Source organism: Chryseobacterium tongliaonense (assembly GCF_041224435.1).
GTDB classification, from domain to species: domain Bacteria; phylum Bacteroidota; class Bacteroidia; order Flavobacteriales; family Weeksellaceae; genus Chryseobacterium; species Chryseobacterium tongliaoense.
On the sequence record NZ_JBGFFD010000001.1, the window covers coordinates 379,162 to 494,504 of the forward strand.

110 protein-coding genes and 1 pseudogene (1 of these 111 running past the window's edge) are annotated in these 115,343 nt (G+C 37.2%); 43 read left to right on the top strand and 68 right to left on the bottom strand.

Going from position 1 to position 115,343, the window contains the following annotated elements; all coding sequences use genetic code 11:
• The 9 genes from AB8P06_RS01875 to AB8P06_RS01915 form a co-directional block, all read left to right on the top strand.
• Positions 1 to 718, top strand: a 718-nt coding sequence (locus AB8P06_RS01875; protein ID WP_369837114.1) for an HflX GTPase family protein, incomplete at its 5' end; no start/stop codon positions are given.
• The gene (locus AB8P06_RS01880) at positions 718 to 1,347 is read left to right on the top strand and encodes a DUF4919 domain-containing protein (RefSeq protein ID WP_369837117.1); all 630 of its coding nucleotides are present in this window, start codon (positions 718 to 720) and stop codon (positions 1,345 to 1,347) included. The genes AB8P06_RS01875 and AB8P06_RS01880, both read left to right, overlap by 1 nt.
• Positions 1,348 to 1,362: 15 nt before the next feature.
• The gene (locus AB8P06_RS01885) at positions 1,363 to 2,649 is read left to right on the top strand and encodes a cation:proton antiporter (RefSeq protein ID WP_369837120.1); all 1,287 of its coding nucleotides are present in this window, start codon (positions 1,363 to 1,365) and stop codon (positions 2,647 to 2,649) included.
• A gap of 14 nt (positions 2,650 to 2,663) precedes the next feature.
• Positions 2,664 to 3,386: a DNA alkylation repair protein gene (locus tag AB8P06_RS01890; protein WP_369837123.1), complete on the top strand. Its 723-nt coding sequence runs from the start codon at positions 2,664 to 2,666 to the stop codon at positions 3,384 to 3,386.
• 76 nt (positions 3,387 to 3,462) lie between these two features.
• Positions 3,463 to 4,131, top strand: coding sequence for a hypothetical protein (locus tag AB8P06_RS01895; RefSeq protein ID WP_369837125.1), 669 nt, complete (start codon positions 3,463 to 3,465; stop codon positions 4,129 to 4,131).
• A gap of 14 nt (positions 4,132 to 4,145) precedes the next feature.
• On the top strand, positions 4,146 to 6,200 hold the full coding sequence (locus tag AB8P06_RS01900) for a hypothetical protein (protein WP_369837128.1): 2,055 nt from the start codon (positions 4,146 to 4,148) through the stop codon (positions 6,198 to 6,200).
• Positions 6,201 to 7,439 (top strand): hypothetical protein, encoded by a 1,239-nt coding sequence (locus tag AB8P06_RS01905; protein WP_369837131.1) that lies wholly within the window; start codon positions 6,201 to 6,203, stop codon positions 7,437 to 7,439.
• A 35-nt stretch (positions 7,440 to 7,474) separates the two neighbouring features.
• Complete coding sequence (locus tag AB8P06_RS01910; protein WP_369837134.1) at positions 7,475 to 7,810, top strand: DUF6122 family protein; 336 nt, start codon at positions 7,475 to 7,477, stop codon at positions 7,808 to 7,810.
• 65 nt (positions 7,811 to 7,875) lie between these two features.
• On the top strand, positions 7,876 to 8,946 hold the full coding sequence (locus AB8P06_RS01915; RefSeq protein WP_369837136.1) for a calcium:cation antiporter: 1,071 nt from the start codon (positions 7,876 to 7,878) through the stop codon (positions 8,944 to 8,946).
• Here AB8P06_RS01915 and AB8P06_RS01920 read toward each other — a convergent pair.
• Positions 8,943 to 9,326 (bottom strand): group III truncated hemoglobin, encoded by a 384-nt coding sequence (locus tag AB8P06_RS01920; RefSeq protein WP_369837138.1) that lies wholly within the window; start codon positions 9,324 to 9,326, stop codon positions 8,943 to 8,945. The genes AB8P06_RS01915 and AB8P06_RS01920 overlap by 4 nt on opposite strands.
• Positions 9,327 to 9,500: 174 nt before the next feature.
• Between AB8P06_RS01920 and AB8P06_RS01925 the strand changes: the two genes are divergently transcribed.
• The 3 genes from AB8P06_RS01925 to AB8P06_RS01935 all read left to right on the top strand — a co-directional run bounded on the left by AB8P06_RS01925 (position 9,501) and on the right by AB8P06_RS01935 (position 11,439).
• On the top strand, positions 9,501 to 10,484 hold the full coding sequence (locus AB8P06_RS01925; RefSeq protein WP_369837141.1) for an ion channel: 984 nt from the start codon (positions 9,501 to 9,503) through the stop codon (positions 10,482 to 10,484).
• The gene (locus AB8P06_RS01930) at positions 10,485 to 10,973 is read left to right on the top strand and encodes a YkgJ family cysteine cluster protein (RefSeq protein WP_369837144.1); all 489 of its coding nucleotides are present in this window, start codon (positions 10,485 to 10,487) and stop codon (positions 10,971 to 10,973) included. It begins immediately after the preceding gene.
• 118 nt (positions 10,974 to 11,091) lie between these two features.
• The gene (locus tag AB8P06_RS01935; RefSeq protein ID WP_369837147.1) at positions 11,092 to 11,439 is read left to right on the top strand and encodes a hypothetical protein; all 348 of its coding nucleotides are present in this window, start codon (positions 11,092 to 11,094) and stop codon (positions 11,437 to 11,439) included.
• 40 nt (positions 11,440 to 11,479) lie between these two features.
• Here the strand turns inward: AB8P06_RS01935 and AB8P06_RS01940 are convergent, their stop codons facing one another.
• The 4 genes from AB8P06_RS01940 to AB8P06_RS01955 all read right to left on the bottom strand — a co-directional run bounded on the left by AB8P06_RS01940 (position 11,480) and on the right by AB8P06_RS01955 (position 15,437).
• A complete protein-coding gene (locus AB8P06_RS01940; protein ID WP_369837149.1) occupies positions 11,480 to 11,851 on the bottom strand; it encodes an iron chaperone in 372 nt (123 codons plus the stop codon).
• A gap of 126 nt (positions 11,852 to 11,977) precedes the next feature.
• Positions 11,978 to 13,336 carry an NADP-specific glutamate dehydrogenase gene (gdhA, locus tag AB8P06_RS01945; protein ID WP_369837151.1) on the bottom strand — a complete coding sequence of 453 codons (1,359 nt, stop codon included), beginning with the start codon at positions 13,334 to 13,336 and terminating at the stop codon, positions 11,978 to 11,980.
• A 190-nt stretch (positions 13,337 to 13,526) separates the two neighbouring features.
• Positions 13,527 to 14,636, bottom strand: a complete 1,110-nt coding sequence (dprA, locus tag AB8P06_RS01950) for a DNA-processing protein DprA (protein WP_369837154.1) — start codon at positions 14,634 to 14,636, stop codon at positions 13,527 to 13,529.
• Between the two features lie 33 nt (positions 14,637 to 14,669).
• Positions 14,670 to 15,437: a rhomboid family intramembrane serine protease gene (locus AB8P06_RS01955; RefSeq protein WP_369837157.1), complete on the bottom strand. Its 768-nt coding sequence runs from the start codon at positions 15,435 to 15,437 to the stop codon at positions 14,670 to 14,672.
• A 196-nt stretch (positions 15,438 to 15,633) separates the two neighbouring features.
• Between AB8P06_RS01955 and AB8P06_RS01960 the strand changes: the two genes are divergently transcribed.
• Positions 15,634 to 16,563: a DUF3078 domain-containing protein gene (locus tag AB8P06_RS01960; RefSeq protein ID WP_369837160.1), complete on the top strand. Its 930-nt coding sequence runs from the start codon at positions 15,634 to 15,636 to the stop codon at positions 16,561 to 16,563.
• 67 nt (positions 16,564 to 16,630) lie between these two features.
• Here the strand turns inward: AB8P06_RS01960 and sufD are convergent, their stop codons facing one another.
• From sufD to AB8P06_RS01990, 7 genes and pseudogenes are all read right to left on the bottom strand, one after another.
• Entirely contained in the window at positions 16,631 to 17,938 is a 1,308-nt protein-coding gene (sufD, locus tag AB8P06_RS01965; protein ID WP_369838365.1) for a Fe-S cluster assembly protein SufD, read from the bottom strand.
• A 116-nt stretch (positions 17,939 to 18,054) separates the two neighbouring features.
• On the bottom strand, positions 18,055 to 18,798 hold the full coding sequence (gene sufC / locus AB8P06_RS01970; RefSeq protein ID WP_369837162.1) for a Fe-S cluster assembly ATPase SufC: 744 nt from the start codon (positions 18,796 to 18,798) through the stop codon (positions 18,055 to 18,057).
• Positions 18,799 to 18,838: 40 nt separating this feature from the next.
• A pseudogene (locus tag AB8P06_RS01975) lies at positions 18,839 to 19,189 on the bottom strand (four helix bundle protein).
• Positions 19,190 to 19,220: 31 nt separating this feature from the next.
• Positions 19,221 to 20,669 (bottom strand): Fe-S cluster assembly protein SufB, encoded by a 1,449-nt coding sequence (gene sufB, locus AB8P06_RS01980; protein ID WP_369837164.1) that lies wholly within the window; start codon positions 20,667 to 20,669, stop codon positions 19,221 to 19,223.
• Positions 20,670 to 20,704: 35 nt separating this feature from the next.
• The gene (locus AB8P06_RS20650) at positions 20,705 to 20,884 is read right to left on the bottom strand and encodes a four helix bundle protein (protein WP_440132420.1); all 180 of its coding nucleotides are present in this window, start codon (positions 20,882 to 20,884) and stop codon (positions 20,705 to 20,707) included.
• Positions 20,881 to 21,072 carry a four helix bundle protein gene (locus AB8P06_RS20655; RefSeq protein WP_440132419.1) on the bottom strand — a complete coding sequence of 64 codons (192 nt, stop codon included), beginning with the start codon at positions 21,070 to 21,072 and terminating at the stop codon, positions 20,881 to 20,883. The genes AB8P06_RS20650 and AB8P06_RS20655 overlap by 4 nt, the downstream gene beginning before the upstream one ends.
• A 43-nt stretch (positions 21,073 to 21,115) precedes the next feature.
• Positions 21,116 to 21,445, bottom strand: a complete 330-nt coding sequence (locus tag AB8P06_RS01990) for a HesB/IscA family protein (protein ID WP_369837166.1) — start codon at positions 21,443 to 21,445, stop codon at positions 21,116 to 21,118.
• Between the two features lie 145 nt (positions 21,446 to 21,590).
• Here AB8P06_RS01990 and AB8P06_RS01995 point away from each other — a divergent pair, with 145 nt between their 5' ends.
• Complete coding sequence (locus tag AB8P06_RS01995) at positions 21,591 to 22,436, top strand: GLPGLI family protein (protein WP_369837167.1); 846 nt, start codon at positions 21,591 to 21,593, stop codon at positions 22,434 to 22,436.
• A 48-nt stretch (positions 22,437 to 22,484) separates the two neighbouring features.
• On the opposite strand, the gene ypfJ is transcribed toward AB8P06_RS01995, so the two are convergent.
• The 14 genes from ypfJ to AB8P06_RS02065 form a co-directional block, all read right to left on the bottom strand.
• Positions 22,485 to 23,345, bottom strand: coding sequence for a KPN_02809 family neutral zinc metallopeptidase (ypfJ, locus tag AB8P06_RS02000; protein WP_369837170.1), 861 nt, complete (start codon positions 23,343 to 23,345; stop codon positions 22,485 to 22,487).
• Positions 23,346 to 23,430: 85 nt separating this feature from the next.
• The gene (locus AB8P06_RS02005) at positions 23,431 to 25,509 is read right to left on the bottom strand and encodes an LTA synthase family protein (protein ID WP_369837172.1); all 2,079 of its coding nucleotides are present in this window, start codon (positions 25,507 to 25,509) and stop codon (positions 23,431 to 23,433) included.
• A 217-nt stretch (positions 25,510 to 25,726) separates the two neighbouring features.
• Positions 25,727 to 26,245 (bottom strand): 6,7-dimethyl-8-ribityllumazine synthase, encoded by a 519-nt coding sequence (gene ribH, locus AB8P06_RS02010; protein ID WP_369837174.1) that lies wholly within the window; start codon positions 26,243 to 26,245, stop codon positions 25,727 to 25,729.
• A gap of 3 nt (positions 26,246 to 26,248) precedes the next feature.
• Positions 26,249 to 26,956 carry a YfgM family protein gene (locus tag AB8P06_RS02015; protein ID WP_369837176.1) on the bottom strand — a complete coding sequence of 236 codons (708 nt, stop codon included), beginning with the start codon at positions 26,954 to 26,956 and terminating at the stop codon, positions 26,249 to 26,251.
• Positions 26,957 to 27,071: 115 nt separating this feature from the next.
• On the bottom strand, positions 27,072 to 27,608 hold the full coding sequence (locus tag AB8P06_RS02020) for an adenine phosphoribosyltransferase (RefSeq protein ID WP_369837178.1): 537 nt from the start codon (positions 27,606 to 27,608) through the stop codon (positions 27,072 to 27,074).
• Positions 27,609 to 28,796: a superantigen-like protein SSL4 gene (locus AB8P06_RS02025; protein ID WP_369837180.1), complete on the bottom strand. Its 1,188-nt coding sequence runs from the start codon at positions 28,794 to 28,796 to the stop codon at positions 27,609 to 27,611.
• Between the two features lie 77 nt (positions 28,797 to 28,873).
• Entirely contained in the window at positions 28,874 to 29,746 is an 873-nt protein-coding gene (locus tag AB8P06_RS02030) for a GLPGLI family protein (protein WP_369837183.1), read from the bottom strand.
• Positions 29,747 to 29,756: 10 nt separating this feature from the next.
• Positions 29,757 to 30,773, bottom strand: a complete 1,017-nt coding sequence (locus tag AB8P06_RS02035) for a hypothetical protein (RefSeq protein WP_369837185.1) — start codon at positions 30,771 to 30,773, stop codon at positions 29,757 to 29,759.
• A gap of 163 nt (positions 30,774 to 30,936) precedes the next feature.
• Positions 30,937 to 32,268 carry a quinol:cytochrome C oxidoreductase gene (locus AB8P06_RS02040; RefSeq protein WP_369837187.1) on the bottom strand — a complete coding sequence of 444 codons (1,332 nt, stop codon included), beginning with the start codon at positions 32,266 to 32,268 and terminating at the stop codon, positions 30,937 to 30,939.
• Between the two features lie 8 nt (positions 32,269 to 32,276).
• Positions 32,277 to 32,969: a c-type cytochrome gene (locus AB8P06_RS02045; protein ID WP_369837190.1), complete on the bottom strand. Its 693-nt coding sequence runs from the start codon at positions 32,967 to 32,969 to the stop codon at positions 32,277 to 32,279.
• Entirely contained in the window at positions 32,962 to 33,483 is a 522-nt protein-coding gene (locus tag AB8P06_RS02050; protein ID WP_369837193.1) for a DUF3341 domain-containing protein, read from the bottom strand. Before AB8P06_RS02050 ends, AB8P06_RS02045 begins: the two co-directional genes overlap by 8 nt.
• Positions 33,470 to 34,867 carry an NrfD/PsrC family molybdoenzyme membrane anchor subunit gene (nrfD, locus tag AB8P06_RS02055; protein ID WP_369837195.1) on the bottom strand — a complete coding sequence of 466 codons (1,398 nt, stop codon included), beginning with the start codon at positions 34,865 to 34,867 and terminating at the stop codon, positions 33,470 to 33,472. The genes AB8P06_RS02050 and nrfD overlap by 14 nt, the downstream gene beginning before the upstream one ends.
• Before the next feature lie 25 nt (positions 34,868 to 34,892).
• Positions 34,893 to 37,958, bottom strand: coding sequence for a TAT-variant-translocated molybdopterin oxidoreductase (locus AB8P06_RS02060; RefSeq protein ID WP_369837198.1), 3,066 nt, complete (start codon positions 37,956 to 37,958; stop codon positions 34,893 to 34,895).
• Between the two features lie 22 nt (positions 37,959 to 37,980).
• Positions 37,981 to 39,342 carry a c-type cytochrome gene (locus AB8P06_RS02065; protein ID WP_369837201.1) on the bottom strand — a complete coding sequence of 454 codons (1,362 nt, stop codon included), beginning with the start codon at positions 39,340 to 39,342 and terminating at the stop codon, positions 37,981 to 37,983.
• 185 nt (positions 39,343 to 39,527) lie between these two features.
• On the opposite strand from AB8P06_RS02065, the gene AB8P06_RS02070 reads away from it, so the two are divergent.
• Positions 39,528 to 40,064 (top strand): SPOR domain-containing protein, encoded by a 537-nt coding sequence (locus tag AB8P06_RS02070; RefSeq protein ID WP_369837204.1) that lies wholly within the window; start codon positions 39,528 to 39,530, stop codon positions 40,062 to 40,064.
• Between the two features lie 53 nt (positions 40,065 to 40,117).
• Here the strand turns inward: AB8P06_RS02070 and AB8P06_RS02075 are convergent, their stop codons facing one another.
• The 5 genes from AB8P06_RS02075 to AB8P06_RS02095 form a co-directional block, all read right to left on the bottom strand.
• Positions 40,118 to 41,398, bottom strand: coding sequence for a DUF6080 domain-containing protein (locus AB8P06_RS02075; protein ID WP_369837206.1), 1,281 nt, complete (start codon positions 41,396 to 41,398; stop codon positions 40,118 to 40,120).
• 117 nt (positions 41,399 to 41,515) lie between these two features.
• On the bottom strand, positions 41,516 to 43,057 hold the full coding sequence (locus AB8P06_RS02080; RefSeq protein ID WP_369837209.1) for a protein adenylyltransferase SelO: 1,542 nt from the start codon (positions 43,055 to 43,057) through the stop codon (positions 41,516 to 41,518).
• Positions 43,058 to 43,131: 74 nt separating this feature from the next.
• Positions 43,132 to 45,513 (bottom strand): penicillin-binding protein 1A, encoded by a 2,382-nt coding sequence (locus tag AB8P06_RS02085; protein ID WP_369837211.1) that lies wholly within the window; start codon positions 45,511 to 45,513, stop codon positions 43,132 to 43,134.
• 6 nt (positions 45,514 to 45,519) lie between these two features.
• Positions 45,520 to 45,981, bottom strand: a complete 462-nt coding sequence (locus tag AB8P06_RS02090; protein ID WP_369837213.1) for a gliding motility lipoprotein GldH — start codon at positions 45,979 to 45,981, stop codon at positions 45,520 to 45,522.
• Complete coding sequence (locus tag AB8P06_RS02095) at positions 45,974 to 47,386, bottom strand: PSP1 domain-containing protein (protein ID WP_369837215.1); 1,413 nt, start codon at positions 47,384 to 47,386, stop codon at positions 45,974 to 45,976. The genes AB8P06_RS02090 and AB8P06_RS02095 overlap by 8 nt, the downstream gene beginning before the upstream one ends.
• Before the next feature lie 276 nt (positions 47,387 to 47,662).
• Here AB8P06_RS02095 and AB8P06_RS02100 point away from each other — a divergent pair, with 276 nt between their 5' ends.
• From AB8P06_RS02100 to AB8P06_RS02120, 5 genes are all read left to right on the top strand, one after another.
• The gene (locus tag AB8P06_RS02100; RefSeq protein ID WP_369837217.1) at positions 47,663 to 48,898 is read left to right on the top strand and encodes an OmpP1/FadL family transporter; all 1,236 of its coding nucleotides are present in this window, start codon (positions 47,663 to 47,665) and stop codon (positions 48,896 to 48,898) included.
• Between the two features lie 10 nt (positions 48,899 to 48,908).
• Complete coding sequence (locus AB8P06_RS02105; protein ID WP_369837219.1) at positions 48,909 to 50,459, top strand: SGNH/GDSL hydrolase family protein; 1,551 nt, start codon at positions 48,909 to 48,911, stop codon at positions 50,457 to 50,459.
• A gap of 83 nt (positions 50,460 to 50,542) precedes the next feature.
• A complete protein-coding gene (locus AB8P06_RS02110) occupies positions 50,543 to 51,481 on the top strand; it encodes a ribose-phosphate pyrophosphokinase (RefSeq protein WP_369837222.1) in 939 nt (312 codons plus the stop codon).
• 56 nt (positions 51,482 to 51,537) lie between these two features.
• Entirely contained in the window at positions 51,538 to 52,182 is a 645-nt protein-coding gene (locus AB8P06_RS02115; RefSeq protein WP_369837224.1) for a 50S ribosomal protein L25/general stress protein Ctc, read from the top strand.
• 263 nt (positions 52,183 to 52,445) lie between these two features.
• Positions 52,446 to 53,666, top strand: a complete 1,221-nt coding sequence (locus AB8P06_RS02120; RefSeq protein WP_369837227.1) for an aminotransferase class V-fold PLP-dependent enzyme — start codon at positions 52,446 to 52,448, stop codon at positions 53,664 to 53,666.
• A 29-nt stretch (positions 53,667 to 53,695) separates the two neighbouring features.
• Here the strand turns inward: AB8P06_RS02120 and AB8P06_RS02125 are convergent, their stop codons facing one another.
• Complete coding sequence (locus AB8P06_RS02125; protein WP_369837229.1) at positions 53,696 to 53,836, bottom strand: GNAT family acetyltransferase; 141 nt, start codon at positions 53,834 to 53,836, stop codon at positions 53,696 to 53,698.
• Positions 53,837 to 54,026: 190 nt separating this feature from the next.
• On the opposite strand from AB8P06_RS02125, the gene AB8P06_RS02130 reads away from it, so the two are divergent.
• Both AB8P06_RS02130 and AB8P06_RS02135 read left to right on the top strand, forming a co-directional pair.
• Positions 54,027 to 54,851, top strand: a complete 825-nt coding sequence (locus AB8P06_RS02130; RefSeq protein ID WP_369837232.1) for a T9SS type A sorting domain-containing protein — start codon at positions 54,027 to 54,029, stop codon at positions 54,849 to 54,851.
• Between the two features lie 158 nt (positions 54,852 to 55,009).
• Entirely contained in the window at positions 55,010 to 55,642 is a 633-nt protein-coding gene (locus AB8P06_RS02135) for an NAD(P)H-dependent oxidoreductase (protein ID WP_369837235.1), read from the top strand.
• Between the two features lie 63 nt (positions 55,643 to 55,705).
• Here the strand turns inward: AB8P06_RS02135 and hemE are convergent, their stop codons facing one another.
• The 4 genes from hemE to hemA are packed head-to-tail and all read right to left on the bottom strand — an operon-like array spanning position 55,706 to position 59,665.
• Positions 55,706 to 56,731: a uroporphyrinogen decarboxylase gene (gene hemE / locus AB8P06_RS02140; RefSeq protein ID WP_369837237.1), complete on the bottom strand. Its 1,026-nt coding sequence runs from the start codon at positions 56,729 to 56,731 to the stop codon at positions 55,706 to 55,708.
• A 50-nt stretch (positions 56,732 to 56,781) separates the two neighbouring features.
• Positions 56,782 to 57,462, bottom strand: coding sequence for a uroporphyrinogen-III synthase (locus AB8P06_RS02145; protein ID WP_369837240.1), 681 nt, complete (start codon positions 57,460 to 57,462; stop codon positions 56,782 to 56,784).
• Between the two features lie 33 nt (positions 57,463 to 57,495).
• The gene (gene hemC / locus AB8P06_RS02150; RefSeq protein ID WP_369837243.1) at positions 57,496 to 58,404 is read right to left on the bottom strand and encodes a hydroxymethylbilane synthase; all 909 of its coding nucleotides are present in this window, start codon (positions 58,402 to 58,404) and stop codon (positions 57,496 to 57,498) included.
• Positions 58,391 to 59,665 (bottom strand): glutamyl-tRNA reductase, encoded by a 1,275-nt coding sequence (hemA, locus tag AB8P06_RS02155; protein ID WP_369837246.1) that lies wholly within the window; start codon positions 59,663 to 59,665, stop codon positions 58,391 to 58,393. The genes hemC and hemA overlap by 14 nt, the downstream gene beginning before the upstream one ends.
• A 355-nt stretch (positions 59,666 to 60,020) precedes the next feature.
• Between hemA and AB8P06_RS02160 the strand changes: the two genes are divergently transcribed.
• The 6 genes from AB8P06_RS02160 (at position 60,021) to AB8P06_RS02185 (ending at position 66,338) form a co-directional block, all read left to right on the top strand.
• Positions 60,021 to 61,046, top strand: coding sequence for a rod shape-determining protein (locus AB8P06_RS02160; RefSeq protein ID WP_007840147.1), 1,026 nt, complete (start codon positions 60,021 to 60,023; stop codon positions 61,044 to 61,046).
• Between the two features lie 28 nt (positions 61,047 to 61,074).
• The gene (gene mreC / locus AB8P06_RS02165; protein ID WP_369837249.1) at positions 61,075 to 61,929 is read left to right on the top strand and encodes a rod shape-determining protein MreC; all 855 of its coding nucleotides are present in this window, start codon (positions 61,075 to 61,077) and stop codon (positions 61,927 to 61,929) included.
• Complete coding sequence (locus AB8P06_RS02170; protein WP_369837251.1) at positions 61,922 to 62,428, top strand: rod shape-determining protein MreD; 507 nt, start codon at positions 61,922 to 61,924, stop codon at positions 62,426 to 62,428. Before mreC ends, AB8P06_RS02170 begins: the two co-directional genes overlap by 8 nt.
• Positions 62,425 to 64,455 (top strand): peptidoglycan D,D-transpeptidase FtsI family protein, encoded by a 2,031-nt coding sequence (locus AB8P06_RS02175; protein ID WP_369837254.1) that lies wholly within the window; start codon positions 62,425 to 62,427, stop codon positions 64,453 to 64,455. The genes AB8P06_RS02170 and AB8P06_RS02175 overlap by 4 nt, the downstream gene beginning before the upstream one ends.
• The gene (rodA, locus tag AB8P06_RS02180) at positions 64,452 to 65,681 is read left to right on the top strand and encodes a rod shape-determining protein RodA (protein WP_369837256.1); all 1,230 of its coding nucleotides are present in this window, start codon (positions 64,452 to 64,454) and stop codon (positions 65,679 to 65,681) included. The genes AB8P06_RS02175 and rodA overlap by 4 nt, the downstream gene beginning before the upstream one ends.
• A gap of 75 nt (positions 65,682 to 65,756) precedes the next feature.
• Positions 65,757 to 66,338 carry a pentapeptide repeat-containing protein gene (locus tag AB8P06_RS02185; RefSeq protein ID WP_369837258.1) on the top strand — a complete coding sequence of 194 codons (582 nt, stop codon included), beginning with the start codon at positions 65,757 to 65,759 and terminating at the stop codon, positions 66,336 to 66,338.
• A 147-nt stretch (positions 66,339 to 66,485) separates the two neighbouring features.
• Here the strand turns inward: AB8P06_RS02185 and AB8P06_RS02190 are convergent, their stop codons facing one another.
• The 7 genes from AB8P06_RS02190 to AB8P06_RS02220 all read right to left on the bottom strand — a co-directional run bounded on the left by AB8P06_RS02190 (position 66,486) and on the right by AB8P06_RS02220 (position 77,828).
• Positions 66,486 to 67,196 carry a C40 family peptidase gene (locus tag AB8P06_RS02190; protein ID WP_369837261.1) on the bottom strand — a complete coding sequence of 237 codons (711 nt, stop codon included), beginning with the start codon at positions 67,194 to 67,196 and terminating at the stop codon, positions 66,486 to 66,488.
• A gap of 304 nt (positions 67,197 to 67,500) precedes the next feature.
• Positions 67,501 to 68,607, bottom strand: coding sequence for an efflux RND transporter periplasmic adaptor subunit (locus tag AB8P06_RS02195; RefSeq protein WP_369837264.1), 1,107 nt, complete (start codon positions 68,605 to 68,607; stop codon positions 67,501 to 67,503).
• Positions 68,608 to 68,637: 30 nt separating this feature from the next.
• Positions 68,638 to 71,907, bottom strand: a complete 3,270-nt coding sequence (locus AB8P06_RS02200) for an efflux RND transporter permease subunit (protein WP_369837266.1) — start codon at positions 71,905 to 71,907, stop codon at positions 68,638 to 68,640.
• A 32-nt stretch (positions 71,908 to 71,939) separates the two neighbouring features.
• Positions 71,940 to 73,331 carry a TolC family protein gene (locus AB8P06_RS02205; protein WP_369837269.1) on the bottom strand — a complete coding sequence of 464 codons (1,392 nt, stop codon included), beginning with the start codon at positions 73,329 to 73,331 and terminating at the stop codon, positions 71,940 to 71,942.
• 104 nt (positions 73,332 to 73,435) lie between these two features.
• Positions 73,436 to 74,791, bottom strand: a complete 1,356-nt coding sequence (locus AB8P06_RS02210; RefSeq protein WP_369837271.1) for a sensor histidine kinase — start codon at positions 74,789 to 74,791, stop codon at positions 73,436 to 73,438.
• The gene (locus tag AB8P06_RS02215) at positions 74,788 to 75,480 is read right to left on the bottom strand and encodes a response regulator transcription factor (RefSeq protein WP_369837274.1); all 693 of its coding nucleotides are present in this window, start codon (positions 75,478 to 75,480) and stop codon (positions 74,788 to 74,790) included. Before AB8P06_RS02215 ends, AB8P06_RS02210 begins: the two co-directional genes overlap by 4 nt.
• A 152-nt stretch (positions 75,481 to 75,632) precedes the next feature.
• Positions 75,633 to 77,828 carry a glutamine synthetase III family protein gene (locus AB8P06_RS02220; protein ID WP_369837277.1) on the bottom strand — a complete coding sequence of 732 codons (2,196 nt, stop codon included), beginning with the start codon at positions 77,826 to 77,828 and terminating at the stop codon, positions 75,633 to 75,635.
• A gap of 301 nt (positions 77,829 to 78,129) precedes the next feature.
• On the opposite strand from AB8P06_RS02220, the gene AB8P06_RS02225 reads away from it, so the two are divergent.
• From AB8P06_RS02225 to AB8P06_RS02235, 3 genes are all read left to right on the top strand, one after another.
• The gene (locus AB8P06_RS02225) at positions 78,130 to 79,821 is read left to right on the top strand and encodes a DUF6909 family protein (protein ID WP_369837280.1); all 1,692 of its coding nucleotides are present in this window, start codon (positions 78,130 to 78,132) and stop codon (positions 79,819 to 79,821) included.
• A gap of 435 nt (positions 79,822 to 80,256) precedes the next feature.
• Complete coding sequence (locus AB8P06_RS02230; protein ID WP_369837283.1) at positions 80,257 to 80,727, top strand: DinB family protein; 471 nt, start codon at positions 80,257 to 80,259, stop codon at positions 80,725 to 80,727.
• A gap of 185 nt (positions 80,728 to 80,912) precedes the next feature.
• A complete protein-coding gene (locus AB8P06_RS02235) occupies positions 80,913 to 82,757 on the top strand; it encodes a M1 family metallopeptidase (RefSeq protein WP_369837286.1) in 1,845 nt (614 codons plus the stop codon).
• A 36-nt stretch (positions 82,758 to 82,793) separates the two neighbouring features.
• On the opposite strand, the gene AB8P06_RS02240 is transcribed toward AB8P06_RS02235, so the two are convergent.
• On the bottom strand, positions 82,794 to 82,976 hold the full coding sequence (locus tag AB8P06_RS02240) for a bacteriocin-like protein (RefSeq protein WP_369837289.1): 183 nt from the start codon (positions 82,974 to 82,976) through the stop codon (positions 82,794 to 82,796).
• 243 nt (positions 82,977 to 83,219) lie between these two features.
• On the opposite strand from AB8P06_RS02240, the gene AB8P06_RS02245 reads away from it, so the two are divergent.
• Positions 83,220 to 83,978: a type III pantothenate kinase gene (locus tag AB8P06_RS02245; protein WP_369837291.1), complete on the top strand. Its 759-nt coding sequence runs from the start codon at positions 83,220 to 83,222 to the stop codon at positions 83,976 to 83,978.
• The gene (locus tag AB8P06_RS02250) at positions 83,978 to 84,508 is read left to right on the top strand and encodes a GNAT family N-acetyltransferase (protein ID WP_369837293.1); all 531 of its coding nucleotides are present in this window, start codon (positions 83,978 to 83,980) and stop codon (positions 84,506 to 84,508) included. Before AB8P06_RS02245 ends, AB8P06_RS02250 begins: the two co-directional genes overlap by 1 nt.
• A gap of 34 nt (positions 84,509 to 84,542) precedes the next feature.
• Here AB8P06_RS02250 and AB8P06_RS02255 read toward each other — a convergent pair whose 3' ends face one another.
• The 11 genes from AB8P06_RS02255 to AB8P06_RS02305 form a co-directional block, all read right to left on the bottom strand.
• A complete protein-coding gene (locus AB8P06_RS02255; protein WP_369837296.1) occupies positions 84,543 to 84,725 on the bottom strand; it encodes a hypothetical protein in 183 nt (60 codons plus the stop codon).
• A gap of 158 nt (positions 84,726 to 84,883) precedes the next feature.
• Positions 84,884 to 85,315, bottom strand: coding sequence for a nucleoside deaminase (locus tag AB8P06_RS02260; RefSeq protein WP_369837299.1), 432 nt, complete (start codon positions 85,313 to 85,315; stop codon positions 84,884 to 84,886).
• Positions 85,315 to 85,836 carry an energy transducer TonB gene (locus AB8P06_RS02265; RefSeq protein WP_369837302.1) on the bottom strand — a complete coding sequence of 174 codons (522 nt, stop codon included), beginning with the start codon at positions 85,834 to 85,836 and terminating at the stop codon, positions 85,315 to 85,317. The genes AB8P06_RS02260 and AB8P06_RS02265 overlap by 1 nt, the downstream gene beginning before the upstream one ends.
• Positions 85,837 to 85,991: 155 nt before the next feature.
• Positions 85,992 to 86,912, bottom strand: coding sequence for a helix-turn-helix transcriptional regulator (locus AB8P06_RS02270; RefSeq protein ID WP_369837304.1), 921 nt, complete (start codon positions 86,910 to 86,912; stop codon positions 85,992 to 85,994).
• 242 nt (positions 86,913 to 87,154) lie between these two features.
• Positions 87,155 to 87,652, bottom strand: a complete 498-nt coding sequence (locus AB8P06_RS02275) for a hypothetical protein (protein WP_369837306.1) — start codon at positions 87,650 to 87,652, stop codon at positions 87,155 to 87,157.
• 140 nt (positions 87,653 to 87,792) lie between these two features.
• The gene (locus tag AB8P06_RS02280) at positions 87,793 to 87,963 is read right to left on the bottom strand and encodes a hypothetical protein (protein ID WP_007840117.1); all 171 of its coding nucleotides are present in this window, start codon (positions 87,961 to 87,963) and stop codon (positions 87,793 to 87,795) included.
• A 202-nt stretch (positions 87,964 to 88,165) separates the two neighbouring features.
• Positions 88,166 to 88,723 carry a hypothetical protein gene (locus AB8P06_RS02285; protein ID WP_369837310.1) on the bottom strand — a complete coding sequence of 186 codons (558 nt, stop codon included), beginning with the start codon at positions 88,721 to 88,723 and terminating at the stop codon, positions 88,166 to 88,168.
• Positions 88,724 to 88,725: 2 nt separating this feature from the next.
• Positions 88,726 to 89,409, bottom strand: coding sequence for a hypothetical protein (locus AB8P06_RS02290; protein WP_369837312.1), 684 nt, complete (start codon positions 89,407 to 89,409; stop codon positions 88,726 to 88,728).
• A gap of 75 nt (positions 89,410 to 89,484) precedes the next feature.
• Positions 89,485 to 90,054, bottom strand: coding sequence for a DUF2589 domain-containing protein (locus AB8P06_RS02295; protein ID WP_007840114.1), 570 nt, complete (start codon positions 90,052 to 90,054; stop codon positions 89,485 to 89,487).
• Between the two features lie 338 nt (positions 90,055 to 90,392).
• The gene (locus tag AB8P06_RS02300) at positions 90,393 to 91,430 is read right to left on the bottom strand and encodes a patatin-like phospholipase family protein (RefSeq protein WP_369837315.1); all 1,038 of its coding nucleotides are present in this window, start codon (positions 91,428 to 91,430) and stop codon (positions 90,393 to 90,395) included.
• A gap of 89 nt (positions 91,431 to 91,519) precedes the next feature.
• Positions 91,520 to 92,020 (bottom strand): M15 family metallopeptidase, encoded by a 501-nt coding sequence (locus AB8P06_RS02305; protein ID WP_369837318.1) that lies wholly within the window; start codon positions 92,018 to 92,020, stop codon positions 91,520 to 91,522.
• Positions 92,021 to 92,293: 273 nt separating this feature from the next.
• Between AB8P06_RS02305 and AB8P06_RS02310 the strand changes: the two genes are divergently transcribed.
• The 4 genes from AB8P06_RS02310 (at position 92,294) to AB8P06_RS02325 (ending at position 96,428) form a co-directional block, all read left to right on the top strand.
• A complete protein-coding gene (locus AB8P06_RS02310; RefSeq protein WP_369837320.1) occupies positions 92,294 to 93,568 on the top strand; it encodes a Y-family DNA polymerase in 1,275 nt (424 codons plus the stop codon).
• A gap of 239 nt (positions 93,569 to 93,807) precedes the next feature.
• Positions 93,808 to 94,668, top strand: a complete 861-nt coding sequence (locus tag AB8P06_RS02315) for a complement C1q domain-containing protein (RefSeq protein WP_369837322.1) — start codon at positions 93,808 to 93,810, stop codon at positions 94,666 to 94,668.
• Positions 94,669 to 94,678: 10 nt separating this feature from the next.
• Positions 94,679 to 95,512, top strand: coding sequence for a hypothetical protein (locus AB8P06_RS02320; RefSeq protein ID WP_369837325.1), 834 nt, complete (start codon positions 94,679 to 94,681; stop codon positions 95,510 to 95,512).
• Positions 95,513 to 95,522: 10 nt separating this feature from the next.
• Positions 95,523 to 96,428: a hypothetical protein gene (locus AB8P06_RS02325; protein WP_369837328.1), complete on the top strand. Its 906-nt coding sequence runs from the start codon at positions 95,523 to 95,525 to the stop codon at positions 96,426 to 96,428.
• A gap of 3 nt (positions 96,429 to 96,431) precedes the next feature.
• On the opposite strand, the gene AB8P06_RS02330 is transcribed toward AB8P06_RS02325, so the two are convergent.
• From AB8P06_RS02330 to AB8P06_RS02340, 3 genes are read right to left on the bottom strand one after another with little or no spacing between them, the layout of a single operon-like run.
• Positions 96,432 to 97,997 carry a tetratricopeptide repeat protein gene (locus AB8P06_RS02330; protein WP_369837329.1) on the bottom strand — a complete coding sequence of 522 codons (1,566 nt, stop codon included), beginning with the start codon at positions 97,995 to 97,997 and terminating at the stop codon, positions 96,432 to 96,434.
• A gap of 12 nt (positions 97,998 to 98,009) precedes the next feature.
• Positions 98,010 to 98,621 (bottom strand): YdeI/OmpD-associated family protein, encoded by a 612-nt coding sequence (locus AB8P06_RS02335; RefSeq protein ID WP_369837332.1) that lies wholly within the window; start codon positions 98,619 to 98,621, stop codon positions 98,010 to 98,012.
• 1 nt (position 98,622) lies between these two features.
• Positions 98,623 to 99,750 carry a serine hydrolase domain-containing protein gene (locus AB8P06_RS02340; RefSeq protein WP_369837334.1) on the bottom strand — a complete coding sequence of 376 codons (1,128 nt, stop codon included), beginning with the start codon at positions 99,748 to 99,750 and terminating at the stop codon, positions 98,623 to 98,625.
• A gap of 99 nt (positions 99,751 to 99,849) precedes the next feature.
• On the opposite strand from AB8P06_RS02340, the gene AB8P06_RS02345 reads away from it, so the two are divergent.
• Positions 99,850 to 101,151, top strand: a complete 1,302-nt coding sequence (locus AB8P06_RS02345) for a M48 family metalloprotease (RefSeq protein ID WP_369837337.1) — start codon at positions 99,850 to 99,852, stop codon at positions 101,149 to 101,151.
• A 20-nt stretch (positions 101,152 to 101,171) separates the two neighbouring features.
• On the opposite strand, the gene AB8P06_RS02350 is transcribed toward AB8P06_RS02345, so the two are convergent.
• Positions 101,172 to 102,695: a hypothetical protein gene (locus AB8P06_RS02350; RefSeq protein ID WP_369837340.1), complete on the bottom strand. Its 1,524-nt coding sequence runs from the start codon at positions 102,693 to 102,695 to the stop codon at positions 101,172 to 101,174.
• Positions 102,696 to 102,863: 168 nt separating this feature from the next.
• Positions 102,864 to 104,405: a glycine--tRNA ligase gene (locus tag AB8P06_RS02355; protein ID WP_369837342.1), complete on the bottom strand. Its 1,542-nt coding sequence runs from the start codon at positions 104,403 to 104,405 to the stop codon at positions 102,864 to 102,866.
• 230 nt (positions 104,406 to 104,635) lie between these two features.
• On the opposite strand from AB8P06_RS02355, the gene AB8P06_RS02360 reads away from it, so the two are divergent.
• Entirely contained in the window at positions 104,636 to 105,331 is a 696-nt protein-coding gene (locus tag AB8P06_RS02360; RefSeq protein ID WP_369837345.1) for a pseudouridine synthase, read from the top strand.
• A 306-nt stretch (positions 105,332 to 105,637) separates the two neighbouring features.
• A complete protein-coding gene (locus AB8P06_RS02365) occupies positions 105,638 to 106,660 on the top strand; it encodes a quinone-dependent dihydroorotate dehydrogenase (RefSeq protein WP_369837348.1) in 1,023 nt (340 codons plus the stop codon).
• 73 nt (positions 106,661 to 106,733) lie between these two features.
• Here the strand turns inward: AB8P06_RS02365 and AB8P06_RS02370 are convergent, their stop codons facing one another.
• Both AB8P06_RS02370 and AB8P06_RS02375 read right to left on the bottom strand, forming a co-directional pair.
• Positions 106,734 to 107,609, bottom strand: coding sequence for a hypothetical protein (locus AB8P06_RS02370; RefSeq protein ID WP_369837351.1), 876 nt, complete (start codon positions 107,607 to 107,609; stop codon positions 106,734 to 106,736).
• 31 nt (positions 107,610 to 107,640) lie between these two features.
• Positions 107,641 to 108,885, bottom strand: coding sequence for a DUF445 domain-containing protein (locus AB8P06_RS02375; protein ID WP_369837354.1), 1,245 nt, complete (start codon positions 108,883 to 108,885; stop codon positions 107,641 to 107,643).
• A gap of 122 nt (positions 108,886 to 109,007) precedes the next feature.
• On the opposite strand from AB8P06_RS02375, the gene msrB reads away from it, so the two are divergent.
• The 3 genes from msrB (at position 109,008) to AB8P06_RS02390 (ending at position 110,821) form a co-directional block, all read left to right on the top strand.
• The gene (msrB, locus tag AB8P06_RS02380) at positions 109,008 to 109,493 is read left to right on the top strand and encodes a peptide-methionine (R)-S-oxide reductase MsrB (RefSeq protein ID WP_369838367.1); all 486 of its coding nucleotides are present in this window, start codon (positions 109,008 to 109,010) and stop codon (positions 109,491 to 109,493) included.
• A 128-nt stretch (positions 109,494 to 109,621) separates the two neighbouring features.
• Positions 109,622 to 110,377, top strand: a complete 756-nt coding sequence (locus AB8P06_RS02385; RefSeq protein ID WP_369837356.1) for a murein L,D-transpeptidase catalytic domain family protein — start codon at positions 109,622 to 109,624, stop codon at positions 110,375 to 110,377.
• Between the two features lie 63 nt (positions 110,378 to 110,440).
• On the top strand, positions 110,441 to 110,821 hold the full coding sequence (locus tag AB8P06_RS02390; protein WP_369837358.1) for a cupin domain-containing protein: 381 nt from the start codon (positions 110,441 to 110,443) through the stop codon (positions 110,819 to 110,821).
• Positions 110,822 to 110,886: 65 nt separating this feature from the next.
• On the opposite strand, the gene fabF is transcribed toward AB8P06_RS02390, so the two are convergent.
• The 6 genes from fabF to AB8P06_RS02420 form a co-directional block, all read right to left on the bottom strand.
• A complete protein-coding gene (gene fabF, locus AB8P06_RS02395; protein WP_369837361.1) occupies positions 110,887 to 112,128 on the bottom strand; it encodes a beta-ketoacyl-ACP synthase II in 1,242 nt (413 codons plus the stop codon).
• Between the two features lie 2 nt (positions 112,129 to 112,130).
• Positions 112,131 to 112,556, bottom strand: a complete 426-nt coding sequence (locus tag AB8P06_RS02400) for a PaaI family thioesterase (RefSeq protein ID WP_369837364.1) — start codon at positions 112,554 to 112,556, stop codon at positions 112,131 to 112,133.
• Between the two features lie 11 nt (positions 112,557 to 112,567).
• Entirely contained in the window at positions 112,568 to 113,836 is a 1,269-nt protein-coding gene (locus AB8P06_RS02405) for an acetyl-CoA C-acetyltransferase (RefSeq protein WP_369837366.1), read from the bottom strand.
• Between the two features lie 4 nt (positions 113,837 to 113,840).
• Entirely contained in the window at positions 113,841 to 114,452 is a 612-nt protein-coding gene (locus AB8P06_RS02410; RefSeq protein ID WP_369837369.1) for a TetR/AcrR family transcriptional regulator, read from the bottom strand.
• 123 nt (positions 114,453 to 114,575) lie between these two features.
• On the bottom strand, positions 114,576 to 114,992 hold the full coding sequence (locus tag AB8P06_RS02415) for an OsmC family protein (protein WP_369837371.1): 417 nt from the start codon (positions 114,990 to 114,992) through the stop codon (positions 114,576 to 114,578).
• A gap of 87 nt (positions 114,993 to 115,079) precedes the next feature.
• A protein-coding gene (locus AB8P06_RS02420) for a helix-turn-helix domain-containing protein (RefSeq protein ID WP_369837374.1) crosses the window boundary here: on the bottom strand, positions 115,080 to 115,343 show its 3' end. It continues 609 nt past the right edge of the window; only the last 264 of its 873 coding nucleotides appear in the window; the start codon falls outside the window, past its right edge; the stop codon is at positions 115,080 to 115,082.

Genomic DNA, 115,343 nt, shown 5'->3' on the forward strand with positions numbered 1-115,343 from the left:
TATCATTCGGGACAGAATATCCTTGTTAAAAGATAAGCTGAAAACCATTGACAAGCAGATGGCAACGCAGCGTAATAACCGCGGAAAAGTTGTTCGTGCTGCTTTGGTAGGGTATACCAACGTCGGAAAATCTACCTTGATGAATGCTTTGTCAAAATCTGAAGTTTTTGCTGAAAATAAGCTGTTTGCAACATTGGATACCACGGTAAGAAAGGTTGTGATCGGAAACCTTCCGTTTCTGCTGACAGATACCGTAGGATTTATCAGAAAATTACCCACTCAACTGGTGGAATCTTTTAAATCAACCCTGGATGAGGTAAGAGAGGCAGACCTGCTGATTCACGTTGTGGATATTTCCCATGAAAGTTTTGAAGATCATATAGAATCTGTAAATCATACCTTGATGGAGATCAATGCACATCAGAAGCCCATGATCATGGTTTTCAATAAAATCGATGATTTCAGCTATGAAAAAAAGGATGATGATGATCTGACCCCTACCACAAGAAAAAACATTTCCCTGGAGGAATGGAAGAAAACCTGGATGGCCAAATCTAAATATCCGACGGTATTTATTTCGGCCTTAACGAAAGAAAACTTTCCGGAGATGAAGAAAATGATCTATGATGAGGTGATGAAAATTCATATTTCAAGATTCCCTTACAATGATTTTCTTTTCGAGTATTTTGACAATGACGAAGAAGAAAATAACAATTAATGAAATACCCCTTTTTCCTTTTACTTCTTTTTGTTTCGGTTTTTGGTTTCAGCCAGAAGTCAAAAATCGATTTTAAAAGTATAGAAAAAAGTATTAAAGACCCAAAATCTCCTTATCCTCATGAGAGGCTGATTTTCAAATATAAAGGTATTCCCAAATCATTGGACAGCATAGAAGGGCAATACCTTTACTATGGCAGAAACTTCCAAAAGAATAAAGTTTCAACATCAGATGATGATTTCAAAGGTCTTGCAGAAGCATTTAAGAATAATAATTTTGATGAATGCATCAGATTGGGAAAGGTTTTATACGATAAAGATCCTACCAATCTGGATGTGATACTGATTTTATTGCGGGCTTATGATTCTAAGAAAGACATAAGCAATTTTACCCATCATCTTGCACAGCTTAGACTTTTAACAGACGCTATAAAAAATTCCGGGGACGGGAAAACCGAAAAAACAGCATACATTGTCAACTCGGTAGGAGACGAATACATTTTTCTTAATCTCCTGAATGTAGGACAGGATTATACCAGAAGTTCAAAGACACTGAAAGACGGTGTAATCGATATATGGGAAAAAGAGGATAGCAAAATATTTATCAAAATACTTTATTTAGATCTTTAATTTAAAAACAACTTAGTGGAATTATACTATTCATTTTCAGCCTTAATCGTTTTAGCATCTATATTCTCATACATTAACTACAGATTTTTAAAACTTCCGAGTACGATCGGGATTATGGTGATTGCCATTGTGGTTTCCATTATTCTTGTTTTATTCGGAGAAAACTTTCTGCCAAGAACTTTCGGCCATCTTAGTAACCTGATGAACGGTATCGACTTTACAGAAGTTCTGATGGGAGCGATGCTTAATTTCCTTCTGTTTGCAGGAGGAATCCATATCAATATCAATGATTTAAAAGAACAGTTCCGGCCGGTGGTAATTTTTTCTACGGCAGGCGTTGTGATTTCCACTTTTGTGGTAGGTTTCGGAATGTATTATTTATTGCCTTTTGTAGGACTTAAGCTTCCGTTTATTTACTGTCTGGTTTTTGGAGCATTGATTTCTCCTACCGATCCGGTGGCGGTTTTAAGTATCTTAAAGCAGGCGAAAGTTTCAAAATCACTGGAAACAAAAGTGGCCGGAGAGTCTCTTTTTAACGATGGTATGGCGGTTGTGGTTTTCACCGTTGTTTTACAGCTGGCCGTCGGGAAAGAAGTGGATCTGGGTGTTGAAAGCATAGGCATATTATTAATTAAAGAAGCCGGTGGCGGACTTCTATTGGGTGTTTTACTGGGTTGGATCACCTCAAGGCTGATGCGTGAAGTGGATGACTATATTATTTCTGTTCTGGTAACGCTGTCTGTAGTAATGGGAGGCTATCTTATCGCAAGACAAATGCATATTTCCGGACCGCTGACGATGGTAGCTGCAGGGTTGTTTATGGGTAATTTCAATGTGAAATTTAAAATGAAATCAATAACCCAGGATTATCTGATTAAATTCTGGGAATTAATAGATGAAATCCTGAATGCCGTTCTTTTCCTGTTCATCGGTTTCGAGCTCTTAATGATCAAAGATCTGAAACATTTTATTGTTCCGGGGCTTATCGCGATTGTTGTTGTTTTACTGGCAAGGATAGCTTCCATCTGGATTCCCACCAGGTTTATGTCATTCAGAACAAGGTTTAGCCCACAGACGGTAAAAGTGCTGGTTTGGGGCGGAATCCGCGGAGGTGTTTCCATTGCTTTGGCGATGTCTGTTCCTAAAAGTGAATACAGTGAAATTATTTTAAGCATTACTTACTGTGTTGTTGTATTTTCTATTATTGTTCAGGGGCTTACCATTGCAAAAGTGGCTAATCCTAATAAGATTGCAAAAGAAGAACAGGAGCAGGAAAGTACTGCTTTAGATGAAAATCATTAAACCATTAAAACACAATGAGTATCCTGATCAAAGAAATAGAAGAAGCGCTAGCTGTTTTATCCATTCCTGAGAAAGCGGAATTTTTTCCCAGATTCTTCAAAACAGGAATGGGAGAATATGGTGAAGGCGACCTGTTTTTAGGCGTAAAAGTTCCGGATCAAAGAGTGGTAGCCAAAGAATATTATTCAAAAATCTCTTTGAATGATCTGAGTAAGCTGCTTTCTTCAAAATACCATGAACACAGGCTCACAGCTTTATTCATGCTGATTTATAAATTTGAAAAAACAAAAGACCGGAAGGTAAAAGATGAAATTGTCAATTTTTATCTTGAACATCTGCAATACGTCAATAACTGGGATCTGGTAGATTCGAGCTGCTATAAAATCCTGGGCAGATATGCATTTGAAAATCAGAAAGAGGAATTGCTGAGAAGGCTTTCTGCTTCCGGCGAGATGTGGCACAAAAGGATTGCCGTGGTCGGAACCATGCATTATGTGAAAAAAGGTTCATTTGAACTGACGAAAGAATTTGTTACCAATAATTTAAAACATTCCCACGACCTGATGCATAAAGCAAACGGATGGCTGCTGAGAGAAATGGGACAGAAAAATGAAGTGGAACTGATCAACTATTTAAACAAGTACTACAAAGAAATGCCCAGGACATGCCTTAGATATGCCATCGAAAAACTTGATGAAGAAGTACGGCAGGATTATCTTAAAGGCAGAATTAATTAGCACAGGATTCAAAATAACAACCAGTACAAAGCATTTTAAAAATAGATTAAGTAGTTTTGTCTTTTAAAATTCAATCATGAAAATTTTTCTCAAACGGTTTATGCTGTTATTTCCCCTGTTATTGCTGACAAGCTGCTTTGATATTTTAGACAAGGTCAATGTAAAAACAGATGGAACCGGAGAGTATACCGTTATTCTGAATGCAAGCAAGAGTAAAACAAGACTGGCTTCAATCTCTAAAATGGAAACAGTTAATGGTAAAAAAGTTCCGAAAAAATCTGAAATTGAAAATAAAATCAATGAAGCGGCAAAAATATTCAGGGCAACACCGGGAATCAGCAATGTGAAAACAACGATGGATTTTGATAATTATATTATCAAACTAAGCTGTAATTTCAAAAAAATTGAAAATATCAACGCCGGGCTGGAACAGCTAAAAAATAAAAATATTCTCGGGAAAATGATTCCTACGCAGATCTACAGTCAAAATGCAGGAAATAAATCATTTACCAGAAACAAAATAAACACTTTCAAAAATGAATACGACAAGATGAGTACGGCAGATAAAGAAATCTTTAATAATGCCAGATACACTTCCGTGCTGCAGTTTGAAAATACGATAAAATCTCAGACGAATGCTGCCTATCTGCTTTCTCCCAATAAAAAAGCGGTGAAGATGGAAGCCAATGTTTTAGATTTAATCCTTCAGAAAAAACAGTTACAAAATAATATCCTATTCCAATAATTTAATCCTAAGCCATGAAATCTATTCTGTTAAAAACACAAATACTTACATTCCTGCTCTTTGGTTTTGCCTTTGGTTTTACACAGCAAAGCATGAGAATTCCTAATGATGCTGCATTCTATATGGAGATCAACGGGAAGCAGCTTAATAAAAAAATGAATTGGGAGAAATTAAATCCCTTTTTACAGGAAATAACCAAAAAAGATAAAAAAAGTAAGGAAAAACCTTCATGGAATGATTATTCCAAAACGGGGATTAAATATGATGCCACACAATATCATTATGCCTCTTTTAATGACTCCGTGCAGACCTATACCACCCATTTCATTTTAGATAACAAAGATAAATTCCGGGAATTCATTAATTCTGCCAAGAAAAAAGGACTGGAAATCTCCAAGAGAAACAATTATTCCTATGTTGATATAGACGATGATATTTTCGTTGCCTGGAGCGGTGATCGTGCTGTTCTCAGCATGATAAACTATAATAAGCTCCAGAAAGACATCTGGTCGGATGAAGCTGTGGCAGACAGTGTTGCGGTTGTAGCAGACAGTGCTGTTGTTGCCATTGACAGCGCTTATGCCGAAGAACCGGAAAAACCTTTTGATTATAAGGAGGAAATACAATATCTGAAAGATGATATCAAATATTTAAAAGACAACATCAAAGATAATAATGCTGAGATTGCCAGAATTCAGAAGGATATAAAATATCTGGAAAAACACCATCAGTATCCGGAAGAAAAAAAGGATACCACAGATACGGAATATTCAGAAAACCATGATGAGGTTTCACCTGCTCCCGAAATGGAAGATCCCGAAGTAGTAGAAACCGAAGAAGACATCGCATTCCGGAAAGAAATGGATTCCCTGCGCATTGAGAAATTCAAAATCGTGAAAAAGTTTGCAGAAGATTCATTCGATAAATATTTCAGTTCCAATCTGGAAATTGATGTTCCTAAGCATATGACCTCTTTCCGGGATCCGGATTCAGATGTCTTTGTTTATACGGATTATGGAAGAATCGTTAACGAAGGACTTTACGGGAAAATGATGAAGCGCTACAGTTTCAGCCGGTTTTTTGAAAAAGTATACAATTCAAATTCTTCATACAATTTATATTTTGACAAAGACAAAGTAAAACTGGTCAACAATTATCAGCACAAAGACGCCGAAACCCAGAAAAGTATTTCATCAGTTTATAAAGGAAAGAAAAACAAAAAGCTGACAGCACTTATCAATGATAAAAGCATCGGATATTATGTGATCAACGTAAACGGGGTTAAATATTTTGACATGATGTACAGCCTGCTTAAAGATACGGGAGAAGGCGATTATCAGAAAGAAATGAAGCTGATGATGGAAACCATGAAAATTGTCCTGGATGAAGAAGCTATTGCCAAAATTGCACCCGGAAACGGAATTTTTGTTTTAAATGAACTGAAACCCAAAACGGTAGAATACACAGATTATGATTACGATGATGATTATAACGAAAAAGAAGTGAAAAAAATGAAAGAAGTTATGGTTCCGAATTTCATTTTTGCTTTCGCTACAGAGAATGAAAAATATTGGACCCGTGTTTTTAACCTTTTAACTACAAATAAAGAATTAGCTAAAAATTTCTCTAAAAAAGGCGATTTTTATGCATTTAAAGAAGAAGGGAAAAACAATGGCTACCTTGATCAGCTCTACTTTACGGTAAAAGACGGAATTGTATATCTTACCACTTCTACAGATAATCTCACCCTAAAAAACCAGTCTGAAATTTCTAAAAAATGGGCAAAAGATTCATCTAAATATTCTTTATCCGGAAGATTGGATATACAGAAACTTTTAATAGGTCTGGAAAAAGAATTTAAAAGTACTTCCGAAAGAAAAACACTGGATGTGCTGAGAAAAAATATCGGTGAACTGTATTATAAAACAGAAGTAAAAGGAGAAAGTGTACAGACGGAAATAGATTATATCATCAAAGATTCTTCTGAAAATAGTCTGATGTATTTCTTCGATTTGTTTGACGAGATTTATAAAATCCAGGAAGCAGAAAAAAAGCCACAAATATTATAAATGAAAAGGAATAAGCTTATTGTATTATTTATTTTCCTGTTTGCACTTGTCTTTTACTTTGTGTTTTTCCATAAAGATAAGACGTTAAAATTTATCCCTGAAAATGCAGATGTGGTGGTTTTGCTGGATGTGAAAAAAATAGGCGGTCAATACATATACAGCCTGGCTGCCCATCCTTCTCTGTGGTTTGAAGAGAAAAAGAAAAAAGACGATAAAAATTCTTTAAGAGATTCAGGCTTGAAAATCCCTGATTTTTTGCAGGTTTTTCACCTTAAAAATAGCGGATATTCAGATTGGTATAGTGTTATTGAAGTTAAAGATCATGAGAAGTTTTTAGCGTTTTTAAAGACACGGAAATTTATAAACAAAGGGAAAAATATCTTTCAGAAAGACCGGCTTTTTCTTAGAATAAATGGTGAAAACTGTATTTTGGGAACTTCAGATCTGGCTTTTGACAATATAAATCAGCAGCTTTTCCGGTCCTCGGGGAAAAAGAATTTGAATGCAGATCAGTTTATTGATGATACCGTAGGAAGTATTTCATTTATTTCAGGAAAAAATATTCGGAATTTTTCTATTGAACTGAATGCTGATGATATTGAAATAAAAAATACCTCAAAAACAAAGATCTTTAATTCAATCCTTACTGCGGCAGAGCAGAAGACCCGCTTTTTAGAGGTGGAGCTGGATGCAGCCAATGTAAAAACATTAACTGGTTTCTTTAATAAAAGCTTCAGAGATTCCTCAGAGATCAACTATATTAAAGCATCAGCTGAGCTGGAACAGGTGAATGACACCATCATCAGCTATGGATATGATGATAATTTTAATGAAGTGGAAAAAAAGACGTATCAAAAGATTATTCAGCCCAATTACGTGATTGAACTTCAATGTAAGGCTTCTGAAAAAACATGGGAATACTTCCAAAATAAAAAATGGATTAATCCTCAGAATCAATTCACTATTATTCCGTTTCAGCCTAATCATATTGCAAGGAAAAATGAAGGATTTGAAGTAAAATCAATCAGAAAAACGATACCCGCACGCCAAAAGCTAAAAGAAAACTTTATTTTCATTAAAAATAACAATTTGCTGCTTTCTTCTGTCAGTACTTTAAGTGTTGCTGAAAAAAAGATCATTTCAGATATAGATTATATTTTTTACGGAAATAAAGCACAGGATTATTATGTAAAGCTAAAAGCCGGGAAAGGAGAATTGCCCTTAATTTTAAGATGGTAAAATAGCCGTTCAGGTCCAAAATTTAATCATTGATCATGCTCTCAGAAACGATATTGATAAAACCCTTTATTCATTACTTTTTACATCTGGTTTTCCCGGTGTTTATCGCATTGGTTTTTTATCGTGAAAACTGGAAGAAGGTTTATCTTATCCTGTTGGCTACAATGCTCGTCGATCTTGATCATCTGTTTGCAAATCCTGTTTTCGATCCTTCAAGAAACAGTGTGGGATTTCATTTTTTGCACTCTTATTATGCCATTGCGGTGTATTTTTTGATGCTCTTTTTCAAAGGCAATATCAGGATCATCGGTATCGGATTACTGTTTCATATTTTCACAGATTTTCAGGATTATTATTTCTGGCCTCATTAAAATATGATTAATATTTTCTTTTGATATTTCAAATTTCATTGATTTTTTGTATTTTGTAGACACGTATGAAATTAAAAGAGCTTTTACATTATACTTATATTTTTCCTGTTCTGGCAGTGGGATATTACTTTTCAGGCTTAACAGGAAATGGCGTTATTTATGATGTTATTGCAGGTCTTTTACTGACCGGGAGCGTGTTGTCGGCAGTTCATCATGCCGAAGTGGTTGCCCATAAGGTAGGAGAACCCTTCGGAACGATTATTCTGGCGCTTTGTATCACCATTATTGAAGTCGCTTTGATCATCTCACTGATGATCGCCGGTGGAGATCAGGCGATCACACTGGCCAGAGATACGGTTTTTGCCGCGGTAATGCTTATTCTTAACGGTATTTTAGGAATCTGTATTTTAGTAGGTGGTGTGAAGTATTATGAGCAGTTTTTTGCAAGAACCTCGGCAACCACTTATCTTGTAAGTATTGTTTCCATATTGGTTCTTACGCTTGTACTTCCCAATTTTACGTCCAGCGTCAACGGCCCTTTCTATAATGAAGCTCAGCTGACTTTTGTTTCTATTGCCTGTCTGGTAATCTATGGTGTATTTTTAATGGTTCAGACAGTAAGGCATAGAAGTTATTTTATTATCCCCGATGAACATCCGGAAGAGCTTTATATTCCTTCCATGGTTAAAACTTCAATAAGCTTTGTTTTTCTTGTAGTATGTCTTGCTATTGTAGTGCTTATGGCTAAAGGGCTTTCCACATCAATTGAGAATATGGTTCAGGGGTTTGGTGCTCCGAAATCTCTGGTAGGGGTGATCATTGCGGCGGTTGTTTTACTTCCTGAAGGTGTTGCAGCGATCAGGGCGGCAAGAAGCAATCAGATACAATCCAGCTTAAACCTGGCCTTAGGTTCTGCTTTGGCGAGTATAGGGCTTACCATTCCAGCAGTATCGGTAGTCTGTATTATGTACGATATCCCTTTGGTTTTAGGATTAGATAAAAAAGATATTATTCTGCTCTCTTTATCTGTGTTTATTGTCATGCTGTCTTTAAGCAGAGGAAAAACAAATGTTCTCTACGGAACCGTTTTACTGGTCAACCTGGCAGCCTATATTTTTACAGTGATCGTTCCTTAATTCAGCTTCCTTGTCATTTCCATTTTATAAGCCATTAGCCTGGCGATATTTTCGGATTTATAAATAGCCATATCTGCATTTTCACCGGTGAAATTTTCTTCAATCGTATTTTTCCACAGCTCGAGCCATTTGTCGAAATGCTTTTTCTCCATAGCTTCCATCTGATTGATCGGAAAATGAACCGCCATTGGATTACCTTTATAAGACATCTGCCCGAAAAGAATGGTTTCCCAGAAAGAATACATCTTCGGAAGATGCTTATCCCAATCTACTTTGGCGATATCGGTAAAGAAAAAGGCAATAGTCTCATCCTTAACTACTTTTGCATAAAACGAATTGACAAGATGTTCAATGTCTTCTCTTGTTTCAAGTTTTTTCATACCTCAAATTTAGTGTAAAATCAATTTAAAAATTCAAATGCAGGCTTGATAAAATTCATGAAAACAATATTTTATCTTTGCATAGTAATATAACTTTGAAAATAGGGTTAGTCGCTAAGGCACAGGTTTATTAAAATTAAGATTTGATAATCTGCAATTAGCTTTAAAACCATAATGATTAAAAAGATGGCAAGAGGATTCAGACAAAAAATTAGGCAGAAAAATACTGAAAACAGTGGTTTCGGGAGTAATGCTTCCGGAAGGTTTATCAACAAAGACGGTCTGCCGAATGTTCAGAGAAGAGGAGTGAATGTCTTCAACAGGCTGAGCTGGTATCACACCATGCTTAATTTGTCAACCTTCCGTTTTCTTTCTTATTTGGTGATCGCTTATATCGCAGTCAACCTTCTTTTTGCCATGATTTATTTTCTGATAGGAGTAGAGCACCTCACGGGAATTGATAAAAGTACACCCTCCAATGAGTTTATCGATGTGTTTTTCTTTAGTTCCCAAACCTTTACCACAGTAGGATACGGAAGAATTGCGCCGGTAGGTTTTACGGCAAGTCTGGTCGCGACTTTTGAAGCTTTTCTGGGATTGCTTACCTTTGCGATTGCAACGGGTCTGTTTTATGGGAGATTTTCAAGACCTAGAGCTTACTTAAGGTTTTCAGATATTGCGGTGGTTGCTCCTTTTAAAGATTTAACCGCTTTAATGTTCAGGCTGGCTCCTTATAAAAACAATGCCCTCACAGATGCGGATGTAATTGTCTCTACAGCAATCGAAGTTATGGAAGACGGAGTTCCGAAGAGCAATTTTTACAGACTGGAAACCCAGTTAAGCAAGATTAATACACTGGCCCTGAACTGGACAGTTGTTCATAAAATAGATGAAAATTCCCCTTTCTATGGTTTTTCCGAAGGTGATTTTAAAAATACGGATATCGAAATCATTGTTCAGGTAAGAGCATTTGATGAAGTGTTTTCGAATACGGTAGTACAGAGATCATCCTACGTAACCGATGAAATCATTTACGGGGCAAAGTTTACCCCGATGTATTATCCGGATAAAGAAAACATTTCTACCATCCTGGACCTTGATAAAATCAATGAATATCAAAAAGCAGATCTTCCCGTTTGGGCAGAGGAAGAAAAATAAATGGATTTAGAATTATATAAAAAACAGGCTTTACAAAAGCAGAAGGAACATAAAAAATTTTTAGACGGATTAAAGAAAAAACCGCCTAAGAATCTTGACTATGTAGTTCAGGAGACCCATGACGAAGTTTTTGAAAAGATAGACTGCCTGCAATGTGCCAATTGCTGTAAAACCACAGGACCTTTGTATACCGAGAAAGATATTGAACGGATCGCAAAGCATCTCAGGATGAAGCCTGCCGATTTCGAAGCTAAATTCCTGAGAGTAGATGAAGATAATGACAAAGTTTTACAGAATCTTCCCTGCTTTTTCCTGAATCAGGACAATACCTGCTCCATTTATGAAGTAAGGCCGAAAGCCTGTCGCGAATATCCACATACCGACCGGAAAAAGATTTACCAGATCAACAATCTGATGATGAAAAATACGGTAATCTGCCCGGCTGCTTTTGAATTTGTGGAAAGAATTATGAAAAATTTAGGAAAATAAGATATAATCCCAATTCGTCTTAAAGAATTATAAAGTACGTTAAATAAGAAGGTTACACATAATTTAATAGAAAATGTGTCGTTTAAAAAATATTAAACAACCATTTAAATATTATATTATGAAAAAGTTATTCTTAACAGCAGCATTCTCATTAGTCGGAGCAATCGCTGTATCAGCTCAAACTCAACCTCAAAAACCGGTTGAAAATACTAGTAACCAGACAACAACTCAAACTCAACAACAGAATACACTGGGAACAGCGGGATCTACGACCGATGTGAATACCAATACTAATGCTTCAACGCAAAATACAACAGCTACAGCGACTGTAGATGCTGCAGCAAACACTACCGTTACGCCTAGTGAGGGAGTAACTGCAACCGCCGATACAAACGTGGAGGCTGCAAAACCTGCAGAAGCAACAAAAGAAGAAAAGAAAGCTAAAAGAAAAGCAAAGTCGAAATAAGTTATTTTTAAAAAGTAGAAATTAGGAATCCTGGAATAATTTATTTCAGGATTTTTTTTTCGATCTCAAGAATCCTGAATCTCACGATCTTTTTAATGAGATCCAAAGGAAGTTTTTCAGTAACGGGAAATTGTACGGCACCTTTTGAAAATTTATAGCGGGCAGCAGTAAAGTCTTCCTCAAAATTTTTAATGCCTTCCGCACCGGGATAAAAACCGATATGCTTTTTATAGCCTGCAAAATAGACCAGAGGTTTGTTCTTATATTTAAAAGCAGGCATCTGGTAGCCGATATATTCTGTAATATCCGTTTTCTCAGAATGAATGGCAGCCCTTATCTGATCCATTTTTTCCTGAACTTCCTCAGGAAATAAAAGAATGTATTCATCAATGGTTTTGAATGCCGTTTTCATAATATAAAAATAAAAAAAGCATTGAATATTTCAATGCTTTCTCCTTTCACTTTTTACTTTTTTCCCATTTCCCCGGGACAGGTTATAAGAAAAAAGGTCGGGAAATTTCCCAACCTTCTGTTTTATTTATACTACTCCCTGAGCCAGCATAGCTTCTGCAACTTTCACGAAACCGGCGATATTAGCACCTTTTACATAGTTTACATAGCCATCTTCCTCTTTTCCGTAATCTCTGCATGCTTTATGAATTCCGATCATAATCTCTTTCAGTCTTGCATCTACCTCTTCAGAAGTCCAGTTAAGACGGATAGAGTTTTGAGTCATTTCCAATCCTGAAGTGGCAACACCACCGGCGTTAGAAGCTTTTCCAGGGGAGAACAATACTTTGCTGTCAAGGAAATAATTGATTGCATCTAAAGTAGAAGGCATATTAGCCGCTTCAGTTACACAAAGACATCCGTTTTCAACTAATTTTTTAGCATCTTCAAAATCCAGTTCGTTTTGGGTTGCAGATGGGATGGCAACATCACATTTTACTTCCCAAGGACGTTTTCCGGCATGGAATTCAGCAGACGGATATTTTTTAGCATAATCCTCAGCTCTGTTGTTTCCAGAAGATCTCAATTCCAATAAATAATCGATTTTTTCTCCGTCAATTCCGTCCTTATCATAGACATATCCGTCAGGACCTGAAATCGTTACTACTTTTCCTCCAAGCTCAGAGATTTTCTTGATAACTCCCCAGGCTACGTTTCCGAAACCTGAAACCGTTACCGTTTTATCTTTAAAAGTCTGTCCGATGGTCTTAAGCATCTGCTCAGCAAAGTAAACTACACCATATCCCGTAGCTTCAGGACGGATAAGAGAACCTCCGTAAGCAAGGCCTTTTCCTGTAAGAACTCCGGTAAACTCATTTCTGATTTTTTTGTATTGACCGAAAAGATATCCGATCTCTCTTGCTCCTACACCGATATCTCCGGCAGGAACGTCTGTTTCAGGGCCGATGTGCTTGCATAATTCAGTCATGAAAGCCTGGCAGAAACGCATTACTTCCATATCCGATTTTCCTTGCGGATCGAAATCCGAACCTCCTTTTCCTCCTCCCATCGGAAGAGTAGTCAATGAGTTTTTGAAAACCTGTTCGAAAGCTAAGAATTTAAGAACGGATAAATTTACAGTAGGGTGGAAACGGATTCCGCCTTTATAAGGTCCGATTGCAGAGTTCATCTGAATTCTGAAACCTCTGTTTACCTGAATTTCTCCTTTGTCATCAACCCATGGAACTCTGAAAATAATGATTCTTTCAGCTTCCGCCATTCTTTCAAGCAGCTTCATTCCTGTATATTCCTTTTTAGTCATAATAAACGGAATTACAGTTACAGCAACTTCTTTTACAGCTTGTAAAAATTCTGGCTCATTAGGGTTTTTTGCTTCAATTTTTGCAATAAACTCCTGAATTTTCTGGTCAATATTATATTGTTCCATATAGTAAGGTTGAATATTATTGCCAACAAATTTAATTTTTTTTTCAAGATTCACAACACCTTATTTAATGATTGCTGAAAATTTAATAATAATGCGCGGTAATATTATTAAATTAATAATTTGTGATTAAATTTTATTAAAAATTAAATGTTATCTATTAAATAATGTAATATTAAGAAATGGTTAAATTTCAAATTGCAATAAATTGTCTCCCGGAAAACGATTTTACTTTCCCTAAAAGTTCCAATTCCAAAATTACCGGTAAAATTTTATGGGAAGGAATGGAAATTTTATGAGCCAGATCATCAAGCGAAATTTGTGGATTTTTAGTGATATATTGATAGATTAATTCTTGATTTTCAGATAATTGTATAGTATGGCTGCTATGTGGAAAAAGGTCCTCTATTATATGTTGGGAATTATTAAATCCTAAAATCTCAATAAGATCTTTTACCGTTGAAATTGCACTTGCTTTATTCTGAAAAATAAGCTGATTACACCCTTGGCTGTAAGAGTCTGTAATTTTTCCGGGAAGTGCAAAAACATCCCTGTTGTAATTATTGGCGTAGGATGCCGTGCTTACGGAGCCACCGCCAAAGCCGGTTTCTACCACAACTGTGGCAGGAGACAAACCGGCAATGATCCTGTTTCTCTGGATGAAATTTTCCCGGTCAGGTTTTCTTGATGAGTTGAATTCCGTGAGTAGAGCACCTGAGTCCTCCAGAATTTTTTCAGAAAGCTTTTTGTTTTTTGAAGGATACAGCGTGTGAAAGCCATGAGCTAAAACAGCGATTGTAGGAATTTTATGATGAATAGATTGTTCATGAACCTCTTTGTCAGCTCCTAAGGCTAAGCCACTTACAGAAATAAAGCCAGAAGATTTTGGCGCTTCAAAGAAATCTTTTATAAACTGTCTGCCATAGGCGGTAATATTCCGGGTCCCGACAACACTTAACGGTTTCAAGGTATTGGTAAAATCACCTTTTTGGTATAAAATGGCAGGAGCATCTTCACATTCGTTGAGGAGGAAAGGAAGTTCATCAAAATGTTTCAGCCTGATCCGGATGTTGTTTTTCTCGCAGAATTTCAGCTCTTTTTCAGCGAAATTCAGGTGAGTGGCATTTCCAATGTCTGAAACTGTTTTCCGACCGAAGCCTTCCTGCTTTCTGTATTCTTTTTTGGCGTGCTCCCAGGTGTTTTTTGCGCTCCCAAAAGTTCTGATGAGTTTGGTGAAATTAATATCACCGATTAAGTTGCATTCGCGCAATGCGATTGCATAAAGATGTTCTTCGGAAATCATGTGTGTTTTTATCCAAATGTAACGAAATAAGTTTTACCTTTTTCTTAATTCGTCCAGATGATCCCAGATATCGTCTCTTTTTTTATAAGGCAGTTCAAGGAAATCTTCGGGATGGTTTTCTTTATATTCCTGCCAGAGTTTGTCATCCTTTTCACTGTAATAATTGGGGAATTCCCAGATGTATTTTTTCTTTTTGTCACCTACATTTTTAAACATAAAAGCAATAATACTGCCCACGACGGCCCCGGAAAGGTGAGCCTGCCATGAAATCTTACTAGGTTCCTGCAGATTGTAGAAAAGCTCTTCCGGAAACATGCCCCAAACCAAACTTCCGTAATATAATACAACTAGCAGTGAGATGGTAAGAAGCTTCATATTCCATTTAAAAACACCACTGAAAAATAAGAAAAAAGCTAAAACGTATACGACACCGCTGGCCCCGATCGTACAGGTGTACATATATTCGCCGGTAAGAATATCAACAGGCGGAAGCATCCATACCAATAAGCCTGTAGCAAGCCATCCGATAACGAATACTTTGTTGGCCACCAAAGGATAAAACTGATAGAGCAGAAACATAAGTGCTGCAATCGGGATAGAGTTTCCGATGATATGATCTAAATTTCCGTGTAAAAGCGGCGACGTTATTACTCCTATTAAACCTTCCGGCAATAAAGGAATAATCGCCCCAAAGCAACTTTCAAAAAAGCCGTGCATCTGTAAAAAGAATCCCAACCACATTGCAGAAAGCATCAGCAATGGATTAATGATCGCTTTTTTGGAAATTACATTTTTAAACATGGAAGATTTATCTCAAATCAAAAGCCAATTATAAATTTCGGAAATTATGGCGATATTTTATATGGTGAAACTCATTTTAAGACAAAAGGGATGATTTTAAATGAATTAAGTATGTCATTAGTAAATAATCGCACAGGCTGTTTCTAATGATGGAAAAAATTATATTTTTTACTTTTGCAGGGTAAATCTTTTGTTTATGAGAAAAATTGTAGCGGTGTTTGTAGTTTGTTTCGGTTTGAATGCAGGTGCACAAGAGGTAAAAAAAGATACTCTGGCCCCGGTGACGGATACTATAAAACATTGGTCGGTGATGGGAAAGAATACGGTAATGCTTAATCAGGCTGCTTTTTCCAATTGGGTAGGCGGTGGGGGCAATAACGTCGGATGGCTTGCGGGCATCAATTATAATATCACCTTTGAAAAAGACAAAGATCTCTGGGAGAATATTATTATTCTGGATTACGGTCAAAATAATACAAAAGGTTTAGGCACCAGAAAAACCCAGGATGTCATTAATATCTCGACCAATTACGGGCGGCAGTTTTCCAAAAGCTGGTATATTTCTTCAGGTGCCAGTTTTCAGACTCAGTTTTCCGGAGGTTATGAAGACGGGAATAATCCAAGTGCTAAAAAGATCTCTAATTTTATGGCTCCGGGGTATTTAAACCTGGGGATAGGTATTACTTACAGGCCCAATGATAATTTAAACGTCACTTTACGCCCTGCCAACGCGAGATGGACCTTTGTTCTGGATCAGGATCTTCAGCTCGCAGGAAATTACGGTTTAAAGGCAGACGGGGATGATTCTTTATTGCAGTTCGGGTTTTTAGGAAATGCTTTATATAAAGTTAAGTTAATGGAAAATATCAATTTAACCAATACAGCATCTGTTTTCTCAAACTATCTGGATCATCCCGAAAGACTGGTTCTTGCTTACGGTGCAGTATTGAATATGAAGATCAATAAGTATATTTCTTCCAATATTACTTTAGATATGCTGTATGATCATAACCAGATTCAGAAAACACAGTTAAAACAGACTCTCGGGATCGGTTTTGCATATACCGTTAACAATGGCGGGAAGCGCTCTGAAAGAAAAGACAGCCAGTGGTGGATAAAGAAATAATACATCTCTGATTACCCAATAAAAAAGCACTTCAAAACGAAGTGCTTTTTATATCAATTAATATAATTTAAAACTCTATCTGTACTTCCAATTTTTCCGCCAGTAAGCGTGAAATTTTCTCTTTAAGAGGCTCAATATCGATATTCTGCATTGCATCATTGGCAAAGGCATATAATAAAAGCGCCTGGGCTTCTTTTTTAGAGATTCCTCTTGCTCTTAAATAGAATAGTGCATCCTCGTTCAGCTGACCTACCGTACAGCCATGAGAACACTTCACATCGTCTGCGAAAATCTCTAGCTGAGGCTTGGTGTCAATTGTTGCCCCTTCACTTAATAAGACATTGTTATTTTGCTGATAGGCATTTGTTTTTTGTGCGATCTTATCTACAAAAACTTTTCCGTTAAATACACCGTGTGCCTTATCTTTGAAAATACCTTTATAGTTTTGATAACTTTCACAGTTGGGCTGGTTATGGTGAACCGCCGTATGGTGGTCTACCAGCTGATCTTTTCCGATAATCGTTATTCCGTTCATGAATGAATTAATATTCTGTCCGTTATGAATGAAATCCAGATTGTTTCTTACCAGTTTCCCTCCGAAAGAAAAGGTGTTTACAGTCGTTAAGCTGTCTTTTTCCTGTCTTGCGAATGTATTGTCAATAAGGTAAGAAGTATCGTTATCGTTCTGAAGCTTGTGCCAGTCTGCCTTTGCATTCGGATACGTAAAAATTTCAGTTACCGAATTTGTGAATACATATGAATCATCAAAATTATGATGACTTTCAATAACTTCCACTTTAGCTCCTTCTTCTACAATCAGTAGGTTTCTTGTGTTGTAGAATGTGTTTTCTTCCTGGTTTTGTGAAAGATAGAAAATGTGGATCGGTTTTTCAATCACTACATTTTTAGGAACTTTCAGGAAAAAACCGTATTTGCAGTAAGCAAGATTTAAATTCGTGAAAGCTGAATCCTTGGTAGCAATTGTATTGAAGTAAGTTTCAAAAACCTCTTTATGTTTGTCATCATTCAATGCATAGTTGAAAGAAAGAAACTCAACATTTTCAATAGAGATTTTTGATAATTCTTTATGAAGTTTACCATTAACAAAAACAATCCAGTCAAAATTTTCTTCTCCTAAGTGCAGCTCATCCAGCTGTTCTTTGGTGATATTGTGACTTTCTTTCGGAAAAAAGTTATAGCCTTTTTCCGTGATTTCCTTAAGGTTGGTATATTTATATTCTTCGTCTTTTTTTGTTGGAAAACCAATGTTTTCAAATCTTTGAAGAGCAGCCTTTCTGTCACCATCCAAAAAACGATGATGAAGACTTTCCAAAAATTCACCGTGGTTGTCAATAATCTGATCGTATAAAGCCATTACTGATATTTCGGCCATCACACCTTTTTTATATATTTAAAAATTGTAATAATATTGCGGGGTTTCCGCTTTTCTTTTTAAAGGATTGATAAAACCCCTTCAAAAAGCTCTCCTTCTTAATTAAGAAGCCAGTCGTACCCTTTTTCTTCAAGTTCCAGAGCAAGAGATTTATCACCTGTTTTGATAATCTTACCATTGGCCAAAACGTGAACGAAGTCAGGCTGGATATAGTTAAGCAATCTCTGATAGTGAGTAATCAAAAGAACTGCATTTCCTTCATTTTTAAAGCGATTTACGCCGTCTGCAACAATTCTCAGCGCATCGATATCTAATCCTGAATCTGTTTCATCAAGAATAGCCAGTTTAGGATTAAGCATCATCATCTGGAAGATTTCGTTTCTCTTCTTTTCACCTCCGGAGAATCCTTCGTTTAATGATCTTGAAAGGAAATCTTTTTTGATTCCTAATTTTTCAGACTTATCACGAATCATGGCAAGCATTTCTTTGGCCGGCATTTCTTCCAATCCGTTTGCTTTTCTCGTTTCGTTTAAAGCCGCCTTGATAAAGTTGGTTACAGAAACTCCCGGAATTTCCACAGGATACTGGAAAGAAAGGAAAATTCCTTTGTGTGCTCTTTCTTCAGGAGCATCTTCACTGATATCTTCCCCTTCAAAAAGGATTTCTCCATCAGTTACTTCGTAATCCTCTTTTCCTGCTATTACAGATGAAAGAGTAGATTTTCCGGCTCCGTTCGGTCCCATGATCGCATGAACTTCACCTGGTTTTATTTCAAGATTGATACCTTTTAAAATTTCTGCGCCATCTTCAATTTTGGCGTGTAGGTTTTTTATTTCTAACATAGTTTTAATATGATAATTTGGTAATGAGATAATATGATAATTACTGATTACCGCCTATTTTCGATGTTATAATTATTTTATTTGTGATGTTTTCAATTTCTTTTAATTTTTCAATTAATTCATCACAATCCGGATAACTTTCTGAATGTTTACATAAAAGTAACCAATAGTTTGTTTCCTCTATTTCTTTTGCTGCAATTTTGAATTTATGTATAAAATCATTTTTACTTTCAGAATTCTGCGCTTATCTCAAATTAGCTCTGATTGATGTTCCTGATTTTAAAAGCTGATTCGAAATAACAAATTTTTTCTGTTCATGAAGAAATTCACAATACCTGATAATCTGTAATGAAAACTCAAAAGTTTTATTAAGAATGACATTTTCTTTCATTATCAAATTATCTCATTACTATATTCCCGAATTATCCTACTGAACCTTCTAATGAGATTTCCAATAATTTCTGGGCTTCAATGGCAAACTCCATTGGAAGTTTGTTGAGAACCTCTTTGCTGAAACCATTGACGATTAAAGCAATAGCTCTTTCGGTGTCAATACCTCTCTGATTACAGTAGAAAATCTGATCTTCTCCGATTTTTGAAGTGGTAGCTTCATGCTCTAACTGAGCAGTCGGATCTTTAATTTCAATATAAGGGAAGGTATGGGCACCACATTCATTACCCATCAGTAAAGAATCACACTGGGAAAAGTTTCTCGCTCCTTTTGCGGAAGGCATTACTTTCACCTGTCCTCTGTATGAGTTCTGAGATTTTCCTGCAGAAATACCTTTTGAAATGATTGTTGATCTGGTGTTTTTACCGATATGGATCATTTTTGTTCCGGTATCTGCATACTGGTGGTTATTGGTTACTGCGATAGAGTAGAACTCCCCGATAGAATTATCACCTTTCAGGATACAGGACGGATACTTCCATGTTACGGCAGAACCTGTTTCAACCTGAGTCCAGGAAATTTTTGCATTTCTTTCGCAAAGGCCTCTTTTTGTTACAAAATTGAAAACACCTCCTTTTCCTTCTTCATTACCAGGGTACCAGTTCTGTACGGTTGAATATTTAATTTCAGCATTATCTAAAGCGATCAGTTCCACAACGGCCGCGTGAAGCTGGTTTTCATCTCTTGACGGCGCTGTACATCCTTCCAGATAAGAAACATAACTTCCTTCATCAGCGATAACAAGTGTTCTTTCAAATTGGCCTGTTCCCGCCTGGTTGATACGGAAATAAGTGGAAAGTTCCATCGGGCATCTTACGCCTTTAGGTATATAGCAGAAACTTCCGTCAGAAAATACTGCGGAATTTAATGCGGAATAAAAGTTATCTCCTCTCGGAACTACTTTTCCAAGATATTTTTTTACAAGATCCGGATGATTTTTGATCGCTTCGGAAATGGAGCAGAAAATAATTCCTTTCTCCATCAGTGTTTCCTGGAACGTAGTTTTCACAGAAACCGAGTCTATCACAATATCTACAGCAACTCCGGAAAGTCTTTTCTGCTCTTCGATATTGATTCCTAATTTTTCAAAAGTCTTCAGCAGCTCAGGATCTACCTCATCCAGACTTTCAAGTTCAGGCTTTGCTTTTGGCGCGGCATAATATTTTATAGCCTGGAAATCCGGTTTTTCATATTTGATATTTGCCCAGGTAGGCTCTACCATTTTCAGCCAGATTCTGAAAGACTCCAAACGCCATTCTGTCATCCATTCCGGCTCTTCTTTTTTAGCAGAGATGGCACGGACGATATCTTCGTTCAAACCAATCGGGAAATCTTCGTAATCGATCTTTGTTTCCCAACCGAATTCATATTTTTTGTTTTCAAGATCAACTCTAAGGTCGTCTTCTGTATATTTCGACATTAATTAAATAATTAAAAAATTAAATGATTAAAAAATTAGTTTCCTTTTCTAACATCAGTTTTGGATAGATAATCAATAAATTTTGATAATTGTTTTGAAACCACTTTACAATCATTAATTAAATCGCTTGTATCCTCATCATATAATACTGAGCAGAGATGTAACATATTTCTTACTTCACCACAGCTTCCTTTAGAATATTTTAAATATCTTATAAACTGTGCATTATTGTTATACTCGCTCCTTCTGAAATGTTGTTTGAAATTGACAAAACTGCTCTTTTAATCTGACTTGTCAACTCAAATTCTTTTCTGAACTTGTCATTATTTAAAAGGCTAAAAATATTTTTAGTGAGATTAACTGTTAATTGATAAACTTCAAATTTTTCAAACTCAACAGCCATTTCCTAATCTTTAAATTATTTAATCCTTTTAATCTTTTAATAATTACAAGCTAAATGATTCTCCACAACCACATGTTCTGGATGCATTAGGATTGTTAAAAACAAATCCTTTTCCGTTTAAGCCTCCTGAATATTCAAGAATGGTACCTGCTAAGTAGAGGATTGATTTTTTATCTACAATAATTTTGATGTTATTGTCTTCAAAAACCTGGTCAGTATCTGTTTTTTGATTGTCAAATTTCAAAACATATTCTAAACCGGAACATCCGCCGCTTTTTACCCCAACTCTTATATAATCTTCAAAAGGTTTAAAACCATCTTCTGTCATCAGCTGGATGGCTTTTTCTTTTGCTTGATCTGATACTTTTATCATTGTATTTATTTAGAATGATTTAATCCTGCAAAAATACGAACAAAAATCAGTAAATAAAAATCGACATTTTTATTTTATCGATTTTTATCATTGATAAGTTTAACTTTGGTAAAGTTTTGAAATCCAAACATTAAATTAACTCAACATGAAAAAGTTAGGCATCATTGCTTTAGCGCTGCTTATGCAGAATATTTTTGCACAAACCAATCGATTTGTGTACCAGGTTTCCATGAAGCCTGATGCTTCAAATAAAAATGATATTAAGACAGAAAATGCCTATTTGGACATCTCTCCTGAAAAATCGATGTTTTATTCGGAAAACAGGCTGAAAAGAGATTCTATTATGCAGAAAGCCTTTCAGAGCGGAGGTGGAAGAGGAAGCATCAACCGGGAACAAATGGAAGGATTAAGATCAAATATTAATTATTCTGTGGAGAAAGATAAGACGAATCAAAAAACACTTTTTAAAGACAGAATAGGAAGAGATATTTATTCTTATGAAGAAGACCGTCCTTTGAACTGGAAAATTCTTTCAGAAACTACCAAAATAGGAGAATATAAAGTTCAGAAAGCAGAAACGGATTTTGGAGGAAGAAAATGGACGGCCTGGTTCAGTACAGATCTGCCTTATCAGGACGGGCCATATAAATTTGGCGGACTTCCGGGCTTAATTATTAAAGTGGAAGACAGCGAAGGAGATTATTCTTTTGATCTGATGAAAAATTATAAAATCGCTGAGTTTCCGACGATGAATCAGTTTGGAAATACGATTAAGGTAAAAAGAACAGATTTTGTAAAACAGCAGGAGAAATTTAAATCTGATCCGATGGCATTTATGAGCCAACAAGGCGGGGGATTTGCCCAAACCCGTATTGGTGGTGGAAACCGTGGCGGTGGTGGAAATCAAAATCCGGCCGACATGAGAAAGAGGATGGAAGAAAGAATGAAGGAAGAAGCCAAAAATAACAGCAATTCGATAGAACTGAAATAAATAAAACCCTGAAGTTATCTTCAGGGTTTTTTATTGTATGGTGCAAATTTATTTTAAAAGCTGATCGAAAGTATTGCCCTGTCTGATATCACTGGTATTATATCCTTTCATAAACCATTCTTTACGTTGGGCAGATGATCCGTGGGTAAAGCTTTCCTGATTTACATATCCCTGAGACCTTTTCTGAATGTTATCATCACCTACGGCTTCAGCAGCTTCAATCGCGGCATCAATATCTCCGGGTTCCAGAATATGTTGTCTTGCGTCTGTCTTTTTTGCCCAAAGCCCAGCATAAAAATCTGCCTGTAATTCTGTTGCTACAGAAACCCTGTTCATTTCAGCTTCAGAATATCTTCCACTTCTTCTTAACTGATCCACTTTTTGAGTTGTTCCTAAAAGAGTCTGAACATGATGTCCTACTTCATGAGCTAATACATAAGCAATTGTAAATTCTGTGACTTGTGCCCCAAATTGTTGTTGTAGTTCATTAAAGAAACTCATATCCATATAAACAGATTGATCTGCAGGACAATAAAATGGGCCCATTGCTGATTGAGCAGTCCCACAACCAGATTGTGTAGTATTTTCAAAAAGTATAATTTTTGGTGGAGTATAAGTCATACCATTTTCTTTGAAAATCTGATCCCATGTAAGAATGTTCCATTTTCCCATCATATCGACCATTTCTCCGATTTTCTTATCATTGGCATTTAATTCTCTTTGTTCAGTTTGATTTTGTGATGGAGACATATTTCCAGAATTTAATACACTGGATGGATCTCCTCCCAGAAAGAAAATTATAGCTGCAATAATTAATGTTCCAAGTCCTCCTCCTACAATTGCACCACCATTACCACCGCTTCCGCGACGGTCTTCGACATTTCCACCTCTATCGTCTGTCCATTTCATAGTAAATAAATTTTTATCAGTGTAAATTTAAAATTATTATTGATATGAAGGAGATTATTTTTTAATGATAAGCTTTAGAAATTCATTAACGGTTAAGCTGATTGGTTTTAAGCCAGTACGATGTAGACTGATAGGCTGAAATGGTCTCGTTAATCAACTTTTGATCAGGTGTTTTCAGAATCTTTTCATCATTATAGATATTGAATTCAGGAGCAAGTTTGCCCGGTTTCGGAGATAATGAATACTGTTTTATTTTTTTTACTGGAGAAAGAATGGTTAAATTATCATCTTTTATAAATCCTAAATCCTGATATGTGGCAACATAAGCTTTAGGCTGAAATTCTGTTTTAAATACATCCTGTCCTAAAAATTTAGACTGATAACTAAAATTCAATAAACCAAACAGGGTAGGCATTACATCGATCTGAGACATCAGCTTGTTAAATTTTTGCGGCTTGATAAAACCTTCAGAGAAAATGATTGCCGGAATCCTGTATTTATCAGTCGGAAGTTCCGTGCTGCCGGCACTGGAAGCACAATGATCAGCGATAATCACGAAAACCGTATTGCTATACCAGTCTTGTTTTTTTGCCATTTCAAAGAATTTTCTCAATGAATAATCGGTATATTTTACTCCTCCTTCTCTGGATTTTGCATTTCCGGGAATATCAATTCTTCCGTCTGGATAGGTGAAAGGTCTGTGGTTGGAAACAGTCATCCAATGGTTGAAGAAAGGTTTTCCGGATTTTGCTTCCGTATTCATCACCTGAATTGCCTTTTTCGCCATATCTTCATCTGCTACACCCCAAACATTGGCAAAGGTAATTTCCTCAGGTTTAAAACTGTTTCGGTCTATAATCCCATATCCATTGCCGGAGAAGAAATCTTCCATATTGTCGAAATAGCTGTAACCGCCATATAAAAATTTCACATCATATCCTTTAGATTTGAAAACCGTTCCGGTTGTGAATTTATTTTTATTGTTTTCTCTTTTGATAATACTTTCTCCTGCTGTAGGCGGAATACAAAGAGTTAATGCTTCAAGACCACGTACGGTTCTGTTCCCAGTGGCATAAAGATTGGTAAACATCAATGAACGGTCGGCGAGACTGTCTAAAAAGGGCATAATCTTCTGGTCATTTCCATAATGCTCCAGAAAATCTGCGGATAAGCTTTCTACAGAAATAAGAACTACGTTTTTCTTAAGTTCCGGCTGATCAGAAACGATATTTCGGGTTAAGGTATGTTCTGAATATTGGCTCAAAAAGTTGTCATCGGCTGTTTTCTGATCGATTTGCGGGTAAAACTGAAAATAATCCAGCTCGTTGTGGGTAAATGCCCAGTAAAACTTCGGTAATCCGTTGGCTTCAATTTCTTCTGTAAAAACATTCGATGATCTGATTTGCGTTGTAAAATGCAATCCGGACAGGCTAATTCCGACTAAAAGGATGAATGTTGCCAGCAAAATTAACTTTTGCTTCAGGTTAGGCAGGTCTGTCAGCTCCTGTTTTGTTTTTTTATAAATAAACCATGTAACGGCAAATGATACTGCAAATATAACCAGGAATAAAGGAATTACCGGATAGCTTTCCATCACGTTTCCTATGACCTCATTGGTATAAATAAGATAATCAACTGCAATGAAATTATATCGCAGCCCAAATTCATTGTAAAAGAAATATTCGCTTACCGCATTAAAGACAATGAGTACGACGTATAAAAATAATGTGATGAAATAGAGGACATTTCTAATTTTAAGCCTTTGATTGGGTAGGAATAACATTAAGCTGAAAAGGATTATTTTCAGCCCTATGAAAGCCAGCGCAATTTCTGCCACAGAGCCACCATATTGCTTGAAAATATTATTGGGTATCAGAAGGATGTATAAAAATAGAAGTACCAATGCGGCTAATACAATCTGACCGTAAGGACTTTTATATTTTGAATTTGATAAGAATAAAAAATAAACGGCCAGAAACGGACATGTTATAATGAAAACTAAAATATCATTTAAAATTCCCAGTGATAAAATCTTTATGATTTCAAAGAACCCAAAGTTGGCCGTGGTTATCGGGTGAAACAGAAAAACAACTCTTACAATCAATGAAATGATAAGATAAAAAAATCCTAAATATAAGAATGGTTTAATTTTTTGAGTAAACATTAGTTAAATATATATAGTTTTCGCAAAGATAGTTTTTGTATGAAATCTTTCGATAAAAAAAATAAAAATAGACGATTTATTGGATTATTTATAATTGGTTAAATTAAAATTAAAAAGTACTATTATTCAGAAAGCTATTCTGTGAAAGGGTTTTAGAAGGTATACAAAAAAAGAGACTATGAAAATAGTCTCCTTTTGTTTTATAATAAATGTTAAATTAAGAATGCCCAAACCCGATATTTCCTTTTTTTTCAGAAAGATTTTTTTTGAAATCAATCATTCTTAAAGCGGTAACGGCTGCTTCTACACCTTTATTTCCAAGATCACCACCACTTCTTGCAATCGACTGTTCTTTTGTATCATCAGTCAGCACACAGAAAATAGTAGGAGTATCCGTTAAAATATTGCAGTCTTTAATTCCCTGAGCTACGGCTGAACATACATAATCGAAATGTGGGGTTTCTCCACGGATTACGCATCCTATAGCAATTACAGCATCATATTTTCGCTCTTTACAAAGCTGCATGCTTGCATAGTTTAATTCAAATGCCCCCGGAACAGGGAAAAGTTTAATGTTTTCAGCTTTTACACCTTCTTTTTCGAGGATTTCCAAAGCTGCATCACGAAGATTGTAAGTTACAAAATCATTCCACTCAGAAAAAACAATGCCGATAGAAAAATCTTCGGCATTAGTTATATTAAGTGGCTTGTAATCGGAAAGATTAACTGTTGCCATTTTTTAGTAATATTTAGTCATTTCAATATAAGAATCAGACATTCCGTTATCGTAGTCCTGATATTTTTCGTCAATTGCAGAAAAATATTTCTTAGCATCTGCATTTTTCTTTAATCCTAATGCTACGATACCTGCCTTTCTTGTAAAATAATAAGTAGTATAAGGGTCACTGGAAGCAGAAGCAGCTTTATCCAATAACGCTAAAGCTTCATCATTTTTATTAAGACCTGATTTTGCATCCGCCATTGCACCATATTTCATAGCCATCAATGTTTTGTTATCAGACGAAAATTTATCTAAAAGATCATATGCTTCCTGGAATTTTCCTTCCTTGAATTTTAATAAACCTGCATTGTATGCAGAAAGTTTACCGATATCTGTAGAAGAAAACTCGTTATAAGTTCCTAAGAAACCAGGGTTTGCAGCAGATTTTCCGCCCAGAGCTTCTTTATCTTTTCCTTCAGTCAGATTTTTTTGTGCAGCAAGGAAGCTTTTTACGGCTTCAACATTTTTGGGAGCAACAATGAATTGTTTGTAAGCGAAAAATCCAAGAACGCCTAACACCAACACACCAAAAACAATACCTAGTGGTTTTGAATATTTTTCAAGGAATCTTTCAGTGTTTAAAGCCTCTCTGTCAAGATCTTTGAAAAACTCCACTGTTTCTTTACCTTCTTGCTCATGTTGAGCATTCTTTGCAAGTTTTGCCATAAATTCTTAAAAATTGAATTGCAAATTTAATTGTTTCTGAATGATTTACAAAATACTTTGAGGTTATTATTAATAAAAGTACAGTAAATGCCGGAGAACTGTTAATATATGGATGCTAATATTCTAAAATATGATAGATTTCAGCGTTAAACTTCTTCAGTTTTTCATCACCGCCCAACCCTTTCAGTCCGATCAGGAAGCTGAATTGTGTTACTTTGGCTCCCTGTTTTTCAACCAGGTTAGCGGCTGCTTCCGTTGTTCCGCCTGTTGCAAGAAGATCATCATGAATTAAAACACGCTGTCCTTTCTGAATTTGTCCTTCACGGGTTTCTATTTCCGCGCTTCCGTATTCCAGATCGTATTTTTCTGAAATAATAGGAGGTGGGAGCTTTCCTTTTTTTCTGATCAGGATAAACGGAACTTCCAAAGCTACGGCAACGGCGATTCCAAATAAATACCCTCTGCTTTCAATTCCGCATACGGCATCTACTTTTCCCTTGCTGAAAGCTACAAGATCTTCAATAACGGATTCATACAATTTCGGATTCAGGAAAATAGGAGAGATATCTTTAAACTGGATTCCGGGAATCGGAAAGTCAGGAATATTCTCAATCGTCTCTTCCAGATTTTTGATGAGTTCTTTTGAAGCCATTTATGGGTTTATTTTATAACTGGATATTTTCCAGTCTCCGTTTACATTTTTCAGTCCGAAAGTTACTTTCAGGGAAGTTACTTTTCCATTCTTATCGGTTACATCGTACGTTGCATTTACACTTGCATTATTTGTGTTGCTTGCATTGGTACTGATATTTTTAACGTTGACATTTTTTACGGACCCAAATCCTGAAGTAGGGTTTGAGAAAGACTCATAGCTTCCCCAGTTTGGGTTGCTTGATGAATCAAATGCAGCTTTAAGATTTTGAGAGCTTACGTTGCTTAAAAATTTGTTTACTGTATTCTTCGGATCGCCGGTTGGCTGCTTTGGTGTAGCAGGAACTGTTGTCGCTGCAGGATCTGTAGGATTGGTCGTATTCACAGGACTGTTCGGGTCTACTGCATTCGGATCCTGGATCACTGCCGTTGAATCCACTTTCGGTGGAGCCGGAACTTTCAATGCGGAAGGGTTTACATCAAGCCCTATTTTAGTCATTTTGAAAGTTTTTGCTGTTGTTTTAACAGAGATGGTGATATCTATTTTATTATCAACCACTTTTGCTGCCGGGATGGATGAAAACTTTAAATTAAAGCCTCCGAAATTATTATCCTGCATCAGATTTTTTGCAGTAGAAAGCTTTACCCCGTTACTGAAAACCTCTAATGTGGTTTCTAAAGCTGCTCCGGTAAAAGAAATAGGTTTCCCGGTGTTGTCTACAAGCCTCGGTACGATTTGAATAGCTGTTGCGCCTTCACCGTTATCCCCGGTAGGTCTTGTAATGATGCTCAATGAATTGGCTTTGATATCATTCGGGTCGCTTTCCTTAGCTTTATCATCTCCGAAAATATTCATTTCTCCTAATGAAGGTGGAGCATTGCTTGCCCATTCGATACCGTTTTTTTGAGCCACCTCGTCTGCCATGGTCATAATCTCCGGAACTTTTTTTCCGTTGATAAGCTGGCCAAGAGCTTTCAGTTCATTTTCATCACCTTCAGCCTCAACTCCAAATGTTTTCAAAATATAAAGCGCTTCATTAAATTTTATCTGTTTAATGGTAGACAGGCTGGAAGCCATATCATTGATACTGGTCTGTAAAGTTTGAGTTGTGCTTGCATCCACATGGTCCTTCTTACAGGCTGTAAAAAGGAATAAACTGAATAATAGCAGAAAAGAAAACTTTTTCATTTTTATTGGTTTGCTACAAATTTAGTAAAACCTTTATTAATAGAAATTTTTATTTTCTTAAATGATGAATTGTAAAGCTATTTGTTTTTAAAGTTGACTTCTATACTGTTGTTGGTTCTGTTAAGCTCCTCTTTTAATTTTTTATTGGCCTCCCTCATTGATTCTGTTATGGAAGAGCCATCCGGCATTTTAATATCTGCGGGAAGCTGGGAAGCCATTCGTCTTATATCAGCAAAAGGATCTTTTTTATAGTTTTCATACAACTCTGTAAATTTTTCTTTTGAAAGCTCTTTTGATTTATTGATTCCTGTCTGCTTATTTAATTTATCCAAATAGAGTACGTCTTGCATATGATCTATTTTTCTGTTGCCTTTAAGCTCCCAGGAATAATTTTTACCTTCATCTTCAATTTTGACAATTAAACCAGGGAGCCCGTAAAATTTATAAGGACCGTCTTGGATTGGGATTTCTGTGGTAAACCAGGCTGTCCATTTTCTACCGCCGTAATTTAGAAATGCTTTTTGGGTATCATATGTCCCTATTTTTTCTTTCTCATTATTGATTTGCCAGATTAATTCGGGGATTTCATGATAATAATATGTATTAGAAAATATCTGATCGCTATAGATTATTTCTTTTACAGGGAGGCTTTTAAAAATACGATGGGTGAATTTTATTTTTGAAACCGGGATTTTATTGAAATCAAGCATCACATCTGTTTTTTGTGCATTTAAGATCATTTTATTCGATATAGAATCTATCATTACAAGTTCATAAGATTGATAGACAGATCTCTTGTCTTCAATATCCAGAATCATCATTTCTTTTTCAAATTTTACAGAATCTTTATGAGGTTTATAGGTGAGCTCATAAAAAAAACGGTTTCCTGAACTCTGAGCGTTTGCTATGCCGATTAATGCTATGCCAAGAAATTGGAAGATTTTTTTCATTTTGATTGGGTTATCTTGTATTTTGCAATTCTTTTAAATCATCTTTAAAAAATGAACTGAATATTGTCTGCATATTCGGGAAAGACGGATCCTGCCAGTATTTTGTCTGATAGTTGCTGTTGTCTTTATCAAATTTTACTTTTTCGATGTCATCATCATTTTCAAAACTAAGTTCGGTAGGATAAAAATTGCCGTAAACTGTAATCTGGTTGTAATTAGGTTCACTTTTATGTTTTAGCTTGACAAAAATGAGCTCGTTATATTCTAAGAAATCCCTCAATGTCTTTTGGGATCCTTTTTCGAAAGACAGGTTTAAAATGGATCTGATATCATAAAAACGGTATCCAAGAAAAGCAAATTCCTTTTCCCGCAATATGCCGCCGCTAATTTCGATCTGATCTTTCTGGTCTCCCTTCAGTTCTTTTACCGTATTACTTTTTGTTTTATATTCTTCCGGATTTCCTACATTTTTAAGCTTGGGTAGGTTTAGAGAATTACCGTAATCCCAGGATGATGTTTCCTTCTTTTCATTTTTAGCATCTGTTAATCTGAAAACTCTATATTGCTCGACTCTGGTGCTTTTCAGTTTTTTAGTTTTGTTATCAAAAATATAGGTTGCGATTCCATCTGCATATGAATTAAGCTTATTATTGACAGTAACGTAAGAATTGAAGTTTCCTTTAACTAAAATATATTTTGCTGGCTTATTGTTTTTTATAACAACGGCTTCAATTTCTTTTACCCTGTCATTTATTTTTATAACCTCTTTATCAAAATCAGCATATGATAGGGTAGCAACCTGGAAATTATCATATACCAGTTGAAATTTTTCCTGTGAAGGATCTAATAGTTGTTTATCTATTTTCCCGTCAATATCTGAGTAAGCTACAATACTTCCATCTTTTCCGAAAACCGAAATTTTGGGTAGCGGTTTATTGGTTTTTTCCGAAATAAAAGTGATGGTTTGTGCATTTACTAAATTGATTAGCAGGATAAACAAAAAGCTGAGTAAGTGAATTTTTTTCATGTAAATATTTTTTCAATAGTTAGTTTAAGTCAGTATCTGATTATAAGACGCATGAAATCTAAATTGGTTGCCTGAAACCTCACTTTATCGCATCATAAAACATAAAAAAAGACTGATTGTTTTATCAATCAGTCTTTTAGAGTTTTTATTTTGTTACAAGTCCTTAGAAAGGATACTCGTAAATTTCAGATTCGTGTAAGAAAGGGTTTCCTGTAGGAATCAGTTTCAGTTTAGATAATGCAGTCATTACGGTAAATATGAATAATCCTGCGATAAATAAAACAGCACCCAATATTAATAAGAATACTTCAGGAGTGTTCCAGTAAGGACCTACTGTTCCAGGCATTACCATGTTGAAGTAATCTAAGATGTGTCCCAGGATAACCACTACAGCCATCGTTGTTACTACCTTGTAGTTTCTCTTAATGCTGCTGCTTACCAATACCAATAATGGCAATAAGAAGTTAATAATCAACATTGGCAAGAAGGTAGGAGCATAGTGCTGGAATCTTCCGAAGAAGTAATTAACCTCTTCCGGAACGTTGGCATACCAATAAAGCATGAATTGTGCAAACCATGTATACGTCCATAGCATACTTGTAGCGAAAAGGAATACTCCCAAATCATGCAAGTGATTGTCATTGAACTGAGGAAGGAATCCGTTTTTCTTAAGGTATACACTTAGTAATATGATAACAGCGATACCACTTGAAAGGCAGCTAACCATTGAATACCAGATATACATTGTAGAATACCAGTGAGGGTCAATAGACATCAACCAGTCCCAAGCCCAGGCAGCAGATGCAAATCCGAAGAATGCAATATATCCTACAGCCCATCTGTAAAGCATTTGGTAATCTACTTTTGATTTTGTTTCATCTACTTTCTTAGACTGAGCTTTAAGCTTCCATGCGAAGAAAGAGGCACCGGCAACATAGATAACAGTTCTGATTGCGTAGAAAGGAATATTTAAGAATCTTTTCTTTTCAAATAAGATCACATCAAAGTGTGCAGATTCAGGATCTGTCAACTCGGGATCCATCCAGTGGAATAAGTGACCGTTGTGAGTGATATTAATTATCATAAGGATAACCAGGATAGCACCACCCCAAGGGATATAAGAAGCAATAGCTTCCATCACTCTTGTAATGATAATCGGCCAACCTGCGTGAGCCGCGTGCTGAATACAGTAGAAGAACAGTACAGCACAACTAACTCCAAAGAAAAATACGGCTACAAAGTGTAATGATGCCAAAGGCTGGTTGTGAACCTGAAGCGTAGCATGCTCTAAATGAGCTGCGTGATCCTGAGGACCTACCATTTCACTTGAGTGTGTAGGAGCAGTATGACCTGAAGCATGAACAGCTTCCATCATTTGTTCTATTTTCTCAGTAGAGATTCCTTTATTAAGGAAGAAACCGATACCAAACAGAACTAAACCTACAACAAGAAGTATTATAGAAGTTGATTTTAATTTTGGTGAAAAACTATACATTTCTTTTCTTATTTTTTAGTTTCGGTAGTAGTTTCAGTTTTTGCTGTCTCTGTAGCTGCTGCCGGTGCTGCGGCTCCTTTTTTGAAGGCGCTCATCACATACATTGCTACTCTCCATCTGTCTCCTGCGTTCAATTGTCCCGCATAAGACCCCATCGCGTTTCTACCGTTTGTTAATACATAATGAACAGATCCTACAGTAATTTCTCTATCGGCATAATTAGGCACACCTGAGAAAGCACCACTTTGTACAATTGGTCCCTGTCCATCACCTCCTGTTCCGTGACATGCAGCACAAGTATGATCAAACAACATTTTCCCTCTTTCAATATCTTTGGCAGCATTTGCCGGATTTAAAGGAGATGTTGTCAGTTTTTTAGAAGCGTCATATCCTGCATTATATTCATCTACATTTCTCGGAAGTAAACCTTCTTCAAAAACTCCGTCTTTATTCTGAGGTACGCTTCCTTCTACCGGAGCAAGCCCTGTAGCGAAGCTGTTTTTAACAAAAGCAGGAATTTCATTTTCATGATCCGAATAAGCGTCCTGAGCTTTCATCAATGGATCATAAGCTACCGGAAAGTACATATCTGGGAAATATACCAATGGTGTATTTTCTTTTGGTCCGCAAGAATTAAGTAAAACCGTTGTTAAACCTAAAATTGCTGTAATTTTTAATACATTCTTTTTCATTTTAAGCATCTTTAACAGTTATTTCTTCAACTCCGGTTTCAATCAGCAACTGTTTTACAGATTCTACATCTTCAGTTACAAATTCCATCATAAACTTGTCATCAGTAGTTCTCGGATCAGGGTTTTGTGCAGGTGCTCCGGGATACATCTTATTTCTTACCAGGAAGGTTAAAGACATCATGTGAGCGGCACAGAATACCATCAATTCAAACATTGGAACTACGAATGCAGGCATATTGTGTCCCCAGTCGAATGCCGGTTTACCACCGATATTCTGAGGCCAGTCATGATTCATAACATACCAGGTTACAGTAGCACCGATAGTAACACCGTAAAGCGCATAGATAAATGCGGCATCAGAAATTCTTGTTTTCTTTAAACCTAAAGCTTTATCTAGTCCGTGAACCGGGAATGGAGTATAAACCTCGTTTATTTTAATTCCTTTATCGTTGAATGCTTTAACGCCGTTCATTAAATCGTCGTCGTCAGCATAAAGTCCGTATACAATTTTAGTGGTGCTCATCTCCTTCTTTTGCTTTATAAGTTTCACCTGAGATTTTCAAAATCGATTTTAATTCAGCCTGTGCAATTACAGGGAATGTTCTTGCGTACAATAAGAATAATGTAGAAAAGAATCCGATTGTTCCTAAATACACACCCACATCAATAATAGTTGGCTTAAACATCGTCCAAGATCCTGGTAAGTAGTCTCTGGAAAGGTTGATTACGATGATATCAAAACGCTCAAACCACATACCGATGTTGATGATCAATGCAACGATGAACGTCCAGATAATATTTGTTCTCAATCTCTTGAACCAGAAAGAAGCCGGAACTACAAGGTTACAGATGATCAATGACCAGAATGCCCACCAGTAAGGTCCAACGGCAGCACCTGGAGAAAGATAAGTAAAGTCTTCAAATCTTGATCCGGAATACCATCCGATAAAATATTCAGTTGCATATGCTACAGTTACCATACCACCGGTCAGGATAATTACGATGTTCATAATTTCGATATGATACATGGTGATATAGTCTTCAAGGTGACAAACTTTTCTTGCGATTAACAATAAAGTCTGTACCATTGCAAATCCTGAGAAGATCGCACCGGCAACGAAGTAAGGAGGGTAGATTGTAGAGTGCCATCCTTTAATAACCGAAGTTGCGAAGTCAAAAGATACGGTAGTGTGTACTGAGAATACAAGTGGAGTTGCCAAACCTGCCAATACCAAAGATAATTCTTCGAATCTCTGCCAGTGTTTTGCTTTACCACCCCAACCGAATGCAAGGAATGTATAAATTTTTCTTGTCCAAGGCGTTTTTGCTCTATCTCTGATCATTGCAAAGTCAGGGATTAATCCCATAAACCAGAATACTGTAGATACTGAGAAATACGTAGAGATCGCAAATACGTCCCAAAGTAGAGGAGAGTTAAAGTTCCCCCAAAGAGAACCAAACTGGTTTGGTAAAGGGAATACCCAATATCCTACCCAAACTCTACCCATGTGGATTACGGGGAAGATAGCCGCCTGTACAACCGCGAAGATTGTCATCGCTTCAGCTGAACGGTTTACCGACATTCTCCAACGTTGTCTAAATAATAATAATACCGCTGAGATTAGGGTTCCGGCGTGACCGATACCTACCCACCATACGAAGTTGGTAATATCCCAACCCCAGTTAATAGTTCTGTTAAGCCCCCATGCTCCAATACCTGTTCCGATAGTATAAGCGATACATCCGAATCCATAGATGAATAGAACTAAGGCTGCATATAATGAGATCCACCATAATTTACCTGCTCTTTCTTCGATAGGTCGTGCAATATCTTCTGTGATATCGTGATAAGTTTTGTGACCAATAATTAGAGGTTCCCTTATCGGAGCTTCGTAATGTCCTGACATTTTTTACCTATTTATTATTTAAACGTTATTTTTCTACTCTGTTTCTTACTTTAGTATGATAGAACACGTTTGGTTTTGTTCCTATCTCTTCAAGTAAATAATATCTTCTGTTGCTAGCGTATTGCTTTCTTACTTCAGATTCTTTGTCATTCATATCTCCAAACGTCATTGCTCCGGTAGAACATGCAGCAGCACAAGCACAAGAATTTTTGAATTCGTTGTCTGTTACTTTTCTGTTTTCTCTCTTAGCATTTAAGATTGTAGCCTGAGTTTCCTGGATACACATTGAGCATTTCTCCATTACCCCTCTTGTTCTTACAACTACGTCAGGGTTCAGTACCATTCTTCCAAGGTCGTTGTTCATGTTGAAATCGAACTTGTCATTCAGGTTGTATGTAAACCAGTTGAAACGTCTTACTTTGTAAGGACAGTTGTTTGCACAATATCTTGTACCGATACATCTGTTATAAGCCATGTGGTTCTGACCCTGCTTACCGTGTGAAGTAGCCGCTACCGGACATACAGTTTCACAAGGAGCGTGGTTACAGTGCTGGCACATTACCGGCTGGAAAATTACATCCGGATTATCGGCAGGGTGGTTAAGAGCACCTCCGTCACCGAAAGCAGTTCCGTATAATTCAGGAACAGCCAATCCGTCTTTTAATCCTTCATAAACTTCTACTTTTTGTCTTGAAGAATAGTAACGGTCAATTCTTAACCAATACATATCTCTTGACATTCTGATCTCTTCTTTACCTACTACAGGAACATTGTTTTCTGCCTGGCAGGCAATGATACATGCTCCACAACCAGTACAAGAGTTCAGGTCGATTGATAAGTTGAAGTGAGGTCCGTCCGTATCATCGAAAGCATCCCAAAGGTCAATCTTTCTTGCCGGAAGAGCTCCGCTGATCGTATGATATTCCAAAGGCTTATTCCATCCTTTATGCTCGTCATCGAATGCCACGTTTAAGAATTCTGTCAAAGGAACTTCCTTCGCGATTTCATAACGTCCCATTAGGGTGTTTTGAAGCTGAATACCTGCAAACTCATGCTCTTCACCTGTTTTTTCTATTTTAACGTTAGATACCGTTAAGTTAGAACCATCAAATAAAGGATAAGCATTTACACCTGTATCAGCTGTTGTTCCGGAATCCTTTTTACCATAACCAAGCGCAAGACCTACAGATCCTTCAGCTTGTCCCGGTTGAATAAATACAGGAACATCTTTTATCGTTACTCCGTTTACCGTAAGGTTTACGATAGAACCGTTTAGCTGCATTCTTGCATTAAGATCGTTTTCAATCTCAAATTTTTCTGCGTCTTTCGGAGAAATAGTCAGGTAGTTATCCCAAGACATTCTTGTCAACGGATCCGGTAATTCCTGCAACCAAGGGTTGTTTGCCTGGGTACCGTCTCCCATTGAAGTCTTAGTGTACAATACCAATTCTAAATCAGAAGCTTTGAAGTTTCCTAACTCAGCAATTGCCTGTGCAGCATTTCCTCCTGCATACGCTAATGTACCAGCGTTTGGAGAAACATTAATACCGTTGTACAATGCTTTGTTAAAAGAAGTTGCTCCCAGAATAGAAGTAGCATTAGCTTTTAAATAATCGTAGTAGTTATTGGCAGCGTTGTTTTTTCCATTCTTCCAAACCAATAAAGATTCTTCGATCTGTCTTGATTTATAGATTTTCTGGATGGTAGGCTGCATTAATGAATATACTCCTGTCTGAGGCTCAATATCACCCCATGATTCTAGCCAGTTAGCTACAGGAATTACAGCTTTCGCTGCTTTATACATTGCATTTTTCTTATCAGCAATTGCAACTACATAAGGAACATTTTTAATAGCTTTTTCAAACTCAGCTCCTTTATAGTGAGAATAGATCGGGTCTACATTGTTGGTAATCAATACTCCAACCTGACCCGCATTTACCCATCCTAAGAATTCCTGGTATCTTGCTTTGTCAAATTCTCTTAAGAAGTTAGCCTTACCGGTGAAAGCTACTGAAGCTAATTTCTGGTTGATTAAGTGTGCTAAAACCTGAGCACCTTTAGATCCGTCAGCGAAAACAACAGCTTTGCTGCCTTTTGCCAACAATTCTTTTGCCAGTTCAGAAGCCGTTTTGTCTGAAGTACCGCCTCCTACGATTGCGTTATAAACCTCAACTAAAGTTTTGTTTACAGCACTTGGTTTTAATCTAACTCTTTCATCAGCATTAGCACCCGTTAATGACATGTTTGATTCCACCTGGATGTGTCTCAACATGTTTGCTCCCGGTTTTCTTGCTGCTGCATAAGAAGTTTCTAAACTTCCTGCATTGTAGTCTCCTAAGAAATCAGCCTGAAAAGCAACCACCAATTCTGTTCCGTTAAGATCGTAAACCGGTAATGCTCTTTGTCCGAATACTTCCTGAGCTGCATCTAAAGCCGCAGAGTAAGGGAAAGCATCATATGTTACTAATTCAGCTGTAGGATATTTTGCTTTAAATTCAGCAAATAACTTTTTGAAAGTTGGTGAAGCAAAAGAATGTGATAAAAGCACAATCTTTTTACCTGCTGCATTAGCTTCTGCCAAACCTTTAAGAACGAAATCATCCACTTTATCGAAAGTTTCGTCTTTACCGTCCAGTTTAGGCTGTTTTACTTTATCATTATCATAAAGAGAAAGTACACTTGCCTGAGCTCTTGCGTTAGTTTTACCTAAATCGCCTGCAGCCGGGTTCGGATCAATTTTAATAGGTCTTCCTTCACGGGTTTTTACTAAAACACTAGCAAAGTCAAAACCGTCGAAATATGTTGAAGCGTAATAATTAGGAACTCCCGGAATAATATCGTGTGGCTTTACCACATAAGGGATTGTTTTAATTACCGGAGCTTCGCAGGCAGCTAACGTTACCGCTGCTGTAGAGAATCCTAATAATTTTAAGAAATCTCTTCTTGAAGTACCGGATCCGTTTTGTTCAGCATCTCCAAGGAAATCTTCTACCGGAATTTCTTCCTGAAACTCTTTTTGAGCCAGCTTATTGTTTAAAGCCGGGTCTTTAAGTTCATGAATACTTCTAAATTGTATTTTGTTTGAAGCCATTTATACTTCTAATTTTTAGTTATTAATAATGACATTTACCACACTCAAGACCTCCAATTGCATCTACAGTAATCTTACCACCATCTTTAGGGTATTGTTTTTTCAACTTGTCGTGTAGATTTTTGAAGTATTCTTTATTATAACCGTTGTTCATATCAACTTCAGTAGTTCTGTGACACTCGATACACCATCCCATAGTGAAGTCATTAGCCATCTGAACAACATTCATTGTGTCGATTTTTCCGTGACAAGCTTTACAAACAACATCAATTTTGTTATTTGGATTCTTCTTGTTGAAAGAATTGATGATCGCCTGCTCACCTGCTACTACGTGCTGGGAGTGGTTGAAATATACGAAATCAGGCATGTTGTGAATTCTCGTCCATTCTACCGGCTGAGTTTTTCCTGTATACTGTTGTTTCGCAGGATCCCAACCTGTTGCCGCATAGATTTTCTGGATTTCCCCGTCGTAGAACGCTTTGTCTTTTCCTGGTTCCATATAATGTGCTGCATTGTATTCGGAGATCGTTCTGTGACAGTTCATACAAACGTTCATAGAAGGGATTTCAGATACTTTACCGTATTTAGCACTGGAGTGACAAAGTTGACAGTCAATTTTTTGTTCTCCGGCGTGGATTTTGTGTGAGAAGTAGATAGGCTGTTCAGGCTTATATCCTTTGTAAACCCCGATCCACATGATCCAGTTCCAAATTCCATAAGTGGCTAAAAGCGCAAGGACTGCTAATAATCCTTTACCTACGTAGTGGTATTTTTCATAGATTTCACTGAAAGAACGAACTCTTGTTTCGTTAAGCCCTGCTAAATCTTCAGATTGTCCCAGTTTAACTAATTGTCTCAGTTTTAAAAGGATCCAAACTAATAAACCAGCAATCGCTAAAAGTGAAATAATGACGATGTTTGTAGTGGTTTTGTCTGCAGGAGCTGCTGCTGTAGCGTCTGTTGCTGTTGCAGTATTTGCAGCCGGTGCCGGCTCTGGTGCCGGTGGATTAGTTGTAAAAGCTAAGATGTCATCGATGTCCTTATCTGTAAGATTCGGAAACTGAAGCATCTCAGTTTTATTAAATTTTTCAAAAATCTCATTGGCGTATTTGTCTCCTGAAGCCCTCAAAGCTTTGTTGTCTTTGATCCACTTGTGAAGCCAATCTTTGTCTACACCACCTTCTGTCTTTACTCGTTCCACAACCCCTTTCAAAGGTGGTCCTATAACTTGTTTATCCAGCGCGTGACATGCAGTACAATTCGCTTTGAAAAGTTTCTCGCCGTTTTTAGGATCGCCGTCTTGCCCGTAAATTGAAGCACTGGTTGATAACAATAAGCCTATTGCAATCAACGTTTGTTTATAATGCTTTCTCCAACTAATCATTTAAATTATCTTATGTTAGTAAAATATTGAACATTCAATCAATCCCGCAAAAATAATATTTTTAACAGGAATTTAACGGTATAAAGAAAGGGGAAAATATCATTTCCGTATAATTTGTATTGATTCTAAATAACTCAGTTTGGTATAATTTTTTAATTTGTATAAATTTGCGGAAACAAGTTTAAATGAAAAATTTAATCAAAATATTTTCGGTATTATCTCTATTCGGGTTTTATACTATTGATGCACAGCAGATTGTAAAAAGGGATACTTTGTCCGGAACAGAGCTCGTTATGTCTATGGATCCTAAAGTGAAAGATGCTTTAGAGAGCCTTGAGGAGAAATGCGCAAGGGTAGCGACTCATACAACATCGAAAGACAATGACGACGATACTTATACAAGACCTACAAAAATTTATGTTCCGAGCAGAGAGTTGACGAATGCAGAGATTTGTAGAAAAAATCCGAGAATTTTAGGATATAAAATACAGATCACAACTGTGAAAAGTAATGAAGAAGCCAATGAAGTAAAGTCCTATTTCAGAAAAAGATTCCCGAATCTTAAAGTTGAAACAGACGCTTCTTTAAGACCTAATTACAAAATTCTGGTAGGGAGTTATTTTACAAAACAGAGTGCTGCATCAGACTTATCAAGAGTAAGAGAATACTTTAAATCTGCAGTTGCAGTACAGTACAGAATATTCTGTGCAGAAGCAAAATAAGGATTGTTTTATATAAAAACTTAAGCTGTGAGGGAAATTCCTTACAGCTTTTTTTATTGATAATTTTCATTTAAAAACTGGAAAAATTCTGTCATTCTCATCAGATTATTCGTAGCCAGATAGACCAGTAAAATTCCTGTTGTGGCGAATAAAAGTGACAGTGTTTTGGGCGAGGATCTGTAGGTATAAAATAACCAGCCGAGAAGTAACGGATATACAAAAACAAAGTGTCCGCCGTAAATATATGACGTGTGCAGTCCGAACCTCATAATACAGTGGATGATGATATCAAATACAAATGAAATCATCACAACCTGAACCAGTTTATTTTTAAAATTCCTGAAATAACTCCAACTTATCAATGCTAATAAAACGGCGATAAAAATGTATGGAACCCATGAAGAATACACATCCATAATCAGACCCTTAAAGTGGAATCCTTTCATATTATGTTTGTCCCGGATAATGAAGTTTGAGAATAAAACATTCCCTCCGAAAAAGTAAGAAACAATCATATCCCAGGTAGGAGTAGATTTTACATTGGAGAACTTTTCATACTGTTCGTTGGTTTTGTTAAAGATGTTTTTGTACTTAAAATCGATCCTGTTTAGGTACAGAAGGATAAAACAAATACATGTAAAAACTACTCTTAAAACTGCATTTCCAAATTTTTTCCAATTTCTGAAAAGATTTTTTTCAAACAGCAGCGGAATAAAAACTTTTACAATATTCGTAACGGTAAGACCACCTATTGTAATGCCTGCGAAAGCAAGTGCCAAAGCGGGTGTCTTCTCTTCTTTTTTTAACTTTATCGCGGCGTAGTGATTGTACAGACAAAGTAAAAACAGGGTATACGTAAAGTTTTCAGGAGTAAAAGAAAGCAGAATGCATGTTGAGAAAATACCGAAAAAGAAAACCAGTAACAGGCTAAGCATCAGGGGCAGTCCGATAATATTTTTTAAATATTTGAAAACCTGGATCACACTTAAGCTTACGGCAATATTACTAAACCATGCCAAAGTGAGCCTGAAAGTAACATCGGTTTTGCCATCGGATATTAGAAAAGCAAGTCCACGAATCCAGTTAAAAAAATAATAGGCGAGGGGATGCCTTTCAAAGCTTCCACCGGTCATGACGATCGACTTATTATCGAAGCTGAAATAAGCATCCCAGGGAATTCTGCTGTCAAAAATTATGGTGTAATTGATGGCAATATAAGATCCCAGAATTCCGTAAGCAGTGATGAAAAATAAAAATACTCCCAGTTCAATATAGGATGACGGAAATATTAATCTGAAAAAATTAAAGAATTTGAGTTTTAAGGACAAGGTCATTTTTTTGCAAAAATACGAAAGTTAGTTAAGAGTTGACAGTTGAGAGTTTATAGTTATCAGCTGTTGCCTGTAATAATTTTCTTTAATGCCATATTACTCATTATTAATTATCCATATCTAAGAGCTGCAGGAAAGCATTGAGCATCCGGAGATATCATCATATCCTGAAGGTCTTTTTTTAGAAAACTCAGGATAGATCTCCTCATAAGGGTTTTCCAGTGCATGCGTTAATTTATTGAGCATTTCCGTTTTGCCTTCTTTGATTTCTTCAATGCACTCAAAAAGCAGATAATTTCTCAGAATAAATTTCGGGTTGTTTTTTTTCATTAATTCAAGAGAATCTTCTTGCGAAATATGGTTTCCGGTGAGTCTTTCGCGGTATTTTTTTATAAAATCTTCGAGCTTTACAATGGTTTCGGATGTAAGAGCGGAATAGGTGATGTTTTCAAAAAGAGAGGTAATGTCAGTGTTATCCTGTAATTTTTCCAGTTGATTAAAGAATAAGGTGTGATCAAGTTGTAATTCCTGCATCAGTGCCTGCCAGTTGCTGAAAAACTCTTCATCAGTTTCCTGTAACCGATCAAAACCGAACTTGCTGCAAAGCATTTTATCATGAGCTTCCCAGAAATAATTTCCAAAAGAATTTAATGTGTCTTCCAGGAATTTTTCATCTTTTATCAATGGATGAAGAGCATTGGCCAATTGCCATAAATTCCATTGTGAAATCTGCCCCTGTTTTCCGAAAGCATATCTTCTGCCGGGTAAATCAGTGGTGTTGGGCGTAAAATTAAGATCATATTCATCCATCATTGAATAAGGCCCATAATCAATTGTAAGGCCGAGAATGGACATGTTATCGGTATTCATCACACCATGAACAAACCCTACCCGGAACCATTCGGTCATCAGATCGGCAGTTCTTGTACAAACGTTTTTGAAAAAATCTTTGTAACGGTCTGTTCCGTTTGATATAATTTCCGGAAAATAATTTTGAATGGTAAAATCAACGAGATCCTGAAGTGTTTTATATTCTCTTTGGGCAGAAATTAATTCAAAATGACCAAAGCGGAGAAAGCTTTCTGCGGTCCTGATAATGACAGCTCCCGGTTCGTACTCCGGATTTCCGTTATACATCATATCTCTGATGATATCCTCACCGGTAAAGCATAAGCTTAAGGCTCTCGTTGTCGGAACTTTTAAATGAAACATAGCTTCGCTCATCAGATATTCTCGTACCGAAGACCTCAGCACTGCCCGTCCGTCTGCATGTCTTGAATAAGGAGTAGCTCCGGCACCTTTCCACTGGATTTCCGTTTTTTCACCGGAACTGTTTATAATTTCACCGGCAAGAATTGCTCTTCCGTCTCCAAGCTGGCCTGCCCAGTTTCCAAACTGATGCCCTGCATAAGCTGTTGCATAAGCCTGAACATTTTCCGGGAGGTTATTCCCTACAAGAAAATCAAGATCCTGCTCATTAAATTTTCCTAATCCTATTTCTTCTGAAAGTTTTTCATTAAAAGCAATCAGTTTCGGATGATCAAAACCTGCCGGATTTATCGTAGAGAATAAAACTTTCGGAGTTGCTCTTTGCATGGGATTACCAGAGAAATCTCCGGGAAAATTTTTTATAAACGGCTGTCTGATGCTTTCAATATTCATAGATTCAAAGATACGATAATAAAAAAAGACCTTCCAATTAGATTGAAAGGTCTCATGTATTTCTAAAAGAGAATTTATTTATTGAAATCTATTTCCTCGCTGGTGTTTAGATTGTCATTTACATTATCTTCTTTTTTTCCTGTATTGCTTTTTGGGGTAGGGTCTACAGGTTTCGGGTTTTTAATCTCGTCGATGGTCTGAAGGCTTCCGTCATCACCATAACCTCCGCTTAGGCCTTTAAGATCTGAACATCCGTCTTTCCAGTCTGACGGTTTTACAAACTTATCATCAGGTGTAATTCCTAAGCTCTTATCTGCCCAGACTTTTTTCATATAGATTGCCCAGATCGGCAATGCCATTCTCGCACCCTGTCCTTCACCCGTACCCAGGAAGTGAGTTGCCCTGTCTTCCCATCCTACCCAGGTTCCTGTTGCCAGTTTTGGAGTAATACCCATAAACCAACCATCGGAGTTGTTCTGAGTGGTACCGGTTTTACCGGCAATTTCCACAGCTTTTGAAATTCCTTTTCTGGAAAGTTCTCCCGAAGCGGTACCGAATTGTGCTACACCTTTCATCAGTTCGATCATGGTGTAAGCATAACGAGGGTTCATTACTTCTTTAGGCTCTACGTTTACTTCTTTAATTACTCTACCGTTGGCGTCTTCAATTCTCCAGATCATTTCCGGTTTATTGTAGTTACCATAGTTGGCGAAAGTACTGTAGGCGCCTAACATTTCATAGATGGTAATATCTGACGAACCTAAAGCAATGGTATTGTTTCTTGGAATTTCTTCTGTTACTCCTAAATCTCTTGCCGTTTGAATTACGGCATCTACTCCGGTCATTTCAATAAGACGTGCTGCTACCGGGTTCTGAGAGTGGGCTAATGCATCTTTTAAGGTCAGCATTCCGCCTCTTCCGGGAACATGCCATCCTTTATGATCATACGTTCCGTTGGAAACCGTAGAGCAAGGAGTCATTCCCAGCTTCATAATTGCCGTTGCATACACAAAAGGCTTGAATGTGGAACCTACCTGTCTTTTTCCTTGTTTGATATGGTCATACTGGAAGTGTTGCCAGTCGATTCCTCCTACCCATGCTTTGATTTCGCCTGTTGCAGGAACCATAGACATTAAACCGGCCTGAGCCACTTTTTTGTGCCATCTGATAGAATCCCATGGAGACATTTCAACCTCTTCTTCACCATTCCATGTGAAACGGGAAGTTTTGATAGGTTTTTTGAACTCCATTAAAATTGAATCTTCGGAAACTCCGGCAGCTTTCAATTGTTTGTAACGTCCGGTTCTCTTCATTGCCTGAAGCATCACATCGTTCACCTGTTTGTTGGTCAGGTAATAGAAAGGCCAGCTTTTTCTGCCTCTCTGTTCCGCATCAAATCTTTTCTGAAGATCGGTTAAGTGCTCTCTGATTGCATCCTCTGCATATTTCTGCATTTTAGAATCAAGGGTCACATATATTTTTAAGCCGTCTTTGTAAAGGTTTAATTTTTTACCGGTATCTTTTTCGTAATCTTTAAGATAGTTATCGATTTCTTTCTTCAGATAAAACTTATAATACGCAGAGTAGTCATCATTGATATTTTTAATCGGATGATAATCTAAAGTAATAGGTGTTGAAACTCCTTTGTCATAAGTTGCCTGATCGATATAGCCTGTTTTCAGCATCTGCTCCAGAACAACGTCTCTTCTTGCTTTGGCTCTGTCCATGTTACGCATCGGGTTGTTTTTTACCGGATTCTCAAGCATGGCAACAAACATGGCGGCTTCAGGTAACGTAAGCTGATTGGTACTTTTGTTAAAGTATATTCTGGAAGCCATTTCAATACCGTTGGCATTGTATAAAAAGTCAAACTTGTTGAAATAAAGCGTTACAATCTCTTCTTTGGTATATCTTTTTTCAAGGCTTACGGCAACGACCCATTCTTTAAGCTTCTGGAAAGCTCTCTGAAATTTATTCTGTGAAGCACCGCCGGTGAAAAGCAATTTGGCAAGCTGCTGGGTAATGGTAGAACCACCACCTCTTCCGCCACCATAAGCCACGGCTCTGGCAATCGACTGTAAATCGATCCCGGAATGCTCTTTAAAACGCTCATCTTCTTTGGCCTGTAAAGCATACACCAGAAAAGGCGGAAGGTCTTTGTAGGTAATAGGCTGGGTTTTTTCTTTTTCAAACTTGCCTAATAGTACGCCGTCTGATGAATAAATTTCAGAGGCTACGAAAATATCAGGATTTTCAAGCTCTTTTACATCAGGCATTTCACCAAGAAAGCCTTGGGATACGGCAAAGAAAAGTCCTGAAATTCCTAAAACTACTACAATGAATCCAAGCCAAATAAACTTAACCCATTTTTTCCATGAGTTATTTTTATTATTTTTTTTGGGTGGAAGCGGAAATGTTTTTCCCTTACTTCCAGAGTTTTGTCTGTTCTCTTCCATGTATGGTTACGGTTTAGCCGTTTCTATTTTTATTCCAATATCTTCAATTCCGGGAAGGTTATCATTTCTCATGGCCTGGGTAAGCCCGATTTCATATTTTCCCTTAGCCGGAAACGTGTAATTCAATTTATATTGAAAGAATGTTTCCTTCGTATCTCCAAAACCCGTTCCAAGCCATTCTCCATTAGGTTTGGAAAGTACATAGTTCAATGTATCCGTTTCTTTTTTCTTGTTTTGAAGATTGGTGAAATTGACAATAAACCTTATGTTGCTGTAAGGATAATCGTTGTTATTTCTTACGACAAATATAATATTTTTAGGATTCTGCGGATCTGAAATTTCAAGATTAAATTTTTGTTCACTTTTCTTATTCCATTTGTTATTAACGGAATTCATCATCACATTTTCTCCTGAAGAATTACAGCTAAAGAAAAGGATAAGACTCAATAATCCTAAAATTTTATGCATTTCTATCTTTTTTGGGCGGGAATTTCTTTTTGAATTTTTTCTTATTCGGGTTTTGCTGCGGATTTTTGTTTGCATCAGAAGGAGCCACCTCTATCTTTTCCATTTGAGCTTTGGGCTGTTGAGGCTTTTGCTGTCTTGGCTGGTTGTTGGAATTGCTACCCGTATTTTCAGGCCTTTCGGGTCTTACCGATTTTTCCGGTCTGTCTGGTCGCTCAGGTCTGTCGGATCTTTCAGGTCTGTTTTTTCTTTGGCCCTGATTATTATTGTTATTATTTGGCCTGTTGTTCTGATTCCTGTTTTTGTTAAACCCTTTATTTTTCTTTTCGAAACGGTCTACACTGTTTTCCTGGATAAGATCAATGCTTTGTAAAGGGATATCAGGCTGCTTCAGATCTTCAAGAGGCAAGATTTTTTCACCTCTTTTGTTCTGGGCGATTAATTTTTTAATCAAGTCGATATCGAAATCATACCACGCCATAGAATGATCTACATAAGCAAACCACATTTTCTTTTTGAAAACATCTATTTTAATGCAGAAAGCTCTTCCTTTCTCTGTATCCAGAGTGGTTGAAGAAGACGGAAAATTGCTCAGCGCATCAAGATAACTGTCAAGCTCATAGTTAAGGCAGCATTTCAGCTTACCACACTGTCCTGCCAGTTTTTGAGGATTGATACTAAGCTGCTGATATCTCGCTACATTGGTATTTACCGATCTGAAATCAGTTAACCATGTAGAACAGCAAAGCTCTCTTCCGCAAGATCCGATTCCACCCACTTTGGCTGCCTCCTGTCTGAAACCGATTTGTTTCATATCGATTTTAGTCCTGAAGGTAGAGGCGTAATCTTTGATTAACTGCCTGAAATCTATTCGGTTATCTGCCGTGTAATAGAAGGTGACCTTTGAGGCGTCTCCCTGATACTCAACATCGGTAACCTTCATTTCAAGGTTTAATCTTTGAGCAATCTTTCGGGCTTCTATCTTTACACTTTCTTCTTTTTTTCTGACTTCCTGCCAAACCTCAATATCTTTCTGGTTAGACTGTCTGTATATTTTAAGCGCCAATTCTTCAGAAAACCTTTTCTTTTTCATCTGAATTTTTACTAATTCTCCGGTGAGGCTTACTACACCGACATCATGTCCCGGGCTTGATTCTACTGTGACTACACTACCTATATGTAAAGGGAAATTATTTACATTTTTATAAAACGATTTTCTGTCATTTTTAAATCTGACTTCTACATAATCGCACCTGTTTGACGCAGGATTGTTGATGTTGGAAAGCCAGTCGAAAACACTTAATTTATAACTATTACCACAGGTATTTACATTTTCACAACCATTCGCGGATTTCTTGGGTCCGCAAGAATGCGCAGAATCGCCGGATGTTTTACATCCACAACTCATATAACTATTATTTAATCTTGCAAATTTATATATTTTTATCTTTATGTAATTCTAAAAAATTCAAATATTCATTAACATCATTGTTTAATATTAAACAAAAAAATCGAATATTGAGTAAAATATTATTAATGTCCTAATATATATATCATTAAGATGATGTTTTACTAAAGTACTATTTTAAACATAATTTTCTTTCGCCTAAACGTTTAAAATATTAAGAAATATTAACAGACGTATTCAAAATAATTTTATATTTGGGTTATATAATAATAGTCTATGAAAAAAATATTAGTATCAACTGCTTTATTGGCGGGTGTTTTATCTTACGCGGGAGGCTTCAGAGTATCTCTGCAAGGGGTGAAACAATTGGCAATGGCACATACTAGTGCGCATGCCGAAGATGCAAGTGTGGCATTCTTTAATCCTGCAGGTATGTCATTCATTCCTTCCAAGCTGAGCATAGTAGCCGGAGGATTTGGAGCAAGTAATAAAGTTACTTTTCAGAATTTAAATACTTTACAGAGTACGGAAACTGACAACCCTTTGGGAACTCCTATTTATGCTGCAGTTACCTATAAGGCACTAGAGAATTTGTCAGTTGGTTTTAGTTTTTCAACACCTTTTGGAAGTACTATTCAATGGCCGAACGACTGGGAAGGAAGGGAAATGGTTCAGAAGCTTGAACTGAAGAGTTTTTATTTCCAACCTATGGTTTCCGTGAAATTAGCCCCCTGGCTGGCTTTCGGAGCAAGCTATATTTATGCAAAAGGAAAAGTAGACTGGGATAAGGCTGTGACACAATTTGGTGGACAGGTTAATATTAATGATGACAAAGCAAGCGGTCACGGGTATGGTTTCGGATTTTATTTCAGACCGGAAGACAAACTTGATATAAGCATCGCTTACCGTTCACCGGTAGATATGAAAGCTAAAAAAGGAACGGCTACCTTCCAGTTCCCGTCACAATCTATTTATCCGTTATTAGGATTAGACGGATCGGGAAAAGACGGCTTTACGGCGACATTGCCTCTAGTAGAAGAATATACGATCGGTTTAACGTATAAAATTACTCCAAAATGGTTGGTCTCTGCAGACTTTAACTATCATGGATGGGAGAGATACGGCAAGCTGACTTTGGATTTTGCCAATGCTCCTGTCGGAAACCAGGCAGATCCTACCGTTCTTGTGGCTCCTAAAAACTTCAGAAATTCAAAAACTTTCAGATTGGGGACACAGTATGCGTTTAATGATATGATCTTTGGACGTCTTGGTGCTTACTATGACGAGTCTCCTTATACCGATGAAAATTTTATTCCTGAAACACCTTCATTCAATACTTATGTAGTAACAGGTGGGGTTGGGTTTAAATTAAAACAATTCGGAGTTGATATTGCCGGTGGATATGCTATGCCTCAGGCCAGAGACGTGAAAAATGCTAACCTCGGATTTGTAGGGCAGGCGAAAGCTACTGCATTCTATTTTGGTCTGGGTTTATCTTACAATCCTTTTTAATTGAAAGACTATGAAAAAAATTATAATTTCTACAATCGCTATTTCCGCACTTCTTTTTACAACAAGCTGCGAAGATGATTTTGATACGGATGTAAAAGATATCCAGGTAACACAGGGTGAAGCCAATTTTTCCAAATATGTTGCCTTAGGAAACTCACTGACTTCAGGATACAGAGACGGTGCCCTTTATGCTGACGGACAAAATGAATCCTATCCTTCAATGATTGCTCAACAGATGAAATTTGCCGGTGGCGGTGATTTCAAGCAACCTTTAATGCCAGATAACAACGGGGGATTACTTTTAAACACTTTAGCAGGTCCGGTGCAGATTGCAAACACAAAATTGTATATCAACGCTTTTGTGAATGGCTCACCTGATTTAAAATATGCAAATAATAACACTGCCACAACAGTAGTTAATACTATTTTAACGGGGCCTTTTAACAATATGGGAGTTCCGGGTGCAAAAGTGGCTCATTTACTGGCTCCGGGATACGGAAATATCCAGGGGATTCCTACAAAAACGGCCAACCCTTACTTTGTGAGGTTTGCTTCAAGCCCGACTGCATCGGTGATCGGTGATTTTAAAGCTCAGAATCCTACATTCTTTTCATTATGGATAGGGAATAACGATGCTTTATTATATGCTCTGGCAGGTGGAGACAGCTCTGTGGAAACATTAACTCCGGCAGCTCAGTTTACACAATATTATAATGCATTAATCAATGAGATTTCAACCACTAATGCTAAAGGGGTTATCGCAAATATCCCTAATGTAACCTCAATTCCTTCTTTAACCACAATTCCTTATAATCCGCTGACAGCTTCTGTATTAGGAGGCGGGAATGTAGATGCAGGAAATGCAACTATCGATAATCTGAATACCAATCTTTACGGACCGTTGAATCAGATTCTGACTGCTTTTAATGCAGGCGACAGAATAAAGCCACTTTCAAAAACAGCTTCGAATCCGTTGTTGATTAAAGATGAAAGCTTAACAGATCTTGGCCCTCAGATTACAGCTGCGGCAGCAGGTTCCGGAAACCCTACTTTAATCGCTTTGGCAGCTTATCTTGGTGCTACTTACGGACAGGCAAGACAGGCAAAAGCAGGAGATCTGGTTCCTTTAACGTCAAAAGCTGAAATAGGAACGCTTCAGACATTACCTCCGGGAGTGCCTGCAACACTGGGCGCAAGAGGAATCGCTTATCCGTTTGCAGATAAATATGTATTGACTGCTACGGAAGTGACAGAAGTGAATACTGCCATTGCAAGCTATAATACGACCATTAAAGCAGCAGCAGAAGCTAAAGGATATGCTTTTGTAGATGCCAATAAAAAAATGATTGAACTGAATGCCCAATCCGGAATATCTTTTGATGGTGTAAAATACACAGCTAAATTTGTAACCGGAGGAGCTTTCTCTTTAGACGGGGTACATTTAACCGGCAGAGGATATGCAATTGTTGCCAATGAATTTATCAAAGCAATCAATTCAACGTATAAATCTTCGCTACCACAGCTGAATCCGAACAATTATTCAGGAATAAAATTCCCTTAATAAAAGGAAAATAAAAACTTAAAGACCACAGGAGTAATTCTTGTGGTTTTTTTTTAAATTTGCAAAATCTTTAAAAAGTAAAAATGGCCGATCAGTTAAGTTATCTATTTTGTACAAGGACGAGTAAGGACTTGGCAGAGAAAATTGCCCAGCATTATGGGCAGCAATTAGGAAAAATCAACTTTCAGGAGTTTAGTGACGGGGAATTTGAGCCTGTTTTAGATGAATCTGTAAGAGGGGGAAGAGTTTTCCTAATCGGATCTACGTTCCCTCCTGCAGACAATCTTCTGGAGCTTCTTCTGATGATTGATGCTGCAAAAAGAGCTTCTGCAAAAAGTATTACCGTTGTACTTCCTTATTTCGGACTTGCAAGACAAGACAGAAAAGACAAGCCAAGAGCTCCAATCGGTGCAAAATTGGTAGCTAACCTTTTAACAGCTGCTGGAGCAACAAGAGTAATGACGATGGATCTTCACGCAGACCAGATTCAGGGATTCTTTGAAATTCCGGTAGATCACTTATATGCATCTACCATTTTCGTAGATTACATCAGAAATCTGAACCTGGATGATCTTACCATTGCTTCTCCGGATATGGGAGGTGCAAAAAGAGCGAAAAACTATGCCGGCCACCTCGGTGCAGAAGTAGTAATTGCTTATAAGGAAAGAAAGAAAGCGAATGTGGTGGAAGAAATGTTCCTTATCGGAGATGTGGAAGGTAAAAATGTTATCCTTATCGATGATATGATTGATACAGCAGGTACACTTTGCAAAGCTGCAGATATCTTAATGGAAAAAGGAGCAAAATCAGTAAGAGCGATGGCCACTCACGGAGTGCTTTCAGGAATGGCTTACGAGAATATTGAAAACTCAAAATTGTTGGAAGTTATTGTAACAGACTCAATTCCTGTGAAAAATAATTTGTCAACTAAAATAAAAGTGCTATCTTGCGCCCCATTATTTGCAGACGTTATGAAGATGGTTCATGAGCACCAGTCAATTAGCAGTAAGTTTGTTATTTAATTGATAATTAGCGATTTGCAAAAATAGTTTTAAACAAAATTTTAAATTTTTTATAAATGAAATCTATTACAATTCAAGGTACAAAAAGAGAAAGCGTGGGCAAAAAGTCTACAAAAGCTTTACGTGATGCTGAATTAGTTCCTTGTGTTGTTTATGGAGGTGGCGAGCCATTGAACTTCTCTGCAGAAGAGAAAGCGTTCAAAGGTTTGGTATATACTCCTGAAGCACACACGGTATCTATTGAAGTTGATGGTCAGACCATTCCAGCAGTTCTTCAGGATATTCAGTTCCACCCGATTACAGACAGAATTCTTCACGCAGACTTTTATCAATTATCAGCTGACAAGCCGGTAGTTATGGAAGTTCCGGTAAGAATCACTGGTCGTTCAAAAGGTGTTGTAGCTGGTGGTGTTTTACGTCAGTCTTTCAGAAAATTAAAAATCAAAGCGATTCCTGCAAACTTGCCGGATGAAATCGTTGTTGATGTTACTCCACTTAAAATTGGTAACAAAATTTATGTTGGTGGTATCAAAACTGAAGGATATTCTTTCATGCACCCTGACAATGCAGTTGTTGTAGCTGTTAAGATGTCTAGAAATGCAATGAAAGGTGGGGCAGCAGCCGAAGATGATGAAGATGAAGAAGTTGTAGCTGAAGCTGAAGGAAGTGCTCCGGCAGCAGAAGAAACTGCAGCAGAATAAGAATTGCTTATTGAAAACAATATTAAAACCTGTCAATTTATTGGCGGGTTTTTTTATTTTTTAGCAAAAAGAGCTAAAGCGAAAAGGTAAAAACAGAAGAAGCAAATGACTGAAAGAAATAATAAATAAATTCGCCATTTTACCCCTTTGCTATTTAACCCTTTTACGATCTCAGCTTTCTTAGCCAATCAATTCTATTCTCAGAAAAAAGCCGTAAATTTGACCTGTTCTAAATAAGGACGGTTTAATTAAAAATTTAATAAATGTTTGACATTCAAGAAATAAGAAGTCAGTTTACAATATTAAACAGGCAGGTGAACGGTAAACCGCTGGTTTACTTAGATAATGCAGCTACATCCCAGAAACCGGATTCGGTATTGGAAGTCTGGAATCAATATTATACAGAGCTTAACGCTAATGTACACAGAGGAATTCATACACTTAGTCAGTTGGCAACAGAAGAAATGGAACTTTCAAGAAGAAAGATCCAGAAATTCATTAATGCAAAACATGATTTTGAAGTCATTTTTACAAAAGGAACTACAGAAGGACTGAACCTCATCGCCTATATTTTAACTCAAAAACTTAAAAAAGACGATGAGATTATCATTTCTTATCTGGAGCATCATTCTAATATCGTTCCATGGCAATTGCTTTGTGAAAGAACAGGTGCAAAACTTCGCGTCATCCCGATTGATGAAAACGGAATTCTTCAATTAGATTTTCTCGATCAGTATTTAAACGAAAAAACGAAAGTCGTTTCGGTAAATCAGGTTTCCAATGCCTTGGGAATTGTAAATCCTGTTGAAGAGATTATTGCCAGAACAAGAAAAAATTCGGATGCCTATATTGTCATCGACGGAGCCCAGTCTGCACCGCATTTTACCATTGATGTACAGAAACTGGACTGTGATTTCTTTGTGTTTTCAGGGCATAAAATGTATGCTCCGATGGGAACCGGGATCTTATATGGAAAACAGGAAATTTTAGAATCCTTGCCACCTTTTCATGGCGGTGGGGAAATGATTGCAACCTGTTCGTTTGAAGGAACTACTTATGCTGCCTTACCTTTTAAATATGAAGCGGGAACCCCAAATGTAGGCGGAAATATCGCTTTGGGAGCTGCTGTGGATTTTATTAACAAAGTAGGTCGTGAAAACATCCAAAGCCATGAAAATGCATTACTGGAATATGCACAGAGACAGCTTTTGGAAATAGAAAATATAAAGATCTATGGAGAAAAAGCTAAAAGAACAGGCGTTGTTTCATTTAATCTGGAAGGAACCGGGATTTCTTCAGATGTCGGAATGATCCTTGATAAAATGGGAATCGCTGTGAGAACAGGACACCACTGTACACAGCCGATCATGGACTTCTTTAATATTGCAGGGACCGTAAGAGCCAGTTTTGCAGTCTATAATACTTTCCAGGAAATTGATTTGCTGGTCGAAGGTGTCAAAAAAGCACAGAAAATGCTATCATAAATAAAAGCTCCTCACGGGAGCTTTTTTTATTACTGGAACTGGCACATTCCCTGGGGAACACAATAGCATTTTCCCTCAATAAAGCATTGAACATATTCATCTGCACAACCATTGCAGATCGGGCCACCATCCATAATTTTTTCCATCCTTTCCTTACATAACTTTTTCATATGATGTGATTTAAAAGATTACAGAACCTAAAGATAAAAATATAATGAATGCAAAAGCTGAATGATCAGTTGTGTTTTATTTTCGTCAACATAATATGAATATGTTTTTGTAAGGTGTTGAATTTCAAGTGTAATATTGTATTTTTAGTAAATAATTCATTAAATTTATACAAACATTAAATATTATATTATGAAAAAGCTATTTCTATTCTTTTTATCCGTGTGCGGAATATGCAATGCACAGGTTTTTTCAGAAAACCTTAACGGTGGTAATACACTGCCAACGGGCTGGACGGTAGATAATCCGGATACAGCTTATAACTGGGGAGTGGGGACTCAGAACGGGTTTGCTTCTTTTCCCAGTGGAGCCGCCTTTTTTGATGATGATGATGCCGGGCCGACAAGTATAAATACCAATGCCAGATTGATTTCACCGGTCATCAATCTTACCGGGGTCTCAGCTCCCAAGCTTTCATTTAAATATGCCAATAAAACGTACGATCTTGATTCTATCCTGAAAGTTGAAGCATTCAATGGTACATCATGGGTACAGATATTTACGTCTTCCGGTGATAAAGGGGTTTGGGATATTGACTTTAACACATTCTCATATGTGGTGACCACTTATGAAACAGCTGCGGATATTGATCTGACACCGTACGCCAATGCCAGCTTTCAGTTAAGATTTATCTATGATGATGCCGGTGATTATTCTTACGGAGTTGTTGTAGATGACTTACTGATCACAAATGGTGTCGTTTTAGCAACCTCGGAGGTTTCTGTTACTGATCAGGTGAATGTATACCCAAACCCTGTAAAGGATAATGTTTTCATCACATCCGGTAATCAAAATAAGATAGGGAAAGTCAGCATTATTGATATGTCCGGAAAAATGATAAAAACCTTTGAAAAGAAACAGGATTCATATGACTTATCTGATCTTCAGAAAGGAATCTACATAATGACCATCAGTGGAGATAAAGAAATCATTAAGAAAAAAATATTAAAAGAATAAACACTGAGCCTCCGAAACATATCGGAGGCTTTATTCAAAAGGCAAACTAAGATTTTAGTTATTGCATAAATTATAGATTTTGACAATGCTTCAAATAGGTTTTTAAGGAGTATTTATTTCTCCGCATTGAAGTAATTTTGCCTGTCTAAATTTAATTTATGGAATTATTGGAAAAACTAAACTGGAGATTTGCTACCAAAGCAATGAACGGTCAGAAAATACCACAAGAGAAAGTGGATAAAATATTGGAAGCGGCAAGATTAGCACCTACTTCCAGCGGGCTTCAGCCTTTCGAGATCATTGTAATCACCAATCAGGAAATTAAGGAGAAAATAAAGCCGGTAGCCTGGGGCCAACCGCAGATCACCGATTGTTCACATCTTTTAGTATTTGCAGCCTGGGACAACTATACTGAAGAAAGAATCAACAATATGTTTGATCTTACCAATGAGATCAGAGGATTTAAAAATGAAGGCTGGGAAAATTACCGACAGTATTTGCTGAGTACTTATCCGCCGAGAACAGCAGAAGAGAACTTTACCCATGCGGCAAAACAGGCTTATATTGCTTTCAGTGCTGCTATTATTGCAGCGGCATTTGAAGGGGTAGATTCAACGCCGATGGAGGGGTTTTCACCGGAAGAAGTCGACAATATCCTGAATTTAAAAGAAAAAGGCTTAAAGAGTGTTTTACTTTTGCCATTAGGATACAGAGATGCTGATAATGACTGGCTGGTGAACCTTACCAAAATCAGAAAATCAAAAGAAGATTTCATTACCGAAGTCAACTAATTTTTTCTCATAGAAAAAGCCCTTTTTTATCGAAAGGGCTTTTATATTTTATAACATTAAAGATTAAGGCTTCCAGTCTACCACAGCTCTGATAAACGCTTCTGCGTTTTCCAACGGGATATTGGGTAAAATTCCATGGCCAAGGTTAGCAATGTACCTGTCTTTTCCGAAACGGTTGATCATTTCATTCACCATCTTTTTAATGGTTTCAGGAGTTGAGTGCAGTCTTGCCGGATCAAAATTTCCCTGAAGGGTCATTGTGTGATTCGTCAGGGTTCTTGCAAATTCAGGCTTGATCGTCCAGTCAACTCCCAATGCTGATGCCTTAGACATCGTCATTTCTTCCAATGCAAACCAGCATCCTTTTCCGAATACCACCACATGGGTAAGCGGGCTTAATGCCTCAACAATCTGGTTGATATATTTCCATGAGAATTCCTGATAATCATCCGGGGAAAGCATTCCGCCCCATGAATCGAAGACCTGCACTGCAGAAACGCCTTTTTCTACTTTTCTTTTCAGATAAGCAATCGTTGTATCCGTAATCTTCTGAAGCAGTAAATGAGCCGCTTCCGGCTGTTGGAAACAGAACGACTTGGCGATATCAAAAGCTTTACTTCCTTTTCCTTCCACACAATAGCAAAGAATCGTCCAGGGTGAGCCTGCAAAACCAATCAATGGAATCTCATTATCTAATTTCAGCAGGGTTAGTTCAATAGCGTCGAAAACATATCCTAAAGTATCATCAACATCGGGAACTTCAATATTCTGAACCTGTTCCATTGTTCTGATCGGTGTATCCAGCCATGGCCCAACTGATTCCTTCATTTTAAAATCAATTCCCATAGCCTGAGGGACTACAAGAATATCAGAAAATAAGATTGCAGCATCCAACGGAAATCTTCTGATCGGCTGTACTGTTATTTCAGCAGCCAATTCAGGAGTCTGGCATCTTGTAAAGAAATCATATTGATCACGAAGAGCAATGAATTCCGGAAGATATCTGCCGGCTTGTCTCATCATCCATACCGGTGGTCTTTCCACTGTTTCTCCGCGAAGAGCTTTTAGATAAAGGTCGTTTTTAATCATAATTTATTTTAAACTAATATTGCCATACATTATTTCCGGCAATAAGTGCTTTATTGGCTGATCATTTTCTTTTGTATCAACTCGAGGACAGACTTCATATTATTTCCTTCAGAGGTAAAAACAGGATGTGAAGTGTATTTTTTCAACTCATTGGAGGTGGTTTCTCCGATAGAAAATATCATCTTATCTTCCAGTGAATTCTGTTTTGCAAAACTACGAACTCCACTCGGACTGAAAAAAACTACAGCATGATATTTTTCAGTTATTAAAGGATTGATTTCCTCCGTATGGTAAACTGTTATTTTCTTGTATCTGATATTCTGTAAAGGCAGGTCACTATCCAGCACATCAATGGCCAGGTTTCCGCAAAAATGTAAGAATTTCTCCTGCGAACAGTTTCCTATGATGAACCTTGAAAGGGTTTCTGCATTTTTCAGAACCTTAAAAGTTCCGAAACCGTGCTTTCTTAATTCTTTTTTTGTTTTCTCTCCGACACAATAGATTTTATTGTAATTCCTTGCAGTAAAATCTTCGTTGGGTCTGAAATGATTTTTAAAAAAGGAAGTTACTCCGTTTACGCTGGTGAAAATTAAAGAATAGTCCTTTAAATCAAAAGGACTTACTTTAATGGAAGTGGTCTTGATTACCTCAATACAATCGGCCACAATATGCTCTCCTAATTCTTTGGATAAAACAGAAGGGTCTATATTTTTGGTAAATAAGATTTTCATGTCATTCAACAGGTGAAGTAAAAGGATGAATTTTTACAGCTGATTTTTAATTTCCGCCATTAATTCTTTTCCGCCATTTTCAAGAACAATTTTTGCAAACTTTTCTCCAAAATTTTCGGAATCATTATAGATGAAGTTTTCATCTGTAGCGATACAGTTTTTACCATCCAGTGAGCAAAGTGCTGCTTTAAAACGGATTTGATCGTCAAAAATTTCAGCGAAAGCCCCGATAGGTGCTGTACAGCCGCCTTCAAGAGTTCTTAAAAAGTTTCTCTCGATATCTACACAGATCTGTGTATTCTTATGATTAATCTGGCTTACGATTTCGTTGATTTCCTTTTTATCAGAATGTCCGGCTACAGTGATTACACCCTGTGACGGAGCGGGGATCATTAAAGGTAACATTTCGTAGCCGATATCCATTTTCATTCGTTTGATACCCGCCAGAGACAGGATTGTAGCGTCAAAGTCCTGTTCTTCCAGTTTTTGAAGACGCGTCTGGATATTTCCGCGAATATCGGAAAATGAGGCTGCAGGATAATTTCTCAACCAGAAAGCTCTTCTTCTAAGACTGCTTGTCGCAAGTTTCAGTTCGTGAAATTCTTTATCTTTAGCCGATTCTTTTCTGATCAGGACATCCTGAGGAAAATCTCTTTCAAGATAAGCAATGAGTTCAATGTTGTCCGGTAACTGGGTAGGCACATCTTTTAAAGAATGTACGGCAATATCAATTTCATCATTCAATAATGCCGTATCCAGGTCTCTTGTAAAAACACCGGTGATCCCTAAGGAATAAAGAGGCTGAGTAAGATTTTTATCACCGGATGAAACGATCGGTGTAATCTCAGTCATATAATTATTGTTCTGCAGGTGCCTTGCTACTTCTCTTGCCTGCCAAAGAGCAAGTGCGGAATTCCTTGTTCCTATTCTAATGCTTTTCATTGAATTCGTTGTTTGGTTGTTCAACTAATATTTCGTGCATTAATTTACTAATTTCTTCGGCTTTCAAAGGATTATCGATGATGTATTTTGCAAAACGATTGGTGATTTTCTGAATCATCTTGTCAGAAAGCTCCATATCATTGACATTGATGTATTTGTTTTTTCTGTAAAACTGGTGCATTTCATTACGTTCCATGTTCTTTAAAACCGCTTTGAAATGGTGGATGTTGGGAGCCAGCCTTCTTTTCTTTTCCCATTCAAGAAAATCTTTCGTCATTTCCTTGATGATTTTTTCAGCTTTCGGAATTTCCTTTTCCCTTTGCTGAATGGTCTCCTGAATCTGTTTTGAAAGCTCATCAACATCAACAAGCGTTACATTTTGATTGTTGGTGACATCTTTTTCAACATTGTGCGGAATAGAAAGATCAATGATTAAAGTTTCTTTTCCGTTCGGGAAATGAGAAGTGTTTACAATAGGATGCTTAGCTCCCGTTGCAACGATAAGGATGTCGGTATTTTTTAATTCCTTGTCAAAATCAGAATAATCGACATGAGGAATATTATATTTCTGGGAAATCTTTTCAGCTTTCTCCTGAGTTCTGTTGGTGATTTTTATCTTTGGCTGATAAACATGCTTTACCAGGTTTTCTACCGTATTTTGCCCGATTTCTCCAACTCCTAAAAGCAGGATGTTCTTTTCGGTAATTTTTTTCTGGCTGTTAAGTATGTAATGAACGGCAGCGTAAGAAACCGATGCGGCCCCATTGGAAATCCCGGTCTCATTTTTAATTCTTTTTGAAATCTGAATGGCGGAATTGATCGATCTTTCCAGATAAGGATTGGAATTTTGTCTTTCCTTTTTGAAACGGGCATATGCTTTTTTGATCTGTCCGATGATCTCAAAATCCCCGATAATCTGGCTTTCCAGTCCGGCTGCTACCCTGAATAAATGGGTTAACGCTTCTTCTTTGGTCAGAATATTGGCATACTGAAGGAAATCAGTAAGGTTTACCCCGATTGTTTTACAGTATTCTTCAGCTATCAGAAGATAATTGGGAGAGGTAGTGTAAATTTCGGTTCTGTTACATGTGGAAACCACAAAAGCATCCCCTAGATCTTCATCATGAATCCGGGTAACAAAATTTTTTATATTTTCATCAAAAAACGCAAACTTCCCCCGGGTTTCTCCATCAGCCTTTTCATAGCTTATAGAAAGTACGGCGAAATTCGATGTTTGATGTATATTGGAATACTGTAACATAAGCAGGAGCAAATTTACGTTTTTTTTAATTAAACATTTTCTGATAATGTATATGATTGTTATCGTAAAAAACTATTTTGAATTCAGGGTTAAGAGTTAAAACGTTCATGGCTGTAGCAGAATTTAATCGGAGATGCTGATCATTGAAAAACAAGCGTTTATCATGAATATATTTTACATTCCGCATTTTGTAAAAAACTCAAAGCCTGCTTTAAAAGGCTTCTTTAAATAATAAAAGTAAAAGTTAATAAAAAAAATAAAATTTTAATAAAATTTTAACCAAATTATATGCTCGTCAAATTTCATTCGTAGTCTTAAATTTATATCTTTGTAATCTTAAAATCAGAAGAAAAATATGAGTTTATTCGATATGTTTACGCAAGAAATTGCGATAGACCTTGGAACTGCTAACACGCTTATCATCCATAATAACAAAATTGTTATAGATCAGCCGTCAATTGTTGCCATTGAACGTTCTACGGGAAGGCCGATCGCGGTAGGAGAGCAGGCAAAACACATGCAGGGGAAAACTCATGAGGATATCAAAACAATTCGTCCGTTGAAAGATGGGGTAATTGCAGATTTTCATGCTTCTGAGCATATGATCAAAGAATTTATCAAAAAAATCCCCGGAATTAAAGGGAAATTTATTCAGCCGGCTTTAAGAATCGTAATCTGTATTCCTTCAGGAATTACGGAGGTTGAAAAAAGAGCGGTAAGAGATTCTGCACAGAAAGTGAATGCGAAAGAAGTAAGATTGATCTATGAGCCGATGGCTGCCGCAATAGGAGTTGGAATTGATGTACAGAAGCCTGAAGGAAATATGATTATTGACATAGGTGGCGGTACTACTGAAATTGCTGTAGTGGCATTGGGTGGTATTGTTTGTGATAAATCTGTGAAAATTGCAGGAGATGTATTTACCAACGATATTGCTTATTACCTGAGAACACATCACAACCTTTATATCGGTGAAAGAACAGCTGAAAGAGTGAAAATTGAAGTAGGATCTGCCGTTGAAGACTTGGATGTTGATATTGAAGATATTCCGGTACAAGGGAGAGACCTTATCACAGGTAAGCCGAAAGAAATCATGGTAGGCTATAAAGAAATTGCCCGCGCATTAGACAAATCGATCATCAGAATTGAGGATGCCGTAATGGAAACTCTTTCTTTAACACCTCCGGAATTGGCTGCCGATATCTATAAAACAGGTATTTATCTTGCCGGTGGTGGTGCTTTATTGAGAGGTCTTGCAGACAGAATTCACAAAAAGACGGGCCTTCCTGTTTTTGTGGCGGAAGATCCGTTAAGAGCTGTTGTTCGTGGGACCGGTATTGCGCTTAAGAATATGGATAAATTCAATTTCTTAATAAAATAATTTTAACTTTTTACGACACTTTATCTGAATGGGATTTTTGCTGAGATTATTTTCGAAGAATGCTCTTTTTGTCTTCTTTATTTTCTTGCAAATTATTGCTCTGGTTCTGATATTCTCTAAAAACGCCATGCAGAAATCCTGGATTGCCGGCCAATCGGCGGCTTTAAATTCCTGGATCTCCGGATATATTGATGAAGGGGTTTCATACCTTAAGCTGAAACAGATCAACGAAGACCTTGTTGCCCAGAATAAAGCCCTAATGACAGAGCTTTATGGAAAAGAAGGTGCGAAGAATCCTGTTTTCAGAAAAGTTCACGATACTTTAGGAGGCGGGCAGATCTATACATTTGTAGACGGGGAAATTGTTTTTAACAGTATCAACAGACGTAATAATTATTTTACCATCAATCGTGGAAAACGCGATGGGGTATTTCCTCAGATGGGTGTAATGGCTCCGAAAGGGATCGCGGGGATCGTTATTAATTCTACAGACAGCTATGCATTGGTTCAGTCTGTTTTAAGTGTCAGTACGATCAGAATTAATGCTTCCCTTAAAAACTCCGGATATTTCGGTACACTTACCTGGAACGGAGACAACTCAAGAGTGATGCACCTGGCGGATATTCCGAAGTATGTTGCATTAAAAGTTGGAGACACCGTGGTTACAGACGGTAAATCAGCAATCTTCCCTAAAGGCGTTATGATCGGAACAATCGCAGGGTATTCCGTAGATAATAAAACAGGATTCTGGGACATTTCAGTAGAGCTGAGCGAAAAGATGGGGGCTTTAAACAAAGTATTTGTCGTTAAAAACCTTAAGAAAGCTGAAGTACAGAAAATTCAGGATACATTGCAGGCAGTAATAAAAAAAGAAAATGATTAGCAGGACTTTATTTACGGATATATTGATCATGATTTTTCTTGTTGCACTGCAAATTTTTGTATTGAACAGGATCACCTTGCTGGGTAAATATACTCCGGTGTTATATCCTGTATTCGTTATGTTTTATCCTTTCTTCAGAAATAAATTTCAATTTTTAGCATTAAGTTTCCTGATCGGTCTGGCAGTCGATGCTTTCTTAAATTCATGGGGTATCAATGCATTGGCAACTACTTTGATTGCCTATTTCAGAACTTTGATTTTCAGGACTTCTACCGATACTTCCACAGACTTTTTCTCGTTTCAGTCCCTTCAGTGGGCGCAGTTTTTGCTGTTTCTTTTTTCAAGTATCTTTCTGCATCAGCTTTTAGTACAATATATTGAGTTTTTTAAGTTGAGCAGATTTTTTGAAATATTACTTAATGTGTTGGTAACAAGTATAATTTCCTTTATATTTATCGTTATTTACGCATTAATATTTAAAATCAAACAAAAAGTTTGAACACACGTTATTTAAAAGTCTTTGCCGCCCTTGCTGTTATTGCCCTTATTTTTGTGGCAAGGCTTGCTTATTTACAGTTGTTTACAGACCGTTATGCCTTAAATGCGGCCAACACCTCCATTAAGATCGAATACATTATTCCGCAAAGAGGAGTTATTTTTGATAGAAACGGAAAAATTATGGTAGGTAACCAGCCTGCTTATGAAATTTCTTTCACCCAGGCTTTAATGAAACCTGATTTTGATACCCTTGGATTCTGTAATTTAATGAGAATCAGTAAAAATGATTTCATTAATAAGATCAATGTCATCAAAAAAGAAAAGTATTATTCCAAGCTAACTCCCATGACGTTTATCAAAGACCTCAGCAGGGAAGATATCGCTAGGGTTCAGGAAATCATATTTAAATATCCTGCTTTCAGCATTGTTTCAAGACCTCAACGTCAGTATGAAGTTTCCACTTCCGGAAACCTTTTAGGATACACCAGTGAGGTAAACGAAAGAGAAATTAAAAAAGATTCAATATACTATCTGCCGGGAGACTTCATCGGGAAAACCGGAGTTGAAAAATCCTATGAAAAAGAACTTCGCGGAGTAAAAGGGATGAAGTATATTCAAAAAGATATTAAGCTTCGAAACATAGGTTCCTATAAAAACGGAGCGCTTGATAAAGATGTAGTGACCGGAAAAGACATTACACTGACCATTGACTACGATCTGCAGAGAATGGCTGAAGAAATGCTGGTTAATAAACATGGGGCAATTGTTGCTTTAGATCCGAATAACGGCGAGGTTCTGGTAGCGGCAACAGGTCCGGATATTGACCCGAATCTTTTTACAGGGCCAAACAAATCAAAAAATTTATACGCTTTATCCAAAGATACACTTTACGAAAATAAGCCTACATTCGACAGATCTTTGCAGGCAGGTTATCCACCGGGCTCCACTTTCAAACTATTGACTGCCTTATCTGCAATGCAGATGGGTGTGATGGATGAGAATACTGTTTTCCCTTGCGGTGGCGGGTTTAATTACAGAGGATTAAGAATTAAAGGACACGGTGGCGCAGATCCGTTAATTCCTTCAATTCAGGTTTCCAGTAACTGCTACTTCTCTTATGCTTATTTAGCGATTCTTAATAAATATCCCGGGAATCCTTCAAAAGGAGTTGATGAATGGAAAGCCATCATGAGCAGCTTTGGAGTAGGAGAATTTTTGAATAATGATTTTGCCGTGGGTGCAAAAGGAAGAATTCCATCCGGCGAATTTTATGAAAAAAGAATGAAATCTATCCTTAAGGCGAGTGGTTCCAAAAAAGATTACAAAAACTGGGATGCTTTGGCTACCGGTGCGGTTTTCAACGGGATGGGACAGGGCGACGTTATGGTGACCCCTCTTCAGCTTGCCAATTATGTGGGAGCTATTGCCAATAAAGGTTGGTATTATACACCACATATTGTAAAAGCAATTGACGGGAAACCCAATCCTGACCCTAGATTTAAAAAGAAACATAAAACTTTAGTTGATCCCAAACACTTCGAGCCGGTTCTGAAAGGAATGGAAGCCGTAGTTTTAAGAGGTACAGCAAGAGGTTTAAAATCAAACGACTTTACCCAATTGGCAAAAACAGGTACAGCACAGGTTCCTCAGGGAAAAGATAACTCCATTTTTGTATTGATTGCCCCTGCAGATAAGCCCAAAATTGTAGTTGTAGCCGTAATGGAACATGCAGGTTTCGGAGCAACATGGGCAGGTCCGGCGAGTACGGTAATTGCAGAGAAATATATTACTGGAGACTTAAAAAGAGAGAATCTTTATAAAAAAATGACCTCAGCCAGTTTCATGCCCGAATATAAAAGGCAATGGATCGCGGATTTGAAACGTAAAGGTTTATATGTAGAACCTAAAGCAGATTCCATAAAACTTAAGAAAATACAGGACAGTCTGGATTTTATCAAGAAACAGAAAGAAAAATTACAAAAACAGATAGACACAGAAGTATCAACCAAAAAAACCAGGAAGCAATGAAATGGACGGAAGGATTAGATAAATTAGGCCTTGGTTTGTATTTGATGCTTTGCCTGTTTGCGATTGCTAACATCTATAGTGTTGACCAGAAACTTGGTGAAAAGCAGTTGATCTTTTTCTGCATCTCATTATTTGTAGGGCTTGTTATTTTTGTAGGGCGAAGCAAGTTTTTTGAAAACATGTCCGGAATTATTTATATCGGCGGTGTTTTGCTGCTGATAGGGCTTTTTCCTTTCGGTAAAGAAATTCTCGGGCAAAAAAACTGGTATAAATTCGGGAGTTTTACCATGCAGCCTGTTGAATTTGCAAAAATAGGAACGGCACTTATGCTTGCCAATTATGTCTCGGGGCCTGATTTTAATTTAAGCATTAAGAAATCCCTCTGGACTTCCCTAGCAATTATAGGTGTTCCTGCTGTTGTAGTGCTTGCCATTCCGGACGTGGGCTCCATGCTTGTGTTTATTGCATTTTTCATTGCCTTATACAGAGAAGGATTGAGTGGTCTTCTGTTTGGGATAGGGTTTCTTTTTGCTGCGGTTTTCTTAATTGCACTGGCAATTCCGCCCATCTATATCGTAATTGCCATTGTTGTGATTGCCGGAATTTTAATAGCAATGAACTATCATAAGATGTCCTGGGATGTTATTTCTATTTCAGGTATCGCAGGATCAATTCTTCTTTTATGCGGATTGGCTTTTGCCTCACCCTATATTTTAGAAAAACTTCCCAAACACCAGAGAGAAAGAATTGAAGTTCTTTACAAAGGAGAAAAAGCGTTCAGGGATACTTCAGGATACAATTTATTATACTCTAAAACAGCCATCGGATCCGGTGGACTTTTAGGAAAAGGATATCGTGAAGGTTCGGTAACCCAGGGAAAATTTGTTCCCGAGCAGGAAACCGATTATATTTTCTGTACGGTAGGCGAAGAATGGGGATTTGTAGGCAGCGCATTGCTGATTATATGTTACATGATCTTCATCGGTAGAATTTATTACCTCGCAGAAAAACAGAAATCTACCTTTAACCGTGTTTTCGGGTATTGCTTTGCATCGATCCTTCTGATGCACTTTACGATTAATTTAGGGATGGTTATGGGGCTTTTCCCGACAGTTGGTATTCCTTTGCCGTTCTTCAGTTACGGAGGAAGCTCTCTGCTTGCTTTTTCCATTATGACCTTTATTTTCTTTAAGCTGAATTATTCGGATAAAAACAGTCTGGTTTAAACGGGAAGCCTGAGGTAACAGCGTTACGGATATCTGCAAATCAATATTTCATTAAATCAAAATCCTAAAATAGCGATGAAAGAAGCTTATATCACAGACCAGAATTTTGATGACACAGACTTCATTCAGTTTCCATTGGAAAAAGGAGAGTATGAAAATTGTGTATTCAGAAACTGCAATTTTGAGTACTTTGATCTTTCTGAATTTAAATTTACCGACTGTGAATTCACCGGATGCAATCTGAGCATGGCAAAGCTTGATAATACAGCTTTTCGTGAGGTAGTTTTTAAAGACAGCAAGATGTTTGGGCTTCAGTTTAATGATTGTAATGAATTCGGGCTTTCATTTAAATTTGACGGATGCCTTCTGAATAATTCCACATTTTATAAGACTTCAGTTAAAAAAACGGTATTTAAAAATTCAAAACTCAATGAGGTGGATTTTGAAGAAAGTGATCTGTCTTTTGCCAGCTTTACTAATTGTGATATGATGGGTGCCATTTTTATAAATACCAACCTTGAAAAAGCCGACTTCAGGACTTCTTTCAATTATTCCATAGATCCGGGCTCCAATAGGCTAAAGAAGGCCAGATTTTCACTTTCTGAAGTACATGGACTCTTGGATAGGTTTGATATTCAAATTGAGAAAAATAGCTAAGAAGAGAAGTTAGAGATTAGAAATTAGAAGTTAGTAGTGATGTTGTTTATTTCTTTCCAGAAAATAAGGTTAAATAAAATAAAGACAGTCAAAATAAAAAAGCCATCAAATTTTGATGGCTTCATTATTTAAATCAATTATTTAAAATTAAAAACTTGTTGCTGAAGTTGCTGTCGTAGCAGCTAAGTTGTTATAAGATTCTCCGTTTTCATTAATTATTCTTTTTGCGAATCTGTATTTTGGTCCCCAATAAGAATCATTAAGCGAAGAAATCATAACCCCTCTTGAAGTGGCTGCATGAATGAATTTTACTTCACCTTCTTCAGTTACACTTTCTACAATACCTACGTGAGAAATTCTTCTTCCGTGAGAAAAGAAAATCAAATCACCTTTCTGTAGGTTTTCTTTTTCAATTCTTTCACCTTCCTGAGCCTGAGAAGCTGCTACTCTTGGTAAGCTAAGCCCTGCTGCTGCTCCGAATACGGAAAGAACAAAAGCTGAACAATCTATACCGTTTCTGGTCATTCCTCCATATCTGTAAGGAGTTCCAAGGTATGTTTCAGCTTCAGTTAAGATATTGTCTATCGTTTTATTGTATTTGACTGCTTTGGCAATCTGAGAATTTTTAATAGAATTTTTAGCATTGGCTAAAGATGCCGCCTTTTCAGCAAGAAATGAATTGATCAATGTCTGCTTATCCAGTTCCATTTTCTTGGTATCAATAGAAGCTAGTTTGGCATCTGTTTTGTATTCTTTGGAGTAAGTTGCCGGTTTTGAAACTACGTAATTTGTAACGCAAGATTGTAAAGAAACTGTAGAAACTATAGCAACTAAATAAAACAAAACTCTTTTCTTCATATATATTTGATTATCCGTGTTAAAAAGGAATATTTATTTCCAAAAGCATTACAAAAGTAAAGATTCCGATCAAAAGAGCTTAGATATGATTAATGTCAGGTTCTTGTTTTAACACATTTTAACATATTATTTGAGTATGTTAAAGAAAAACAAACCGCAACGTCCCATTTTTGGTAAGTGTGCGGTTTTTTTTATTAAGATTTTTTAACAAAATAATTCCACTTTCCTTTATTGAAGAGTCTTTTAAATTTTTTTGTATAAAAACGGGTCAACTATTTTTTTAACGGTCTATTAAGGATTTGGCCTATTTTAATAGCTTTACCCTGATATTCTGCCCGTCACGAATTTCTTCGGAAGCGTTTTTAATAATAACATTGTTTGGAGTAATGGCTCCGATGATCATGGTGGTTTCCCCATTGGAAATACCGGAAGTCACCGGGATCCAATGAGCTTTATTTTTTTCTACTCTGATAACAAATACTCCCAATGTAGAGTTCAGAACCGCAGAAGTAGGTACAGATAATGCTTTACTGTTTTCACTCAACGGAAGGACTACATTGGCTACCATTCCGGGCAATAATCTCTTGTCTTTGTTGGATACATCCATTTCCACCCATTGTGAACGGTAATGATTATCCAAAGCTCCTGCGAATCTTGAGATTTTAGCAGTGAATGTTTCTCCGGGAATAGACTGTACCGAAAATTTTATTGACCCATCTCGGTTAAGGCTGCCTGTATAAGATTCGGGAACATTTACTACCAGTCGTAATTTGTCCTGCTGAACGAGATTGAACATCGGAAGTTCGGAGCCCTTCCCTGAAGGCCCCACATAAGCTCCTGTACTTACATTCCTTGTGGCAATATTTCCACTGAACGGAGCTCTTATCTGTAAGTAATTCTTAACATCCATCACTTCTCTGTAGGATGCTTTGGCAGCCTCCAGCTGGGCAGCATCAGATCTCTGAACGGCTAAAGCCTGTTCGAGGTCAAGAGCAGATATAGTCCCTGGCGTTTTACTGGTTTCTTTTAAACGGTCGTATTTTGCCTTGCTGGCAATATAAATGGCTTCTTTAGATTTTAATGCGGATGCTGCTGCATTTTGTTGTGCATTAAGTTCCGGAGCTTCTAAAGTAGCCAGAAGCTGTCCTGCTGCTACTTCATTTCCTACATCTACATAAAGTTTTTTCACAAAACTGCTTATTTTAGCATAAATGTCAACCTTCTGATAAGGCTGTAGCTCGCCCGGAATAGAGGCAGATGAGGTAAAATCTCCCTGTTTGGGATTAATAGCCTCAATATCTGCGGCCGGAGCTTCAGCTGCTTTTTTTTGTTCAGGTTTATCACTGTGTCCACAACTCTGTAAATTGAAAAGCAAAATTGCGGGAATAAAATATCTGGAGAATCGATTCATTTTATTAATTTTTGATAGCCGTTAGGTTATTTATTTTGATAGTTCTGGGATAAAGTGAATGCTTTCTTTATCTTCAGGGTCAAGAGAAACGCTTTGAGTCGTGGTTTTTCCCTGCCCCCATGCAAATGCAAGCGGAAGAACAAATAAGGCGGCGAATGTAGAGGCTACCAGCCCGCCAATCACTGCCCGGCCCAAAGGGGAAACCTGGTCTCCGGCCTCTCCCAGTCCTAATGCCATAGGAACCATTCCTACCACCATGGCCAAAGCCGTCATGACAATAGGGCGTAATCTTAATGCTGCAGCTTCTCTTGCAGACAAAAGAGCGTCGCCATTATGTTTTCTTAATTGTTCAGCATTCGTAATAAGTAATACGGCATTGGATATTGAAACCCCTACAGACATAATGATACCCATATAAGATTGCAGATTAAGAGTGGAGCCACACACCATCAGTAAAGCAAGAGAACCTAAAAGTACTGCAGGTACGGTTACCAATACAACCCCCGACACTTTAAAAGACTGAAAGTTTGCTGCCAGCATTAAAAAAATAACAATAATGGCAATAATCAGACTGTTCTGTAAACTGCTCAGGGTGTCATTGAGGGTTTCTCCCAGTCCGATAAGGCTTACGTTGAGCCCTCTTGGTAATTCTCCCATATTGTCAATCACTTTCTGAACATCTCTTGTCGCAGTTCCTAAATCAGTATGATTGAGATTTGCTGTTACAGTCAGCATGGGCATTGCACCCAGATTGTCTGTTTCACCGTATGTAAAACCGTCTTTAATTGTTGCCACATCTCCAAGATTCGGCCTGTTGGAGTTTTTTTGTAACGGTATTCCGGCAATTTCCGCTTTAGTGTTCATTTTATTTTCCGGAATCTGCACCTGAACGTTATAGCTGTATCCTGCTTTTTCGTCGGTCCAGATATTTTTTTCGGTATATCTTGATGATGAAGTGGAAGCAACAAGCGAGCGTGAAATCTCCGACACATCCACACCCAGCTGTGCCGCACGGACACGGTCTATATTAATATTGATCGCAGGATATTTAATAGACTGCCCGATTTGTACATCCCGCAAATAAGGAATCTTTTTGAGCTCTTCTTCAATTTTTTTAGCATAGTTTTCATTGACTCCCTTGTCTCGTCCTGATAACCTTACCTCAATCGGAGTCGGAGATCCCTGGCTGAGAATTTTTTCCGTAAGCTCGATAGGTTCAAATGAAAGTTTCATCTCGGGATTGATGCTTTTAGTTTTTTCTCTGATCTTATCTTTCAGGTCATCCATATTAGTATGGAAGTCTTCTTTTAATCCGACCTGTAAAACGGTTTCATGAGATCCTGCCATCCATAGGTAAATGGGGCTTACGGAAAAGAGGTTCGGATGGTTTCCCACATAAGCCGAAGTAATGGAAATATTGTCTTTTCCGACAATGTCTTTAATGCCTTCGAGTAATTTTAAAGTCTGGAGTTCGGTTTTTTCAATCCTTGTTCCGTCAGGAATACGCATGCGGACCTGAAACTGGGAACCGTTTACCTGCGGTAAAACATCTCTTCCGATACTATTTAAAAACAGAGCAACCAATCCCATTGTGATTAAAATATAAGCAGAAACGAAGATCTTTCTGTGAGGCATGATCCGGTCTAAAAATTTCAGATAACGGAATCTTATTTTTTCGAATAAGCTAACTTTTCCGTCCCGGTTGCTGTCTTCATGTTGCAGTAATATTTCTTTTTGACTCCAGGTGTTGGTTTCATCACTAAGATTTGCAGCCTGCAGTTCTTCAGCATCACTCATTGTATGTCCGTCTTTGGCTTTATGATGCTTTGCCTTCATCATCCAGTTGGCCATTACAGGAACAAATGTCTGAGCCAGGAAATATGATACAACCATGCTGAATCCTATCGCCAGAGCGAGCGGGAGGAATAAAGATCCCGGAATTCCGGCCATGGTAAATGCCGGAGCAAAAACAGCAAGAATACAGAATAGAATGAGAAGCTTTGGAAATGCAATTTCCTTACATGCATCCCAAATGGCTAATGCTTTGGATTTACCCATATCCAGATGCTGGTGTATATTTTCTATGGTCACCGTACTTTCATCGACGAGAATCCCGATGGCCAATGCAAGTCCGCTCAGGGTCATAATATTAATTGTCTGCCCAAAAAGATTGAGGAATAACACTGCAGAGATAATAGAAATAGGAATGGTAAGAATAACGATGATAGCCCCCCTGATATCCCCGAGGAATAAAATAACCATCAAACCTGTTAACAAAGCTCCAATTGTACCTTCACTGAGTAAGCTTTTAACGGAGTTGATAACGTAGGCAGACTGATCAAATTCAAAGCTCACCTTTACGTCATCAGGGAGGTTCGACTGAATTTGTGGAAGTTGTTTTTTGAGATTTTGAACGACATCCCAGGTTGAAGCATCAGCACTTTTTGCGATACTCAGATATACAGAACGGCGCCCGTTAACCAGAGCGTAGCCGGAAGTTATATCCGCTCCGTCACTTACTGTTGCAACATCTTTTAAATAAAGATTCTGAACGGCTCCTTTATATAAGGGGATGTTTTCAAAATCTTTTACATTTTTAATCATCGTATTGGTGGGAGTGATGTAATATTTATCACCGATACGAATGTTTCCTGAAGGAGCAGTCTGGTTATTTAACCGCAGTGCTTCTACCAGCTGGTCCGGGGTCAGGTTGTGCTGACGGAGCAGATCAGGATTGGCATTAATGACAACTGTACGGATATTTCCCCCGAACGGTGGTGAAGAAACAATTCCGGGAATGGAGGTAAATGTGGAACGCACATATACGTTAGCAAGATCAAGCAGTTCATTATTAGTTCTTTTGTCACTGCTTAAAACAAGCTGTCCTACCGGTAGGGTGGAAGCATCAAAACGTATGATAAACGGTGGGTTGGAACCCGGAGGAAATGCTGCCTGAATCCTGGTTGAGAATGAATTGAGCTCAGCAGCGGCCTGTGCCATATTGGTCCCCGGATAGAAATTGATTTTCATCAGCGTCAGACCCTGAATATTTTTGGTTTCAATACTTTTGATTCCGTTGACGAAAAGGAAGATATTGATGTATTGTTTCGCGAAAAATGCTTCCATCTGCTGAGGCGTGTAGCCACTGAACGGATGGGAAACATAGATTACGGGTAAATCCAACTTAGGGAAGATATCGATTTTGACGGAGCCGACAGAACGTATTCCGAAGAAAAACAGCCCTGCGACAATCACCAAAATCGTAATGGGTTTTCTTAATGCAAATCTTATTAAGTTCATTTATAATAGTGTTGATATCATTTATATTATTCTTACAATTCACTTTCGAAAACGGTAAAGTCTCCTGTTGCTGCTGCTTTCAATAGTAGTGCATTCCAAACGTTGCTTACAGCAATATCCCTGTCGGTTTCAGCCCTGATTAAGGCATAGATCGCCTGAGAAAGATCAACAAGATCCGTTAATCCGTTTTTGTACAATACAGATCTTTGGATGTAGGCATCATTGGCTGATTTTAGCTGTATGGGAACCTGTTCATACACGATCAGTGAATTTTTCCATTTGTTTTCAGATAAATCCATTTGAGCTTTAAGCTGTTGTTCGGCTAAATCATATTCATGTTTCAGACCCTGGCTTATATAATCCTGAGCACTGATTTCTTTAGAGAGCCTGAAAGTTTGGGTGAAGTTCCAGGAGATCCCTAATCCTACAAGGTAGTTACTTCTGGTTGGATGAATGCCATCCCAATAAGAGGATGAAAAATCATTCTGATTCTGGGCGTAGCTGTTTCCGAATCCTGAAGCTCTGGTTTGTATAATTCCTACCATAGAAAATGACGGATAATATTGTGTCTTCAGATATTGTTTTTCCTGTTCGCTCACCTCAATTCTGCTCTTGTATAATGTAAGAATCGGATGGTTTTTTAGAGATAAATCTGTTTCGGCAGGCAGATCTGCAGGAATTCTTTGAAGCAACGTACTGTCGAGGACAAACTCCTGAGACGGAATACCCATAAGCTGTGCCAGCTTATTCTCCTGTTCCTGTTCATTGTCTTTTGACTGAGTATAAGTGATCATTGCATTAGCATAATCGGCTTTGGCAAGAGACAGGTCTACTCCGGGTACAAGACCGTTTCTTTCTTTCACTTCCACCACTCTTCTTATCGTATCGGTTCTGGCTACATTCTTTTCATACGACAGTTTTAGTTTTTTAGCAGCCAATACATTCAGATAAGCAGCCGCTACTTTTATTTTGTGCTGGAAAACCTCATCGGATAAATCTTTGGAGTCTCTTTGTGTTTTGGATTCGGCCACTTTCACTCGTTGTTTGGCTTTACCGAATGAGAAAAATTCCCAGTTGACATTGGCTAAATACAAAGCTCCGAATGTGGCATTCCAGTTTTGTTCAGGAAGCGGAAGTCCGGAAGAAGCAACACCATATCCTCCGAAACCATATAAAGGCCCGTTTTGACCGTTTACAGTCCCGAAATCCTGTTGTACACTAAAGTTCAAGTTGGGTAAATACTGACGTTTCGCCAGTTCCACAGATTCTTGGGAAGATAATCTGTAAGATTCTTTGGCTTTAATGGTTCCGTAATTATGAACAGCGGTTTCCAGTGCAGCCTGTAGAGAAAGTACTTCTTGTGCGTTAACTTTATTGATAAAAAAAAGCGAGAATAAAGTGAGAATGAAAACTCTTAAAAGCATCGAGTATATTTTTTTCTTTTCTCAAAGTAAAAAATACATTTTGAAGCAAACTTGAAGTTTCAGCCAGTAAATTATAATTTAAATATTTATTTGAAGAAAATTTTTTATCCTGCGAAATTAACCGTCTGTTTCATGTTTTCAAATTCTGTAATAAAAAGTTTGGAAGCATGTTGAGGAATAAAACATTCATGGTTTTCATCCTTTTCAAAATACACCGTGATGCTGTGCCATCCGTTTGAGAAATCATAATAAACGGAGAACTTATTGACCTCACAGATTTGTTTGACGATGGAAAGCCCTAAACCGATACTTTCATCAGATTGATTGCTTTTTTTGAATCTTTTAAAAAGCTCCTGAGTAGGAACATCGGGAGGCAGTCCGGTATTGCTGATCTGAAAGAATCTTCTGGTAAGGTTGATCTCAATTCTGCCTTGTTCAAGATTATGCCGGATCGCATTTGAAAGAAGATTGCTCAGAAGAATTTCTGCGAGTGTAGGGTGTATTTTCACATATACTTCTTTTTCACACCGTCGGTTAAGCGTTATGTTTTTCAGAGCGATATGATCTGAATAGGCATGTAAGGTTTCTTTTTCGACCCGGCAGAATTTCAGTTCCTCATGAGTTAAAAACTCATGGTTATTAAGCTTTGTCAGAAGCATAAGAGACCGGTTGATCCTGCTTAACTTATCAATGGAGTTTTGAATATCAGTCAATAATTCTGCCTGGTTGGCATTGATTTCCGTTTCGGCCAGTAATTCTATTTTACTTTGAATAATAGCTAAGGGCGTTTGTACTTCATGAGATGCGTTTTCGCTGAATTCTTTTACCGATGCAAAGTCTTCTATCGCTTTATCTGTCATGATCTGAAGAAATTCATTCAATTTTTTTAACTCTTTCGTGCTGGTGGGAATAAGCTGCAGCCTTTCTTTCTTCTGAATGCTGAATTGCTGTAGCCCGTCAATAGCATGATGAAAAGGTTTAAGGATGATCCGGGATAAAATCCTTGCAGTCACTAATACGAGTATTGTAATCAGAATCATTTTCCAGAACAGGGCATTCAGCATGCCTCCTACAATTTCTTCCGTTGCTGTAATATATTTATAGGAGGAAATTTTATATACTGCATTGTTGGCAGCTGCATAGGTATTGATCTGTATTTTACACTCGTTGAGTGAGGTATCGTTGTTTTTGAGACATGTATGAATGATTTCCGGATTTTGGGAAGGGATTGTTTTTCCTTTAAATAAGGTTATAGAAATGGGCATTCCCTGTGATGTTTTTTCGGGAGTTTCACCATTTTTCAGCTGGGAAGCAATGCGGGTATTTACTGATTTGAGTCGTTCTATTTCTACATTATCCAGCCGTTTTTTGATGCTGGTATAGGAAATGTACATACTTACGGGAGTTACCAGTAATACAATGGCAATAAACCAGAATGATATTTTATTTAATAAATTCATGAGTCATTATATTTCAATGCATTAAACTTGTACCCTAAGCCATAGATCGTTTCTATATAGTCATTACCTTTCGCTGCTCCTATTTTTTTTCTCAGGTTTTTAACGTGTTGGTAAACAAAGTCAAAATTAGCCAAATTATCCGTATAATCACCCCAGAGATGATTGGCTATAGACTGTTTAGACAAAACCCGGTTCTTATTGACCAGGAAATATAATAACAGTTCAAATTCCTTTTGGGTGACATCCAGCCTGGCCTTCTGAATAAATACTTCGTAGGTATCAGTATTTAAAACAATCTCGTTAAACTTTACATCATTGTAGCCGTCCATTTTTTTTCTGCGGAAAACAGCTCTTAATCTGGCATGAAGCTCCGGAAGGTGAAAAGGTTTGGTGATATAATCATCTGCTCCTTTTTCCAGTCCGTGGATTTTATCATCTAAAGCATCTTTGGCGGAGATGATCAATATTCCGCTGTTGATCTTCTCTGTCTTGATATAGTTTAAAAGGTTCAAACCATTGCCGTCGGGCAACATAATATCCAGTAAAATACAATCGTAACTGTTAAAGCTTAATCGTTCAAGAGCTTCATGGTAACTGTAAACACATTCGCAGATATAATGCTCTTCCTCAAGATAGTAGGTGATGCTTTGAGCAAGTTCTTTGTTGTCTTCAATGGTCAGGATTTTCATAGTAATAACAAAATTAAACTTAAATTTTATATTAATTTTGAAGTTGTATATATTCTTGATTCTGAGACAGATATTTTACAGTCCGATTCAATCTCAATAAAAAACTCTCCGGAAAAACCGGAGAGCTTAACTAATATGGAACTTTACAGATGTTATTTTGTAAATAACATTTCTCTATATTTAGTCATCGGCCAAAGCTCATCATCAACCATCATTTCCAGATCATCAGAAGCTTCTCTGATTACATCGAATAAAGGTTTTACTTTGTTGCAGTAATCTTCTGCCTGCTTTTGACTGTTTGATACTGCTTTTGCAGTTTCTCTTGCTTTAATAAGATCTTCAACACCTAATTTGATTTTAGAAACGTTTTCAGAAATGTGAGTGATCAGACTCATCTGCTCTTTTGCCAACGTTTTGAATTCTTTATCTCCGAAGATTTCTTTAAGACCTTTTACGTTTTCAATTAATCTGTTTTGGTAATTTAAAGCAGAAGGAATGATGTGGTTTCTTGCGATATCACTTAAAACTCTTGCTTCAATATCAATTACGGTAGAATATTTTTCAAGCTTGATCTCGTTTCTAGCCTCTACTTCTCTGTGGGTGAAAACACCTATTTCTTCATATAAAGCCAAAAATTTCTTATCCATCTCCTGCTTCAAAGCCTCCGGAGTCGTTTTTAAGTTGTTCAGCCCTCTTTTCTTAGCTTCTTTTGCCCAGTCGTCAGAATATCCGTCGCCTTCAAACATAATGTTTTTACACTGTTTGATGTATTCTCTTAATACGTTGAAGATGGCTTCATCTTTCTTTAATCCTGTTTCGATAAGTGCGTCAACTTCTTTTTTGAAATCATTCAATTGTTTTGCGGCAATCGTGTTCATTACCGTCATAGATTCTGCACAGTTTGCAGAAGAACCTACCGCTCTGATCTCAAATTTATTTCCTGTAAATGCAAACGGAGAAGTTCTGTTTCTATCCGTATTATCTAAAAGGATTTCAGGAATTTTTCCAACAACATTCAGCTTTAATTCAGTTTTTTCTTCCGGAGATAATTTTCCGTTAGTTACTTTTTCAAGCTCTTCCAACACTCTGAACAGCTGACTTCCGATAAATACGGAAATAATTGCCGGCGGAGCTTCGTTAGCTCCCAATCTGTGATCGTTACTTGCAGAAGCGATACTAGCTCTTAAAAGGTCTGCATATTCGTGAACCGCTTTAATGGTATTCACGAAGAAAGTTAAGAATTGTAAGTTTTTCTTAGGGTTTTTTCCCGGGCTTAATAAGTTTTCTCCGGTATCGGTAGCTAAAGACCAGTTGTTGTGCTTTCCGCTTCCGTTTACTCCTGCGAATGGCTTTTCATGGAATAAAATGTGGAAGTGATGTTTGTGAGCCACTCTCGCCATGATATCCATCAACAAAGAGTTGTGGTCTACAGCAACGTTTACTTCCTCAAACATCGGAGCCAGCTCAAATTGATTTGGTGCCACCTCATTGTGTCTTGTTGTTACCGGGATCCCCAGTTTCATACACTCGATTTCCAACTCTTTCATGAAGTTCATTACTCTTGTAGGAATAGAACCGAAATAATGGTCATCTAACTGTTGTCCTTTTGCAGGAGAGTGTCCTAATAACGTTTTACCGGTTAATACTAAATCCGGACGAGATTGATACAATGCTGAATCAACCAGGAAATATTCTTGCTCCCAGCCTAAAGTAGGCGTTACTTTTGTTACGTTTTTATCAAAATACTGCATTACGTTTGTTGCAGCTTCGTCTACAGCGTTCAATGCTCTCAATAGAGGCGCTTTATAATCTAAAGTTTCTCCGGTATAAGAGATAAAGATAGATGGGATACAAAGTGTAGTTCCCATGATAAACGCCGGGGAAGTAGGATCCCATGCCGTATAACCTCTTGCTTCGAAAGTGTTTCTGATACCACCGTTCGGGAAAGAAGATGCATCCGGCTCCTGCTGGATCAATAGATTTCCGCTGAATCTTTCGATTGCTCTGCCTCCTTCAATAGGGGTGAAGAAAGAATCATGCTTCTCAGCAGTCGTTCCCGTCAAAGGCTGAAACCAGTGAGTGTAGTGGGTTGCCCCTTTGCTCATTGCCCAGTCTTTCATTGCTACAGCAACCTGGTCTGCAATGTGTCTCTGGATTTTAGTTCCTTTTTTAATTGCATCTAATATAGAAGTAAATGCTTCTTTCGTTAAATATTCTCTCATTGTTTCTTCTGAGAAAACATTTTGACAGAATAATTCTGACAGTTTTGCAGGAACTTCAACAGAATTATCTCTTCTGAAGTCCTTGAATGGTAAGGTTTCTAACGCTTTGAATCTTAAAGTTGACATAATGAGGTTAATTTTACGGGGCAAATTTACAAAAAAAATGAATTGAAAATATTTTTACCCTGTATTTTTTAGGGGTATGTTTGAAAATTGTAATTTTTAAACGATGATTTAATTTTTTTGAGAGGGTATTTGTAAATTTAAGATTTAAGGTTTGAAGTTCAATATTCAGGAAAAGGATATCTTTATCATGAATACATTATACATTTTACTTTTACAAAAAAACAGCATATTAAACTCCTTGTTAAAAGATACTTAAAATAAGTTGGCCGGAGATTTTGTATATTTGTGTGAAATTTATTTTATGACAAATTCGAGAGCAAGAGAAACAACGGAAGCAATTGAAAGATTGTATATTTCTATGAGACACCTCTTTTACAGAGGTTTTTTTAAACCTGCCGGTGTTTCTGGAGAAAGTATAAGAAGCTTGCTGAAAACAATCAATCCTGAAATTTACGGGACGATGAATGTTCCTAATAAATTGGAACTGGACGGGTTGATGTATGTTTTAGACAGACTTCCGGAAGGGATTGAAGAATGCGCTTTTATTCATCTTACTTCAGATGAAGGTTTCGATAAAGGAAGTTTCGAACCCATTGTTCCCAAAAAGAGAAGAAGAAACTGTTACAGGATAGATGAGCACCAGATGAATATTGAAGTTCTTTTGGGACGTTCTGAAATTTATGATATTCTTACCCACTTAACATTCTTATTTATAGAAGCGGATAAAATCCGTAATCTGGCATTTATTCAGGATGAAAACTGGAAACCGACACGTGCCTTTAAAATTATTGAAGAAGTAGTAAAAGGTGAAAAAAAATACAGCCGAAAAGAAAAAGAAGTTGCCCTTATTCATCTTTCCTCTTTAATAGGAAGGACTTTCGACGAAACATTAAGAGCTTACAATACTTTCGGAGATGACAGTAATCCGGACCGTTTGTTTAAAATCATCTATAACTTAGGAAAAGTAAGCTTAGAAGATGCGAAACAAAGCAGAGAAAGAGAAATTCATTTCAGTGCTATTTTAAAGGAAAGAGTAGGACACCACTATTTCGGAGAGAAATGGGCCAACAAAGTGAAAGAGGTTTTATTTGAAAATGGCCTTCACATGCGCCCGTTGCATATTATTTCTGCCAATATGCATTCCGTAAAAAATATGCTGTACGCGAATGATGCATTGAAGAAAAAAGATCATAAAGAAGTAGACTATAAATTATACGGAGAAATCTCTGATAAAAAAGAACTTCGTGATAAAGTTTCCAAATATGCTTTAGATCAGGGATTGATTTATATTGATGACAAGAGCGGTAGTAACATTGATGTTCAGATCATTGATTTAAGCAAGACTAATCTTAAAAATACACCGTTTGGAAATATAAAATATGGTGGTGACGATGTGATCATGGTTTTTGACTATGCGTTCGGAGAACAGGCTTTTGAAGTGATGGATGAGTTGCTGAGACCTTTCGAGCACAAAGGAGAGGTGTATATGATGAAAGTGAAATCTGTTTCGATTATGGGTAAAGCGGGAATTCTGACAGGAGAAAAAGGAGATATTATGATTCCTACTTCTCATATTTTTGAAGGAACAGCGGATAATTATCCATTTGAAAATGCTTTGAAGCTGGAAGATTTTAATGATGATGAACTGAAAGCTTTTGAAGGATCGATGATTACCGTTTTAGGGACTTCACTTCAAAACAGAGATATTTTATCCTACTTTATGAATACTTCCTGGAAAGCGATCGGTCTTGAAATGGAAGGAGCTCACTATCAGAAAGCAATTCAGGTGGCTTCTAAAATAAGACATCATATTTCTCCGGATCTGTTCGTGTGTTATGCTTACTACGCTTCTGATAACCCTTTGGAAACGGGAAGTACACTTTCTTCAGGAGGTTTGGGTCTTACAGGTGTAAAACCGACTTACCTCATTACCTTAAAAATCCTTGAAAAGATTTTACAAAGTGGAAAAAAAGAAATTTCCGCTAAAAAATAATTGATTATTCAATTCGATATAAACCTCAGGTGTTTTGCATCTGAGGTTTTTTATTTAAACACTAATGACACTAATTTTTTTCACAAATTCCACGAATAAATATTGGTGTTAAAAATTGTGTATTCATTTGTGATAGTTGTGTTTAAAAATCTACGCGGGACAGGAGTGGTGTGGAAGAAATAGAAAAGGAAAGCTTTTACTGTGTTTCCTGGCTATAATTTAAACTGCTTCCTAATACTATTAGGTTCTTTCGGATAATAAATTTGTTAATTCAAGGCTTGATGGGTTCAAAGCTTATAGGTTTTTAAAACCTATAAGCTTTAATTTTTTAGAATGCATCTGCAAGTTCCCACCATGATAAAAATGACATCATTTTTTAGGATGGACCAAAAAAAATTAAATACCTATCTTTAAAAAAGTATAAAATTTTACATCATGAGCTCAGTTTCACAATTAGCCAAAAGATTCAGAGAGGTTCTGCTTGATGGATTCTGGATCGCCAATACCAATTTTAAAGACAAGCTTTCAGACGTAAACTGGCAGCAGGCAACAACAAAAGTTGATTCTTTGAATACCATTGCGATGCTTACTTTCCATATAGATTATTATATTGCAGGCCTTGTAAATGTTTTTGAAGGTGGCGATTTGGAAATAAAAGATAAATACAGCTTTGACCTTCCACCAATCGAGTCTCAGGAACAATGGGAAGAGCTGCTTAATAAGTTATGGAAGGATTCTGAAAAATTTGCCATTTTATTGGAACAAATGCCGGATTCCAAACTGGATGAAGTTTTTATAGACGAAAAATATGGAACTTACTTAAGAAATATTGAGGGAATGATTGAGCACAGCTACTATCATTTAGGGCAGATCACTTTGATTAAAAAGCTATTGACACATCAATAGACTGACTTCTATGGATTCATGCATTTTCATGACCATATTTACATAGATCTTCACAGATGCTTGTTAAAAAAATCTGCACAATCCGCTAAATCTGCAAGAAAAAAAAATAACTGAAAATCTTTCGGGAAGCTCCATATTTGAGCTTCTTTATAAATTACATACCTTTAAAAAAAAATAAATTTTAAATGAAAAAATCGGTTGCAATCCTGTTTGCATTTATCATTTCACAATTTCAAGCGCAGCAAGCCCCTTATTATCAGCAGGCTGCCAAATATAAAATGGATATTGATGTTAATGCAGAAAAATTTACCTACCAGGGAAATCAAACATTAGAATATACCAATAACTCTCCGGATGAGCTAAATGTAGTGTATTTCCATTTATACTGGAATGCATTTAAGCCCAATTCAATGATGGATCAGAGAGTGGCGACTCAGGGTAAAAACGGTGATTCAAGATTGCAGAAAGACGGAATTTCAAGACTGGCTTCGATTCCTAAAGATCAGGAAGGAGCTCAGAATATTCACTGGATCAAACAAAACGGGAAAGACCTGAAGTTTGAAATTCAGGAAACCATTATGAAAGTTTATTTAAACGAACCGGTTAAACCGAATTCAACAACGACATTCACAATGGATTGGGATGCGGTAATTCCTCAGCAGATCCGCAGAAGCGGAAGAAATAACAGGGAAGGTGTGGATATGACGATGACCCAATGGTATCCTAAAATTGCAGAATATGATTATGATGGATGGGCAACTTTTGATTATATCGGAAGAGAGTTTCATGCACCGTTTTCAGATTTTGATGTAACGATTAAAATTAATAAAGACTATGTGATCGGTGCCGGAGGAATCCTTGAAAACTCAACTGAAGTAAAAGGATACGATGCCAATGCTAAAATAAAAGCAGGAAAAGATAAAAAAGTAACCTGGAAATGGACTGCTAAAAATATGCTTGATTTTGCATGGAGCGCTGACAGGGATTATATCGTAAAAAGTTTCGATGTTCCTGATGGTCCAAAAGTATATTTGGTTTATCAGAACAATGATAGAACGAAAGTCTGGGAAGAAGCTCAGCCTTATGTTACCAAATATTTCCAGATCATGAACACTCACTTTGGGAAATATGTTTACCCAACTTACGCATTTATCCAGGGAGGTGATGGCGGAATGGAGTATGGAATGTGTACGATGATTTTAGGGGAAGCTAAAAATATTGAAGGTCTGATGGGCTTAATGGCTCACGAAGGATCACATTCATGGTATCAGCAGATGTTGGCTACGAATGAAAGTATGCGCCCATGGATGGATGAAGGGTTTACAAGCTATGCCGAAGGATATGTGATGAATCAGCTGTTTCCACCGGCAGATCAGCTTCCAAATCCGTTTGCCAATACTTTAAATGCTTATAGAAACTTTATTAAAAAAGGAATAGAAGAGCCTGCCGTATGGTTAGGAGACCATCATGATAACGGAAGTTCTTATACTTATGCTTCTTATGTGAAAGGTGAGCTGTATCTGGTTGAGCTGGGATACATTATGGGAGAGCAGAATTTAGCAGAAACCTTAAAGCAGTATTATGATCAATGGAGTATGAAACATCCTTCAGACAGGGATTTTCTTCATATTGCACAGAAAGTTTCGGGGATGGATCTGAAGTGGTTCCAGAATTACTGGATCAATACGACGAAAACGATCGATTACGGAATTAAGGATGTAAAATACGATGCGAAATCTACCACCATTACATTGATCAATAACGGACAGGTTCCAATGCCGGTTGATTTCAGTGTGATGATGACTGATAAAAAGATTGTCACTTATCAGATTCCGACCAACCTTACCCATACATGGAAAGAAAAAGATGCTTACGGGGAATTCAAAACAATGCCTTACTGGTCATGGACTCAAAAGGAATACACTTTAACGATTCCTTATACTAAGTCTCAACTGGCGGTTTTAGGAATAGATTTCAGCCAGAGAATAGCGGATGCGAATATGGAAGATAATTTTGTTGAGGTGAAATAAATAAAGAAGCCGCCCTTTTGGATGGCTTCTTTTAATCTAAAATCCTCCGTTTGGTGCACAACTGGGCGGGATGATACAATTGAGAGCTGCACATGGATTGGCAGGACAAACGGTTCCCGGGCAAATAGCGGGTACACTGCTTCCCGGGATAGGACACGTTACGTTTCCTCCTGTGATGGATCTTAATCCGCTTCTGGAAATTTTCTTTAAATTTTTCATAATAGACTTTTTGAATTGATTTTCAATCCGAAGTTATAATAATGGAGGCTTCTGTAATAGAATGAACAAGTAAGTGTTCCATATGATTTAATAAGTGTATCAGGGTTTTCCTAAGTGTGACTTTGTTGAATCCGGTTATAAATTATATCCATTCCAAATAATCTGATTCTTACCAGGCTTTTTTGAGGATAAAACTTTATTTTTACAATTATTTTTTTCAAATCTTTTAGTTTAAAAAATTAAATGAATTCAATCGTAATCAATATAGGAAACAGCAATATCAGATTTGGTCTTTTTGATGATGATAACTGTGATATTTCGTGGGTGATCAATACAAAACCTTACAGAACGACAGATGAATTATATGTTCAGATGCTGATGCTGTATCAGACTTATAAAATAGAGCCTAAGGAAATCAAAAAAATCATTATAGGATCAGTGGTACCTCAACTCACCAAGGTAATGAGCTCGGCCATTAAAAAGATTCATGGTATTCTCCCTGTAATTGTAGACAGGAATACCCCGTCGGGAGTTCAGGCAAAATCTAAACAAATGGGAACGGATATTTATGCCAATCTTGTAGCAGCACATAATTTATATCCGGACCGGAAGAAAATTATTATTGATTTCGGAACAGCTCTTACGGCAAGTTGCGTAACTGAGACCGGGGAAACCTTAGGTGTTATTATCGCTCCCGGAATTGTAACGTCATTAAATTCTTTAATCAGTCAGACGGCCCAGCTTCCTGAAATTGAGCTGAAAAAGCCAAAATCGGTTTTAGGATTAGATACGGTAACCTGTATGCAAAGTGGGATGGTGTATGGTTTCCTGGGGATGGTAGAAGGCTTTATAGACCGTATAAACGATGAGGTAAATGACGACTGTTTTGTGATTGCAACAGGTGGCGTTTCTCATGTTTACAAACCGTTAACGGATAAAATACATATTACAGACAGGCTTCATACATTAAAAGGCTTGTATTTTTTAGGAAAAGATTTATAATGAAAAAATTTCCGGTTATAGAAACAGAACGACTGATTCTCTCAGAATTGAAAGAAGAAGATATTCCCTATGTGGTAGAATATCTTCAGGAGAAGGTTTTCTCGGAGCTTACATCAAATATTCCCTATCCTTATTCTGAAGAAGATGCAAAATACTGGCTTACTATTTCTAAAGAAGCATTTGAAACGGATAAAGGATACACTTTTGCCATCCGGGATAAAGAGAAGAAAATAATGGGTGCGATCGGAATTCATGACAGAGGAGATGATAAAGCTGAATTGGGTTATTGGCTGGCGGTTCCTTTCTGGAATCGGGGATACGTAACCGAGGCAGCTAAGGCCATTATTGATTTTGGTTTTGAGAAATCAGGATATAATAAAATATTTGCGACCCATTTTTTTCATAATCCCTCATCAGGAAAGGTGATGGAAAAAATAGGAATGGAAAGAGAAGCCATTTTAAAACAGCATCTTAAAAAAGATGGAAAATACTTTGATATTCCCTTGTATTCTATTTTTAAAAATAAATGATAAGAGCCTCAATTCAATTGAGGCTCTTTTTACGTTAAAAGCAAGGTTGACATTCCTGTCCCGGAAGTGGGTATATCCATCCGCCGCAACAATCAGGAACCGGTTCAACTTTACACCCAACTACCCTTTTACCTGTGTTAGGATCTGTGTAAAAACATTGGTCAGGTCTTATACCACCGTTGATTTTTGCCGTTTCTTTTCTGGATAATTTTCTCATAATGTTGAAATTTGATGTATTTCAAATATAATTATTATTTAAATGCAAAAAAATTTTCTGGTAAAATTTTATTCTAATTATTGTTTGTCTCCTTGAGAATAATTTTAGAGAACGACTTTTATATTCAACCAAATAGTTTAAAAAGAGTAATAAGTATGTTACCTTTTCGATTTAAAAAATTCTTTCACAATAGAAGAACATTCATTTTCCATAATCCCGGTTACGACTTCTGTTTTGGGATGTAAAGAAAGATGTTTATTAATGAATCCTCTCTGTTCATCTCTTGCACCAATCACCACTTTTGAAATCTGTGACCAGGAAAGGGCTCCTGAACACATCACACAGGGTTCCAGAGTAACATATAGAGTACAGTTGACAAGGTATTTTCCGCCCAGAAAATTAGCGGCAGAAGTGATGGCCTGCATTTCAGCATGCGCGGTGACATCATTCAGGGTTTCGGTGAGGTTGTGGGCTCTTGCAATAACACGGTTGTTGGATACAACGACGCAGCCAATCGGCACTTCATCTTTTTCCAGAGCAAATTCGGCTTCCTGAAGAGCCATTTTCATGAAATATTCGTCTGTAAACATTAGTCAATATTCATTGTTAGTGGAAGTTTAAATCGATACCTTACAGGGCCGCCGTTGATAATTGCTGGAGAAAATTTTTCAGAAAGAGAATATAAAGCAATCTCTGCCTGTCTGTTAAAAGTGAAATTTTCACCCTGGGCATTGACATGGCTTACGCTTCCATCCTTTTCAACAATGAATGCGACGTTGGCTTTTACCATTTTCACTTCCGAATATACCCCGTCCGTATAAAAAAGCCGGGCAACTTCCTTTCTTAAAGCATTGATCCCACCGGGATAATCTGCTGCCTTATCCGTAACAGGTGAAATCTCAAGTGAATGGTCAGCAATGGTATTGCTATTTTGTAGCTTAAGACCGTTGAGATCTTCGAGGTTTTTAACTTTTAATAAAGCTCCTATCAGGGCTACATTTTCAATACTGTCCATCTTTTTCATAAAGAAAAGAAAATCCTGTTTTATTGCAGCCTTATTAAATGCATTAGGCTCTGCATCAAATTTTTTCTTGAACTCACCATTGAGCATGCTCCGGTGCTGGTTGTAAAAACTCTTAACACGTTTAAACTCCTCTTTCTGTTGAGAAAAACAAAAGGAAGAAATGAAGCAGAGGCAAAGAAATAACGATTTCAATTTTGGTATATTTATGTAAATGTACTCAAAAATATGAAATAATGAATTTTTTACTCTTCCAGATAGCTGTTCAAAGACTCCTGCAAATGAGTGCGGATGTCATCAACTAAAGGTTTCGGTTCTAAAACAGTTACCTCTTTGCCGTAAGAAAGAATTTCCTGCATAAAATCGTAGGTAGGATGCAGGAAAAATTCAAAATAGATTTCGTCGGGAGTTTCCCTGGTTTCCTTTTGTGACTGATGAAGAGGGAAGCTTTTAATATATTCTCCCTGATGCCTGCTGCATTTTAAAACAATTTTCTGAGGCTTTTGCTCTGTCAGATTCATGACCCCGAAAGCATTTTTAAAATGTTCCCTGAAATTATAACTGTATTTTTCCCTGAATTTATTTTTACTGACGTCGAGATAATTGATCCTGTCTAACCCGAAAGATTTCAATGCTTTATCTTTAGTATCAATGGCAATGAGATACCACCTGTCTTTGGATTCTTTCAAAGCTAAAGGATGAACTGTCCGGGAAGTCATCAGTTTGTTTTTATAATTGTAATGCTCAAAAGAGACCATCCTTTTATTACGTATTGCAAAAAAAAGATCATAAAAATGTTCTACTCCTGTTGGCTTTCTGCTTTCGAAGAAAATAAAATTTGAAAAATCCGGATGCAGGTTCAATGCATTGCTTACCTGGAAAGATTCCAGTAATTTTTGATTGTATTCATCCACTTCCATAATCGGTCGGCTCTCGATGTAATAGCGGTTATCCCCTTTCTTTTTATTATGAATGGAAAGATTAAAAAGATCGGAAATCTCACGGATATCTCTCTGCAAAGTCCGGATGGAATAGCTTTTTATTCCTGCATCCTGAAATTCAAAAGAGTTCAGCAGATAGTCTTCCAGCTGTCCATATGTTGCAGGTGAGCTTTCCAGTCTTTTAATGATCAGGGCATATCTTGTCAAGTAAAAATCTTTTTTCATTCGTCTATTTTTATGCTTTGCAGCTTGATTACAGTTATTTTATCGAATGGAACGCTTTTGCGTTTCATGGTTCAGTTTTCTCTAACAAATATAGGCTCTTAATACGACAAAACGTGTCGTGTTTTATTTTTGTGGATAAGTTTTGTGGTAGGTGAAAAGACAGATAGGCGAAAAATTTAGAAACAAATGATCACATATTTTGAACATAAATGATGAAAAGAAGATTGCATCAATTCAATATTCTACCTGTAATAAACAGGATTGGCGAAGGCAGGATGAAAATTAAAAGTGTTGAGATCCAGTAATTGCTGCTCAAAATAATGCTCTTCAGAAATAGAAGGACCTATACTTACCTTAAGATACTTTTTACCGCCATAATAAATAGTATTTCCCAGAGCCTCTATACAACCTTTTGTCGCGTATTTTCTTGTTTCCCGACTGATTAATTCCGGAGTCTTTATCAATTTGATAACTTCCTTTCTCAGGTTATATAAAAATAAATGATGTTCAGGAAGTTTTTCATTTTGAGTATACTGCACCAGAATGAAATCCTGAGACAAGTAGATCGAAGTAATGGGTTGATCATCATATGCAGAAAAGCCATATTCATTTCCTTCATATTGCCATCGTATATAAAGCGGTTTGATGATACATCCTGTTTCCACCTGTAAAGGATGGATTTTATTATATATATCGGTGTCGTATTTTATGTTGAATTTTGTCACGGGATTTAAATACATTTTAAGATTAATTTTTAAACACGGTTCCGGCTATCCAATAAAGTGAATGGTGAATTCAAAGGATGAATGAGACTATAGTGGTATACTGGTAAAAGAATACTGGATAGCTTTTGGAACCGTGAGTTTAAAATAATATATGGTTATAAAAATTCTTCTTCGAAAGTATCATTGTCGAAATCTTCCTTGAAAAAATTTTCAATGTCGTTGAGATAGTTTTCATAGTCGATCTCTACGTTTTCGATATCGCTCCAGTTGATGGTGTAGATATCTTCGTCAAAAATTATATCTGGATTGTGATTTGGTGTTTCCATGTCTTTTGGTTTAAAAAATTGGTGTTAAATTTTGAACATATTTCAGGCTGTCCGGCATTTATAAATGCAGGTTTCAAGGTCTTTTAAAAGCTTTTAATTGATTGCTGTTTTGCTTGTGTTTATATTCCAAAAGTAATAGTGGAAAGCGACAAAACTTGACGTGAAAAAAAAATAACTCAAAAAATTTGAGCTATTTTATATTTTAAGAAAAATCGTTTAAATCTATTTCATCCGCAAAAAGCATAATGATATCCATTTCCGAAAGCATCGATTTAAGCTTTATACCTCCTGGTTTCAGATCGTTGTCTGAGAGGATGTAATGCCAGACTTGCCGTACGAAATCTTCAAAGTCATTTTGCGGGTTATAATGAAGCATTTTGGTCTGTGCGGCCAAGGCTAATAATTGCTTTGTAATATCCCTGCACTCATCCATTTTTCTTTCATGAGGGGTCAAAACATGCAATACGATACTTTGTGCATCATAAAGAATATTGGCAGCGATTTTGATCTGGGTTTTCCTGATATTGATTCCTCTTTCATCACTGATTTTCCCAGCTAAAATTTTTCCTCTGAAACCTGCCATTTCTGAAACCTCACTGATATTGTGAGTAGAAAAAATATCTTCTGCAGACTTCAGCCATGTCATCATTTTTTCAACAAAATGCGGATCCTTTTTTTCCAGTGAGGAAACAACTTCGGGAAATCCCATCAGCTTTTCCTTCAGCTGGCTTACTAAGATAAATTGTGATTTTTTCATCATAATTATTCAGGGATTAATGTTTCTATGATATTTCCGTTGATGTCTTCGTATCTGGACCATTCCATGCCGGCCTCGCTGACGCTCATTTTAGCGTAGATAATGCATTTGGCATCCAGTTCCTGCAGCTTGCTTGCTTCTACAATGATTTCGTAGTCTTCAATTTTTTCGATCGTTCTTCTGGCTTCATAAATCACCCTGTCGAAGATACTCTGATGGAAAAACTGGGGATCTGTCTGCTGCCATCTGAAATTAGGAAGGGTTTTGCAGAATTCAAGCGTATATTCCGGGATGAGCTTAAAATATTCCATTTGAGAATCGGTGATGGTAGAAGTATTTTCTTCCCGCACTTTTTTAATACCGTCATTATAATACACTTCCAGATCGATCAAAAATGCTTTTAAACTCTCATCGTTTTTTGTATCTAAAGGGTTGTAATCTGTTTTGGCTACTTTAATGATCTCATCGTAAGCAAAAGTTCTAAACGGCAGTATCGGAGATTTTCCGGCTGCAGCAAAAGGAATGGTAAGATCTACGGTTCCCACTTTCATTCTCGGAATAGAAAAATGCTTCAATAAATCATCTTTGGCATATTCTTTTGCGATTTGTACGGTTTGTATGTCTGCCATCTTTCTGGCAGAAGCAATTTCAGAGACAATGCCTCCCAAATATTCATTCAATTTTGGCATGATATGTTTTTTTTAATTATTAAATGATTGTGTAAAAAGGATGGCTGCCGAAGCAACCATCCGATAAAGAAAAGTTTAGTTGGAAACAGCAACAATACTGTCTTCCAGCATATCCAGGATTCTTGAAAGACCGGCAGGTAATTCATCATTTACAGCTTTTACATGTACACCTAAAGTGTATGTTTTTTCTGTAGTAGACGTACTTGAGTTGGTTTTCTTATAAGAAGCGGATGCATTGAATTTAACTTTCCAGAACTTTGCACTGATTGAGGCACTGCCTTGAAATTCGCTTGCAACATTCTGAGTTTCCACTGAATTTAATTTGGCATTAAAATCAATCGTCATTTCGTCAATTCTCAAAGCCGGAATGGTAAGCATCGAAAGGAACGGGACTTTTAAAGTAACTTCCGAGGTAGCGAATGGTTCAGCTGCGTTTTCAGTAGGAACTGATTTTTTATAATTAAAATCCACATACCTAAGCTGCGTAGGATCGGTAGGAGTGGTTCCGGGAACAAAACCTACCTCCTTAATGAAGTTCACCTGTGAAAGAGAAGCATCATGTTGAGCTTTGATTGCTGCCTGCATAGGCCCACCGATGTAAACGCTGAAATCTAAACTGTTTAATTCTTGTACTAAATTTGCCATAATTTGAAATTTTAAGGTTAATTAATTGGTTAAAAAAAAATTGGTGATAATATATAGTAGTGCTAGCAACTAATATTCAAATCGGGTAATCAGGATCCGGTTCAGTATTTTTATAAACTGAAAACATGATGAATGATTAAAATTAATTAGAGTGTCTTTAAGACCGAAACGGCTTCTTTAGAAGAGAGTTTCCTTGGTTATTTTGTTTATTCAAAGATAATGGTCGGTAGCGACAAAACTTGACGTGTTATTTTCTATTTTAATTAAATTTTGAAAAAAATAGAATTTAATTAATATAAGCTTTAAAGCTTATTTCGAGTAGTTATAAGCTAATAAACTTATATTTTGTTTTTAATGAGTTTTTGAACAATCTGGTTTAATATTTCCCTGTTATCATCAATATAGCTTAAACCGGCCTGGATCAGATTTTCAATATTCGATCTGCTTACGTTATCCATCGAAGGAGAAGCATTTTTTAACGACGGATTGATGCGGTAATAATTTTTTTGATTTCTGAGCCCTAAAGTCTGAAACATCTGACAAAGCTGATAATCAACTGTTTCTGCATTAGCTGACATCAGGATATCTATAATCGGATTTACCCATCCGATTTTTCCCGCCTTCTGCAGCTTTCTGAAAGAATAACTTCTGGATTCTATTCCTGTTCCGATAGAAATGATAATCATATCATTAACGATCGGGTGATTGGCCTTCTGGTGGTTTTTCAAAACTTCTGCAAACGGAATTTTTCTGGCTTCCGCATACGCACATAATGCAGGATTATTCGCAAACATTCCGCCGTCAATAAGACTGAAGATCTGGCCATACATCGATTTTATCTGAACCGGGCTGAAATAAGTCGGTGCAGCTGAAGTTGCTCTGCAGACATCTTTTACATAAAAATTATCGGTGCTCAGATTGGCTTTCCATGAGTTAAAAAGTTTGGCTCTTCTGTTTTCAATATCATAGCTGGTTATTAAGCAGGGTTTTATCAGTTCTTTAAGTTCAAGGTGTCCAAAAAAGTCATTCAGGTTACTTTCAAGCGCTTCCTGGGAAATTTTTTCATTCAGCAACCCAAATGGGTTGAGCAGTTTTTCCCAAAAAGACACCTGGAATATGTCGCCACCTTTTTCAGCGTATAATTCCAATCCTTTCTGGATAGAATATTTAGCTTTCCGGTGTTCATCAGGACATAGAATAATAGAAGCAATCAATCCGCCGGTGCTGCTTCCCGCTACCAAATCAAAATAATCGCCAAGTTTTGCACTTGGTTTATCATAATATTGGAGCTGTTCTTCTATGTAGCGTAAAATAATACAGGTGATTATTCCTCTTATTCCGCCGCCATCCAAAGAAAGAATGGTTGTCTTTTTCATTGTTTTTCTACTGTTTTCTGGTGAAGCAAAGGTATAATGAGGAAGCGACAGAACTTGTCGTATTTTAAATATTTTAAACCTGAATAGAATTATAGGATAATATATTCATCCTTATCTCGTGCCATTTTGGAAAGTATTCTCCAACCGGTTTTGATGATCCCTTTTTGGGTGGAAATATGCCTTTTTTCAAAGTGGGGAAGGTCTTTCAGCGTTTTCCAGTTTCCGCCCCAATCCCAGCCGTATTTTGCAAAAATTTTCACGCATTCATACCAGTCGGCAATACCATCGTTATCCCAGTCTTTAGCGTTATCCCAGCTTACGGCTTTTCCGTCGGTGATTAAACAGATATCAACCGCGAGTCCATAATTATGAATGCTTTGTCCGGCTTTGGCGTTGGTTACTTTTTTGTCTTTTGTAATTCTTCCGAGTGCATACAGTTTTTCCTGTTCTTCAAAAGATCTTAAGCCCTGTGTAACTCTTATTTTAGCTTTTCCGGTAAGGGCTTTATGACATTCTTCAATAATCTGCTTAACTTCTTCTCTTACGAAAGGGTGAAGCTTTTCAATTCTCTGTAGAGTTACTTTATCCATGATTGTAATTTTTATTGTCTGGAAGCAAAAATAGACGGTCGTAACGACGAAACTTGACGTATTAGAATTAAAAACTACTGCGTATGTCGGAGATAAAACCGAAGGGTTTTTGAAATACAATTTACCGTGTTGATGCGACAAAACATGTCGTGTTTAAATAATTTTAATATTTTGTAAATCAGTATCTTAATATATTGGTTAAATTTTAAATAAAGCAAGATTTTATTCCTTAAAAGTTATAATTTTGTATATTGAAATGTTCAGATTTTCATCATGTACGCTTTAGTCGATTGCAATAATTTCTTCGTTTCCTGTGAGAGAACACTCGATCCGGAACTTGAAAACAAACCCGTTGTGGTACTTTCCAACAACGACGGATGTGTTGTGTCCCGGAGTATGGAAGCCAAAGCACTTGGGATTCCCATGGCAGCTCCTGCTTTCAAATATAAAGAGCTTTTTAAAAAACATGATGTGAAAAGCTTTTCTGCAAAATTTGAATTGTATAATTTTAAAAGCCAGCAGGTTATTGATATTGCTAAATCATATGTAGATAAGGATTTTGAAGTGTATAGTATTGATGAGCTTTTCCTGGACCTGAGTAGCTTTAAGTACATTAATATATTTGACTACTGTACAGAAATCAGGAATGATATCCAGAGCACTACCCATATTCCGGTGAGCATCGGAATTGCACCTACAAAAACACTTTGTAAAGTTGCCAACAGAATAGTAAAAGAATTTCCTGAAAAGTTTAATGGAGTCTACATCTTAGACACTCCCGAAAAAATCGAAAAAGCCTTAAAATGGTTAAACATTGGTGATGTTTGGGGAATTGGAAGGCGACTTGCGGTAAAAATGCATGACAATGGAGTGTATAAAGCCTGGGACCTGTTTCAGAAACCTGAAATGTGGGTGAAGAAAATCATGGGAGTCCATGGGGTGAGAATGGTAAATGAATTAAAAGGAATCCGCCAATTGGAGCTGGATAGCCCTTCTCCAAAAAAATCTATTGCGGTGACCCGGAGCTTTATGGAAATGCTGACCCAAAAAGAGCAGGTAAGAGAGCGGGTGGAAACTTTCGGAATGTATTGCTCTGAAAGATTGAGAAAACAGAACACATGCTGCAAAATGATTACCGTTTTTGTTCAGACCAACCGTTTCAGGAAAGATTTGCCCGAATACAGAAATGCCATAACCCGGATCCTGCCCAATCCTACCAACTCGTCTATTCTTATTGGCCGGGTGGTGAATGAGCTGTTTGAAGAAATTTATAAAGAAGGGTTTCATTATAAAAGAGCAGGAGTGATGGTGAATGATTTCGTTCCTGAAAACGAAAGACTGATCAGCCTTTTTGAAGAAGATACCCAGAATCAGCATCTGCCGGTGATGAAGGCAATGGATGCCATGAATAAAAAATTCGGGAAAGATAAGGTCCGTTTGGGAAGTATGAGCGGAGAAAACACTTTCGGCCGGGCAAAACTGTCTCCTGAATACGAAGCCTTTTTAAAAAATAATACACTTCCCGAAGCGAATTTCAGATTTCATTAATCACTATTTCCTGCCTAAAAAGATAGAATTCTTTTAAAATAGGCTTTTACGCTATTCATATTTTTATCAAAACTATTAAAATTCCGAATTCTGGTATTCAATAAAATTGTTTTTTACCCTTGTAAATGCTGTTATTTCAGTGATTTAAGTTTTTTTGTGTTTATTTAGGGTATTGTAAAGAATGGAACTTTGCATTTATCTTTGCAGCAGAGTTGATCGATTCTAAAAAAACAAAATGTATGAAAAATTTTAATGCTTTTATTCGTAAGAGCGTATTCGCTATTCTATTATCTGTTCCATTCTTTAATACGATTATCGCACAAATAGGGATTAATACAGGTAATCCTTTGGGAAAATTTCATGTTGATGGCGGTAAGGACAATCCTAACACAGGCGCTCCCAACAGTACACAGGCATCAAATGATGTTGTGGTTACTAATGACGGGTTTGTCGGAGTGGGTGTATTGAACCCGGTTGTAAAACTTGATTTGAGATCAGGCGGATTGCAGAATGCCATTGGTTTAGGAACTACTACTATGAGTGCCAGTGCTGCAGGAGCAGGAGCTGTCAGATACGAATCAGGTTCAGCAAAAATCCAGGTTTCGGACGGAAATATTTGGGAAGCAGCTATCGTTTTGCCTACCAAAGCAGTTGTTGTAGCACGGATGACTACTGCATTCTCAGTAGCTTACAATTCAGATGTTAACATTACCGGATGGGATGAGGTCAGAGATTTATCAAATAGTTTTGATGCAACTACCGGAATTTTTACTGCACCGAGAGACGGAGTCTACACTTTTTTAATGACCTACAATTTTGTTTCGGGGTCTGTAGCCAATTCTTCTGAGGTAACCAGCCAGTTTTACAGTCCGAGTGCAGGTTCTATTTTAGCCCGCTCATTCAAAACATTTGCCCGGGCCAATGAAGATGCGCAGGTAGGAGGTTCAGCGACCATTACTTTGAGGCTGACGGCCAATCAGACCGTTCGTCCGCAATTGCGCCAAAATATAACAGGTTCCGGATCACGGGCATTGAGAATGAATTCAGACTGGACGAATCCCGATGCAGGATTTAATAACCTGACAATTATTGAACATTAAAAACACAATTATGATGAAAAGCTTATATAAAGCACTGTTTTTTATTCTATTTTTTTCTTTAACTACACTAAACGCTCAAGTTGGGATTTATACTAAAGATCCTTTACAACCACTGCACATAGATAGTGGAAAAGATAACGTTGGTACCCCAACAGCATCACAGGTATTGAACGATGTAGTGGTGACTTCTGATGGCAAGCTTGGCGTTGGACTTTTGAATCCCATAACAAAAGTAGATGTTCGTTCTGCCGATCAGAAAGGTATTATTGGTTTGGGAACCAGTACACAGACTCCTGCAGTAGCCGGTCCCGGAGCAATCCGATACAGTACGGGGAATATTATTCAGTATTCAGACGGAATCGGCTGGCATAACCTTCCCATGACCCTGCCTCCAAAAGCATTAATATTAGCCAATAAAAGTACGACTCAGTCATTTGCCAATAATGCAACCACAGCAGTGGGCGGATGGTCGGTACTTACTGATTCTCAATCTGATTTTAATGCGACAACAGGTACTTTCACCGCACGAAGAGCAGGTTTTTACATTGTTTCATTCAATATTTCATTGGCAGATGCCAATATTGCCCAGAATTCAAGAATAGAAACGATTATTGAAAGCAATATGGCTACAAATAATATCCAGACCTACAGAAGTGTAAATTCTTATCCTGCCTGGGATGTTTCAACAGTAAACAATATTGTAGGTGGTAACTGTACGGCTATTTTTAATTTATCTGCAGGAAATACCATTCAGTTTAAAGTGTATCACAATTTCGGAGGCAGCAGAAATATAGACACCGGAAACAGCGGAACGAATAACAGTATCAGTATTTACGAACTTTAATCTAACACAAATGAAATTAAATTATAAAAATATAGTATTCCTGACTTTTGGTGTATCGATGTTCCTTTCGGGTACAGCAGAGGCTCAGATAAGCATAGGAGGTAATAATCCCAGTCCGGCGAATGCTTTGGAAGTCAATTCAGCTGAAAAATTTTCAGTGGATAAAACCGGAAAAATAGGAGTTGGCGTTGCATCTCCGAAAGTAGCTGTCGATTTAAGAAACGGCGCTAACGGTTCCATGGCGATAGGGATGACCAACCAGACTGCGGCTGAGGCCGGCGCGGGAGCAACCCGTTATAATCCCAATCCGGCGATAGGAGTACAAGGATATATAGAATACTCTGATGGTGCAGTATGGGTTCCTATTCTTCCTTATGGAAAACCGAGAATCGTTGTTATGGCAGAAAAAACAAACAACAACTGTACGGTTTTTGAAACAGGACTTTGGCCTATCGGGAATTATACAGACGGGATTCCCGGCAGGTCCTCTACCTATCTGACTTCATGGGCAGAAAAATTAGACTCCGACTCAGGGCAGCCGAGAACGAATTTTGATCCAGCTACCGGAGAATTTACAGCACCGAGAGCAGGAGTTTACTTCGCAACTTTTACTTTTGCCCTCGCTTCCAGTCAGGTGAATACAAGCTTTGGACAAAACCAGACCGAAGCGATCTGGGAAGTAAGAAATTCTTCCAATGTAGTAACCCAAAGGGTGAAAACCAATAACGGTTATCCTCAGGATACGGGGAATCCTCCCAATGCGGTAATTGTTGGTTCAGCCTGTACAGTAAGCGTTTATCTGAATGCGGGAGATAAATTGAGACCTTTCGTATGGATCAATGTTGCATGGGATACTGATAAACGTCCGCTTCTTAATACGGGTGGATATAATGTCTTAACGATTGTTGAGCAGTAATTATTAAATTTTATCCAGAGTTTTTATAAACGCCGAAGGGTGAATGCCTACAATTTTTTTAAACTCCAGGGAAAAGGCACTGTGTGAAGAGTATCCTGTAATTTCAGCAAGATGATTTATTTTGTATTTCCTGAATTTTGGCTCGTTTTTGAGCTTATCGACAATATAATTGATCCGTAAATGATTGATATATTGATTGAAATTAAAATTCTTGTGTTTCTTAATAACCGATGATAGGTACTTTGTGTTGAAGTTCAGTTCATTAGCTAGATTATAGCGTGAAACGTTCTTATTGTTGAAATGCAGGTTCTCTTCAAAATACTTTAACCCGTTTAAAATACTTTCTTCTACTGCAGGAGAAATTTTTAACAGATCTTCAGGCTCTGTGTTTTCATCTGTACCGGACGGAATTTCTTCTGCTGTTTCCTGTGGATCTTCTTCATAAGAAACCGGCGTGATGCCCTGCTGATATATTTTGGCAACAATATCCCTGTGTTTTTTTCGGAGCTGAATGATCTTGAATACAAATACTCCCAGGATTAAAACTAAAATCAGGCACATCACAATCAGGGCTTTTGATAAAGTATGGCTTTTATGAAGCTCCCGACCAAAGCTTTTTTCTTTGTTGGAAAGCGTTTCATTCACAGCCATTTTCTGATTGTAGGCAACACTGTCTTTCAGCTTCAGATGCTCTAATTTATACTTCTGAACGTTACTTTCATCATTGAGTTTTGCATAGGCTGCTTCGAGGTTTTCGGTGATTTCAATTCTCTTTTCATTAAAACCGTACTGATCTGCAATTTTCAATGATTCACGGTAATAAGAAATGGCACTGTCCGGTTTATTCTGTTCAGAAAAAGAAAACCCGATATCATGAAGAATACTGCATTTCAAATAATAATTCTCATTCCCAACCAGTGCGAGCGCTTTCCGGAAATAAGATTTAGATTCGTTAAACTTTTTGGTTTCAGCCAGATTGTATCCCATATTGGTATAGGCAGAGACCAGAAGCTCATTTCTTCTTGAAACATTTCTGATTTTCTGAAACTCCTGAATGGCATTTTTAGAATAGTACTCTTTTTTACCATATTCCTTCTGGTTGAGAAGAATCAGGAATGAATTATAAATCTGTCCTTTCAGTTCGTGTCCTTCATCGGTATTATCATTTTTAACTTCGGAAATCGCCTGGTTCAGGCTTTGTTCAGACTCTTTTAAAAGTCCGAGCTTTGCGTATTGGGTTCCCTGCATTCTATACGTTAAAGCCTTTCCGACAGGATAATTATTTTGTTGGGAAACAGCTAAAGCTTTTTCTGAAAAATCAAGTGTTTTTTTTGCATCAGATTTTAAATAGCTGTTGAATGCTTTTAAGTAATAGGCTTTCGCAAGGTAGTTCGGTTGATTGTCTCTTTGGGCATATTCAATGATCTGATTAAGCACAATCTCCGAGCTGTCCGGGTTTTTATTGGAAAGAGAACGTGCATATTTGTACCTGTTCTCAAAATCAAAAGATTGAGAATAGACGTAAACGGTCATAATTCCGAAGAAAAAGAGGAGAAATTTTTTCTTCATCTGATTTGTGATTTATTTTTTTTCGTATTTCCAGTTTCTGCTTTTACCCTCAGCCATCCATTCCAAAGATTGTTCTAATCTTTTATTCCTTGTGGTTTCTGTTTTAGCTTCAGTCACCCACATTATATATTCTTTTCTGAACGAAGGAGATGCTTTCTTAAAAACCTCACCGGCTTGCTTATTTTCGTCCAAAGCTTTTTTGAAATAATCGGGAATCTCTGTTTCTTTTTTAGAGGGCGGGGCTTTTTTTAAGGTAACGCCCAGCTCGGTAAGCTCCATGGCTTCTTTAATCGCTTTTTTCAGCTGAGGTTTAGAAGGCAGATCTTCAATTTTTGTAATTTTTCCTAAGCTGAACATTGAATTCTTTTCAATATCCTGCGTAATATCCTTCATTGTTTTCATTTCTTTTTCCAGCCAGAATCCAAAAGTACAATGCTGTTTAAAAGATGCCATTGCACACAGGTTTTTCCCCTGATAAATAAAATGCGGAAAACTCCATTTCATGGTTTCTTCGGCTTCAGGACAGAATTCATGAACGGTTTCTCTGATATAACGTAAAATAGGTTTTGCGAAATCCTGGGATTTTTCAATATACCCATCTATTTTTGAGCTGTATTTTTCCATCTTATTGAAAGTGTTTTACAATTTCATTAACCAGGAATTTTACCTGATCCGGTCTTCCCCTGTCGTTTTTAGGCAGATTGTTGTAGCTTCCGGTTTTTACAATCACCATATGATGTTCCGGGATCATAATAATATATTGCCCCTGAAGGCCTAAAAAATAATAGTGTTTGATGGGATTATCATTGTTGATCCAGAAACCCATCCCATAAATGTCTTTAGATTTTTCGGTGGGAGATCTCATCTGTTCGATAAAATCGGAATTAAGGATCTGTACACCATTTACCTTACCGTTATCTAAAAAGAGTTGCCCAAGCTTGGCAAAGTCCCTTGCATTGGAATGGATGCAGCAATATGTTTTTTCCATTCCGCTGTCGTCTACACTCCATTCCGCATTCTGTTCCATTCCCAGAGGAATCCAGAATTTTTCAGATAAATAGCTCGCTAAAGATTGGTTCAGAGCTTTTCTTACCGCAAAACCCAATAATTGTGTCGAGCCGCTCTGGTATTCAAACCGGGTTCCCGGTTCCTCTTTAAAGTTTCTTGAAAAGGTGGCTTTGGCGAGGCTTCTTCCATAATATGCTTTCGCATTAGGCAGGAACGGGTTTTTATAATTCTCATCCCAGTTCAGTCCCGCTTCCATCTGGGCTAAATTTTTCAATGTTACCTCTTTCCCAAATTTTTTTTCTTTAAACTCATTATAGAATTCAGAAAATTTCTGATCCATATTTTTAATTTTACCCTCTTCCAGGGCTTTTCCTAAAAGCATTACAGTCACTGCCTTTGCCATGGAAAAAGAATTGGTTTTTGAAAGTTGGTTATAGCCGTTCCAATATTGTTCATGAAGCAGCTTTCCATTTTTAATAACAACCAGTGAAGCAGTATCAGACTGCTTTAAATCATCAACGATTATTTCAGGTAATTCTTTTTTGTTGTACTCAGGGTCTTCTTCCCAGAGCCTGGGAGATTCTGTAGCAATGATATTACTGGGAAAATATTTTCCGTCATCAATATTTGCACTTGATTTACCTTTTAAATAAGTCTTAGCAATTCCGCTAAACAAATAATCATATCCGAAAAGATAAGAAAGGGCTACTGTGGCAGCTGCTCCACCAATAATATACTTTAGCATTTCCGTGTAAATGTGTCTTAAACAAATTTAAAATAATTTTAGCATGAAAATAAAAATCTACTTACAAATAAGTTATTTTTGCGATTATTTGATGGAAATATGGTTAAAAAATTTATTCTGTTGACAGGACTTATCTTTTTCGTAAACTTTTTCGCCCAAAACTATAAAGTGATAGATACGGCTGATTATGCGGAAAGAAAAGCCTTTTTGAAAACATTTACCGGCAATAACGAATTATTTATTAAAAAATTAAAGTCGGATTATTCAGGGAAAACAGGTTCCGGACTGGCAAAAATCTATAAAGAATTTGAAACTGATTTTGAAAAGCAGGTTAAAAACAAAGACTTCATTTTTAAATCTGAATTTGACACGAATATCAGGGCTCTGATTCTGCGGTTAAGAAAAAATAATCCACAGGTTCCACAGGATTTAAACATATTAATTGCTAAAGATAATACGCCTAATGCTTATTGCCTTGCAGACGGAACTTTCGTGATTAATATGGGACTTTTTAACTGGCTGAAGAATGAAGAACAGATTGCGGCTGTCATTTCCCATGAATTGGGGCATAAAATTGAAGGGCATTCCCTGAAAATGGTTGTAGACGCTATCGAGCAGGATCAATTGGATAAAGTGACCGTTAAAAGCCTGAAAGCAATTCCTGATAACAAAAATAAAAAGGCATTTGACCTCCTTAAAAACAGAATTTATAAAAAAAGAGCTGAAAAAAGACAACAGGAAATGCAGGCCGATTCTTTAGGCTATGCACTCTATAAAAAAAGTGATTTTAAGAAGGAAGAATTTATCAATACCTTAAAAAGGCTTGAAGATTTTGATACGATTTCCCCGAGAGAACTTAAAGTGGAAACCTATAAAAAATTTTTCAGTCTGCCTAAACAGGCTTTTAAAGATCAGTGGCTGAAAAAAGAAGACTTCTCACTGTACAACTATAATTTTTATAAAGAAAAGCTTAATAAGGATTCGTTGGCTTCCCATCCTGAAATGGCAAGAAGAATCACTCAGCTAAAGAAAACTTTTCCTGAACTGAATACTTCTGCAGAGCTTCAGAAAGCTTCGGAAAGTTTTGCTAACCTGAAAATTATTGCAAGAACCGAGATCCTGCCGAACTTCTATCATTCTGAGGATTATGGAGTGGGAATTTATGCGGCCTTACAGTTTTTGCAGGACGACGAAGAGCCGGAATATTATAAAAAATGGCTGGGAAAATGTTTTACCAAAATATATGAGGCCAGAAAAAATTATAACCTGAACAGATATCTCGACCGGATAGACCCTAAAAACCAGAGTGAAAGCTATCAGCAATTCCTGAATTTTATGTGGAATCTCAGCCTTGAAGAAATAAAAAATATCGCTGATTATTATCAAACAAAAGAATCCTGATCATTTGATCAGGATTCTTTTTAGTAATTGAGCCTTTCAAGGCGTATTTTATTGAACTTTTCTTTTGCATTATATTCACGGAGAAGAATATATCCTTCCTTACCCACATAAGGTGTTACAGCATAAGAATCCTTCTCTGAAATGGGAACGATCTCCTGCTTGAAAGTACCACCAATCAATGTATTAATAAACAGTTTCCAGCTTTTCTGTTTAGTTTCTTTATCTTTCTGATAATCTCTGTAGAAGAAAACCACATCATTACCGTCATTCAGGTATTGTGAAAATAAATAGTCGCTTGTAGCAAATGACTTGTCTTTATCAAAGGTTTTTACGCCTTTTAATTTAAAATCTTTATCTGTAAATACATAAACTAAATCTGTAGTTTTTGGAACGCCAAGGTTAAAATCGATTTTATATTTCTCCAGAAGAAGTCCGATGCTTCCGTCTTTCAGGAAGAATACATCACGGGGCTGCAGGTGATAATTTTTTTCCACATATCCCAATTCATCTACCTTAGGAATAAATGCAGATAGATTGGGTGTATAATTGATCGTTTTGGTATCTACATCAAACGTATTTTTATCGATGATCATTCTTGCGAAACCTACCCCGCGTTTATTTTCGAAATTCCTTCCGAGAATTACGATTTTGTCATCAAAGGTTTTATCATTATCCAGGCTTCTGGTCGTAGAAGAGAAAGAGGTGATATTATCTATGGTATCATCAGAAAGCCCGGAAATAGGTTTTGAAGCTACTTCTTTTCCTGTTTGCATATCCAGGACAAGAAGACTGAATGTTTTTTTATCCTGAATTTTTTTCTGGGCGATGAAGTAAATATGTTTGTCGTCTTTTTCCACTAAGGTAATCTCTTCAGTGTTCTTTTTATCACCGTTTGTATTGTATCGGTAACGCCAGATTTCTTTTTTATCAGCATCGAATTTGATCAGGGAGTTGTTATTGACATATTTCCCGTAATCATTAAGTTCCAGGGCAAGAAAACCACCTTCTTTAATCTCAAAAACGGTTGAATAGTAATTATATCCTTTTGCTTTTTTCTCCTCTTTGTTTTCTTTACGGGTTTCTTTCCAGTTTTTAGGCTGATTGATGATGTTAAAAGTACCGTTATCGTAATCGTAATATGTTTTTTGCTGTACCGTATTTGTTGTCAGATCAATTTCCATGGAACGCGGTGTGAAAAGCTCACTCATTTTAATCTGGGAATAATCAAGAGAACTTGGGCGTAGAATTACTTTCTTTCTGAAATCAATATACCCTAAATAGCTTCCTGCCGTAATATCTCCTTCAAATTCTTTATTGGCAACCGGGTTGAGGTTTTTATCCAGAACCACGTATTCGAATTTCTTTGTCTTATCTCCGGTTTTGCCGTAAGAATATAAAGAAACATAGCCGTAAAGATTATCGTTATCGTCAAATAATGCATTCATACCCACATGATCTCCCGTAGCTAGTGAAGCAAGATCCTGAGTTTGGGAATAATATAAGGTCTGAACCACACCAAAGGCCAGTAAGAAGAATTTTTTCATAGTTATAATTTCGCCAAAAATAATAAATTAAGGAATATACTTATCATTTTCATTTTGGAAATCTAATTTAACAGGCTTGAAAATGGGTATTTACAACAAAACCTTATAGGTCTTTGAGACCTATAAGGTTTATCAATAAAAAGGCCCTGAATAATCAGGGCCTTTAATCTATATTTTCGAAAGTAAATTTCTGAAATTGGTTTTCTCATCAATGATTCTTCTCAACTCGGAAACCGGAACTCTTTCCTGCTGCATGGTATCCCTGTCTCTTATTGTTACCGTGTGATCTGTAAGAGAATCGTGATCTATCGTGATACAATAAGGAGTACCGATGGCATCCTGTCTTCTGTATCGTTTTCCGATCGCATCTTTTTCTTCATAGAACAGGTTGAAATCATATTTAAGATCGTTGAATATTTTTTCGGCATATTCTGCAAGTCCATCTTTCTTCATCAGCGGAAGAATGGCTGCCTTGATCGGAGCCAAAGCAGGAGGAAGGGACAATACTGTTCTTTCCGAACCGTCTTCCAATACTTCATCTTTCAGGCAATGTGAGAAGATGGAAAGGAATAATCTGTCTAGACCTACTGAGGTTTCCACTACATAAGGAACGTAGTTTTCATTTCTTTCAGGGTCAAAGAACTGAAGTTTTCTTCCGGAGAACTCTTCATGCGCTTTTAAGTCAAAATCCGTTCTTGAGTGAATACCTTCCAGCTCTTTGAATCCGAACGGGAAATTAAATTCAATATCAGCTGCTGCATTGGCATAGTGAGCCAATTTTTCATGATCATGGAATCTGTAATTATCATTACCTAATCCTAAAGCCAGATGCCAGTTTAGACGTTTTTGTTTCCATTGTTCATAGAATTCAAGCTCTGTGCCCGGAGCTACAAAGAACTGCATTTCCATCTGTTCAAACTCACGCATTCTGAAAATAAACTGTCTTGCTACGATCTCATTTCTGAATGCTTTCCCGATTTGAGCAATACCGAAAGGAAGTTTATGGCGGGAAGTTTTCTGAACGTTTAAGAAATTCACAAAAATACCCTGTGCAGTTTCAGGTCTTAAATAAAGATCCATTGCACTGTCTGCGGATGCTCCCAACTTAGTTCCGAACATCAGGTTGAATTGTCTTACCTCTGTCCAGTTTTTAGAACCTGTGTCAGGATCAGCGATTTCCAGCTCTTCAATTAAAGCTTTTACATCTGCAAGATCTTCATTTTCCAGGGATCTTGCCAGCCTTGAAAGAATAGCTTCTCTTTTCGCTCTGTATTCTATTATTTTTGGATTTGTCGCTTCAAACTGAGCCTTATCGAAAGCATCACCGAATCTTTTCGCTGCCTTTTCGATTTCTTTATTTTCTTTATCTTCAATTTTAGCACAGTAATCTTCTACCAAGACGTCTGCTCTGAAACGTTTTTTAGAATCTTTATTGTCAATCAATGGATCATTAAAAGCGTCAACGTGGCCCGATGCCTTCCATGTAGTAGGATGCATAAGGATCGCCGAATCAATACCCACAATATTCTCGTTAAGCTGTACCATTGCTTTCCACCAGTATTGTTTGATATTGTTTTTTAGTTCGGCACCGTTCTGTCCATAATCATAAACAGCGGATAAACCGTCATAGATCTCACTGGAAGGGAAAATAAAACCATATTCTTTAGCGTGAGAAATCACTTTCTTGAAAACATCTTCTTGCTTTGCCATAATTTTTTTAACGTCTGATGTGCAAAAATAGTGAAAAAGCGGGAAGTTGAAGGCTGGAAGATGGAAGTTTTTATATTCGTGTAAATTAGAAGCCGGGAACCTGCTTTCGCTACTCGCTATTTTATTGTTTTAGTCGCGGCGGCGGAGCCGCCGCGACTAAAACAATAAAATGAGCTCAAACACACCGCTCAATCAGGGCTAAATCGGTCGGAAATTTCTACTTTTGCCCCATGTTAGAAATTCTTTATCGCGACGAGCATCTTATCGCTATCAATAAACCGAGCGGATTACTGGTTCATAAATCTTTTTATGCGGGAGAAGCAGATATTTATGCAATCCAGGAATTAAGAGACCAGATCGGGCAATATGTTTATCCCGTGCATCGTTTGGACCGGAAAACTTCGGGTGTTTTGTTGTTTACTTTAGATAAAGATTCTTTGAAAATAATGAGTGATCAGTTTGCGGCTCGCCAGGTTGAGAAGAAATACCTGACAATTCTTCGTGGTTGGGCAAAAGAAGAAGAAACAATTGATTATGATTTAATTAATGAAAATGAAGTCAAGCAAAATGCAATTACCTATTATCATCGTTTACAGACCTCGGAAATCGATTTACCTTTTTTAAAACATCAAACTTCGAGATACTGTTTAGTCGAAGCTATTCCTGAAACGGGAAGAATGCACCAGTTGAGAAAGCATTTTAAGCATATTCTACATCCGATTTTAGGCTGCCGTAAATATGGCTGCAATAAACAAAATAAATTGTGGCTGGAAACTTTCAACATGACAAAAATGATGCTTCATGCACATCAATTAATTTTCAATCATCCCGTTACCAAAGAAAGAATTACGCTGAACGCAACGGTAAATGAAGAGTTCAAAAGAGTAGGTGATATTTTGAACTTCGATCTGAGCTTATATATTTAACAATCTGAATTTTTAAGTTATGTGTTTTATTAATTTAAACACAACGATTAATTATTCAACATTTTGATTTTAGAAAGAAGACAAATAAATTGCTTAGTGAAACTTGAAAATATAACTTCATCAAATCAACTTGTTGATCCATCTTTGCTCTTTAAAGTATCTGTTCAATACAGTAAAATCTTTGCGTTAAAAAATATACGCTGATTAGATAATCGTATTTGTAGAGATAGCAGATTTTTCTTAAAATATAGCAGGGTTGATCGAAGATTAATTTTAAATTGATTATTTTTGTAAAACTTTTTTTCAATGTACAAATCGCTCATTCGTCCTCTTCTTTTCAAATTCGATCCTGAAGAAGTTCATTATTTTACTTTTTCAATGCTTAAAAATTTCCCTTTTTTAACGAAGCTTTTTCTTCCGAAACCTGTTCAGGATAAAAGACTGGAAAGAGAAGTTTTCGGATTGAAGTTTAAAAACCCTGTTGGATTGGCAGCTGGTTTTGATAAAAATGCAATGCTTTTTGAAGAACTTTCAGACCTGGGTTTTGGTTTTATTGAAATCGGAACACTGACTCCGAAAGGGCAGCCGGGAAATGATAAAAAAAGGCTTTTCCGTCTGAAAGAAGATTCTGCGATCATCAACAGGATGGGTTTCAATAATGAAGGTGTGGATGCTGCCGTCGAAAGGCTGAAAAAGAATAAAAATGTTCTGATCGGAGGAAATATCGGAAAAAACAAAGTAACCCCGAATGAAGAAGCGGTAAACGATTATAAGATCTGCTTTGAAAAACTTTTCCCTTATGTAGATTATTTTGTGGTGAATGTAAGTTCCCCGAATACCCCAAACCTTCGTGAGCTTCAGGATAAAGAGCCTTTAACACAGCTTTTGGGAACTTTACAGCAAATGAATATGGAGAAAGCTAATCCAAAACCTATTCTCCTTAAAATCGCGCCGGATTTATCAGACGATCAGCTTTTAGACATCATCGACATCGTTAAAGAAACAAAGATAGCGGGAGTGATTGCGACAAACACAACACTTTCCCGTGAAGGTTTAAGCTCCGAAAACAAATCCGAAACGGGTGGGCTTTCCGGAAAACCTCTGACGAAAAGATCTACGGAAGTAATCCGTTTTCTTTCCGAAAAAAGCAACAGGGCTTTCCCGATTATCGGGGTCGGCGGAATTCATTCTGCAAAAGATGCGATTGAAAAACTGGATGCAGGAGCAAGCCTGGTGCAGCTGTACACAGGGTTTATTTATGAAGGGCCGGAACTGATCAACGAAATCAATCAGGAGCTTTTGAAAAGAGCAGGCAGATTACCGAGATAATTTGAATAAAAACTATTCAGAAGAAAATAATATAAAAGAGAGTTTTAAAATAGCTCTTTTTTTGTTTTTAATCTCATTTTGATTTTTTTACGGTAGCGTTTTTCACATCCACCGTTAAAGTATAAGCAGGAGATGTTGTTGTTTTAAAATTTAAAATCTTGGCATCTCTGGATTTAGTCATTTTTACATCGTAAATATTTTCAAGGCAGCTTTCCGTAAGGAAATCTTCGTGCTTTTTATAATTCCAGTCATTGGTAAAATATAAAACCCTGTAGCCTTTTTCACCTTCGCTGGCGCCACACATTCCGCAGGCATTGAAGTTTGAAGTATGCTCAAAGTAGAGCAGAACCCGGTTTCCTGTTTTATCGGAAGCATAAGATATAAGTTCATTTCCACCATACCGATCAATAAAATCATAGGTGTTGATCTTTTTATTATTAGGAAGGATCAGGTAATTGTTATACCGGTAAATCATCGGGTTTTTGGTCAGTAATTTTGCCGGGTGGGTTTTGTTTCCAAGATGAAAATTTCCGGTAATCTCTTTGCCGGACTGATCATACTGGAAATTCAGAATCTCTTTTGGCTTTAAAGTCTTCGCAATACTATCTGTCTTTTCAATCAGTCGGGGAGAAGTGATCTTATTTTCAAATATTTTTGAATTCTGTTTTTGCTTATCGCCGAAATTATATAAATATAGATTTCCGTAATCATAAATTCCCGTCAACGGAATTTTTTTCTTGTATTTGTCATAATAATACCATCCATCCACAAAATGCTGGTATTGGCTGCAGTCTACAATTCCTTTATACTTTAACTGTATGGTAACGGGAGCTCCTGCAATCTCGCCTTTAAAAATTTGTGATGAATCTGTAATGCTTTTAAATTCCACTTTTTGAGCGAAACAGAGTACAGCCAAAGAGTGAAAAAGAAGTAAAAGTAATGTTTTCATGATTGGTTATAGTTAGTTTTTAAGTTTTTTGTCAGATAAAGAAATGCGAGATGGTATAAATAATCAGACCGACCAGGCCGCCGACCAAGGTTCCGTTTACCCGGATAAACTGCAGGTCTTTTCCTACTTCAAGCTCGAGTTTTTCGCTCAGTTCCTTGCCTTTCCAGTTTCCGACGGTTGAGCTGATGAGGTTCCCGAATTGATGGGTGTTTTTGAGAATGTATTTGTAAGCGGTAACACGCACCCAATGATCGATTTTATTCTGAAGACTTTCATCTGTTTTTAGGTTTTGCGAAAATTCATTCAGGTTTTTTGAAAGATAATTTTTAAGAGATGACTGTTCATCCTGTAATTCTTTCATCAGCGTTTTTTTGATAGAAACCCAGATATCATTTGAATATTCGTCGAGCTTATCATTTTTCAGAAGGTCATTTTTAATGTTTTTAAACTCATTTTCCCAGGCAGGATCTTCTTTCAGATCTACCGAAAATTCATGAATTTTTTTTGTAATTAACATTCTGATTTCGTGTTGCGGATCTTCTTCGATCTCTTTAAAAAAATCTGAAAGTCCGCTTGCAATCTTTTCTGCAATTTTATTGTCAACGAATGCCGGGATAAATGAATAACTGCCTTTCTTTACACGGTCCTGGATCATCTCATCATTTTCAATAATATAATCTTTGATCTGCTTTGAGAGATTGGTCACAATTCTTTGATGGTCATTTTTATCCAGAATGTAGCCGATACCGTTTCCTACAACTTTGTTAAGTTTAATGCCATCAGTCATTTCCGAAACCTTTTTGCTGATAAAACCGCTTACTGTTGAGTCATCAAGCTTGTTAAGGATATCCAGAACAATATCCGAAAGGTTTTTAATTAAGATTTCCTGGTTTTTTTCTTTGGAAAGCCACTCTCCGACAAAATTGGAAACTTTCAGCTTTTGAATGTAAGGCCGGATATTCTGAGGCGAAAGGAAATTGGTCACTACAAAGCTTCCCAGGTTATCACCCAGCCTTTCCTTGCTGTTTTCTATCAGGTTGGTATGCGGAATCGGAAGCCCGAGAGGATGCCGGAACAAAGCGGTTACTGCAAACCAGTCTGCAAGGGCACCTACCATTGCAGCTTCGGAAAAAGCACGTACATAACCGATCCAGTGAGAATCGTTTGTCTTCTGAAGGACCGTAGTAAGGATAAAAATAATTGCCATCAGAACAAATAATCCGGTAGCAAATGCCTTGTATTTTCTTAACTGTTTTCTTTTAGCTTCATCATTCATATGATCAAATTTAGTAAATTTGGGTATGAAACCTATCAATCCTGAATAATTGATTATTATTTCAGAATTACAATCTACACATGAAATTTTTAGTTTCAATACTATTATTAACCTTTCTGCAAATGTGTTCGCAGACTAAAAAACCTGTTAAAACAACTCCTATGGAAAATACAGAAGCAAAAAACAATCCATACTACTCAAGAACAGATACCACAAAACTGAATATTTCCAATGAAGAATGGAAAAAAATCCTGGCTCCCGATTTATATGCTGTAGCAAGAGAAGCTGCTACGGAAAGGGCATTCACCGGAAAGTATAATGAATTTGATGAAACAGGGGATTATTATTGTGCTGTTTGTGGCCATCATCTGTTCCGTTCCACATCAAAATTTTCCAGCAGCTGCGGATGGCCGAGCTTCTTTGAAGCTGACAAGGAAGGAGTTTATTATAAACGAGATGTTACGTACGGAATGGAAAGGGTGGAGGTGCTCTGCAAACGATGTGATTCGCATCTGGGTCATGTTTTTGATGATGGTCCAAAGCCTACAGGATTGAGATATTGTATGAATTCCATAAGTCTGGAATTCGTTCCGGATTCACAAAAATAAGCGCTTTAATTCACGAAATCAGGAAGTTAAAGTTTCTTAAATTGAGTTAAACTTTGACGGAATTTTGTCCTCCGGTAATTATGTTTTTATAATTTTGCCCGACTAATTTATATTTAGCATAGTATTGGATGAAAGGATTATATAGCGTATTAAGTATTGTTTACATGGTAACGACTTCATTCTATCTGTCTCCTGAAAAGACATCTGTAAAGAATGAAAACAGTACAAAAAAAATTGAAAGATTAGCCGACACGAAATCTGAGAAGACTGCAAACAATGCATCTTCTTCAGAAGAATTATACAAAGCGATTGCATTTGAACAAGGACATGAACTTAACGAAGAAGTTTTTTTCAAAGCCTTAACCGGTTTTGAGAATTTGAAGAAAGCTGGTTTGCTTAATCAGGATTCGCATTTACTTACGGTATGCGATTTTTCTATGTCTTCAAATACAAAAAGACTTTGGGTAATTGATATGAACGAGAAAAAAGTATTGTTTAATTCACTGGTTGCTCACGGAAAAAATACAGGTGAAGAATTTGCTACAAATTTTTCAAACACCGAAAGTTCGCTTCAAAGCAGCATGGGATTTTATATTACTGATACAACATATGAAGGTGACAACGGATATTCTTTGAAGCTTTTGGGAATGGATAAGGGATTTAATGATGCGGCATTTAAAAGAGCAATCGTGATGCACGGGGCTGATTATGTAAGTGAGGAATTTGCAGCAATGCATAAAAGAATCGGAAGAAGCTGGGGATGTCCTGCAATTCCAAGAAGTCTGACTCAGCCTATTATCAACACAATCAAAGGAAAAAGTTGTCTCTTCATTTATTATCCGGACCAGAATTATCTTTCCAAGTCGGAATGGTTGAAATCTTAATTTAGATTTATTGGTAAGATTATTCAGCAATAAAGCTGATAATCAAAAAAGTAAAAGAGAAGTATGGAAATTAAAAGTGGATTTGTTCCTGCCATAAGGATGATGAATAATCCTGATGGAACAAGCAGGTTTGAGAAAGGAAAAATTCCCACTTTAAAGCCGATGAATACTACCTCTTTCTGGATAAGTACAATAACGGAGGATTGGGAGAAAAGCATTCATCCTGCCCCGAGAAGACAATATGTGGTGACTCTGAAAGGAAGTATCTTGTTTACTGTAAGTGATGGTTCTACATTTCTTATTGAGCCGGGGATTATTCTTCTGGCAGAAGATACCAATGGAGAAGGGCATACCTGGGATATTATAGAAGGAAAGGAATGGGAAAGATTATACATTCCCATTGCTGAAGATGCTGATGATTTTTTTATCCCGGATTTTGAATAGGATATCACATAAGAAAGCAGTCAATTTTGACTGCTTTTTTTATTTTAAATCTGTGATACAGTTAATTAACTGAATTTTTTGAAAATCAAGGTTGCATTATGCCCTCCGAAACCGAAAGCATTGCTCAATGCATATGTAATGTCCTTTTCTTTAGCTTCATTAAATACAATATTTACATCCTTCGGAATATTTTCATCAATCTTATGAAGGTTAATGGTAGGTGGGATAATCCCGTTTTGAATCGCTTTTATAGAAAGAATGGCTTCAGCTGCACCGGCTGCACCCAACAAGTGCCCTGTCATAGATTTAGTAGCACTGATATCTAGGTTTTTACTCCCTTTAAATAACTTTGTAATCCCGTTTAATTCAACCAGATCTCCAAGCGGGGTTGATGTTGCATGTGGATTGATGTAATCGATGTCTTCGGTATTTATTCCGGCTTCATCAAGGGCAAGCTGCATGGCTTTAATAGCTCCGGTTCCTTCCGGATGAGGTGCCGTCATATGATAAGCGTCTGCTGTCATAGCGGCTCCTACCAATTCTGCATAAATTTTTGCGCCTCTGCTTTTTGCATGCTCGTATTCTTCAAGAACCAAAGCGCCTGCACCTTCTCCCATTACAAAACCATCCCTGTCTGCATCGTACGGACGGCTTGCGGTTGCAAAATCATCATTTCTTACAGACATTGCTTTCATAACGGAAAATCCTCCGATTGATGCGGGTGTAATAGCAGCTTCTGATCCGCCGCTGATGATTACTTTTGCCTTTCCGAGACGGATATAGTTGAAAGCATCCATCAATGCTGTATTTCCGGTAGCACATGCGGAAACTGTGGTATAATTAATTCCCTGGAGGCCGAATTTCATAGAGATCATTCCCGAGGCCATATTGGCAATAAATTTTGGGACAAAAAACGGATTGAAACGTGGTGTCCCTTCGCCTGTATAAAATTCTGCTACTTCATTTTCAAAAGTATACATTCCCCCTTGTCCGGTTCCCCAGATCACTCCCGTGTCAAAAGGATCCATATTTTCCAGATCCAATCCGGAATCCTGTATGGCTTCTGCGGATGAATACATGGCATATTGCGAGAAAAGATCGCTTCTTTTTATTTCATGATGTGTTAAATGTACTTTAGGATCAAAATCTTTTACCTCACAGGCAAAATGCACTTTGAATTTTTCAGTGTCAAAATGTTTGATTAACCCTGCTCCGCTTACTCCGTTGATACTGTTTCTCCAGAAATCTTCAACATTATTTCCCAACGGGGTTACTGCACCCAGTCCTGTAATGACAACTCTTTTCATACTTAGCTATTAATTTTAAATAAATTAGAGGTTCCTCTGGCAATTAATCTCGTTTTATCTGCGTTCCATATTTCGCATTGAGCGTTCACAAACTGCTTTCCTCTTTTAATAATTTTCGTTTCCGCTACAATATTATCATTTTCTTTTGCAGTTGAGAAATAATCGATGACATTATTAATGGTTGTTATGAAAGAATTTTCATTTAAGGAAAACATGGTGGCACCGATAATATCATCAACAATGGCAGCTGTTACACCTCCGTGAAGATTTCCAACCGGGTTCAGCCATTCCGGTCTTACGGTATATTGAAATTCCAGCTGGCCTTCTTCTACGGCGATCACGATAGGATTGAGCCATTTCATAAACGGTGACGGAGACTGATCAAATTCTTTTCCGATGAATTGTCTGAGTTGTTCTAATCTATTCATATTTTATTTTCTTATTTTTCTATAATCATTGTCACTCCCTGTCCTCTGGCTGCGCAAATAGAAATAAATCCTTTTCCGCTTCCTTTTTCATTGAGAAGTTTGGCGAGTGTGGCAATAATTCTTCCGCCTGTTGCTGCAAACGGGTGGGCTGCGGCTAAACTTCCGCCTTTTACATTCAGTTTATTACGGTCTATTTTTCCCAGTGCTTTTTCAAGTCCGAATTTTTTGGCCAGATCATCATTCTCCCAGATTTTAAGGGTTGCTAAAACCTGTGCTGCAAAAGCTTCATGAATTTCATAATAATCAAAATCCTCAAGGTTCATTCCTGCTTTTTTAAGCATTCTTTCAGCTGCGAAAACCGGTGCCAGAAGTAAATTCTGTCTGTTTTCAACATATTCTATTCCTGCCAGTTCTGAAAATGTGATATAAGCGAGAATAGGAAGATTGTTGGCTTTTGCCCAGTCTTCACTGGCGAGCAAAACAGCAGAAGCTCCATCAGTAAACGGAGTGGAATTTCCGGCTGTTAAAGTTCCATTCTGTTTATCAAAAGCGGGTTTTAGCTGGGCCAGTTTTTCGAGACTTGTGTCACGGCGTAAATTATTATCTTTATCCAAACCGAATGCAGGTGTAATCATATCATCGAAAAAGCCTTCATCATAAGCTTTGGCCATATTCAGATGACTTTTAAAAGCAAGCTCATCCTGGTCTTTGCGCGAAATCTGGTAATATTTTGCTGTGATTTCCGTATGCTCACCCATTACAAGGCCGGTTTTTGGTTCCTGTCCCTTGTAAGGAATGGGCATCCAATCTTTCAGCTTCGGACTTAGTAATTGTTTTAATTTTCCAAAACCGGATTTTTCTTTATTGGCTTTCAGTAAAGCTTTTCTTAGCCTTGCGGATGATTCAAAAGGTATATTGCTCATGGCTTCCACGCCACATGCAATCCCGCTTTCTATCTGCCCGAGAGCAATTTTGTTTCCTATATAAATTGTGGCTTCAATTCCGGTGTCACATGCCTGTTGGATATCACATGCGGGAGTAGCCGGATTCAGAGCTGTATTCATCACGGTTTCACGAATGAGGTTGCTTTCGGAAATATGTTTAATGACTGCTCCGCCTGCAACCTCACCAAGAAGTTTTCCCTTTAGGTGGTAGCGGTTTATTAATCCGTTCAGAGCCGAAAGCAACAGATCCTGATTTCCAGCCTCTGTATAAGCGGTATTGATTCGTGCAAAAGGAATTCTGTTGTATCCTACAATTGCTACTTTTTTTGTTTCCATGAAGTTAATTTTTGGATGGAACAGTTTTAAGATCCTTATCGATACTGAGTAAGATTCTGTCCAGAGCCTGATTCAGGTATTTTTCATCACCGGTTGTTTTGGAGAGTAAGATTCCGCCTTCAATCAGCATAATATATAATGAAGCATATTCGTCTGCATCCAGATTGTTTTTTATTTCATGATTTTCCTGTCCCTGCACAATTACTTTAGAAATCTTTTTGATCCAGTTTTCAAAAGATCTGGTCACCTGGCTTTTTAACCGGGGAAAAGTGTCATCAGCTTCAGTGGCAGCATTCATCAGCGGGCAGCCTCCATTGGCAAAAACGACTTTCCAGTTCTTCCGGTAGAAAGCTACAAAAGCCTGTAATTTATTTATCGTTGTCGGAAACTGATCACCCAGTGAATGAGCCATACTTTTACTCAGCATACCTGAATTGTATTTATAAGCTTCAAGGGCAACCTCGTCTTTATTCTCAAAGTTTCCATAGATGCTGCCTTTTGTTAACCCTGTCGCTTCCGTAATATCAGAAAGCGACGTAGAGATATAGCCTTTGGTATTAAACAAAGGAGCTGTTTTCTCAATGATGAATTGTTTGGTCTTTTCTGCTTTTGACATGATCATGAATTTAGATGCAAATATACAAAAATATACCGAATGGTATATTTGTTTCAAAAATTAAGTCTGAGGACTCTAAAAGAGCTTCAGACCTAATTTTATATGATTGGAAAAAAATCTTTATTAGGCTAAAGTAGCATTCAGAGTAATCTCAAAATTGAAGGCTGCACTTACAGGACATCCTTCTTCTGCTATTTTAGCATACTTCTGAAATTCTTCCTCAGAAATTCCCGGAACTTTTGCGGTTAAGGTTAATTCTGATTTTGTAATTTTTCCGATGTTTGGATCTAAAGTAATCACTGAAGTGGTTTTTAATTCTTCCGGAGTAAAGCCGGCCTGGGATAATTCAGCACTTAGCTTCATGGTGAAGCATCCTGCATGGGCAGCAGCTAATAATTCTTCAGGGTTGGTTCCCACACCATCTGCAAAACGGCTGTTGAAAGAATATTGAGTCTGGTTTAAAATTGTGCTTTGTGTCGTGATATGTCCGTTTCCTTCTTTAATGTTACCGTTCCAAACGGCTGTTGCGTTACGTCTCATAATGTTTGTTTTTTATTGTTTAATATGTTTGATTTTGATGTTACAAAGATAGGATGGTTACTTGCCGGAATAAATAGATAAAAGGGATTAAATATTGTACTTTTTTCCTGAAGAGTAATTTTTTTTGAAATTAGCAGGTGTGCTGCCCACTTTATTGGTGAAAAGCCGGTTAAAATATGCCGGATCTTCATAGCCCAGATCATAGGCGATTTCTTTCACAGGTTTATCAGTATAAAAAAGAAGTCTTTTAGCTTCCAGCAAGATTCTGTTGATAATAAGCTGATTGGGAGATTCGATATGCAGGCTTTTAAACTTGTGGGTAAGTGTTTTGGGAGCGACATGCAATAATTC

What these genes read in the sequence shown, in the direction of transcription:
- AB8P06_RS02240 (WP_369837289.1), bottom strand. Translation starts at nt 82,976, where the DNA reads ATGAAAAATTTAAAGAAAATTTCCAGAAGCGGATTAAGATCCATCACA.
- AB8P06_RS02290 (WP_369837312.1), bottom strand. Translation starts at nt 89,409, where the DNA reads ATGCCAAAATTGAATGAATATTTGGGAGGCATTGTCTCTGAAATTGCT.
- AB8P06_RS02205 (WP_369837269.1), bottom strand. Translation starts at nt 73,331, where the DNA reads ATGCTTTTAAGAGTTTTCATTCTCACTTTATTCTCGCTTTTTTTTATC.
- AB8P06_RS01955 (WP_369837157.1), bottom strand. Translation starts at nt 15,437, where the DNA reads ATGTTTAAAAATGTAATTTCCAAAAAAGCGATCATTAATCCATTGCTG.
- AB8P06_RS02265 (WP_369837302.1), bottom strand. Translation starts at nt 85,836, where the DNA reads ATGCTCAATGGTGAGTTCAAGAAAAAATTTGATGCAGAGCCTAATGCA.
- AB8P06_RS01935 (WP_369837147.1), top strand. Translation starts at nt 11,092, where the DNA reads ATGAAAAAGTTATTCTTAACAGCAGCATTCTCATTAGTCGGAGCAATC.
- AB8P06_RS02245 (WP_369837291.1), top strand. Translation starts at nt 83,220, where the DNA reads ATGAATTCAATCGTAATCAATATAGGAAACAGCAATATCAGATTTGGT.
- AB8P06_RS02045 (WP_369837190.1), bottom strand. Translation starts at nt 32,969, where the DNA reads ATGCTTAAAATGAAAAAGAATGTATTAAAAATTACAGCAATTTTAGGT.
- AB8P06_RS02160 (WP_007840147.1), top strand. Translation starts at nt 60,021, where the DNA reads ATGAGTTTATTCGATATGTTTACGCAAGAAATTGCGATAGACCTTGGA.
- AB8P06_RS02120 (WP_369837227.1), top strand. Translation starts at nt 52,446, where the DNA reads ATGTTTGACATTCAAGAAATAAGAAGTCAGTTTACAATATTAAACAGG.
- AB8P06_RS02405 (WP_369837366.1), bottom strand. Translation starts at nt 113,836, where the DNA reads ATGGAAACAAAAAAAGTAGCAATTGTAGGATACAACAGAATTCCTTTT.
- AB8P06_RS01930 (WP_369837144.1), top strand. Translation starts at nt 10,485, where the DNA reads ATGGATTTAGAATTATATAAAAAACAGGCTTTACAAAAGCAGAAGGAA.
- AB8P06_RS02275 (WP_369837306.1), bottom strand. Translation starts at nt 87,652, where the DNA reads ATGTATTTAAATCCCGTGACAAAATTCAACATAAAATACGACACCGAT.
- sufD (WP_369838365.1), bottom strand. Translation starts at nt 17,938, where the DNA reads ATGGCTTTATACGATCAGATTATTGACAACCACGGTGAATTTTTGGAA.
- AB8P06_RS02190 (WP_369837261.1), bottom strand. Translation starts at nt 67,196, where the DNA reads ATGAAGAAAAGAGTTTTGTTTTATTTAGTTGCTATAGTTTCTACAGTT.
- AB8P06_RS02095 (WP_369837215.1), bottom strand. Translation starts at nt 47,386, where the DNA reads ATGAGTTGTGGATGTAAAACATCCGGCGATTCTGCGCATTCTTGCGGA.
- AB8P06_RS02335 (WP_369837332.1), bottom strand. Translation starts at nt 98,621, where the DNA reads ATGGAAAAATACAGCTCAAAAATAGATGGGTATATTGAAAAATCCCAG.
- AB8P06_RS02015 (WP_369837176.1), bottom strand. Translation starts at nt 26,956, where the DNA reads ATGGCAAAACTTGCAAAGAATGCTCAACATGAGCAAGAAGGTAAAGAA.
- AB8P06_RS02100 (WP_369837217.1), top strand. Translation starts at nt 47,663, where the DNA reads ATGAAAAAAATATTAGTATCAACTGCTTTATTGGCGGGTGTTTTATCT.
- sufB (WP_369837164.1), bottom strand. Translation starts at nt 20,669, where the DNA reads ATGTCGAAATATACAGAAGACGACCTTAGAGTTGATCTTGAAAACAAA.
- AB8P06_RS02375 (WP_369837354.1), bottom strand. Translation starts at nt 108,885, where the DNA reads ATGAATGATGAAGCTAAAAGAAAACAGTTAAGAAAATACAAGGCATTT.
- AB8P06_RS02250 (WP_369837293.1), top strand. Translation starts at nt 83,978, where the DNA reads ATGAAAAAATTTCCGGTTATAGAAACAGAACGACTGATTCTCTCAGAA.
- AB8P06_RS02070 (WP_369837204.1), top strand. Translation starts at nt 39,528, where the DNA reads ATGAAAAATTTAATCAAAATATTTTCGGTATTATCTCTATTCGGGTTT.
- AB8P06_RS01910 (WP_369837134.1), top strand. Translation starts at nt 7,475, where the DNA reads ATGCTCTCAGAAACGATATTGATAAAACCCTTTATTCATTACTTTTTA.
- AB8P06_RS02025 (WP_369837180.1), bottom strand. Translation starts at nt 28,796, where the DNA reads ATGAAAAAGTTTTCTTTTCTGCTATTATTCAGTTTATTCCTTTTTACA.
- AB8P06_RS01990 (WP_369837166.1), bottom strand. Translation starts at nt 21,445, where the DNA reads ATGATAAAAGTATCAGATCAAGCAAAAGAAAAAGCCATCCAGCTGATG.
- hemA (WP_369837246.1), bottom strand. Translation starts at nt 59,665, where the DNA reads ATGTTACAGTATTCCAATATACATCAAACATCGAATTTCGCCGTACTT.
- AB8P06_RS02145 (WP_369837240.1), bottom strand. Translation starts at nt 57,462, where the DNA reads ATGAAAATCTTATTTACCAAAAATATAGACCCTTCTGTTTTATCCAAA.
- AB8P06_RS02030 (WP_369837183.1), bottom strand. Translation starts at nt 29,746, where the DNA reads ATGAAAAAAATCTTCCAATTTCTTGGCATAGCATTAATCGGCATAGCA.
- AB8P06_RS02295 (WP_007840114.1), bottom strand. Translation starts at nt 90,054, where the DNA reads ATGGCAAATTTAGTACAAGAATTAAACAGTTTAGATTTCAGCGTTTAC.
- AB8P06_RS02085 (WP_369837211.1), bottom strand. Translation starts at nt 45,513, where the DNA reads ATGGAAGAGAACAGACAAAACTCTGGAAGTAAGGGAAAAACATTTCCG.
- AB8P06_RS02200 (WP_369837266.1), bottom strand. Translation starts at nt 71,907, where the DNA reads ATGAACTTAATAAGATTTGCATTAAGAAAACCCATTACGATTTTGGTG.
- msrB (WP_369838367.1), top strand. Translation starts at nt 109,008, where the DNA reads ATGTGTTCGCAGACTAAAAAACCTGTTAAAACAACTCCTATGGAAAAT.
- AB8P06_RS01920 (WP_369837138.1), bottom strand. Translation starts at nt 9,326, where the DNA reads ATGAAAAAACTTGAAACAAGAGAAGACATTGAACATCTTGTCAATTCG.
- fabF (WP_369837361.1), bottom strand. Translation starts at nt 112,128, where the DNA reads ATGAAAAGAGTTGTCATTACAGGACTGGGTGCAGTAACCCCGTTGGGA.
- ribH (WP_369837174.1), bottom strand. Translation starts at nt 26,245, where the DNA reads ATGGCAACAGTTAATCTTTCCGATTACAAGCCACTTAATATAACTAAT.
- AB8P06_RS02340 (WP_369837334.1), bottom strand. Translation starts at nt 99,750, where the DNA reads ATGCTAAAGTATATTATTGGTGGAGCAGCTGCCACAGTAGCCCTTTCT.
- AB8P06_RS02210 (WP_369837271.1), bottom strand. Translation starts at nt 74,791, where the DNA reads ATGAATTTATTAAATAAAATATCATTCTGGTTTATTGCCATTGTATTA.
- AB8P06_RS02370 (WP_369837351.1), bottom strand. Translation starts at nt 107,609, where the DNA reads ATGAAAACATTACTTTTACTTCTTTTTCACTCTTTGGCTGTACTCTGT.
- AB8P06_RS02325 (WP_369837328.1), top strand. Translation starts at nt 95,523, where the DNA reads ATGAAATTAAATTATAAAAATATAGTATTCCTGACTTTTGGTGTATCG.
- AB8P06_RS20655 (WP_440132419.1), bottom strand. Translation starts at nt 21,072, where the DNA reads ATGGCTGTTGAGTTTGAAAAATTTGAAGTTTATCAATTAACAGTTAAT.
- AB8P06_RS02170 (WP_369837251.1), top strand. Translation starts at nt 61,922, where the DNA reads ATGATTAGCAGGACTTTATTTACGGATATATTGATCATGATTTTTCTT.
- AB8P06_RS02035 (WP_369837185.1), bottom strand. Translation starts at nt 30,773, where the DNA reads ATGAAAAAAATTCACTTACTCAGCTTTTTGTTTATCCTGCTAATCAAT.
- AB8P06_RS02195 (WP_369837264.1), bottom strand. Translation starts at nt 68,607, where the DNA reads ATGAATCGATTCTCCAGATATTTTATTCCCGCAATTTTGCTTTTCAAT.
- AB8P06_RS02390 (WP_369837358.1), top strand. Translation starts at nt 110,441, where the DNA reads ATGGAAATTAAAAGTGGATTTGTTCCTGCCATAAGGATGATGAATAAT.
- AB8P06_RS02285 (WP_369837310.1), bottom strand. Translation starts at nt 88,723, where the DNA reads ATGATGAAAAAATCACAATTTATCTTAGTAAGCCAGCTGAAGGAAAAG.
- AB8P06_RS02345 (WP_369837337.1), top strand. Translation starts at nt 99,850, where the DNA reads ATGGTTAAAAAATTTATTCTGTTGACAGGACTTATCTTTTTCGTAAAC.
- hemE (WP_369837237.1), bottom strand. Translation starts at nt 56,731, where the DNA reads ATGATTAAAAACGACCTTTATCTAAAAGCTCTTCGCGGAGAAACAGTG.
- AB8P06_RS02320 (WP_369837325.1), top strand. Translation starts at nt 94,679, where the DNA reads ATGATGAAAAGCTTATATAAAGCACTGTTTTTTATTCTATTTTTTTCT.
- AB8P06_RS01940 (WP_369837149.1), bottom strand. Translation starts at nt 11,851, where the DNA reads ATGAAAACGGCATTCAAAACCATTGATGAATACATTCTTTTATTTCCT.
- AB8P06_RS01890 (WP_369837123.1), top strand. Translation starts at nt 2,664, where the DNA reads ATGAGTATCCTGATCAAAGAAATAGAAGAAGCGCTAGCTGTTTTATCC.
- AB8P06_RS02060 (WP_369837198.1), bottom strand. Translation starts at nt 37,958, where the DNA reads ATGGCTTCAAACAAAATACAATTTAGAAGTATTCATGAACTTAAAGAC.
- AB8P06_RS02365 (WP_369837348.1), top strand. Translation starts at nt 105,638, where the DNA reads ATGTACAAATCGCTCATTCGTCCTCTTCTTTTCAAATTCGATCCTGAA.
- AB8P06_RS02020 (WP_369837178.1), bottom strand. Translation starts at nt 27,608, where the DNA reads ATGGCTTCAAAAGAACTCATCAAAAATCTGGAAGAGACGATTGAGAAT.
- AB8P06_RS02115 (WP_369837224.1), top strand. Translation starts at nt 51,538, where the DNA reads ATGAAATCTATTACAATTCAAGGTACAAAAAGAGAAAGCGTGGGCAAA.
- AB8P06_RS02270 (WP_369837304.1), bottom strand. Translation starts at nt 86,912, where the DNA reads ATGAAAAAAGATTTTTACTTGACAAGATATGCCCTGATCATTAAAAGA.
- AB8P06_RS02360 (WP_369837345.1), top strand. Translation starts at nt 104,636, where the DNA reads ATGTTAGAAATTCTTTATCGCGACGAGCATCTTATCGCTATCAATAAA.
- AB8P06_RS02300 (WP_369837315.1), bottom strand. Translation starts at nt 91,430, where the DNA reads ATGAAAAAGACAACCATTCTTTCTTTGGATGGCGGCGGAATAAGAGGA.
- dprA (WP_369837154.1), bottom strand. Translation starts at nt 14,636, where the DNA reads ATGATTTCCGAAGAACATCTTTATGCAATCGCATTGCGCGAATGCAAC.
- AB8P06_RS02415 (WP_369837371.1), bottom strand. Translation starts at nt 114,992, where the DNA reads ATGAGACGTAACGCAACAGCCGTTTGGAACGGTAACATTAAAGAAGGA.
- nrfD (WP_369837195.1), bottom strand. Translation starts at nt 34,867, where the DNA reads ATGTCAGGACATTACGAAGCTCCGATAAGGGAACCTCTAATTATTGGT.
- AB8P06_RS02215 (WP_369837274.1), bottom strand. Translation starts at nt 75,480, where the DNA reads ATGAAAATCCTGACCATTGAAGACAACAAAGAACTTGCTCAAAGCATC.
- AB8P06_RS02400 (WP_369837364.1), bottom strand. Translation starts at nt 112,556, where the DNA reads ATGAATAGATTAGAACAACTCAGACAATTCATCGGAAAAGAATTTGAT.
- AB8P06_RS02125 (WP_369837229.1), bottom strand. Translation starts at nt 53,836, where the DNA reads ATGAAAAAGTTATGTAAGGAAAGGATGGAAAAAATTATGGATGGTGGC.
- AB8P06_RS02130 (WP_369837232.1), top strand. Translation starts at nt 54,027, where the DNA reads ATGAAAAAGCTATTTCTATTCTTTTTATCCGTGTGCGGAATATGCAAT.
- AB8P06_RS02135 (WP_369837235.1), top strand. Translation starts at nt 55,010, where the DNA reads ATGGAATTATTGGAAAAACTAAACTGGAGATTTGCTACCAAAGCAATG.
- AB8P06_RS02090 (WP_369837213.1), bottom strand. Translation starts at nt 45,981, where the DNA reads ATGCATAAAATTTTAGGATTATTGAGTCTTATCCTTTTCTTTAGCTGT.
- rodA (WP_369837256.1), top strand. Translation starts at nt 64,452, where the DNA reads ATGAAATGGACGGAAGGATTAGATAAATTAGGCCTTGGTTTGTATTTG.
- ypfJ (WP_369837170.1), bottom strand. Translation starts at nt 23,345, where the DNA reads ATGAAATGGACAGACGATAGAGGTGGAAATGTCGAAGACCGTCGCGGA.
- mreC (WP_369837249.1), top strand. Translation starts at nt 61,075, where the DNA reads ATGGGATTTTTGCTGAGATTATTTTCGAAGAATGCTCTTTTTGTCTTC.
- AB8P06_RS02185 (WP_369837258.1), top strand. Translation starts at nt 65,757, where the DNA reads ATGAAAGAAGCTTATATCACAGACCAGAATTTTGATGACACAGACTTC.
- AB8P06_RS02110 (WP_369837222.1), top strand. Translation starts at nt 50,543, where the DNA reads ATGGCCGATCAGTTAAGTTATCTATTTTGTACAAGGACGAGTAAGGAC.
- gdhA (WP_369837151.1), bottom strand. Translation starts at nt 13,336, where the DNA reads ATGGAACAATATAATATTGACCAGAAAATTCAGGAGTTTATTGCAAAA.
- AB8P06_RS02310 (WP_369837320.1), top strand. Translation starts at nt 92,294, where the DNA reads ATGTACGCTTTAGTCGATTGCAATAATTTCTTCGTTTCCTGTGAGAGA.
- AB8P06_RS02260 (WP_369837299.1), bottom strand. Translation starts at nt 85,315, where the DNA reads ATGTTTACAGACGAATATTTCATGAAAATGGCTCTTCAGGAAGCCGAA.
- sufC (WP_369837162.1), bottom strand. Translation starts at nt 18,798, where the DNA reads ATGTTAGAAATAAAAAACCTACACGCCAAAATTGAAGATGGCGCAGAA.
- AB8P06_RS02075 (WP_369837206.1), bottom strand. Translation starts at nt 41,398, where the DNA reads ATGACCTTGTCCTTAAAACTCAAATTCTTTAATTTTTTCAGATTAATA.
- AB8P06_RS01995 (WP_369837167.1), top strand. Translation starts at nt 21,591, where the DNA reads ATGAAAAAGTTAGGCATCATTGCTTTAGCGCTGCTTATGCAGAATATT.
- AB8P06_RS02315 (WP_369837322.1), top strand. Translation starts at nt 93,808, where the DNA reads ATGAAAAATTTTAATGCTTTTATTCGTAAGAGCGTATTCGCTATTCTA.
- AB8P06_RS02255 (WP_369837296.1), bottom strand. Translation starts at nt 84,725, where the DNA reads ATGAGAAAATTATCCAGAAAAGAAACGGCAAAAATCAACGGTGGTATA.
- AB8P06_RS02065 (WP_369837201.1), bottom strand. Translation starts at nt 39,342, where the DNA reads ATGATTAGTTGGAGAAAGCATTATAAACAAACGTTGATTGCAATAGGC.
- AB8P06_RS01905 (WP_369837131.1), top strand. Translation starts at nt 6,201, where the DNA reads ATGAAAAGGAATAAGCTTATTGTATTATTTATTTTCCTGTTTGCACTT.
- AB8P06_RS02305 (WP_369837318.1), bottom strand. Translation starts at nt 92,020, where the DNA reads ATGGATAAAGTAACTCTACAGAGAATTGAAAAGCTTCACCCTTTCGTA.
- AB8P06_RS02105 (WP_369837219.1), top strand. Translation starts at nt 48,909, where the DNA reads ATGAAAAAAATTATAATTTCTACAATCGCTATTTCCGCACTTCTTTTT.
- AB8P06_RS02280 (WP_007840117.1), bottom strand. Translation starts at nt 87,963, where the DNA reads ATGGAAACACCAAATCACAATCCAGATATAATTTTTGACGAAGATATC.
- AB8P06_RS02385 (WP_369837356.1), top strand. Translation starts at nt 109,622, where the DNA reads ATGAAAGGATTATATAGCGTATTAAGTATTGTTTACATGGTAACGACT.
- AB8P06_RS02080 (WP_369837209.1), bottom strand. Translation starts at nt 43,057, where the DNA reads ATGAATATTGAAAGCATCAGACAGCCGTTTATAAAAAATTTTCCCGGA.
- AB8P06_RS02350 (WP_369837340.1), bottom strand. Translation starts at nt 102,695, where the DNA reads ATGAAAAAATTCTTCTTACTGGCCTTTGGTGTGGTTCAGACCTTATAT.
- AB8P06_RS02235 (WP_369837286.1), top strand. Translation starts at nt 80,913, where the DNA reads ATGAAAAAATCGGTTGCAATCCTGTTTGCATTTATCATTTCACAATTT.
- AB8P06_RS02230 (WP_369837283.1), top strand. Translation starts at nt 80,257, where the DNA reads ATGAGCTCAGTTTCACAATTAGCCAAAAGATTCAGAGAGGTTCTGCTT.
- AB8P06_RS02220 (WP_369837277.1), bottom strand. Translation starts at nt 77,828, where the DNA reads ATGTCAACTTTAAGATTCAAAGCGTTAGAAACCTTACCATTCAAGGAC.
- AB8P06_RS02005 (WP_369837172.1), bottom strand. Translation starts at nt 25,509, where the DNA reads ATGTTTACTCAAAAAATTAAACCATTCTTATATTTAGGATTTTTTTAT.
- AB8P06_RS02225 (WP_369837280.1), top strand. Translation starts at nt 78,130, where the DNA reads ATGACAAATTCGAGAGCAAGAGAAACAACGGAAGCAATTGAAAGATTG.
- AB8P06_RS01925 (WP_369837141.1), top strand. Translation starts at nt 9,501, where the DNA reads ATGATTAAAAAGATGGCAAGAGGATTCAGACAAAAAATTAGGCAGAAA.
- AB8P06_RS01960 (WP_369837160.1), top strand. Translation starts at nt 15,634, where the DNA reads ATGAGAAAAATTGTAGCGGTGTTTGTAGTTTGTTTCGGTTTGAATGCA.
- AB8P06_RS02355 (WP_369837342.1), bottom strand. Translation starts at nt 104,405, where the DNA reads ATGGCAAAGCAAGAAGATGTTTTCAAGAAAGTGATTTCTCACGCTAAA.
- AB8P06_RS02050 (WP_369837193.1), bottom strand. Translation starts at nt 33,483, where the DNA reads ATGAGCACCACTAAAATTGTATACGGACTTTATGCTGACGACGACGAT.
- AB8P06_RS01895 (WP_369837125.1), top strand. Translation starts at nt 3,463, where the DNA reads ATGAAAATTTTTCTCAAACGGTTTATGCTGTTATTTCCCCTGTTATTG.
- AB8P06_RS01900 (WP_369837128.1), top strand. Translation starts at nt 4,146, where the DNA reads ATGAAATCTATTCTGTTAAAAACACAAATACTTACATTCCTGCTCTTT.
- AB8P06_RS02330 (WP_369837329.1), bottom strand. Translation starts at nt 97,997, where the DNA reads ATGAAGAAAAAATTTCTCCTCTTTTTCTTCGGAATTATGACCGTTTAC.
- AB8P06_RS01915 (WP_369837136.1), top strand. Translation starts at nt 7,876, where the DNA reads ATGAAATTAAAAGAGCTTTTACATTATACTTATATTTTTCCTGTTCTG.
- AB8P06_RS02410 (WP_369837369.1), bottom strand. Translation starts at nt 114,452, where the DNA reads ATGTCAAAAGCAGAAAAGACCAAACAATTCATCATTGAGAAAACAGCT.
- AB8P06_RS02040 (WP_369837187.1), bottom strand. Translation starts at nt 32,268, where the DNA reads ATGTATAGTTTTTCACCAAAATTAAAATCAACTTCTATAATACTTCTT.
- AB8P06_RS01880 (WP_369837117.1), top strand. Translation starts at nt 718, where the DNA reads ATGAAATACCCCTTTTTCCTTTTACTTCTTTTTGTTTCGGTTTTTGGT.
- hemC (WP_369837243.1), bottom strand. Translation starts at nt 58,404, where the DNA reads ATGAAAAGCATTAGAATAGGAACAAGGAATTCCGCACTTGCTCTTTGG.